Origin of the sequence: Campylobacter sp. CNRCH_2014_0184h (assembly GCF_025772985.1) — a bacterium.
Taxonomy (GTDB): domain Bacteria; phylum Campylobacterota; class Campylobacteria; order Campylobacterales; family Campylobacteraceae; genus Campylobacter_D.
In genome coordinates this window covers 1-108227 of record NZ_JAKMTB010000005.1, presented here as the reverse complement: position 1 = coordinate 108227, position 108227 = coordinate 1, and the positions used below count along the sequence as shown (strand labels likewise).

At 29.7% G+C, this 108227-nt stretch carries 103 protein-coding genes and 6 tRNA genes; 67 read left to right on the top strand and 42 right to left on the bottom strand.

The features are described from left to right. The first annotated feature begins 280 nt into the window (after positions 1-280). From L8X36_RS06190 to L8X36_RS06180, 3 genes are read left to right on the top strand one after another with little or no spacing between them, the layout of a single operon-like run. A complete protein-coding gene (locus tag L8X36_RS06190; RefSeq protein WP_263683070.1) occupies positions 281-1045 on the top strand; it encodes a class I SAM-dependent methyltransferase in 765 nt (254 codons plus the stop codon). Between the two features lies 1 nt (position 1046). After that, complete coding sequence (locus L8X36_RS06185) at positions 1047-2402, top strand: ATP-dependent DNA helicase (protein WP_263683069.1); 1356 nt, start codon at positions 1047-1049, stop codon at positions 2400-2402. 2 nt (positions 2403-2404) lie between these two features. Further along, the gene (locus L8X36_RS06180; protein ID WP_263683068.1) at positions 2405-3049 is read left to right on the top strand and encodes a flagellar basal body-associated FliL family protein; all 645 of its coding nucleotides are present in this window, start codon (positions 2405-2407) and stop codon (positions 3047-3049) included. On the opposite strand, the gene lolA is transcribed toward L8X36_RS06180, so the two are convergent. Next, on the bottom strand, positions 3050-3556 hold the full coding sequence (gene lolA, locus L8X36_RS06175; RefSeq protein WP_263678831.1) for a LolA-like outer membrane lipoprotein chaperone: 507 nt from the start codon (positions 3554-3556) through the stop codon (positions 3050-3052). Between the two features lie 117 nt (positions 3557-3673). Between lolA and secA the strand changes: the two genes are divergently transcribed. From secA to L8X36_RS06140, 7 genes are all read left to right on the top strand, one after another. Beyond that, a complete protein-coding gene (gene secA / locus L8X36_RS06170) occupies positions 3674-6265 on the top strand; it encodes a preprotein translocase subunit SecA (protein WP_263683066.1) in 2592 nt (863 codons plus the stop codon). Positions 6266-6273: 8 nt separating this feature from the next. Then, positions 6274-7563 (top strand): sigma-54-dependent transcriptional regulator, encoded by a 1290-nt coding sequence (locus L8X36_RS06165; protein WP_263683064.1) that lies wholly within the window; start codon positions 6274-6276, stop codon positions 7561-7563. 12 nt (positions 7564-7575) lie between these two features. Next, positions 7576-8592: an aspartate-semialdehyde dehydrogenase gene (locus L8X36_RS06160; RefSeq protein WP_263683062.1), complete on the top strand. Its 1017-nt coding sequence runs from the start codon at positions 7576-7578 to the stop codon at positions 8590-8592. Between the two features lie 11 nt (positions 8593-8603). After that, positions 8604-9110, top strand: a complete 507-nt coding sequence (locus tag L8X36_RS06155) for a YqhA family protein (protein WP_012661246.1) — start codon at positions 8604-8606, stop codon at positions 9108-9110. A 12-nt stretch (positions 9111-9122) separates the two neighbouring features. Then, positions 9123-10145, top strand: a complete 1023-nt coding sequence (gene hemE / locus L8X36_RS06150) for a uroporphyrinogen decarboxylase (protein ID WP_263683061.1) — start codon at positions 9123-9125, stop codon at positions 10143-10145. Beyond that, complete coding sequence (locus L8X36_RS06145) at positions 10142-11050, top strand: radical SAM protein (protein ID WP_263683059.1); 909 nt, start codon at positions 10142-10144, stop codon at positions 11048-11050. Before hemE ends, L8X36_RS06145 begins: the two co-directional genes overlap by 4 nt. Positions 11051-11118: 68 nt before the next feature. Then, positions 11119-11193: transfer RNA gene (locus L8X36_RS06140), tRNA-Asn, on the top strand. 85 nt (positions 11194-11278) lie between these two features. Here the strand turns inward: L8X36_RS06140 and L8X36_RS06135 are convergent. From L8X36_RS06135 to der, 5 genes are read right to left on the bottom strand one after another with little or no spacing between them, the layout of a single operon-like run. Next, positions 11279-13681, bottom strand: a complete 2403-nt coding sequence (locus L8X36_RS06135) for a tetratricopeptide repeat protein (protein WP_263678842.1) — start codon at positions 13679-13681, stop codon at positions 11279-11281. Between the two features lie 8 nt (positions 13682-13689). Beyond that, the gene (gene serS / locus L8X36_RS06130) at positions 13690-14925 is read right to left on the bottom strand and encodes a serine--tRNA ligase (protein ID WP_263683057.1); all 1236 of its coding nucleotides are present in this window, start codon (positions 14923-14925) and stop codon (positions 13690-13692) included. 11 nt (positions 14926-14936) lie between these two features. Next, complete coding sequence (trpS, locus tag L8X36_RS06125; RefSeq protein WP_263683056.1) at positions 14937-15896, bottom strand: tryptophan--tRNA ligase; 960 nt, start codon at positions 15894-15896, stop codon at positions 14937-14939. Continuing rightward, on the bottom strand, positions 15893-16390 hold the full coding sequence (locus L8X36_RS06120; protein WP_263683054.1) for a shikimate kinase: 498 nt from the start codon (positions 16388-16390) through the stop codon (positions 15893-15895). Before L8X36_RS06120 ends, trpS begins: the two co-directional genes overlap by 4 nt. Then, entirely contained in the window at positions 16374-17759 is a 1386-nt protein-coding gene (gene der / locus L8X36_RS06115) for a ribosome biogenesis GTPase Der (protein WP_263683052.1), read from the bottom strand. Before der ends, L8X36_RS06120 begins: the two co-directional genes overlap by 17 nt. 99 nt (positions 17760-17858) lie before the next feature. Here der and L8X36_RS06110 point away from each other — a divergent pair, with 99 nt between their 5' ends. Genes L8X36_RS06110 through pyrF form a run of 6 tightly spaced genes read left to right on the top strand, consistent with a single transcriptional unit; the run spans position 17859 to position 22530 of the window. After that, positions 17859-18791 carry a DMT family transporter gene (locus tag L8X36_RS06110; protein ID WP_263664010.1) on the top strand — a complete coding sequence of 311 codons (933 nt, stop codon included), beginning with the start codon at positions 17859-17861 and terminating at the stop codon, positions 18789-18791. Further along, positions 18781-20142, top strand: a complete 1362-nt coding sequence (locus L8X36_RS06105; RefSeq protein ID WP_263683051.1) for a uracil-xanthine permease family protein — start codon at positions 18781-18783, stop codon at positions 20140-20142. Before L8X36_RS06110 ends, L8X36_RS06105 begins: the two co-directional genes overlap by 11 nt. A 21-nt stretch (positions 20143-20163) precedes the next feature. Then, positions 20164-20967, top strand: a complete 804-nt coding sequence (gene kdsA / locus L8X36_RS06100; RefSeq protein ID WP_263683050.1) for a 3-deoxy-8-phosphooctulonate synthase — start codon at positions 20164-20166, stop codon at positions 20965-20967. A gap of 12 nt (positions 20968-20979) precedes the next feature. Beyond that, positions 20980-21450 (top strand): 6,7-dimethyl-8-ribityllumazine synthase, encoded by a 471-nt coding sequence (gene ribE / locus L8X36_RS06095; protein ID WP_043019540.1) that lies wholly within the window; start codon positions 20980-20982, stop codon positions 21448-21450. Position 21451: 1 nt separating this feature from the next. Further along, positions 21452-21850, top strand: a complete 399-nt coding sequence (nusB, locus tag L8X36_RS06090; RefSeq protein WP_263659333.1) for a transcription antitermination factor NusB — start codon at positions 21452-21454, stop codon at positions 21848-21850. Then, on the top strand, positions 21847-22530 hold the full coding sequence (gene pyrF / locus L8X36_RS06085) for an orotidine-5'-phosphate decarboxylase (RefSeq protein WP_263668565.1): 684 nt from the start codon (positions 21847-21849) through the stop codon (positions 22528-22530). The genes nusB and pyrF overlap by 4 nt, the downstream gene beginning before the upstream one ends. 10 nt (positions 22531-22540) lie before the next feature. On the opposite strand, the gene L8X36_RS06080 is transcribed toward pyrF, so the two are convergent. The 11 genes from L8X36_RS06080 to rpmH are packed head-to-tail and all read right to left on the bottom strand — an operon-like array spanning position 22541 to position 33592. Continuing rightward, positions 22541-22954, bottom strand: a complete 414-nt coding sequence (locus tag L8X36_RS06080; protein WP_263683047.1) for an META domain-containing protein — start codon at positions 22952-22954, stop codon at positions 22541-22543. Positions 22955-22965: 11 nt separating this feature from the next. After that, entirely contained in the window at positions 22966-24558 is a 1593-nt protein-coding gene (locus L8X36_RS06075) for a methyl-accepting chemotaxis protein (RefSeq protein ID WP_263683045.1), read from the bottom strand. Positions 24559-24573: 15 nt separating this feature from the next. Beyond that, positions 24574-26106: a bifunctional phosphoribosylaminoimidazolecarboxamide formyltransferase/IMP cyclohydrolase gene (purH, locus tag L8X36_RS06070; protein WP_263683044.1), complete on the bottom strand. Its 1533-nt coding sequence runs from the start codon at positions 26104-26106 to the stop codon at positions 24574-24576. After that, on the bottom strand, positions 26103-26873 hold the full coding sequence (locus tag L8X36_RS06065) for a TerB family tellurite resistance protein (RefSeq protein WP_263678860.1): 771 nt from the start codon (positions 26871-26873) through the stop codon (positions 26103-26105). Before L8X36_RS06065 ends, purH begins: the two co-directional genes overlap by 4 nt. 2 nt (positions 26874-26875) lie before the next feature. After that, positions 26876-29053 (bottom strand): phosphoribosylformylglycinamidine synthase subunit PurL, encoded by a 2178-nt coding sequence (gene purL / locus L8X36_RS06060; protein ID WP_263683042.1) that lies wholly within the window; start codon positions 29051-29053, stop codon positions 26876-26878. Between the two features lie 12 nt (positions 29054-29065). After that, complete coding sequence (gene mnmE / locus L8X36_RS06055) at positions 29066-30394, bottom strand: tRNA uridine-5-carboxymethylaminomethyl(34) synthesis GTPase MnmE (RefSeq protein WP_263683040.1); 1329 nt, start codon at positions 30392-30394, stop codon at positions 29066-29068. Continuing rightward, on the bottom strand, positions 30391-31236 hold the full coding sequence (locus tag L8X36_RS06050) for a Jag N-terminal domain-containing protein (protein ID WP_263683038.1): 846 nt from the start codon (positions 31234-31236) through the stop codon (positions 30391-30393). The genes mnmE and L8X36_RS06050 overlap by 4 nt, the downstream gene beginning before the upstream one ends. Further along, positions 31220-32800: a membrane protein insertase YidC gene (yidC, locus tag L8X36_RS06045; protein ID WP_263683036.1), complete on the bottom strand. Its 1581-nt coding sequence runs from the start codon at positions 32798-32800 to the stop codon at positions 31220-31222. The genes L8X36_RS06050 and yidC overlap by 17 nt, the downstream gene beginning before the upstream one ends. Further along, entirely contained in the window at positions 32764-33147 is a 384-nt protein-coding gene (gene yidD, locus L8X36_RS06040; RefSeq protein WP_263664027.1) for a membrane protein insertion efficiency factor YidD, read from the bottom strand. Before yidD ends, yidC begins: the two co-directional genes overlap by 37 nt. Beyond that, on the bottom strand, positions 33135-33461 hold the full coding sequence (rnpA, locus tag L8X36_RS06035; RefSeq protein WP_263664026.1) for a ribonuclease P protein component: 327 nt from the start codon (positions 33459-33461) through the stop codon (positions 33135-33137). The genes yidD and rnpA overlap by 13 nt, the downstream gene beginning before the upstream one ends. Beyond that, positions 33458-33592, bottom strand: a complete 135-nt coding sequence (gene rpmH, locus L8X36_RS06030) for a 50S ribosomal protein L34 (protein WP_012661270.1) — start codon at positions 33590-33592, stop codon at positions 33458-33460. Before rpmH ends, rnpA begins: the two co-directional genes overlap by 4 nt. A gap of 138 nt (positions 33593-33730) precedes the next feature. Between rpmH and L8X36_RS06025 the strand changes: the two genes are divergently transcribed. The 3 genes from L8X36_RS06025 to L8X36_RS06015 are packed head-to-tail and all read left to right on the top strand — an operon-like array spanning position 33731 to position 36029. Next, positions 33731-34204 carry a GNAT family N-acetyltransferase gene (locus tag L8X36_RS06025; RefSeq protein WP_263683073.1) on the top strand — a complete coding sequence of 158 codons (474 nt, stop codon included), beginning with the start codon at positions 33731-33733 and terminating at the stop codon, positions 34202-34204. Beyond that, the gene (locus L8X36_RS06020) at positions 34204-34815 is read left to right on the top strand and encodes a uracil-DNA glycosylase family protein (protein WP_263663998.1); all 612 of its coding nucleotides are present in this window, start codon (positions 34204-34206) and stop codon (positions 34813-34815) included. Before L8X36_RS06025 ends, L8X36_RS06020 begins: the two co-directional genes overlap by 1 nt. Next, positions 34812-36029, top strand: a complete 1218-nt coding sequence (locus L8X36_RS06015; protein WP_263683034.1) for a hypothetical protein — start codon at positions 34812-34814, stop codon at positions 36027-36029. The genes L8X36_RS06020 and L8X36_RS06015 overlap by 4 nt, the downstream gene beginning before the upstream one ends. Here L8X36_RS06015 and L8X36_RS06010 read toward each other — a convergent pair. Next, positions 36007-36387 carry a YbgC/FadM family acyl-CoA thioesterase gene (locus tag L8X36_RS06010; RefSeq protein ID WP_263683033.1) on the bottom strand — a complete coding sequence of 127 codons (381 nt, stop codon included), beginning with the start codon at positions 36385-36387 and terminating at the stop codon, positions 36007-36009. The two genes, L8X36_RS06015 and L8X36_RS06010, sit on opposite strands and share 23 nt — an antisense overlap. 146 nt (positions 36388-36533) lie before the next feature. On the opposite strand from L8X36_RS06010, the gene L8X36_RS06005 reads away from it, so the two are divergent. The 8 genes from L8X36_RS06005 to L8X36_RS05970 all read left to right on the top strand — a co-directional run bounded on the left by L8X36_RS06005 (position 36534) and on the right by L8X36_RS05970 (position 46805). Beyond that, positions 36534-37163, top strand: a complete 630-nt coding sequence (locus L8X36_RS06005) for a GntR family transcriptional regulator (protein WP_263663994.1) — start codon at positions 36534-36536, stop codon at positions 37161-37163. A 227-nt stretch (positions 37164-37390) separates the two neighbouring features. After that, positions 37391-37774 (top strand): RidA family protein, encoded by a 384-nt coding sequence (locus L8X36_RS06000; protein ID WP_263675187.1) that lies wholly within the window; start codon positions 37391-37393, stop codon positions 37772-37774. 18 nt (positions 37775-37792) lie between these two features. Further along, complete coding sequence (locus L8X36_RS05995; RefSeq protein WP_263683032.1) at positions 37793-39238, top strand: aldehyde dehydrogenase family protein; 1446 nt, start codon at positions 37793-37795, stop codon at positions 39236-39238. 26 nt (positions 39239-39264) lie between these two features. After that, positions 39265-40257, top strand: coding sequence for a dipeptidase (locus tag L8X36_RS05990; RefSeq protein WP_263678876.1), 993 nt, complete (start codon positions 39265-39267; stop codon positions 40255-40257). A gap of 9 nt (positions 40258-40266) precedes the next feature. Beyond that, positions 40267-41793, top strand: coding sequence for a BCCT family transporter (locus L8X36_RS05985; RefSeq protein WP_214126123.1), 1527 nt, complete (start codon positions 40267-40269; stop codon positions 41791-41793). A gap of 18 nt (positions 41794-41811) precedes the next feature. Next, the gene (locus tag L8X36_RS05980) at positions 41812-44211 is read left to right on the top strand and encodes a DUF3726 domain-containing protein (protein WP_263683030.1); all 2400 of its coding nucleotides are present in this window, start codon (positions 41812-41814) and stop codon (positions 44209-44211) included. A 55-nt stretch (positions 44212-44266) separates the two neighbouring features. Continuing rightward, on the top strand, positions 44267-44911 hold the full coding sequence (locus L8X36_RS05975; RefSeq protein ID WP_263683029.1) for a thiol:disulfide interchange protein DsbA/DsbL: 645 nt from the start codon (positions 44267-44269) through the stop codon (positions 44909-44911). 43 nt (positions 44912-44954) lie between these two features. Beyond that, positions 44955-46805, top strand: coding sequence for an aryl-sulfate sulfotransferase (locus L8X36_RS05970; protein WP_263683027.1), 1851 nt, complete (start codon positions 44955-44957; stop codon positions 46803-46805). A 29-nt stretch (positions 46806-46834) separates the two neighbouring features. Here the strand turns inward: L8X36_RS05970 and L8X36_RS05965 are convergent, their stop codons facing one another. Together L8X36_RS05965 and L8X36_RS05960 are read right to left on the bottom strand one after the other, a co-directional pair. Beyond that, on the bottom strand, positions 46835-48229 hold the full coding sequence (locus L8X36_RS05965) for an anaerobic C4-dicarboxylate transporter (protein WP_263683026.1): 1395 nt from the start codon (positions 48227-48229) through the stop codon (positions 46835-46837). A gap of 130 nt (positions 48230-48359) precedes the next feature. Further along, positions 48360-49628 carry a M20/M25/M40 family metallo-hydrolase gene (locus tag L8X36_RS05960; protein ID WP_263683025.1) on the bottom strand — a complete coding sequence of 423 codons (1269 nt, stop codon included), beginning with the start codon at positions 49626-49628 and terminating at the stop codon, positions 48360-48362. A 53-nt stretch (positions 49629-49681) separates the two neighbouring features. Between L8X36_RS05960 and L8X36_RS05955 the strand changes: the two genes are divergently transcribed. Together L8X36_RS05955 and L8X36_RS05950 are read left to right on the top strand one after the other, a co-directional pair. Next, positions 49682-50206 (top strand): thermonuclease family protein, encoded by a 525-nt coding sequence (locus L8X36_RS05955; protein ID WP_263663983.1) that lies wholly within the window; start codon positions 49682-49684, stop codon positions 50204-50206. A gap of 8 nt (positions 50207-50214) precedes the next feature. Further along, on the top strand, positions 50215-50400 hold the full coding sequence (locus tag L8X36_RS05950; RefSeq protein WP_039668212.1) for a hypothetical protein: 186 nt from the start codon (positions 50215-50217) through the stop codon (positions 50398-50400). Here the strand turns inward: L8X36_RS05950 and L8X36_RS05945 are convergent. The 8 genes from L8X36_RS05945 to abc-f all read right to left on the bottom strand — a co-directional run bounded on the left by L8X36_RS05945 (position 50380) and on the right by abc-f (position 59589). Then, positions 50380-50943: a hypothetical protein gene (locus tag L8X36_RS05945; RefSeq protein WP_263683024.1), complete on the bottom strand. Its 564-nt coding sequence runs from the start codon at positions 50941-50943 to the stop codon at positions 50380-50382. The genes L8X36_RS05950 and L8X36_RS05945 overlap by 21 nt on opposite strands. A gap of 2 nt (positions 50944-50945) precedes the next feature. Next, complete coding sequence (gene cmoB / locus L8X36_RS05940; RefSeq protein ID WP_263683023.1) at positions 50946-51821, bottom strand: tRNA 5-methoxyuridine(34)/uridine 5-oxyacetic acid(34) synthase CmoB; 876 nt, start codon at positions 51819-51821, stop codon at positions 50946-50948. Positions 51822-51858: 37 nt separating this feature from the next. Then, positions 51859-52608, bottom strand: coding sequence for a flagellin (locus L8X36_RS05935; protein ID WP_263683021.1), 750 nt, complete (start codon positions 52606-52608; stop codon positions 51859-51861). A 28-nt stretch (positions 52609-52636) separates the two neighbouring features. Then, the gene (locus tag L8X36_RS05930; protein WP_263683019.1) at positions 52637-53110 is read right to left on the bottom strand and encodes a DUF4149 domain-containing protein; all 474 of its coding nucleotides are present in this window, start codon (positions 53108-53110) and stop codon (positions 52637-52639) included. Between the two features lie 29 nt (positions 53111-53139). After that, the gene (locus tag L8X36_RS05925; RefSeq protein ID WP_263683071.1) at positions 53140-53940 is read right to left on the bottom strand and encodes a HemK/PrmC family methyltransferase; all 801 of its coding nucleotides are present in this window, start codon (positions 53938-53940) and stop codon (positions 53140-53142) included. Next, positions 53940-55127, bottom strand: coding sequence for a M48 family metallopeptidase (locus tag L8X36_RS05920; RefSeq protein ID WP_263683017.1), 1188 nt, complete (start codon positions 55125-55127; stop codon positions 53940-53942). Before L8X36_RS05920 ends, L8X36_RS05925 begins: the two co-directional genes overlap by 1 nt. Before the next feature lie 100 nt (positions 55128-55227). Beyond that, positions 55228-57078, bottom strand: a complete 1851-nt coding sequence (locus L8X36_RS05915; RefSeq protein ID WP_263683015.1) for an autotransporter outer membrane beta-barrel domain-containing protein — start codon at positions 57076-57078, stop codon at positions 55228-55230. 573 nt (positions 57079-57651) lie between these two features. Further along, positions 57652-59589: a ribosomal protection-like ABC-F family protein gene (gene abc-f, locus L8X36_RS05910; protein ID WP_263683013.1), complete on the bottom strand. Its 1938-nt coding sequence runs from the start codon at positions 59587-59589 to the stop codon at positions 57652-57654. A gap of 71 nt (positions 59590-59660) precedes the next feature. Between abc-f and L8X36_RS05905 the strand changes: the two genes are divergently transcribed. After that, a complete protein-coding gene (locus L8X36_RS05905; protein ID WP_263683011.1) occupies positions 59661-60791 on the top strand; it encodes a metallophosphoesterase in 1131 nt (376 codons plus the stop codon). Beyond that, a complete protein-coding gene (locus tag L8X36_RS05900; protein ID WP_263683010.1) occupies positions 60792-61616 on the top strand; it encodes a phosphatidylserine decarboxylase in 825 nt (274 codons plus the stop codon). On the opposite strand, the gene L8X36_RS05895 is transcribed toward L8X36_RS05900, so the two are convergent. Genes L8X36_RS05895 through L8X36_RS05865 form a run of 7 tightly spaced genes read right to left on the bottom strand, consistent with a single transcriptional unit; the run spans position 61576 to position 67372 of the window. Continuing rightward, positions 61576-61866, bottom strand: a complete 291-nt coding sequence (locus L8X36_RS05895) for a FlhB-like flagellar biosynthesis protein (protein ID WP_263683008.1) — start codon at positions 61864-61866, stop codon at positions 61576-61578. The genes L8X36_RS05900 and L8X36_RS05895 overlap by 41 nt on opposite strands. A gap of 2 nt (positions 61867-61868) precedes the next feature. Further along, positions 61869-63830 (bottom strand): flagellar hook-length control protein FliK, encoded by a 1962-nt coding sequence (locus tag L8X36_RS05890; RefSeq protein WP_263683007.1) that lies wholly within the window; start codon positions 63828-63830, stop codon positions 61869-61871. Next, the gene (locus L8X36_RS05885; protein ID WP_250325593.1) at positions 63820-65013 is read right to left on the bottom strand and encodes an MFS transporter; all 1194 of its coding nucleotides are present in this window, start codon (positions 65011-65013) and stop codon (positions 63820-63822) included. The genes L8X36_RS05890 and L8X36_RS05885 overlap by 11 nt, the downstream gene beginning before the upstream one ends. Then, positions 65010-65495, bottom strand: a complete 486-nt coding sequence (locus L8X36_RS05880) for a hypothetical protein (RefSeq protein ID WP_263678901.1) — start codon at positions 65493-65495, stop codon at positions 65010-65012. Before L8X36_RS05880 ends, L8X36_RS05885 begins: the two co-directional genes overlap by 4 nt. Then, complete coding sequence (locus L8X36_RS05875; RefSeq protein ID WP_263683005.1) at positions 65479-65757, bottom strand: AtpZ/AtpI family protein; 279 nt, start codon at positions 65755-65757, stop codon at positions 65479-65481. Before L8X36_RS05875 ends, L8X36_RS05880 begins: the two co-directional genes overlap by 17 nt. Continuing rightward, positions 65754-67031, bottom strand: coding sequence for a glutamate-1-semialdehyde 2,1-aminomutase (gene hemL / locus L8X36_RS05870; RefSeq protein WP_263683004.1), 1278 nt, complete (start codon positions 67029-67031; stop codon positions 65754-65756). The genes L8X36_RS05875 and hemL overlap by 4 nt, the downstream gene beginning before the upstream one ends. After that, complete coding sequence (locus L8X36_RS05865) at positions 67028-67372, bottom strand: c-type cytochrome (protein WP_263683002.1); 345 nt, start codon at positions 67370-67372, stop codon at positions 67028-67030. Before L8X36_RS05865 ends, hemL begins: the two co-directional genes overlap by 4 nt. 80 nt (positions 67373-67452) lie before the next feature. Between L8X36_RS05865 and folD the strand changes: the two genes are divergently transcribed. From folD to tgt, 4 genes are all read left to right on the top strand, one after another. Then, the gene (gene folD / locus L8X36_RS05860) at positions 67453-68301 is read left to right on the top strand and encodes a bifunctional methylenetetrahydrofolate dehydrogenase/methenyltetrahydrofolate cyclohydrolase FolD (protein WP_263683000.1); all 849 of its coding nucleotides are present in this window, start codon (positions 67453-67455) and stop codon (positions 68299-68301) included. Next, the gene (gene lepB, locus L8X36_RS05855; protein ID WP_263682998.1) at positions 68298-69146 is read left to right on the top strand and encodes a signal peptidase I; all 849 of its coding nucleotides are present in this window, start codon (positions 68298-68300) and stop codon (positions 69144-69146) included. Before folD ends, lepB begins: the two co-directional genes overlap by 4 nt. 163 nt (positions 69147-69309) lie before the next feature. Next, a complete protein-coding gene (locus L8X36_RS05850) occupies positions 69310-70476 on the top strand; it encodes a pyridoxal phosphate-dependent aminotransferase (RefSeq protein ID WP_263682996.1) in 1167 nt (388 codons plus the stop codon). Between the two features lie 89 nt (positions 70477-70565). After that, a complete protein-coding gene (tgt, locus tag L8X36_RS05845; RefSeq protein ID WP_263682994.1) occupies positions 70566-71684 on the top strand; it encodes a tRNA guanosine(34) transglycosylase Tgt in 1119 nt (372 codons plus the stop codon). 6 nt (positions 71685-71690) lie between these two features. Here the strand turns inward: tgt and L8X36_RS05840 are convergent. After that, a tRNA-Arg gene (locus L8X36_RS05840) sits at positions 71691-71767 on the bottom strand. A 120-nt stretch (positions 71768-71887) separates the two neighbouring features. Here L8X36_RS05840 and L8X36_RS05835 point away from each other — a divergent pair. The 8 genes from L8X36_RS05835 to L8X36_RS05800 all read left to right on the top strand — a co-directional run bounded on the left by L8X36_RS05835 (position 71888) and on the right by L8X36_RS05800 (position 79067). Further along, a complete protein-coding gene (locus tag L8X36_RS05835; protein WP_039617956.1) occupies positions 71888-73330 on the top strand; it encodes an acetyl-CoA carboxylase subunit A in 1443 nt (480 codons plus the stop codon). Further along, positions 73327-73587 (top strand): hypothetical protein, encoded by a 261-nt coding sequence (locus L8X36_RS05830; RefSeq protein WP_263663959.1) that lies wholly within the window; start codon positions 73327-73329, stop codon positions 73585-73587. Before L8X36_RS05835 ends, L8X36_RS05830 begins: the two co-directional genes overlap by 4 nt. Continuing rightward, positions 73587-74306 carry an arginyltransferase gene (locus tag L8X36_RS05825; protein ID WP_263663958.1) on the top strand — a complete coding sequence of 240 codons (720 nt, stop codon included), beginning with the start codon at positions 73587-73589 and terminating at the stop codon, positions 74304-74306. The genes L8X36_RS05830 and L8X36_RS05825 overlap by 1 nt, the downstream gene beginning before the upstream one ends. 18 nt (positions 74307-74324) lie before the next feature. Then, positions 74325-75131 (top strand): adenylosuccinate lyase, encoded by an 807-nt coding sequence (locus tag L8X36_RS05820; protein ID WP_039617961.1) that lies wholly within the window; start codon positions 74325-74327, stop codon positions 75129-75131. Positions 75132-75201: 70 nt separating this feature from the next. Continuing rightward, positions 75202-76365: a putative lipid II flippase FtsW gene (gene ftsW / locus L8X36_RS05815; RefSeq protein ID WP_257397039.1), complete on the top strand. Its 1164-nt coding sequence runs from the start codon at positions 75202-75204 to the stop codon at positions 76363-76365. Between the two features lie 112 nt (positions 76366-76477). Continuing rightward, a complete protein-coding gene (gene argF, locus L8X36_RS05810) occupies positions 76478-77389 on the top strand; it encodes an ornithine carbamoyltransferase (RefSeq protein WP_263663957.1) in 912 nt (303 codons plus the stop codon). Positions 77390-77559: 170 nt separating this feature from the next. Further along, on the top strand, positions 77560-78306 hold the full coding sequence (locus L8X36_RS05805; protein WP_263663956.1) for a transporter substrate-binding domain-containing protein: 747 nt from the start codon (positions 77560-77562) through the stop codon (positions 78304-78306). A gap of 2 nt (positions 78307-78308) precedes the next feature. Continuing rightward, the gene (locus tag L8X36_RS05800) at positions 78309-79067 is read left to right on the top strand and encodes a basic amino acid ABC transporter substrate-binding protein (protein WP_263663955.1); all 759 of its coding nucleotides are present in this window, start codon (positions 78309-78311) and stop codon (positions 79065-79067) included. Here the strand turns inward: L8X36_RS05800 and L8X36_RS05795 are convergent, their stop codons facing one another. Beyond that, positions 79068-80333, bottom strand: coding sequence for an aminotransferase class V-fold PLP-dependent enzyme (locus tag L8X36_RS05795; RefSeq protein ID WP_263682992.1), 1266 nt, complete (start codon positions 80331-80333; stop codon positions 79068-79070). It abuts the gene before it with no gap. A 57-nt stretch (positions 80334-80390) separates the two neighbouring features. Between L8X36_RS05795 and L8X36_RS05790 the strand changes: the two genes are divergently transcribed. From L8X36_RS05790 to L8X36_RS05775, 4 genes are all read left to right on the top strand, one after another. Next, on the top strand, positions 80391-81242 hold the full coding sequence (locus L8X36_RS05790; protein ID WP_263682990.1) for a DUF234 domain-containing protein: 852 nt from the start codon (positions 80391-80393) through the stop codon (positions 81240-81242). 2 nt (positions 81243-81244) lie between these two features. Further along, positions 81245-82261, top strand: a complete 1017-nt coding sequence (locus L8X36_RS05785; RefSeq protein WP_263682988.1) for a sensor histidine kinase — start codon at positions 81245-81247, stop codon at positions 82259-82261. Positions 82262-82304: 43 nt separating this feature from the next. Further along, positions 82305-82381, top strand: a tRNA-Arg gene (locus tag L8X36_RS05780). A 14-nt stretch (positions 82382-82395) separates the two neighbouring features. Further along, entirely contained in the window at positions 82396-82863 is a 468-nt protein-coding gene (locus L8X36_RS05775) for a tRNA (cytidine(34)-2'-O)-methyltransferase (protein WP_263678963.1), read from the top strand. Here the strand turns inward: L8X36_RS05775 and L8X36_RS05770 are convergent. Both L8X36_RS05770 and L8X36_RS05765 read right to left on the bottom strand, forming a co-directional pair. Next, complete coding sequence (locus tag L8X36_RS05770) at positions 82860-83588, bottom strand: amino acid ABC transporter ATP-binding protein (RefSeq protein WP_263682987.1); 729 nt, start codon at positions 83586-83588, stop codon at positions 82860-82862. The two genes, L8X36_RS05775 and L8X36_RS05770, sit on opposite strands and share 4 nt — an antisense overlap. Beyond that, entirely contained in the window at positions 83581-84333 is a 753-nt protein-coding gene (locus tag L8X36_RS05765; RefSeq protein WP_263682985.1) for an amino acid ABC transporter permease, read from the bottom strand. The genes L8X36_RS05770 and L8X36_RS05765 overlap by 8 nt, the downstream gene beginning before the upstream one ends. Before the next feature lie 222 nt (positions 84334-84555). Between L8X36_RS05765 and L8X36_RS05760 the strand changes: the two genes are divergently transcribed. The 5 genes from L8X36_RS05760 to L8X36_RS05740 are packed head-to-tail and all read left to right on the top strand — an operon-like array spanning position 84556 to position 89923. After that, complete coding sequence (locus L8X36_RS05760) at positions 84556-85998, top strand: alanine/glycine:cation symporter family protein (protein WP_214100050.1); 1443 nt, start codon at positions 84556-84558, stop codon at positions 85996-85998. After that, on the top strand, positions 85998-86138 hold the full coding sequence (locus tag L8X36_RS05755) for a hypothetical protein (protein WP_263682983.1): 141 nt from the start codon (positions 85998-86000) through the stop codon (positions 86136-86138). Before L8X36_RS05760 ends, L8X36_RS05755 begins: the two co-directional genes overlap by 1 nt. Before the next feature lie 34 nt (positions 86139-86172). Continuing rightward, positions 86173-88167: a glycine--tRNA ligase subunit beta gene (gene glyS, locus L8X36_RS05750; protein WP_263682981.1), complete on the top strand. Its 1995-nt coding sequence runs from the start codon at positions 86173-86175 to the stop codon at positions 88165-88167. Next, positions 88164-88970, top strand: coding sequence for a M23 family metallopeptidase (locus L8X36_RS05745; RefSeq protein WP_263682980.1), 807 nt, complete (start codon positions 88164-88166; stop codon positions 88968-88970). Before glyS ends, L8X36_RS05745 begins: the two co-directional genes overlap by 4 nt. A gap of 2 nt (positions 88971-88972) precedes the next feature. Further along, positions 88973-89923: an SAM-dependent methyltransferase gene (locus L8X36_RS05740; RefSeq protein ID WP_318530089.1), complete on the top strand. Its 951-nt coding sequence runs from the start codon at positions 88973-88975 to the stop codon at positions 89921-89923. Here the strand turns inward: L8X36_RS05740 and L8X36_RS05735 are convergent. Next, positions 89913-90935: a bifunctional 3,4-dihydroxy-2-butanone 4-phosphate synthase/GTP cyclohydrolase II gene (locus L8X36_RS05735; protein ID WP_263682976.1), complete on the bottom strand. Its 1023-nt coding sequence runs from the start codon at positions 90933-90935 to the stop codon at positions 89913-89915. The genes L8X36_RS05740 and L8X36_RS05735 overlap by 11 nt on opposite strands. A 110-nt stretch (positions 90936-91045) precedes the next feature. Between L8X36_RS05735 and L8X36_RS05730 the strand changes: the two genes are divergently transcribed. After that, positions 91046-91120: transfer RNA gene (locus L8X36_RS05730), tRNA-Gln, on the top strand. Positions 91121-91133: 13 nt separating this feature from the next. Further along, a tRNA-Met gene (locus tag L8X36_RS05725) sits at positions 91134-91209 on the top strand. Positions 91210-91428: 219 nt separating this feature from the next. Here the strand turns inward: L8X36_RS05725 and L8X36_RS05720 are convergent. Further along, a tRNA-Ile gene (locus tag L8X36_RS05720) sits at positions 91429-91505 on the bottom strand. Positions 91506-91557: 52 nt separating this feature from the next. Further along, entirely contained in the window at positions 91558-92667 is a 1110-nt protein-coding gene (locus tag L8X36_RS05715; protein ID WP_214118031.1) for an FtsW/RodA/SpoVE family cell cycle protein, read from the bottom strand. A gap of 72 nt (positions 92668-92739) precedes the next feature. Between L8X36_RS05715 and L8X36_RS05710 the strand changes: the two genes are divergently transcribed. From L8X36_RS05710 to mnmC, 13 genes are read left to right on the top strand one after another with little or no spacing between them, the layout of a single operon-like run. Then, a complete protein-coding gene (locus L8X36_RS05710) occupies positions 92740-93702 on the top strand; it encodes an RluA family pseudouridine synthase (protein WP_263682974.1) in 963 nt (320 codons plus the stop codon). Next, on the top strand, positions 93656-94870 hold the full coding sequence (locus L8X36_RS05705) for a fibronectin type III domain-containing protein (RefSeq protein WP_214126385.1): 1215 nt from the start codon (positions 93656-93658) through the stop codon (positions 94868-94870). The genes L8X36_RS05710 and L8X36_RS05705 overlap by 47 nt, the downstream gene beginning before the upstream one ends. After that, positions 94870-96060, top strand: coding sequence for a tRNA (guanosine(46)-N7)-methyltransferase TrmB (gene trmB, locus L8X36_RS05700; RefSeq protein ID WP_263682973.1), 1191 nt, complete (start codon positions 94870-94872; stop codon positions 96058-96060). Before L8X36_RS05705 ends, trmB begins: the two co-directional genes overlap by 1 nt. Before the next feature lie 31 nt (positions 96061-96091). Next, the gene (locus tag L8X36_RS05695; protein WP_039625813.1) at positions 96092-96748 is read left to right on the top strand and encodes a cell division ATP-binding protein FtsE; all 657 of its coding nucleotides are present in this window, start codon (positions 96092-96094) and stop codon (positions 96746-96748) included. Then, the gene (locus L8X36_RS05690; protein ID WP_263682972.1) at positions 96735-97541 is read left to right on the top strand and encodes an ABC transporter permease; all 807 of its coding nucleotides are present in this window, start codon (positions 96735-96737) and stop codon (positions 97539-97541) included. The genes L8X36_RS05695 and L8X36_RS05690 overlap by 14 nt, the downstream gene beginning before the upstream one ends. After that, complete coding sequence (locus tag L8X36_RS05685; RefSeq protein WP_263682970.1) at positions 97538-98713, top strand: murein hydrolase activator EnvC family protein; 1176 nt, start codon at positions 97538-97540, stop codon at positions 98711-98713. The genes L8X36_RS05690 and L8X36_RS05685 overlap by 4 nt, the downstream gene beginning before the upstream one ends. 55 nt (positions 98714-98768) lie before the next feature. Continuing rightward, positions 98769-99494 carry a UMP kinase gene (pyrH, locus tag L8X36_RS05680; protein ID WP_039628219.1) on the top strand — a complete coding sequence of 242 codons (726 nt, stop codon included), beginning with the start codon at positions 98769-98771 and terminating at the stop codon, positions 99492-99494. 8 nt (positions 99495-99502) lie between these two features. Beyond that, a complete protein-coding gene (locus tag L8X36_RS05675; protein WP_039618002.1) occupies positions 99503-99721 on the top strand; it encodes a DNA-directed RNA polymerase subunit omega in 219 nt (72 codons plus the stop codon). Continuing rightward, on the top strand, positions 99705-101894 hold the full coding sequence (locus tag L8X36_RS05670) for a RelA/SpoT family protein (RefSeq protein WP_263682968.1): 2190 nt from the start codon (positions 99705-99707) through the stop codon (positions 101892-101894). The genes L8X36_RS05675 and L8X36_RS05670 overlap by 17 nt, the downstream gene beginning before the upstream one ends. Positions 101895-101906: 12 nt before the next feature. Then, positions 101907-103109 carry a tyrosine--tRNA ligase gene (gene tyrS / locus L8X36_RS05665; RefSeq protein WP_263682967.1) on the top strand — a complete coding sequence of 401 codons (1203 nt, stop codon included), beginning with the start codon at positions 101907-101909 and terminating at the stop codon, positions 103107-103109. Then, positions 103109-104206 carry a nitronate monooxygenase gene (locus L8X36_RS05660; RefSeq protein WP_039628221.1) on the top strand — a complete coding sequence of 366 codons (1098 nt, stop codon included), beginning with the start codon at positions 103109-103111 and terminating at the stop codon, positions 104204-104206. The genes tyrS and L8X36_RS05660 overlap by 1 nt, the downstream gene beginning before the upstream one ends. Beyond that, positions 104199-106130, top strand: coding sequence for an N-acetylmuramoyl-L-alanine amidase family protein (locus L8X36_RS05655; RefSeq protein WP_263682965.1), 1932 nt, complete (start codon positions 104199-104201; stop codon positions 106128-106130). The genes L8X36_RS05660 and L8X36_RS05655 overlap by 8 nt, the downstream gene beginning before the upstream one ends. After that, on the top strand, positions 106127-107962 hold the full coding sequence (gene mnmC / locus L8X36_RS05650) for a bifunctional tRNA (5-methylaminomethyl-2-thiouridine)(34)-methyltransferase MnmD/FAD-dependent 5-carboxymethylaminomethyl-2-thiouridine(34) oxidoreductase MnmC (protein WP_263682963.1): 1836 nt from the start codon (positions 106127-106129) through the stop codon (positions 107960-107962). The genes L8X36_RS05655 and mnmC overlap by 4 nt, the downstream gene beginning before the upstream one ends. Positions 107963-108227: the final 265 nt, after the last annotated feature.

Below are 108227 nucleotides of genomic sequence, written 5' to 3'. Positions count from 1 at the left end.
TTGGTGATATTATTTGATTTTTTATTGTTTTTATTTAGTGGTTTAGTCAGCTTGGTTATTGACTGTAGGTGAATTTTTAATTTCTAGTTTTTAATTATTTATTTTTTTATTAGTTTATAAATTTTAGTTTTATATGCTATTTAGTTATATTGTGAAAATTTTTAATTAATTTGTATTGATTAGATTGGATAGGGTATTTATTAAAAATTAGAAGGTTTGGGGTTTTGATGAGATTAAAATGAAAAGTTTTGATATAATAAAACTATTATAAGGATGTATGATGTTAGATAATAAGTATGATGATAATATTTTTTTTGATAAATATGCCTTAATGCTAAGATCTAAAGTAGGATTGGATGGTGCTGGTGAATGGGAAGATTTTAAAACATGTTTACCAAGTTTAAAAGATAAAGTTATATTAGACTTAGGTTGTGGATATGGATGGCATAGTATTTATGCTTTAGAAAATGGGGCTAAAAAAGTTTTTGCTATTGATTTATCTTTAAAAATGTTAGATAAAGCTAAGACTAAAACAAGTAAATATAAAAATAAAATATCCTTTTATAGAGGTTCTTGTGAAGAAATAGATAAAATCACTGACTTACAAAATATGAAATTTGATATAGTTATTAGTTCTTTAGTTTTTCATTATATAAAGGATTATGAAAAATTAATTTTTAATATTTCAAATCTTCTTAATAAAAATGGTAGTTTGGTTTTTAGTGTTGAGCATCCTGTTTTTACCGCAAATATTTCTCAAGATTTTATATATGATAATAATGGGGATATTCAATATTTTCCTATTAAAAATTATTTTTATGAAAATAAAAATAAATATAATTTTTTAGGTGAGGGTGTGATTAAATACCACCGTACCTTAACAAGTTATATTTCTCCCTTATTACAAAATAATTTTAAAATAACCAATATTATTGAGCCAAAGCCTTCTAATAAAATTATTAATCTTTTTCCTGAATTCAAAAATGAATTTAAAAAAGAATGGCATAGGCCAATGATGTTGATAATATCTTGCATGAAAGAGTAGCTTGAACTTAGTTGTAGATAAATTAAGATTTTTTTTAAAAAATAATAATGTATTTTTAAGTGGTGGTGCAGGTGTTGGTAAGTCTTTTTTAACTATGGAGCTTATAAAATCTTATAGAGTTCAAGGAAAAATTGTTATTGTATTGGGTTCTACCGCTCTTAGTGCTTTTAATATAGGTGGGGTTACTTTACATAGTTTTTTTGCTTTTAAAAGATGTCAAAATTATGATGAGTTATATTATGAAGATAGAAAGCAAAAAGATAAACTAGAAAAATTAAAGAGAATTTTAAAACAATGTGATTTATTGGTTATTGATGAAATCTCTATGGTAAGTGCTTCGTTGATGGAAATGATTTATTATAGATTATCAAGAAGTGGTTTTAATGGTAAAATTTTATTAGTTGGAGATTTTTTTCAACTTCCACCCGTGGTTAAGCATAAAGAAAATCAAATTCAAAGTACTTTATTTCAAAATACTTTATATGCTTTTTCTTCGCAAGCTTGGAATGATCTTAAATTTATTAATTTAAAACTTAGTATTACAAAAAGAACTTTAGATAAACAATTTTACGAATATTTGTTTTTTCTTAGAATGGGTGAAGCAAATAAAGAAATATTGAATTTCTTTAAAAAAATGTTAATTAGTTCAAAAAAATTACTTGAGTATATGGATGAGTATACTTTATTATGCGCTACCAATAAAAAGACTAATCGTATTAATACTGAAAAATTAAATCTTTTACAAGGTAAAGAAAGTATATTTAAAGCAAAAGCTGAAAAACTAGATTGTACTTTAGATGATAAAACTTACGAGCAGTGGATTAATGGACTTAATTCTTTGAGTGAGTTAAAATTAAAAATAGGTGCTAAGATTATTTTTTGTGTGAATAATAAAGAAGAAAATTATTACAATGGGGAGCAAGGTGTTGTTTTAGATTTTATAAAAGATAAAGAGCAAGAATATATTCTGATAGAAAAAAATAATGGTGAAAGATTGAAATTAAAACCATATGAATATACCTTAGAAGAGTATGAGTTAGATAAAGATGAAAAACTAGAAGTTAAGATAAAAGCTAAATTTGTTCAGTTTCCTATAAAATTAGCTTATGCTATAACAATCCATAAATCTCAAGGCATGAGTATAGATAAATTAATATGTGATATTGATGGAATTTTTGAAAAAGGACAATTATATGTATGTTTATCAAGAGCCATTAATCCAAGTAATTTAAAAATAATATATAATTATAAAATGCCTTTTGAGGATTATTTTTTAAAAATTTTAAAATTTGATAAAGAGGTAAAGCGATTTTATCTGCAAGAAAAGTTTATAAATTTAGAAGAAGATAGGGAGTGATTATGAGATGGGTAGTAATTTTATTTTTTTCTTTTTGTAGTATTTATGCTAATTCTTTGAGTATAGAAGATTTTAGAACGGATTTGTATTCAAAAGCTGGAAATAATACTTTAAAAAAGATTGAAATGACTTTAGAATTTGAGGGAGAAAATTTAGAACAAAAGAAAATTACAGACGCATTAAATACTATTGTATCTAGTTATTTTTATGAAGATTTGTTTACAGAAGTGGGCAAAAACAACTTCAAAGAAACTTTGCTTAAATTTAGCAATAAAAAATACAAAACCCAAATAAAAAACATTTATATTTTAAAAATTAACTCAGTGGCTCAATTTGATATAGAAGAACTGAAGCGTTTTGTAAAAGATTTAGAAAAAAATGAAGAAGGTTTAAAAGAAACTGCTAAGCAAGAAGAAATTCAAAATATTCTTAAAGTTGCTAAAACTTCAGATCAAAATAATACCCAGCCAAAAGACATAAATGCTACTCAAACAAACAGTATTAAAGATAGTAATATAAGTTTTAATCAAGATGTTAATACAAGCAAAGAAGCTATGGATATGATTTTAAAAACTATGGAAAATGCTCAAATGCAAATGTTAGCACCAAGCAAAGAACAAGATTTGTTTAAAGAGATACCATTTTGATTAATGGATTATATCAAAATGGCTTGGAATTTTTGGTATAAAAATATTATCGTTGATATTTTGATCAAATTTTTGGTTGTAAAAATAAAGACTGACTAAATTTCCTAATTCATCTTTATAAGAAATACTGTTAAGGCTACCGTTTTCTAGTTTGATATTATATATGATATTTTCGTATTTTGCTTCATAGCTTTCGTGAGATATTGATTTTGCATTTTTAAAAATTGCTTGAAGATTTGGTAAATTTTGTAATTGAGTATAAATGGCTTGTTCTAATTCAGGTTCTATGATAACAACTTCTTTGTTGTTGATATAAATTTGCTTTTTATTCGGCTTAGTATAATTCCAAAAGGCTTTATTTTGAGTGATGATAAAATTTCCTTTGTAATTTAGCGAAGAATTATTACTTTGTACTTTTTGTTCAAAATCACTGCTAAAATTTTTAAAATTTATATCAAAAGCAAAAATATTACAAGCAAATATCATTAAAAATACAAAATATTTCATAATTATCCTTTAAAAATTTTACAAATTATATAAAATTTATGCAAATAAAATTTTATATAGTTCTAATTAAAATCAAGGTATAATTTAGCATATATTTTTGTAATTAAAGGTAAAAAAATGTTTTCTAGTGTATTTAAAGCAATATTTGGCACAAAAAATGATCGAGAAGTAAAAAAATATTTAAAGAGAGTTGCACAAATTAATGCTTTAGAGTCAAAATACCAAAATTTAAGCGATGATGAATTAAAACAAAATTTTATAGATTTTAAAACACAAATTCAAAAAGAAGAAAAAACTTTAGACCAAATACTAAATGATGTTTTTGCAATAGTTAGAGAAGTAGGAAAAAGGACGCTTAATATGCGTCATTTTGATGTGCAATTAATCGGTGGCATGGTTTTGCATGAGGGAAAAATCGCTGAAATGAAAACTGGGGAAGGTAAAACCTTGGTTGCGACTTTGCCTGTTGTATTAAATGCTATGAGCGGTAAGGGCGTGCATGTGGTTACTGTAAATGATTATTTAGCCAAAAGAGATGCAGAGCAAATGAGTGCCATTTATAATTTTTTAGGTTTTAGTGTGGGGGTGATACTTTCAGAGCAAAATAGCGATGAAGCACATAAAAAAGCTTATGAGTGTGATATAACTTATGGTACAAATAATGAATTTGGCTTTGATTATTTGCGTGATAATATGAAATTTTCAAAACTTGAAAAAGTGCAAAGAGAACATAATTTTGTTATAGTTGATGAAGTAGATAGTATTTTAATAGATGAAGCAAGAACTCCACTTATTATAAGTGGGCCTACAAATAGAACTTTAGATGGTTATATTAAAGCAAATGAAGTAGCAAAACAAATGCAAAAAGGCCAAGCAGCTGCTACTCCTCAAGAATTACCAAGTGGTGATTTTGTTGTTGATGAGAAAAATAGAACTATTATGATTACAGAGGCTGGAATTTCTAAGGCAGAAAAATTATTTGGAGTAGAAAATTTATATAGTTTAGATAATGCAATATTAGCTCATCAGCTTGATCAGGCTTTAAAAGCACATAATTTATTCGAAAAAGATGTACATTATGTATTAAGAGATAAAGAAGTTGTAATTGTTGATGAATTTACAGGAAGGCTAAGTGAAGGAAGACGCTTTAGTGATGGTTTACACCAAGCATTAGAGGCTAAAGAAGGGGTAAAAATTCAGGAAGAAAGTCAAACTTTAGCAGATATTACTTTCCAAAATTATTTTAGAATGTATAAAAAGTTAGCAGGCATGACAGGTACTGCACAAACTGAGGCAACAGAATTTTCTCAAATATATAATTTAGATGTAGTTTCTATACCTACAAATATACCGGTTGCAAGAATAGATAAAGATGATTTGATTTATAAAACTCAAGAAGAAAAATTTAAAGCAGTTATTGAAGAGATAAAAAAAGCAAATGCAAAGGGTCAGCCAGTTTTAGTGGGAACTGCAAGTATTGAAAGAAGTGAAGTATTTCATAATATGCTTGTAAAAGAACGCATTCCTCATCATGTGCTTAATGCTAAAAATCACGAGCAAGAAGCTTTGATTATCCAAGATGCGGGTAAAAAAGGTGCAGTAACCATAGCTACTAATATGGCAGGTCGTGGCGTTGATATAAAAATAGATGATGAAATAAGAGCTTTAGGAGGGCTTTATATTATAGGAACTGAGCGCCATGAAAGTAGAAGAATAGATAATCAACTTCGTGGTCGTGCAGGGCGTCAAGGTGATCCTGGTGTAAGTAGATTTTATTTAAGTTTAGAGGATAATCTTTTGAGAATTTTTGGCGGTGATCGCATTAAAAATATCATGGAAAGATTGGGTATAGAAGAGGGTGAGCATATAGAAAGTCGCATTGTTACAAGAGCTGTAGAAAATGCTCAAAAAAAAGTTGAAAGTTTACATTTTGAAAGTAGAAAACATTTGCTTGAATATGATGATGTGGCTAATGAGCAAAGAAAGACTATCTATAATTATAGAAATGAATTACTAGATGAAGAATTTGATTTGCAAGATAAAATTTTAAAAAATATTGTTGAATATAGCAATCATTTGGTAAGTCAAATTTATCTAAATGCAGAGCTTGAAGATGATGTTAAGCATTTTGAAAGCTTAAAGCAAAAAGTAAGTTATGAGTGTAACCTTGAGCTAAACGAAGCTGATTTTAAAGATTTAGGTGTGATTGAAGTAGAAAACAAATTAAGTGAAATTTTAGAAAAAGCTTATAAAGACAAAATGAGTATTATTGAAGATAAGGAAGCTAGAAGAATTGAAAGAATTTTATATCTTCAAATTTTAGATAATCTATGGAGAGAGCATTTATACCAAATGGATATTTTAAAAACTGGTATAGGTTTAAGAAGTTATAACCAAAAAGATCCTTTAGTGGAGTATAAAAAAGAAAGTTATAATCTTTTCATGGAGCTTGTTGAGCGTATTAAATTTGATAGTTTAAAATTGTTATTTAATGTAGTTTTTACTCAAAAAGAAGCACAAAATTTTGAAGAAAAAAGCCATGAACAAAATGAGCAGTTTTTATCAAATACTACAGAAAGTGGTGTTAATGAAAACGGTGAAGCACAAATTACTAAAGTACCTAGAAATTCACCTTGTCCTTGTGGTAGTGGCAAAAAATATAAAGAATGTCATGGTAAAAGTGGTCCTAAAAAAGGTATTTTAGCTTAAGGTTTGAGATGAATTTAGTTATAGTTGAAGATGATATAAATATGAGAAAATCACTCGAAATAGCTTTGGGTGAGTATGAAGAATTTACTATAAAATCCTATAAATCAGCAACTGAAGCGCTAAAAAAATTAAATGATGATGTTGATTTAATTATTACAGATATTAATATGCCGGGTATGGATGGTATTGAATTTGTACAAGCTTGTGAGAATAAATATGATTTTATCATTATCACAGGTAATGCAACGCTAAATCGCGCTATAGAGGCAGTAAGGCTTGGAGTAAAAGATTTTCTAGTAAAACCATTTGATATTAATACTTTAGTTACCGCAATAAAACGCGCAAAAATAATTCAAGAAAAGACTTCTAAAAAAACAAATAAAAAGACTACTAAAAAAGAAGAAAATCAAGATTTTTATGGTACTTCTAAGGCTTTGGAAAATTGTCTAAATTTGGCTTTAAAAGCTGCTAAGACAGATGCAAGTGTGCTTTTTTTTGGAGAAAGTGGGGTAGGTAAAGAAGTTTTTGCAAATTTTGTGCATAAAAATTCAAAAAGAGCACAAAAACCTTTTGTGGCTATTAATATGGCAGCAATTCCATCAAATTTGATAGAAAGTGAGCTTTTTGGTTTTGAAAAAGGTGCGTTTACTGATGCTAATACTACTAAAATAGGGTTGTTTGAGCTCGCTAATGAAGGCACTTTGTTTTTAGATGAAATAGGTGAAATGCCTTATGAAATTCAAGCAAAATTATTAAGAGCTTTACAAGAAAAAGAAATTACAAGATTAGGGAGTACTAAAAGTATAAAGATTGATGTAAGAATTATCAGTGCAACTAATGCTCATATAGAAAAAAAGATTGCAGATAATGAATTTAGACAAGATTTATATTATAGACTTAATACTATTCCTATTAATATACCACCGCTAAGAGAGCGTCAAGAAGAAATTTTGCAAATTGCGCAAAAGGTATTACTTGATACGTGTAAAGAATATGATTTTAATGAGAAAACTTTAAGCCAAGAAGCACAAGATGCTTTATTAGCTTATGATTTTCCAGGTAATATTAGAGAATTGATTTCTATTATACAAAGAGCTTGTATTTTAAGTGAAAATGATAAGATTAGTGCTCAAGATTTATTTTTAGAAAGTAGAAAAAGTAAAGATATTAAAAATCTTGAAAAAGAATTGATTTTAGAAGCTTTAAAAAATTCGCAAGATATTACAGAAGCAGCTAAGCTTATAGGGATGAGTGAGAAAATTTTTAGCGAAAAAATGAAAAAATACAATATTACTTAAAAAGGACGGACAATGAAAAAAATAGCTATTGTAGGTGCAACAGGAGCAGTTGGTGAAGAACTTTTAAATGTCTTAGATGAGCTTGATTTTCCAGTTGAAAGTATTTTGCCATTAGCAAGTGTAAAAAGTGCAGGTAGTGAAGTAGAATTTAGAGGTAAAAGCTATAAAGTAAAAGAATTAACTCCAAGTGTTTTTAAAGAAAATCCTGTAGATATTGCTTTTTTTAGTGCTGGAGGAAATATAAGTGCTGAGTATGCAAAATACGCAGTAGAATGTGGTGCTGTGGTGATTGATAATACGAGCCATTTTAGAATGGATGAGAATGTTCCTTTGGTGGTTCCTGAGTGCAATAGTGAAGATATTAAAGATTGGGAAAAAACAGGGGTTATTGCTAATCCAAATTGCTCTACCATACAAATGGTACATGTTTTAAAACCACTTGATGATGCATTTAATCTAAAAAGAGTAGATGTAAGTACTTATCAAGCAGCAAGTGGCGCAGGTAAAGAAGGTATGGAAGAACTAGTTCAAGGAATGCAAAGTTTTTTTGCTTTTAAACTAGATAAATTTGAAGCAAAAACTTTTCCATATACTTTGGCTTTAAATTTGATTCCTCAAATTGATGTTTTTAGCGACAATGGCTACACCAAAGAAGAATTAAAAATGGTAAATGAAACGCAAAAAATATTGCATAAAAAACTTGAAATTTCAGCAACTTGCGTAAGAGTTCCTGTGCTTAGAAGCCATAGTGAAGCTATTACTATGCATTTTGAAAAAGATGTTGATGTTGCTAAAGTTAGAGAGATACTTTCTAAAGCACCAAGTGTTGTTGTGATTGATGATGTAGAAAATAAAAAATATCCTATGCCACTTTTTACAAGTGACACTAACGAAACTTATGTAGGAAGAATTAGACGTGATATTAATCACAAAAACATTTTACATTTATGGTGCGTGGCTGATCAAATTCGTGTAGGAGCTGCTACAAATGCAGTGCGTATTGCGCAAAAATGGCTAGAATTGGTTTAAAAAGGAGAAAAATGCTAGAAAGATTTTTTGAGAATTTATTAGTTAAAAGTCGTTTGGTTACTATTTTACCTGTGATTTTTGGTTTAATAGGGGCTTTTGTTTTATTTTTTATCGCAAGTTATGATGTGATTAAAGTTTTAAAATATGTATTTGAATACTTTATGTTGCCAAATTCTACGGTAGATTTGCATGAAGATATTGTTGGTTTGATTATAGGAGCTGTGGATTTATATTTGATGGCTTTGGTTTTATTTATTTTTTCTTTTGGAATTTATGAGCTTTTTATTAGCGAAATAGAGGATTTTAAACAAACAAAGCAGTCAAAAGTTTTAGAAGTGCATAGTTTAGATCAGCTAAAAGATAAGCTTGCAAAAGTGATCATAATGGTTTTAGTTGTAAATTTTTTTCAAAGAATTTTACAAATGCAACTTAATACAGTTTTGGATATGACTTATTTAGCAGGTTCTATTTTGGCTCTTTGTGTGGGACTTTATTTCTTGCATAAAAGTGATCATTAATAAGGAATAAAAATGATTTTTATTGATGCGTGTTTTAAAAAATCAATTCCTTATACTCCGGTTTGGATGATGCGTCAAGCAGGAAGATATCTACCTGAGTACATGGAAGTTAGAGCAAGTGCTGGGGATTTTTTATCACTTTGCAAGGACTATAAAAAAGCAAGTGAAGTTACTTTGCAACCTGTGGATATTTTGGGCGTTGATGCAGCTATTATTTTTTCAGATATTTTAGTAGTGCCTTTAGAAATGGGTATGGATTTAAAATTTGAAAAAGGCGAAGGGCCGGTATTTTCAAATCCCATTAAAACTAAGGAAGATTTGGAGAGATTAGATGTTGAAAAAAGTATTAAAAATCTTTCTTATGTTTATGATGCACTAGCGCTTACTAGAGAAAAACTTGCGCATGATAAAGCTTTGATTGGTTTTTGTGGAAGTCCTTGGACTATTGTTACTTATATGATAGAGGGTGGTGGTAGTAAAAATTATGCAAAATGTAAAAAATTAGTTTATCAAAATCCTGAATTTTTACATCAAATTTTATCTAAACTTACTTTAGCTTTAAAGCATTATATTCAAGAACAAATTAAAGCAGGAGCTAATGCTATACAGATATTTGATAGTTGGGCAAGTGCTTTAGAAAAAGAGATGTTTTTTGAATTTTCTTTTAAATACATGCTTGAAATTGCTGATTTTATCAAAGAAAAATATCCACACATTCCCGTGATTTTATTTCCTAAAGGTGTTAGTGGATTTTTGGATGGTATAAATGGAAATTTTGATGTTTTTGGTGTAGATTGGAGTACGCCTTTAGAATTGGCAAAAGAAAAATTAGGCGCTAAGTATACTTTACAGGGTAATATGGAGCCTTGTAGATTGTATGATAAAAATGCGATTGAAGTAGGAGTGGATAAAATTTTGAATATTATGCAAGATAGTGCACATATTTTTAACCTTGGACATGGTATTTTGCCTGATATTCCTGTTGAAAATGCTAAATATTTTATCAAGCTAGTTCAAGAGAAATCTAAAAAGTGAACAAAATTACCTTTGGCCCCATAAGCTCGAGAAGATTTGGGCTTTCTTTAGGGATTGATTTAAGTCCAAATCAAAAGCAGTGCAATTTCGATTGTGTATATTGTGAGTTGCAAGCTGCAAAACCTGTGGAAAAATCTTTAGTATATCCAAAAATTCAAGATATCTTAGAACAGGTAAAGCAATCTTTAGCTAGCGATGTGAAATTTGATTTTCTTACATTAACTGCAAATGGTGAACCTAGTCTGCATCCTTATTTAAAAGAATTAGTTTGCGAGTTAAATAAAATAAAACAAGATAAAAAACTTTTGATTTTAAGTAATGGTAGTGGTGTGTTAAATCCAAATGCATTCAATGCTTTATTGGATATTGATGTAGTTAAATTTAGTCTTGATAGTGCTAAAGAAAAAACATTTTATAGAATAGATAAAGCTCTAAAACAAATTAAACTTGAAGCAATGATTGATAAAATGATTACTTTTAGGGAAAAATTTCTAGGTGAGCTTGTTATGGAAGTTTTAGTTGTACAAGGTTTAAATGACAATAAAGAAGAAATGTTAGCTTTAAATGAGGTATTTGATAAAATAAAGCCATTAAGAGTAGATTTTAGCACTATTGATAGACCTCCAGCTTATCCTGTTAAAGGTGTATCTATGGAAAAATTAGAAGAATTAAGTATGTATATTAATAGCGCCCCTGTTGTGCTTGCTAAGCATTATTATAAAGGTGAAAAAATTGATTTTAATACTCAAGAGCTTTTAAAAATGTTGCAACTTAGAGCTCAAAGTGAATTTGATGTTGAAAATAAATTTAGTCAATATAGCAAAGATATATTAGAAAAGCTACTTAAGGAGCAAAAAATTATTGTAAAAAATCTAGCTGGAGTGAAATTTTATAAAAAAATATAATTTTTTACGAAAAACTCTTGACAAGAGTATTTTTTTCTTATATAATACCATTTCTTGTTTATTGATGTTCCGGATTAGCTCAGCGGTAGAGTAGTCGGCTGTTAACCGATTGGTCGTAGGTTCGAATCCTACATCCGGAGCCACTTCTTTTTAAATTATAATCCTGATTTTATAAGTGTTAAGTAAATTATATGATTTTATATAACTAGTATTTTCGTAACGAAAATACTAGTTTTTGATATCAAAAGTAAAGAATTTGCTTTCGAAGTTATTGCCTACTTTTTCATACTGAAACATAGCAGGTTCTAGGTTTTGCACTTCATGGTATAAAAGTCCTAAAGCAAGTCTTGCTTCTAAGGTTTCTTCGTTTTCTAATCTTGCAAGTTCAAGTAAAGCAATGGCTGAGTTTGGATTATTTGAACCTATTGCTGCAACTGCGGCTAAAAATAAAGTTTGAGCATCTTTAATTTTGTAATCATCTATTAAAATATTATAAAGTGTATATGCTTCTTGGTATTCTTTTGCAAATATATCTACATAAGCTAGAGCAAAGATTAATCCAATGGAATTTTTATTACTCATGGCTAGTCTTTTTTTAATATCATTTCTAACATGATTAAGCAAGCCTGTTATTTGCATAAGCGTTACATAGCTATCTTTAACTATCCCAGCTCCTCCAAATAAAGAATTATAATCAAGTTTGGTATTTAAAAAATACATTTGAGCTTGTTTGGCGTATTCTTTGATATTTAAATTCATATTTTTGGAGTTAAAATATAAAATATTGCTAATAATATCCTCACTTAATAAATCTTTTAATTCTTTTATTTTTTGGTTTCTTAGGGTTTCAAGATTATTGCCATTTGCAGCTATAATAGCAAATATTAACTCCAAAGGTGTGTTATTAGTATTTGAAAGATTATCTAGGTAAGGAATAGTAGCAGTAAAGTCATTTTTAGCTAAATATAGTAAATATTTATATATATTGTTGTTTTGATCAATGGTATTATCTGCTTGGAGATTTTCTAAAAGTTCATTAGCAAGTTTTGTATAATCTTTCTTTGCTAGATCCATACAATATATGCCAAAAATTCCTGCAATATAATTTTTAGGATTTAAATGATATGCGGTTGAAAAGTGCTTGTAAGCATTGTTATAATCTTGTAATTGTGCGTAAGTTAGGGCAAGATTATAATGAATTACATCATGAGCATGATAAATTTCACTTAAGTTTTTAAATTCTTGATTAGCTTCTCTTAGATGAAAATTAAAAGCTAAGTTAATAGCATGAGATAATTCTATATTAACCCCTGACAAAGCCTTACTTTTAACAAGTAATTCATTTTCGTACTCATATCCTTGTATAAAATTTCCCAAATCAGCCTTTGTGATAAGCTCCATGCTTTGTTTAACATCAAAAACACGATATGGTGAAAAGTAAAACAGTAAATCATATATTTGTTGTTTTCCAGTAATCAATCTCTTGGCAAAATTTTGTTGGGCAATATCAATATTTGAAAAATTTCTTTTTAATCTTGTTTTGATATTATAGTATTTTGAACCTATATCTTTATCTTTGATGTAAAGAGCTTTTAAAATTTGCGCACCACTTTCAAATTGACCGGTTTTTAATTCAACTAAGGCTAAAGCAACCTTACTTCTAGCTTCATGTTCTCCTATCTTTGAGGCTTTTTCAAGATATTCTTTAGCTTTTTGATAGTCTCCTGATTTTGCATATAATAAGCCTAAGGGCAAACTTGCTTCATAATCTTCTTGTTTTTGTAAAAAATCAATGGCGTTTTTTTCTGATTTTAATAGAGCATAAACTTTTGCTCCAAGATAATAAGATTCACCTTGATAACCATTGATGTTGTTTGAGCGCATAAACATTTGCAAAGCTTCAGGGTAAAATCCTTGATAATAATTAATTAAACCTAGATAATAATCATACAAAGATGATTTGGAATCTTGTGGTAAATGCACTCTTGCTAAGTCAAGATAGTAATTAAATTTTTCTTTATTACCAAGATTAAAATAGCACACAGCAGTGTTTATGGCAGCAGCCACCTTGTGTTCTTCTAATTCCAAAGATTGCTTGAAATTTTCAATTGCGCTAGCATAATCTTTTTGTTTCATTTGAGCTACGCCAAGATTATAACTAGATAGGGATTGATTAAAAATGTTAATGTTATTGTAAAGTTCTAAAGCGCTTTCTACATCACCTTTTTCATATAATAAATTTGCTTTTTGCACTACAAGATCTAATGCTGATTGTTTTACTTTAGTGATGCTTGAGCTAGTATTATCATCTAAGACTTGAGTATTTAAAATAGCTTGTTTATCTTCTTTGAAAACTATGAGTAAAATTAAAACTACAAGCAATATTAGAGCAAGAGCTCCAAGTGCAGAAATTAAAATAATAAATTTTTTATCAAAAAGCTTTTTTTTCTCTTCAGGTTGTGGTGCTTGAGGTTCTTCTTCCACTCTTTGAAAGGTACTTTCTTCCTCCTCTAATTCAGGAGGTATCATGCCAGGAGGGATAGCTTGTTCTTCTACTCCTGGATTTTCATCTAACTCAGAGAAAGCTTTTTCTTGGTTGTCTTGTTCTTTAAGTGTTACTTCTTCGGCCATGTTTTCTCTTAAAAGTATTTTCTTAATACATCAGGAATTCTTATATTTCCATCTTTTTCTTGATAGTTTTCCATAATAGCTACCAGGGTTCTTCCAACAGCTAGCGAAGAGCCATTAAGTGTATGCACTAATTCGTTTTTGCCTTTATCGTTTTTAAAGCGAATTTTTGCACGTCTTGCTTGAAAATCTTTACAATTAGATACAGAGCTAATTTCACGGTATTTATTTTGAGATGGAAGCCAAACTTCTAAATCCACTGTTTTTGCAGCTGAAAAACCTAAATCTCCAGTACAAAGCATCAAATGTCTGTGTGCTAGACCTAAAGAGCTTAGCAAATCACTAGCACAATTTAGCATTTCTTCAAACATTAGCTCGCTTTGATCAGGCTTGCATATACTAACAAGTTCTACTTTTTCAAATTGATGTTGTCTTATAATACCTCTTGTGTCTCTACCTGCACTTCCTGCTTCTTGTCTAAAACAAGCGCTATAGCAAGTCATTTTTAAAGGTAATTCTTCTTGAGCTAAAATTTCATTAGAATAAAGATTGGTTACAGGAATTTCAGAAGTTGAGATGAGGTATAAATCATCATTTTCTACCTTATACATATCATCTTTAAATTTAGGAAGTTGTCCAGTACCATACATGGTCGCACTATTTACTAAAAATGGCACATTAACTAACTCAAAACCTCTACTTCTATTAAAATCTATCATATAATTTACTAAGGCTCTACTTAGTAAAGCTCCTTCATTTTTAAGTACACAAAAGCGACTTTGCGAGATTTTAACTCCTCTTGTAAAATCAAGCCAATTTAATTTTTCTCCTAAATCATGATGTTCTTTAATTTCAAAATCAAAACTAGGTGGGGTAAGAACTTTTTTTAATTCTACATTCTCATCCTCATCTTCCCCAAAAGGCACACAATCATCAGGGGTATTTGGTACTGCTAGAGCAATTTGCTCCAGTTTTTCTTCTAATTCATTAACGATTTTTGATTGAGTATTAATTTTTTCTTTATTTTGACTTAGTTGTGCTTTTAAGCTTTCTTTATCTTGTGCTGTTGCAAGTTCTTTGCTAAATTTGTTTTGAAAAGCTTGAAATTCTTCTAAAAGTGCTTTTTCTTTTTTTAAATTTATAAATAAATCACTCAATTCTTTGAGTAAATTTTCATCCACTTTTTTAGCTTTTAATTTTTGTGCAATTTCATCGAAATTATTTTGTAAAAGTTTTAAATCTAACATTCTAACTCCTTTTATAGTCCTATTTTAGCATAAATTTTTTCCATTGTTTCTTGGGCTTGTTTTTTTGCTTTACTTGCTCCAAATTCTAAAATTTCCTCAATTTTTGAAGGATTGGCTAATAATTTTTCATATTCGTCCTTGGCTGAGGCAAAATACTCGCTAATGATTTCATTTAAATACATTTTGAAATGTCCATAACCTTCGCCACCTTTTTCATAACGGCTTTTTAAAGCTTCTTGCTCTGTTTTGTCTAAAAATAATTTTGCGATTTTAAATATATTGCAATTTTGCCAATCTTTTGGATCTTCTAAAGCTGTACTATCTGTAACAATGGAAGAAATTTGTTTTTTAATAGCTTTTGGTGTATTAAAAATATCGATTGTATTTTGATAAGATTTGCTCATTTTGGCTCCATCAGTGCCAGGTACTACCGCAACTTCATCATTAACCTTAGCTTGAGGTAGAGTGAAAATTTCACCCCATTCATTATTTACTTTTAAGGCTATGTCTCTTGCTATTTCAACGTGTTGAATTTGATCTTTGCCTACAGGAACTACTTGAGCATTAAAAAGCAAAATATCTGCAGCCATTAAAACAGGGTAAGAAAAAAGTCCATGGTTGGCATTTAAACCTTTGGCGATTTTATCTTTATAGCTATGCGCTCTTTCTAAAAGTCCCATTGGGGTAAATTGAGAAAGAATCCAATAAAGTTCCATTACTTCTTTTACATCACTTTGCAACCAAAACACGCTTTTTTGCGGATCAATCCCTAAACTCAAAAAAGCTGCTGCAGCTTTGAGTGAATTTTGTCTGAGTTTTTCACCATCAAAACTTGAAGTCATAGCATGGTAATTTGCTATAAACATATACATTTGATTTTCTTCTTGCATATTTAGCATTTGTTTGATTGAGCCAAAATAATTGCCTATATGTAAATCTCCACTTGGTTGCAATCCTGTAATAACTCTCATTTTACCTCTTTTTTAATCTCTTTGATAAGTTCTTTAATACTTTTGTTTTCAATGTTAATTATAATATCTGCTTTTTTTTCATATTTTTTTGCCCTTTGATTAAAAAGAATTTTGGCATTATTTATATTTATAAGTAAAGGCCTAGTGGCTAATTCTTCCTTGCTTAATCTTTGCAAAAGATAATCAAAGCTTGCTTTTAAATATATAATTGTCCCAATGTCTTTTAGTTTTTTTTGTTCTATGAAACCACCACCACTTGCAATAGAACAATCTTGCACACAAGTTAAAAAAGAAACAAGTTTTTTCTCTTCTTTACGGAATTTTTTTTCACCATATGTTTTAAAAATTTCATCAATTTTAAGATTAAATTTTTCTTTGATTAAGCTATCCGTATCTAAAAATATTTTATTGTATTTTTTAGCATAAGCTCTTGCTATGGTTGTTTTACCACAACCCATAAAGCCTACAAAAAGGAGATTATCCTTCTTGCTCATCTTTGCTACCTTTTTTTCTTGAAGCTAAAATCAAAGGAACACCTTCAAAATTAAATTGTTTTCTAATTTGATTTTGCAAATAGCGCTTATAGCTAAAATGCAAAGCTTTTGGTCTGTTCATGATTAGAGCTATTTTTGGAGGCGCTAAGTCATATTGAACCGCATAATAAATTTTTACTAATTTACCATAATCATGCGGTAGTGGGTGGGCTCTTGTGGCTTCTTCTACCAAGGCATTTAATTTTGCAGTTGGAATTTTTTGTGTAAAATTGGCAAAAACTTCTAAGATTTTATCTAAAAGTACATGTACTCTTTTTCCGCTTAAAGCTGACACGCTTACAACGGGTGCATAAGCTAGAAATTTAAAACGATCTAGTTTTAATTCTTTTAAAGTTCTATCAAAATCAAGCTCGCTTTTATCCCATTTATTAAGCACGATAATCACACCTAGACAATGCTTGGCAGCAAGTCCTGCAATACGCTCATCAAGCTCGTTAAAACCCTCAGCTGCATCAAGCACTAAAAGTGCAATTTGAGCATTAGCTAGGGCATATTCAGTTCTATTTAGCGCATAACGCTCTAAGCCTTGTATTTTACCACGTTTTCTAATCCCTGCAGTATCTACAAACTCAATGATTTTATCTTTATGCATAATGCTTTCATTAACAGGATCAATCGTAGTGCCTGCTATATCGCTTACCACGCTACGTTCTTCTTTAACTAAAGCATTTAAAAGACTTGATTTTCCTACATTTACCCTACCGATAATTCCTACTTTAATATGGTTTTCATTGATAGTTTTTAGCTTAAAATCTCCGCTATTTTCATCAAAATTTTCTAAATAGCTTTCAAAGTCTTCTTCTTCATCTGCATTTAAAAAACTTTCATTTAAAAACTTACCAGCCCACATGCAAAGCTCATCAATGCCTATATTATGTGTAACAGAGATATTAAAAACTTCTTTTACTCCAAAATTAGAAAATTCCCAAGATCTTTCTTCATCCTTTTTATTATCCACCTTGTTAATTACTAAGGCTATAGGTTTGTTGAGTTTTTTCATTTCATAAAAAAAAGCTTTATCTTCATCATCGGGTAGAAATTTTCCATCCACCATATAAAAGATAATATCACTATTTTTAGCAGCTTTTAGTGAATTTGCTTTGACATTTTTAAAAAGCTCATTGCTCTCATCAAGTCCACCACTATCTATCAATAAGGCTTTTTTACCATCAATTTCCACTTCTATTTTGTTGGTATCCCTTGTAGTCCCACTTATGTCACTGGTGATAGCTATGCGCTTTCTTGCAAGTCTATTAAAAAGACTTGATTTGCCAACATTTGGTTTTCCTATTAAAATAATACTTTGCATTAATACTCATTTTTAAATTTTTATTTGTGATTATATAAAAATTGCCTTAAAATTAAGCAAAAAAGACTAAAATAACGGGAATTTTTATATGGAATTTATATGTTAAGAATAGTTAAAAAAAATTTAGGTATATATTTTATGATTATTGCTTCCATAGAATTTGCACTTGTAGGTGCTTGTGCAAAAATTCTTAGTGAAGAATTATCATCGATTGAAATTATGTTTTTTAGAAATATCATAGGCACAGCTTTTATGCTTTATGCGCTTTCAAAATTAAATTTTCATAAAAGCGGCGGTCGTTTGGGTTTGCTTATTTTTAGAGGTGTTATAGGAACGATTGCCTTATATCTTTTCTTTTATAATGTTTCTAATATTTCTTTAGGTGGGGCTTTTGCTTTTCAAAAAACAGCACCGATTTTTATAGCTTTAATTGCTTTTTTATTTTTTAAAGAAAGCTTGGGATTAAAAGCTTGTTTTGGGATTTTGATTGCTTTTATAGGAGTATTGTTAATTTGTCAGCCTTTTGCAGATAGTACTATGCATTCAGGCTTTGATTTGAAAAATAGTATTTTGGGAATTTTAAGTGGTTTTTGCGCAGCCTTGGCACTAACTAGCGTAAGAGAGCTTAGAAAATCATATCCAGCACCTTTTATAGCTTTATCTTTCGTTTTAATTGGTACTTTAATGCCTTTAATGTCTATGATTATAGGTTCTTTTTATGAAATAAAAGAACTTGATTTTTTAATTGCTCCTTTTGTTATGCCTAGTTTTAAAGCTTGGATTTTTATTATTTTAATGGGTGTTTTTGGAGCAATGTATCAAATTCATGTTACCAAAGCTTATGGGGTGGCAAAAAAGGCAGGAGTTGTTGCTGGGGTTAGTTATATAGATGTAGTTTTTACTTTATTTTTGGGCATATTATTAGGAGATGAATTTCCTAGTTTGATGGTTTTTATAGGAATTTTTAGCATTATTATAGGAGGAATTATTTTGGTTAGTAATCAAACAAAAGGAAATAAAAATGGAAAATAAAATAGATTTAATTTATGGTTTAGAAGATAAACCGCCTTTTGCTAAAGCTTTTTTTGCTGCTTTGGTGCATTTAATGGCTATGTTTGTGGCTGTGATTACACCTGCTTTATTAATTTGTAAGGGTCTTGGAATAGATGATACTAATACAGCTAGAATTATATGCATGTCACTTTTTGCTTCAGGTGTTGCTTCGCTTTTACAGATTAAAACTTGGGGTCCTATAGGGAGTGGACTTTTATCTATTCAAGGGACTAGTTTTAACTTTGTTGCGCCTATTATACTAGGTGGGCTTGTTTTAAAAAATAATGGTTTATCACAAGAAGCAATGCTTGGGGCTATTTTTGGCACTTTAATGCTTTGTTCTACCACTGAAATGATTATTTCTCAAATTTTACCTTTTATTAGAAGAGTGATTTCGCCTTTGGTTTCAGGTATAGTAGTGATGATTATAGGTCTTAGTTTGATTAATGTTGGTCTTGTGAGTGCAGGAGGTGGATTTGCGGCTAAGGCAAGTGGTGAGTTTGGTTCTTTACAAAATTTATTATTAGCCGGAGTTGTGATTTTTAGCATTATTATTTTAAATCGCTTTGATAATGCATATATAAGAATTTCTTCTTTGTTTATAGCTATGATAATAGGGCTTTTAGTGGCTATGACTTTTGAAAATTTTAGCTTTAATTTTAATGAAAATTTACCTTTAATGTTTTTACCTGATCCTTTGCACTATGGTTTGAGTATTGATTATAATCTCATTTTACCTTTGATTTTGGTTTTTATGGTAACTTCTTTAGAAACAATTGGTGATATTAGTGCTACTAGTGAAGTTTCAAATCAGCCAGTTAAAGGCGAACTTTATGCAAAAAGATTAAAAGGTGGAGTTTTGGCAAATGGTTTTAATTCTTTTGTTTCGGCCTTTTTTAATACTTTTCCAAACTCATGTTTTGGGCAAAATAATGGTGTCATAGCTTTAACAGGTGTTGCGAGTCGCTATGTAGGGTTTATTGTAGCTTTTATGTTGATGATTTTGGGCTTATTTCCTATTGTGGCTGATATTACTTTGCAAATTCCAGAGCCTATTTTAGGTGGGGCAACTTTAGTGATGTTTGGTACTATAGCTGCAACGGGGGTTAGGATTATCTCTAAAGAAAATTTAAACCGTCGTTCTATTATCATTATAGCTATGAGTTTGGGTATAGGACTTGGAGTTTCTAATAATCCTGATATTTTAGAATTTATGCCAATGTGGTTTAAAACTTTATTTTCTTCAGGGATTGCAGCAGGTGGGATTACAGCTATTATTTTAAATTTTGTTTTTCCTCTTGAAGAAAATAATAAAAATAAAGTAAAATAATAAAAAAACAAGGAAAAAATGATGAAAAAAATGATACTAATAGCAGGGCCTTGTGTGATAGAAAATGAAGAGCTTGTTTTTAAGGTTGCACAAGAGCTTGAATGCTTTTTAAAAGATGATAGAATTGATTTTTATTTTAAATCAAGTTTTGATAAAGCAAACAGAACTAGTATTAATAGTTTTAGAGGGCCAGGCATTGAAAAAGGCTTGGAAATTTTGCAAAAAGTGAAAGATAAATTTGGCATGCAAATTTTAACTGATATTCATGAGAGTTCTCAAGCAAGTATTGCGGTTGAGGTTGTAGATGTTTTACAAATTCCAGCCTTTTTATGCAGGCAAACTGATTTATTGGTGGCTGCTGCTAAAACAAAAGCTAAGGTAAATGTAAAAAAGGGGCAATTTTTAAACCCTGAAGACATTAAATACAGCGTAGCTAAAATTTTACAAACTAGAGGCATCAACGAAGAAGGTTTTGAAATAGCCAAAGAAAATGGGGTTTTTGTAGCTGAGAGAGGTTCGAGTTTTGGTTATGGAAATTTAGTTGTAGATATGAGAAGTTTGGTTATCATGAGAAAATATGCTCCGGTTATTTTTGATGCTACTCATAGTGTGCAAATGCCAGGAGCAAATGGTGGAAGTAGTGGAGGCAAAAGTGAATTTGTAGAGCCCTTAGCAAGAGCTGCTGCTAGTGTGGGTGTAGATGGATTTTTCTTTGAAACACACATTGATCCTTGTAAGGCTTTATGTGATGGACCAAATATGCTTGATCTTTCAAGACTTAAAAACTGCGTAAATACGCTTTTAAAAATTCAAGAAATCATTTAAAAAAGGAAAAATATGAAGATAATAGAGGGAAATTTAAGTTTAAAAGGTGATGAGAAAATTGCAATTATTAATGCAAGATTTAATCATATTATCACAGATCGTTTAGTTGAAGGTGCTAAAGATGCTTTTTTAAGACATGGGGGTAAAGAAGAAAATTTAAATCTTATTTTAGTACCCGGTGCTTTTGAAATTCCTTTTGCATTAAAACAAGCTATAGAGAGTAAAAAATTTGATGGAATTTGTTGTGTTGGAGCAGTAATTCGTGGAAGTACACCACATTTTGATTATGTTGCAGCTGAAACAACTAAAGGGATCGCAAGTGTAGGACTTGGGGCGAATGTGCCTGTAAGTTTTGGGGTTTTAACAACTGATACTTTAGAGCAAGCCATAGAAAGAGCAGGTAGTAAAGCAGGTAATAAAGGTTTTGAAGCTATGCTTACTGTGGTTGAAATGCTTAATTTAATCCAAAAAATTAAGGCTTAAAATGGCTACTAGACACCAAGTAAGACAAAGTATTGTTTCTTTGCTTTATGCAGCACAGCTAAATCAAGAAAATAAAGATTTTATTAATGAATTTTTAGATGAGAAAAAAATTCGCAATGACCAAAGAAAATTCACTCTAGATTTGTATAATGGAATTAATGAGCAACTTACTTTGCTTGATGAGAAAATTAATGAGTGTTTAAAAGAGCATAAGTTAGATGGAGTAGCTAGTATAGAAAAGGCTATTTTGCGTTTGGGTGCTTATGAGATTTTATTTACTTCTACACAAAAAGCGATTATTATTAATGAAGCCATAGAGCTTGCAAAAGAAATGGCAGGAGATAATGCTCCTAAATTTATCAACGGGGTGTTGGATAAAATCAACAAGGAAAAGCAATGAAACTTTGTGTGGCTTTTGATGTGGCAAGCTATGATGAATGTATAAATTTAGCCAAGGAATTAAAAGGTTTAGATCTTTGGGTTAAAATAGGGCTTAGATCGTATTTAAGAGATGGAGTAAAGCTTTTAGAAGCGATTAAAAAAGTGGATAATTTTAAAATATTTTTAGATTTAAAGCTTTATGATATACCAAATACTATGGCAGATGCTTGTGAAGAACTTGCTAAACTTGATGTGGATATGTTTAATATCCATGCAAGTGCAGGTAAAAGTGCTATGTGTATGATTATGGAGCGCTTAAATGCTTTAAGCAAAAGACCTTTAGTGCTTGCCGTATCTGCTTTAACTAGCTTTGATGAGCAAGAATTTTTTAGTGTGTATAAACAAGATATTAAACAAGCTGTTAAAGATTTTTCTAAAATTAGTTATGAAAGTGGTCTTGATGGTATGGTTTGCTCGGTATATGAAAGTTTGCTGATAAAAGAAAATACAAGTACAAAATTTATTACATTAACGCCTGGAATTCGTCCGTTTAAAGAAAATTCAGATGATCAAAAAAGAGTAGCTGATATAGAGTGTGCTAAGGATAATTTGTCAGATTTTATTGTGGTTGGAAGACCTATTTATAAAGCAAAAGAACCTAGAAAGATTTGCGAGGATATATTAGAGCATTTAAAATAAGCCTTAAGGCTTATTTTAAATAAACTTTCATTTTTTTATTTTTTAAAATAATTCCTTCATCATCGTTAATGATTTTAAATTCTCCATTAAAGTATCTTAGGAAATTGTCCTCAAATTTCATAGATTCTTGATCACAAAGCATTTTTGTTGAAGCAAGATTGTCTTCTATTTTTATGCTGCTTCCTTGATCTTTATAATTTCCAAAAAATCTATTACATCCTGCTGTTCCAAAAAGCCTTTTGTCTTTATTGTCAAAACTAATACTTGTTTTTGTATTTTGAGGAAGTTCGTAGCTTTTTCCATTTGCTTCATAAGAACTTATGGTAAATTCTTTATTTTGTAAATCATCAACACTTAAAGTTGCCACAGAACACCCACTAAAAACAGCTAAACTTGCTATGCTTAATGTGATTATTTTTTTCATTTTTATTCTCCTTATACATGAAAATGTTTTAATTCATCTTCTAAATTTTGACAAACTACATTTAACTCATGAGCAACATCAAGCAAAATTTTTGAAATTTCTTCATTTTTATCGCTTAATTTTACCGTTTCTTGCATTTTATCAAGTAAAGATTGTAAAGTTTCTTGTGTGCTTGAGATTTTTTGCATACAAGCATTTGCTAAGTCTCTTGCATTTTCATTGCAAACTTTTACTTCATTGGTTCCCTCTACTAGATCTTTTGCATCTTGGTTTAAAGAATTAATTTCTTTAGCATTGTGTTTTAGTTCTTTAGAAACTTCATTAATACTATCTACTAATTGCTTGGTGACAATAGCAATATTTTTTAAAAATTCTTCTGAACTTTGAGCAAGATTTCTTACATCTTCAGCAATAACTGAAAAACCACGACCAAATTCTCCAGCACGCGCAGCTTCAATACCTGCGTTTAATGATAAAAGATTGGTTTTATCAGCAATTTCTCCCATCATATCAGAAGCCTTTTTGATCTCTTCTGCTTGTTTTTCCATAACTTCAACTTTTTGAGATAAAACATCTTCATTTTCTGCAACAACTCTTACTTTATCCACTACCTGATTTAATGAATCAAGCATGGTGTTTAAAACTTCAAAAGATTTTGTATTGGCTTTATTTGCATTGTTTGAAAGCTCAGCAAGATCTTGCAACTCTGTATGAATTTGCTCACTTAAATGATAAGATTCATCAGTTTTTGTGTGACCTTCTTTTGTTCTATTTGCTAGATCAAGTGCATTGGTATTTAAAAGCTTAGATTGTTTATCTACCATTTGAGAATTTTCATTAGTAGAAATCACTGCATTTTGAATTTTTTCAATAAATTGGTTGATGTAGGTGCAAGCTTTGCCTATTTCATCAGTGCTTTTTATGTTGATTCTTGCGCGTAAATCTCCATCGCCGCTAGCTAATTCTTTAGCATGTTTTAAAAGATCTAAAACAGGATTACCCACAACTATTTTTAAAATATAAAGCACAGCAAAAACAGTAAAAAGTAAAGCTATGCTAAAGATTATAATATAAGTTCTAGCTGAGCTTGCCAAATCATCATCTACATGTTTTAAATCATTATACATATCCATAACACCCAAAACATCACCTTCTTTAGCATTAGCATGACAAGCTAAGCAACTTTCATTAGCGATTAATGGGCGTATAAGTCTTAGATAATGTCCTTGATTGTTATTGATTTCAACGGCTTGTATTTGCGGCTTGTTAAATTGTTCGTTGATGATACTTTCATCACTTTTTGTATATTTTTGCATTTCAAAAAGTTCAATTGTACTTTTTGAAGGATAAATTTTAATATCTTTTATGCCTTCAATTTCTCCAGCATCTTTTATAGCTTGTTCTATAATAGCAGGGTCACCTAAATTCATTGCCATTCTTAATGTTTGAAAAACAGAAGTGCTTAAGGTATCTAAATGTGCACGGCTGATTCTATCGGTCGTTTGCTGAGAATCTTTTTGTAAGATAATTTGCATGATAATAAAACTAATTAGCAATGTAGAAATCATTGCTAAAGATATCTTCGCACCTATGCTTTTAAACATTTGAAGCTCCTTGTATTAATGTAAAAAGTGTCTTACACCGCTAAAATATAATGCAATACCATATTCATTGGCAGCTTGGATGATATCCTCATCTCTTATGCTTCCACCTGGTTCGATAATGGCCTTTACACCTATTTTACTAGCCTCATCTATGCTATCTCTAAATGGAAAGAAAGCCTCGCTTGCTAAAACACAACCATTTAAATCAAGCCCCATTTCCTTGGCTTTATTAATAGCTGCTTTAGCTGCATCGATACGACTTGTCATACCCATACCAATGGCTACCATAGCTCCATTTTTTACATAAACTACGTTATTTGATTTGGTAAATGCAGCAATTTTCATAGCTATTTCAAGATCTTTTAATTCTTGTTCATTAGCTTTTCTTTCGCTTTTTAATACTGCATTTTTTAATTCATCTTCTCTAACTTCATCGCTATCTTGATATACAAAACCACCATCTATATGTTTAAAATCATATTTATCATAAGCTCTAGTTAAAAATGGCGCTTTTTGTGTAAAGATTTTAATACGTTTTTTATCTTTAAAAACTTCCAAAGCATCATCGTCTACATTTGCTGCAATGATTACTTCTATATAAATTTCATTGATTTTTTGCGCTAATTCTTTGTCTAAGGTTCCATTGATAGCTACAACTCCTCCATAAGCACTCAAGGTATCGCATTTAAGCGCATGGATATAGCTTTGGAGTAAGTTTTCTTTTATAGCAAAACCACAAGCATTTGCATGTTTTACAATGGCTACTGCTGGAGCTTTATCAAAAGCACTTGCTAAATTTAAAGCTGCGTTAATATCGGTTAGATTGTTAAAACTTGCCTCGCCTTTTAAGGTTGTAAAATTGTGTGTGAAAAAGTCATCAAATTCATATAAAGCACCTTTTTGATGAGGATTTTCTCCATATCTTGTGTCAAACACTTTTTGACCTACAATAAATTTTCTTGCTCCAAAACCACCATTAAAACGCTCGTTCATATAATTTGCTATATAAGCATCATAATTTGCTGTATGCTCATAAGCTTTGATCATCAAAGCTCTTCTAAAATCAAGATCTAAAGTATTATCTTTTAAAGCTTGTATGATTTTATCATAATCTAAAATATCACAAACTACAATGACATTTTTAAAGTTTTTTGCGCCACTGCGTATCATAGTAGGACCACCAATGTCGATATTTTCTACAATCTCATCAAAATCTTGGGTTAAAATTGTAGTTTTTTTGAAAGGATATAAATTCACACAAAGTAAGTCTATGCTTTCTATATTATGCTCTTTAGCTTGCTTTTGGTGGCTTTCATCTTCTCTTTTGTATAAAATTCCGCCATGAATTTTTGGGTGTAAGGTTTTTACACGTCCTTCAAACATTTCAGGACTTTGAGTAAAATCACTAACTTCTTGTACTTGCAGGTTGTTTTCTTTTAAAAGCTTATAAGTGCCTCCAGTAGATAAAAGCTCAAAACCTAATTTTGCAAGCTCACTAGCAAATTCTACTACTCCTTCTTTATCACTGACACTAATTAGTGCTTTCATTGATTTTTCCTTTCTATATATTGTTTTAAAAATTCATAAGATTCATTAACTTCTTGAAATTTTTTTACACCTTCTTTTATTTTTGCTTCATCGCTGTTGTTTGCGTTTAAAATATCAGGATGATATTTTTTAGCAAGTTCTCTATAGCGTTTTTTAAGCTCTTGTAAATTTACATTTTCGCTTACACCTAAGACCTCGCATGCTTTTTGCAAATTCATACCTACCTTTTGAGTTTGCATAGAATTTAGAAGTCTCTCAAGTATATTTACATCAAGATTAAATGCTTTGACAATGGCTTTTAATACATCATTTTTAGTGCTGTTAAGTTCTCCATCAATCAAGGCCATTGCGACCAAAACATTTAATATATTAATTCTTTCTTGTTGAGGTAAAGGTACTTCCTTGATGAGTTCTTTGGCTACTTCATAGGTGTCATTTAAGGTGTTTTTGTGTTCATTAAAACTTTGTTTTAAAAATTCTCTTTCTCTTGAATCTTTGGCATTGTAATCAAGAATTTGTGAGATCATATTAGCTTCATTTTCACTAACTCTGCCATCACTTTTTGCTATTTTTGCTAAAAGTGCTATAACATAGTAGTTTAATCTTCTTTTAAATCCATCAATTCTTTCTTCGTGATAGCCTTGTTTAAAACCTTGAGAGAAACTTTTAGCTCCTTTTTTAAAAGAGCCTAAAAGATCATCTTTACCCCATGTTTTATAATACCAATAAAATGCCAAAATTGCCAATACGAGTAAAACAAAAAGCATTTTTATCCTAAATACTCATTAAATTTATCAAAATAAATTGTTTGTAGTTTTGCTAAAGATATCTTAATATCATCTAAAATGAAATCTTTTTCAGTTAAATTTCCAAGTTTTGTAAATTTAATTCCCATTTCATTTGCAAATTTGATAAATTTTTCTTCATTTTTAACACCAACTATAACTCTTGTTGGACTTTCTTCGAAAATAAAACTCTTATCTTCAAAATTAGTTTTTATTTCAATACCTAAATTTGCCTTTGCACTCATTTTAGCTAAGGTAATAGCAAGACCACCTATACCTATGCTATTAGCACAATCAAGTAATTTTGCTTCGTTTGCTTTTAATAGGAAATCCCATAGTTTTAATTCTGCGTTAAAATCTATATCTTCAAGCTCTCCTGCTACTTTTTGATCTAGCACTTTAGCAATTAAAGATCCACCAAAACTACCTTTGCTTTCTCCAAGTAGATAAATAGCACTAGTGTCTTTACTAAAATATGATTTTAAAACATTTTCTGCTTTTTCATTTACTCCAACACAAGCTATGGTTGGACTTGGAAAAATACTTACTCCATCGGTTTCATTATATAAAGAAACATTTCCGCTTACTACAGGTGTATTGAGTTCTTTACAAGCGAGTTTAATACCTTCACAACCTTGGGCAAATTGCCACATTACTTCAGGGTTTTGTGGGTTACCATAATTTAAACAATCGCTAATTGCTAAAGGTCTAGCTCCTGAGCATGCTATTTTTCTTCCTGCACTTGCAACAGCTGCTGCTGCGCCGATTTTTGGATTTACATAGTTTAATCTTGAGTTACACTCAATGGCCATAGAAAGTAAGCAATTGTTTTCTTTGATTCTAATGCTATTGGCTCCTAAAGTTCCATTGCTTTTTAAAGTATTAGTTTGTACGCTTGAGTCAAATTGCTCATAAATATAAGCTTTATTGCTAACATTTTCATCTGCAAGGAGTTTTTCAAATGCTTCTTGGGTAGGAATGTTGAGCTTAAATTGATAGTTTTTTATCTCATCTAGGTATTTTGGTTTAGCCACAGGTCTATCAAGTATAGGTGCTTTTTCGCTTAGTGGTTCAATAGGGATTAAGCCAACTAATTCATCGTGCCAAAATAGTTCCATTTTGCCAGTATCGGTAACTTCGCCTATAATAGCTGCATCAAGCCCCCATTTGTTAAAAATTTCAATAACTTTTTCTTCATAGCCTTTTTTAGCACAAATTAGCATTCTCTCTTGAGATTCACTTAGCATTAACTCATAAGGAGTCATACCTTCTTCTCTCATAGGAGTTTTGTCAAGATAAAGTTTCATACCGCTACCACTGCGTCCTGCCATTTCAAAAGAGCTTGAAGTAAGTCCTGCTGCACCCATATCTTGAATTCCAACTATATAATCAGTTTTGAAAAGTTCTAAACAAGCCTCCATTAGCAATTTTTCAGCAAATGGATCGCCAATTTGCACGGTTGGTCTTAAGCTTTTACTAGATTCATTAAAGCTATCACTTGCCATTACAGCTCCACCAAGCCCGTCGCGACCAGTTTTTGAACCCACATAAATTACAGGATTTCCTATACCTTCAGCTTTTGCATAAAAGATATCTTCGATTTTGCAAGTTCCAAGTGCAAAAGCATTAACTAAAATATTTCCATTAAAACATTCATCAAAAGCACATTCTCCACCAATAGTAGGCACACCCATGCAATTACCATAGTGTGAAATTCCACTTACTACACCTTTAACTAAATATTTTTGATGTTTGCCTATTTTTTCATCGTGGATGTTGCCAAATTTTAAAGAATTCATACCTGCAACAACTCTTGCGCCCATGGTAAAAACATCACGTAAAATTCCGCCCACACCTGTTGCTGCACCTGCAAATGGCTCTATAAAGCTTGGGTGATTGTGACTTTCTACTTTAAATACAGCTGCCATTCCTTTGCCTATATCTATCACCCCAGCGTTTTCACCAGGACCTTGGATTACCCAAGGAGCCTTGGTTGGAAAGCCATTAAGGTATTTTTTGCTTGATTTATATGAGCAATGCTCGCTCCACATAGCAGAAATTACTCCAAGCTCTAGTAAATTAGGCTTTCTGCCTAGTATATTTAAAATTTCTTGATATTCTTCGTCACTAATTTTGTGTTGTTTTATAATTTCTTTATCCATTTTCTCTCCTTTTTATTTACCTAAACAAAAATTACTAAACATAGCATCTAAAATTTCATCTCTTTCAAAATCTTTTGTAAATTGGGCTATCTCTCCTATGGCTAAATTTAGTTCAAAAGCAAAAAGTTCTAAAGAACTTTCTTTTAATAAATCCCTTGCGCGCAAAATAGCTTCGCTAGCATTCTTGCAAGCATTGAGTATCAAGGTATTGCTAATTAGCATTCCATCGCCATCTAAAGTATTTAAGTATTCATTTAAATTTTCCTTAATGGCTTGGGTGTTTTCTTGAGCACAAATGCGTATACAAGAAGTACTAATTTCATGTTCAAATTTGGTGGTTAGATCGCTTTTGTTTAAAACATAAATGATTTTTTTATCACAATTTTTTAAAGCTTGTAAAATACGCTCATCTTCTTCTTCAAATTCTTTAGATCCATCAAAAACAGCTATGATAATATCTGCTTCTTTAATGCTTTCATAGCTTAAATTAACCCCGATTTTTTCTATCTCATCATCTGCATTTCTTATACCTGCTGTGTCGATGATTTTGATTAAATGTGAGCCTATTTTCAAGCTTTCCTCGATACGATCTCTTGTAGTACCTGCAATATTAGAAACAATAGCTCTATCAAAAGCTAAAAGTGAATTTAATAATGAGCTTTTTCCTGCATTTGGCTTACCGATAATAGCAACTTTAAAGCCTTCTATAAGTCCTTTTTTACTTAAAGAAATATCTACTATATCACGTAAAAGTTTTGAATTTTTTTCACACATGGTAATGATTTGATCAAGTAAATCTTGTGGTAAATCATCATCTGCATAATCAATGCTAGTTTCTACAAAAGCAAGGGTTTGAACAAGATCCATTCTAATGGTATTTAAAAATTTACTTAAATCACCTTTAATGTTTTTTGCTATGATATTTGCAGCACTTGTTGATTTTGACATGATGACATCTTGTATACTTAAAGCTTTTAAAAGATCCATTTTGCCATTTAAACAAGCTCTTTTGCTAAATTCTCCAGGGCTAGCAAGACGCGCTCCTGCTAAAATAAGCTCATCAAGTAAAATTTCACTCAAAGAAAAACCCCCATGAAGTTGAAATTCTACTATATCTTCTCCTGTAAAAGAGTAGGGTGCTTTAAAATAAATCACTAAAGCTTCATCTAAGAAGTCATTGTTGTTTTTATAAAGTTTGCACAAGTGTGCATAGCGGGGCGTTAATTCTTTTTTGTGGGTAATTTTCAATGCAAGCTCTAAAGCTTTCTCCCCACTTACTCTAATGATACTTATAGAGCCCACTCCATGAGCTGTGGCTATAGCAGCTATAGTGTCATTCATTCATTTTTCTTCAAAAAATCATTTACAACGATGTATCTTTGATCGTCATTTTGTTTAATAGCTACATATTTATCAGGAAAACGTTCTCTTAATTTTTCTAATGCAAGTTTTAGCCAAATTCCATCTAAAGGCTTTGTTTGGACTCTTCCTGTACTCTCTACTTTTTCTATAAGAATTTTTAAATAATTTTCTATAGCTTGGGTTTGATTTTCTAAAAATTGAGCGATTTCTAGTCTTGGCTGAATTTTATATTTAGCGCTAAGCCAGTTATAAAGTAAATATGAAAAAGCCTTATATCTATGGGCTTCTTTGCCTATAAGTAAAGCTGCATCTTCTCCATCAAGTTTTATCAATACACAATTTTCGTCCCAAACACTAACTTGTACAACCTTGATATCAAAATCAAAAGTTGCCAGTAAATTTTCTAGTGAAATTTTTATCTCATCAATATAAGAAGCGATATTTTTTTCTTCTGGTGATTCTTTATGAAATGAATCAAAAATAGCATCATTTTTTACTTTATAATGTTCTTTAGTTGGAGCATTGGCTTCAAGTGGTTTTTGAAAACTTTCTCTGTGTTCTTTGTAGTGTTCATTTTTTTCAAGATTTTTTTGTGAATGTTTGCTAAAATTCTCGTTTTGATTTTTTTTAGCTTTTTCTTGATGAGGTTTTTTGGTTTTTTTGTGTCCTTTAATACAAATAATAGCATTTTTTCTAAATAAACCAAAAAATCCTGCTTTAGCATGTTGAATAACTTCATATTCTAGATCAATCACAGAGCACTCAAGTTGTTTTGAGGCTTCTATGAGTGCAGTTTGTAAGTCTTTAGCTTCTATGTTCATGTTTAGCTATTTCCTCTTTTTTGTGGTTTTTGAAAAGTTTATTTACAATCACTTGTTGAATAAGTGAGCATATATTATTTACACACCAATATAAAGTTAAACCTGCTGGGAAGGTTAAGAAGAAGAAAGTGAAAATTAATGGTAAAAATTTCATAATCTTTTCTTGCATAGGATCTTGTATAGCCATTGGTGTGATAAGTTGTTGGATAAACATAGTTAGACCCATAAATATAGGTAAGATAAACCATGGATCCATCACAGATAAATCTGTAATCCAAAAAGCCCATGGTGCAGCTTTTAGCTCTATAGCATTTAGTAAAACTCTATAAATTGCAAAGAAAATTGGAATTTGAATAAGTATAGGCAAACATCCACTCATAGGATTTGCGCCATGTTTTTTATAAAGTTCCATCATGTGCAAATTCATCTTTTGCGGATCGCCTTTATAACGTTCTCTGATTTCTTTCATTTTAGGCGCTAAATCTTTGAGTTTATTCATAGAAATCATTGATTTGTAAGTAAGTGGGAAAAGAATAATACGCACAATTAAAGTCATCACTACAATAGCCCAACCCCAGTTGCCCATGTAGCCATGTAAGAAATTTAAAAATTCAAACATAGGCTTAGCTATAAAAGTAAACCAACCATATTCCACAACATCATCTAAATCCGCATGAATGCTTCTTAAAATTTCATGCTCTTTTGAGCCAACATAACCGCTTGCCTTAAAAGTATTTGTCGCACTTGCAAAAACGATAGAATTTTCGTGATTATCTTTAGTAACTACAGCATTGAGTGGTTTTTCAAAATTATAAAAAAAAGCACTATAATAGCGATCTGAAGCCGCCATAAGGGTTACATTAGAAAAACTTTCATCATTTTCTACATCGCCATCTTCTAACATTGTGATTTTATCATCTTTGTCTAAGATTAAAACCCCATGTACTGTATAGCTATCAACTGCTATATTTGGACGATAACCTGGTGTGATAAAATAAGCTGCGTCTTTGCTTAGATTAACCTCTAAATCATAGTTTCCATATTTATGGAAAGTGATTTTTTTAGTTACTACTAAACCATTTAAATTTTGAGTAAGGATCAAGGTTGTGTTTTCATCGCTGACATTGATAGTTTTTTGACTTGTGGTATATGGTGTATTAAATGCCTCTTGATTGATTTTTGCATCACTAAATCTTATTTCTAATGGTAAAGGTGATAAAGAAGTATCTATTAGATTAATACTTTTGCCATTTTCATCTTTGTATTTTTCATCACTTAGATAAAATTTAGCTATCCTACCTAAAGAGTCAATATGTGCTTCAAAATGTTCACTTTTAACAACTGCTATTTCTTCTTTTTGATTAACGCTAAGTTCTGTTTTTGGAGCTTGAGAGTTAGTACTTGTAGTGCTTTGTGGAGCTGAGTTGTTTTGTTCTATTTGAGTGATATTTTGCTCAGTTTGTGGAGCTTTGGGTATAAAAAAATAATCATAAACTACAAAAAATAAAAATGATAATACAACAGCAATTAATATGCGTTTTTGTTGAGATAAATTTTCTGACACGGATTGTCCTTTGGAAATATAATCTTAATTAAAAAAAATTGATTATCGTTGCAAGGGATATAAAGATAATTGAGTTGTTTTAAAGCATTAAAACTAGGTTTAAAACATATACCTGAGTTTAGATTATTCTTGCGTATTTTAGGATAATCAATACCACCTTTAAAAAACGGATTGCATTTTAAAATTCTTAAAAAAACTGCACCAAATGCTTTAAAAATATTATTTTTTTTAAATTGCCATAAGGCATACTCAGAGCAACTTGGGTAATACCTACAGCATTGTGGTTTAAAAGGACTGATAAAGAGTTGATAAAATCTGATAAATTTTAGACAAACTATTTTATGCATCCTATTTTTTTCAAACCCCATTTCAAGTTTTTTTCTAATTTTAAAAAAGGAATTTCAGTGATACTCGTTTTGGCTACAAGTATGTATTTTCCGTTTTCAACTTGATTTTTAACCTGAAAAAAAGCTGATCTTAAGAGCCTTTTGGCTCTATTTCTTATAACAGCTTTTCCAACTTTTTTACTAGCAACAACGGCGAATTTTTTTTCTTCACTTAAAGAGTAAAAGATGATCATGCCTTCGCAATGCCATTTTTTACCTTCTTTATAAATTGCTGCAAACTCTCCTAAGTCGTTAATACTTAGAAAATCTTTTATACCGCTAATCTTTTTCTACCTTTAGCACGTCTAGCATTGATCACTTTGCGACCATTTTTGCTCTTCATACGTACACGAAAGCCGTGAGTTCTTTTTTTAGGAGTTTTATGTGGTTGGTATGTTCTTTTCATATTTTTTCCTTAACTTAAAATAAAAAACAAAATAATAAGCGAGTATGTTAGCAAAATCTTACTTAAATCTGCTTTTAATTAAGAGTTATTTTAAAACTTTTTGCTAAATTTTGATTTTATTTTGTAAACTAAGGAAAAATAATGGCTTTTGAAATTTGTGAGAGTAAAAAAGAAGATTTGGAAAAAATTTTAGAATTACTCAAAGAACTTGCTATTCATGAAAATATGCTTAAAGATGTAAAATGCACAAGCAAAGAACTTGAAGAATCATTTTTTAAACATGAATACGCTAAGGCTTTGAGTTTAAAGGTTGATGGTGAGATAATAGGCTATGTGATGTATTATTTTACTTTTTCATCTTTTTGGGGTTTGGGTGGATTATACCTAGAAGATATTTACATACAGCCAAAATATAGAAAAAAAGGTTATGCTAGAGCTGTTTTTAAATATTTAGCACAAATTTGTAAAGAAAAAAATCTTAAACGCTTAGAGTGGGTTTGTTTAAATGATAATGATTTGGGGATTGAATTTTATACCAAGTTAAATGCAAGACATATGAGCGAGTGGAGAACTTATCGTTTAGAGGGTGAAAATTTAGAAGCATTGATGTGATGAATAAACGCAGTTTGTATTATCTAAAAGCTTTTGGTTATGAATACTTTGATGAACAAAAGCAAATTAGACATTTTAACTTAAGTTTTAAAGAATTAAACGAAAGAGTAAAAACTTGCAATCTTTGTCATTTTTCTAAATTAAGAAAGTATAGTTTAATAGAAAAAGAAGCCAAAAATGCTAAAATTCTGATTTATCAAGCTTTTATTGATAAAGAAGAAAACGAAAGTGGAAAGTTTTTTGCTTCTAAGAATAAACAAGAGTTTTTAAGATTATGTAAAGAGCTTTTAAATTTAAAAGAAGATGAGATATATTTTTCTTATATGTTTAAATGTTTTAGTAATTTTAAAATAGATGATCAAGCACTAAAATTATGCTTGCCGTATTTTTACAACGAGCTTGATTTTGTAAAAGCAAAGATTATTTTATGTCTTGGTCAAGAAGCTTTTGTAAGTTTGGGTTTTGAGAACTTTCAAAAATACAAAGGGCAATGTATGCGTTTTAATAATGCTTTGCTTTTGCCAAGTTATGATTTGAATTTTTTGAGTAAAAATCCTAGCTTTTATGCTGAATTTATAGAAGATATTAAAAAAATAAAAGGTTATTTATGAGAAAAAGTTTAGTTTGTTTGATGATGAGTTTTGTTTTAACTTTAAGTGCTTTTGCGAAAGAGCAAAAACCATCGCCCATAGAACCTAGTGAGTCTTTTTATCCTAATTTAGAATTTCAAAATTGTGATAATGATTGTTTATTTACTTTGTTAGAAACAGGACTTTATTTTAATTTCTTATCAAGATTTAACAATGATAATGCAAATGAACTTTTGGTTAATATTTATACTAAACTTTTAAATTCCATCATAGATTTTGAAAAAAGAATTCAAAAAAATGCTAGTGTAAAATTAGCTATTATTATACCTGAGCAAACGATTAAAAGCTATTCTAACACTATTATAAATTCAAGCATAGCGTATTTATTAAGACAAAGAGCGCAAATAAAAGTAAAGGTGTTTTTAATAGGCACAGAAGATGAGAACAAGATAACTAAAGCTTTTAAACAAGCTCAAGAAGAAAAATTTAATTATATTATCGCAGGTTTTACAGATAAAGGTGTGAAAAATTTATTAAAAGAAAGCCTTGATTCTAATGTAAAAGTTTTCATACCTACTGCACATAAAAGAAATTTTGATACGCAAAATGAAAATGTGTATTTTGGAAGTATAGACTATCAAAAACAAATTCAAAAACTTTTAGAATATTCCAATGGTAAAAATATTATTTTTTCAGATGGAACACCTTTGGCAAATCGCTTAGATGAGAATGTTTTAAACATAGGTAATGGTAGCGAGAAAATTTATACTATTAATAGTTCTAAATTTGATTTTAGAAGTATTTTAAATCAAAATAGAAGTTTTCAAGATTCTAGTATTATTTTAAATACTTCTTTGATTAAAACAGCACTCATAAGCTCGCAAATAAGAACTTATGATATAGAGCCTTTTGTGTTGTTATCAACTCAGATTAATTATAATCCTATTTTGTTAAGTTTAACACAAATTAACGATAGAAAAAAACTTTTACTAGCAAATTCCATTTCTAATGAGGATCAAACTCTAAGCTATCTTAATGAGCTTTTTTCGCAAAATATTAATTACAACTGGATAGCGTATGCATCTAGCGTGGGGCTTGATTATTTTTATACGCAGTTTTTAGATAAAGACTCTCAAAGAATTTTCGATGAGAGTTTAAATGATAATCAATTTGACTATAAGGTTAAAATCATTCGCTCGCAAGGCTTAGGTTTTACTCCTTTGCAAAATCAGTAAAAATCTTAGCTATAACCTCATCTATAGGGGCTACTTTTTCATTTTTTAAAAAAGCTAGGGTAAAATCAGCCTCAAAAAGCTTGGTGCTATCTTTGTAAATCTCTTGTTTTATACAAACTGAAGCTTTTTTAAGCTTTGCGATAAATGTTTTTACTTCTATAAGATCTCCAAGTTTAGCGGGTTTTAAAAAGTTACAATTTGCTTTAGTAAGTAGGAAATGTCCTGTATTTTTATCAAAAATTTTCGCGTTTTTTTGAAAAAATATCTCACTTCTTGCTCTTTCGCAAAATTTTAAGTAATTGCTATGATATACCACTCCACCTGCATCGGTATCTTCATAATAAATTCGTATTTGCATTTAAAAATCCTTTTTTGTTTTTTATAATACATTATATTTAAAGTAAATTGAATATCAAATATGAATTTTAATCATTAATATTCTGTCTTAAATACATTAATAATTAGATATTATTCTATAATTTTTATTTTATATTTGGAAATTACATGAAAAAAGTGAAAAATAAAACTTTAGCCGAACAAGTATATGATGAACTAGAAAGAAGAATAGTTTTTTGTGAAATAGAACCTGGTAGTATTTTAACAGAACAGGGCATAGCAAATATGCTTGATGTTGGACGTACGCCTGTAAGAGAAGCATTATTGTTGCTTTCAAAACGTTATTTGGTGAATATATCAAAAGCAGGAATAATGGTTCCACAAATGAATGCTTCTTTACAAATGCAACTTTTGGAAGTAAGAAGAGTTATTTTGAAACTTTGTATAGAATGTGCTATAAAAAGACTTACTGAGGATGATAAAAAAGCTATAAATGAACTTTTAAATGAAATTGAAAATTATGATGAAATAAATTTTTTATCATGGCTTGATAAAAGACAAGATGTATTAGCTAAAGCTTCTAAAAATTATTTTATTTACGAAGAATTGAGAAACGTGCAAGGGATTTCAAGGAGATTTTGGTATCGCTATGCTCAAAATAGTCAACATGATATTGTAAAAGAAAAACACAAGAATATATTAAAAGCTGTGTATCAAAAAAACACAGAAAAAGCTTTGGAATATGTTGATGACATTATTGATTATTTTGAGAATTTTGTTAAACAATATTTGATTTGATATAATCATATAATAAGTATATATTCAATTTTACAACTAAAACTACCTTGCTAACTTATTTGATGTTTTAATCATAGGGATATCTTTTAAATATATTTACCAATATTCACATATTTACATGTTTTTTCAAGGTAAGAAAATATATAATATATTTATTGTCGTCATTAAGTATTTATTAAGTTTTTTTCCTATAGACTTGAAAATATAACAATACAAAAAGGAGTTGTATGTCAAGTAAAATAGCGGTTAAAACAAAATTATTCCCCTCAAAATCTCCATTAGAATGGGCGGTTGTATCAAATAATATTTTATATACAGCACAAATTCCTATTGATAAAAATGGAGAGGTTGTTACTGGTGGTATAGAAGCGCAAACCAAACAAGTTTTTTCAAATCTTATTCATACTTTAGAATGTGCTGGTTCTAAATTAGATGATGTGTTACAGATTTTAATTTATGTTACAAAAAGAGAAGATTTAAAATTTGTAAATTCGGTATATTCAACCTATTTCAATACAGTTTATCCAAATAGAGCTGCATTTATTGTTTCTGGTTTGGCTAGAGAAGAAATGCTGGTTGAATTTGTAGTTTATGCGCAAACTCATAATTAAAATTATAAAGGAGATAAAATGTTAGATTGTACTAAGGGTTTATATATTAATGGTCAATGGGTAGAGGGTGTTAATACTATAAAAAATATTAATCCATCTGATATTGATAATGATCTAGGGGATGTAGCACAGGCTGATAAAAAACAAGTAGAGCTAGCTATTGATGCTGCTAAAGAGGCTCAAGTTTCTTGGGAAAAAACTCCTTTAGAAGAAAAGGCAAATTTGCTTTATAAAATCGGTGAATCTTTAATGAATAGAAGCGATGAGATTGGAAAAATCATATCTTTAGAAGAAGGAAAAACAAAAATAGAAGGAAAAGGAGAAGCGTTTAGATCAGGTCAATTTTTTCAATATTATGCAGCTGAAGTATTAAGACAAATTGGGGAAAATGCAGCGTCTGTAAGAAGTGGTGTTGATGTTGAGATTACAAGAGAGGCTGTTGGTGTTGTTGGTATTATTTCTCCTTGGAATTTCCCTATTGCAACAGCTTCTTGGAAAATAGCTCCTGCTCTTTGTTTTGGTAATAGTATAGTATGGAAACCAGCTAATACCACTCCAGCTTCTGCTGTAGCTTTGACTGAGATTATTCATGAGCATGGATTGCCAAGTGGTGTATTTAATTTAGTTTTAGGTAGTGGTGGAGAAGTTGGTGAGACTATTATTAATTCTAGAAATATCAACGCACTTTCTTTTACTGGATCTGTTGATGTTGGTAGAAAAATAGCACGTGCTACGGCTGCAAATTTTGTTAAATGTCAATTAGAAATGGGTAGTAAAAATGCCTTAGTTATTATGGATGATGCAGATCTTGATCTTGCTGTTGAGTGTGCTATTGCAGGAGCTTTTTCAGGTACTGGACAAAAATGCACAGCAAGTTCTCGTTTGATTGTTATGGAAAGTATTCATGATGCTTTTGTTGAGAAAATGGTTTCTAGAATGAAAACATTAAAGGTTGGCCATTGCTTAGATGATGGAATTTTTATGGGACCAGTAGCCGATAATAAACAATTTGAATCTAATTTCAAATGGGTTCAAAGAGCTAAAGATCTTGGAGCGGAATTGGTATTTGGTGGTGAAAAATTATCACTTGATAAAAATGGTTACTATATGTCTCCTACTTTATTTATTAATACTAAAAATGATTGGGATATTAATCAGGAAGAAATTTTTGCTCCATTAGCATGTGTGATTAAAGCAAAAGATTTACAAGAAGCTGTTGCGCTTAATAATGGTACTCGTTTTGGATTGACTTCAGGGATTGTAACATCGAGTTTAAAAAATGCAAACATATTTAAAAAAGAAGCAAAAAGTGGTTGTGTTATGATTAATCTTCCTACAGCTGGAACAGATTATCATGTACCTTTTGGAGGCAGAAAAGAATCTAGCTTTGGTCCAAGAGAGCAAGGTTCTTATGCGAAGGAATTTTACACAGTTGTAAAAACAACTTATGTAAAAGCTTATTAAATGTTGTTTACAAAAAGGAGGTGGTTATGTTTGGGAAAGATATCATTATAGATGGTTTGCAATATTGCAAATGGGATAAAGAATATTTTAAATTTTTAAAATCAAGTGGTGTTAGTGCTGTGCATGTTACTTTAGTATATCATGAAAATGCTAGAGAAACACTCACTAGATTTGCCCAGTGGCATAGATTTTTTGAAGAATTTAATGAATATATATTGCCTGTTTTTTCAAGCGAAGATATTTTAAAAGCAAAAGCTCAAAATAAGGTAGGGATTTTTTTTGGAGCGCAAAATTGTTCTTTGATTGATGATGAAATAGGGTTAATATCTGTTATGAGACAGCTTGGTTTGTTGATTATGCAGCTAACTTATAATAATCAAAGCTTATTGGCTACTGGTTGTTATGAAAAAAACGACAGTGGTATCACTCGCTTTGGCAAACAAGCGATTGAAGAAATGAATAGGGTTGGTATGATTGTTGATATGTCTCATAGTAGTGATAGATCAACATTGGAAGCTATTGATATATCGTCTCGCCCTATATGTATATCTCATGCTAATCCTAAATTTGCGCACAATGGATTGCGAAATAAAAGCGATGAGGTGATAAAAGCTTTAGCTAAGAGAAAAGGTTTGATAGGTTTGTCTTTATATCCTTTTCATTTGCCAAATGGAAGTGATTGTACATTGGATGATTTTTGTAAAATGAGTGCTGATTTGGCAGATATGATAGGGGTTGATCATATAGGTATAGGAAGTGATTTATGTTTAAATCAACCATTAGATGTATTAGAATGGATGCGCAATGGTAGATGGTCTAAGATAAAAGATTATGGCGAAGGTAGTGCTACTAATTCCACATGGCCTAAAAATGTGTCTTGGTTTAATGATTCTAGTGGCTTATATAATATTTATAAAGGATTGATTAATTATGGGTTTTCTGAGAATGATGTAAAAAAAATCATGGGTCTTAATTGGCTTCATTTTTTACAAGATGGCTTAAAAGCTCAAACTTGCTAAGGAGTTAAAATGTTAAACAGTGCTCCTAAAAACAATACTCGTATTGATAAGTTGACTTTAATTTGTAGTAGTGGATTTTTGATGATATTTGTTGTAATAGCTTTAATTGATTCAAAGTTACTTAGTGCGATCGTTGAGTTTGGTTTTAATGTCTCAGCAAAATACTTTGGTGCTTATTGGCAAATTTTACTACTTTTGACTTTTATTATTGGGATCGGGCTTAGTTGGGGAAGAACAGGCGGCGTAGTTTTGGGTAATATTAAAAATCCTGAAATGAGTACATTTCAATGGATATCTATTATTATGTGTACTTTACTTGCAGGCGGAGGTGTTTTTTGGGCTGCTGGAGAGCCTATAGCTCATTTTGTTTCTCCATCTCCTGTATTTGGAAATACTAGTAATATTTTTCAAAAAATCACAGAAGCTCTAGCGCAATCTTACATGCATTGGAGTTTTTTATCTTGGGCTGTTTCTGGAACTATTACCACAATAGTGCTAATGTATTTACACTATGAAAAAGGCCTTCCTTTAAGACCTAGAACTATTCTTTATCCTATTTTTGGTGATAAAGTTATACACGGATGGATTGGTTCTTTAATAGATGCTTTTTGTATTGTGGCTGTTGCTGCTGGTACTATAGGACCTATAGGATTTTTAGGTTTGCAAATTTCTTATGCACTAAATATGATTTTTCAAATACCAGATAATATAATTACTCAAATGAGTATTATTATTTTGGCTATTTTAGTTTATACTATATCTTCACTTAGAGGTTTAGCAAAAGGCATTCAAATTCTTAGTAAATGGAATGTTATTTTAGCTGTAGGTTTGATGTTTTTTATTTTTATTTTTGGTCCTACAAAATTTATTTTGGATGTTTATGTTCAAGGTGTTGGAACTTTGATACAAAATTTTATACCTATGGCTACTTATAGAGAAGATACTGTTTGGCTTGCATCTTGGACTTTGTTTTTTTGGGGGTGGTTTTTAGGATATGGTCCAGTATTGGCTATCTTTATTGCTAGAATTTCAAGAGGTAGGACTTTAAGAGAGCTTATTATAGCTGTGAGTATATGTGCACCAATTATCACAATGTTTTGGTTTACTATTGTTGGTGGAACAGGATTGTATTTTGAAATAGAAAATCCAGGCAGCATAAGCTCTGCTTTTAAAGGTTTTAATATACCTGCTGCGTTAATAGCAATAACACAGTCATTGCCATTGTCAACATTTATTTCAGCATTATTTTTGATATTAGCAGCTATTTTTATTATTACAACTGGTGATTCTATGACTTATACTATGAGTGTTATTGTTAGTGGGAACACTGAACCTAGTAAGCTTCTTAGAGCTTTTTGGGGAATTTTAATGGGGGTATTGGCAATTATTTTAATATCTATCGGACAGGGGGGAATTTCGGCTTTACAATCATTTATAGTAATTACTGCTGTGCCTGTTTCATTTATATTATTACCAACCTTATGGAACTCTATACAGATTGCAATTAAAATGGCAGATGAGCAAAATTTACGTTAATACAAAAAAGGAGACAAAATGAAAAATGATATGAAATTAAGAAGTCCACAAGAAGTCATGTCTTTAGAAAGACTAGGCTCTATGCACTCATCTAGACTTAGTTTTACTAGAACTTTGATGAGGAAAATTGCTCAAGAAAAATGGGTATTAAAAAATATTTTATGGGATTTAGATGATAAAGGATTTGGTGATGTAATATATCAAGTTAGAACACCTCATGGAATATATCATCTTGTTATATTTGCTAATTATATAAAAGATGAAGAAAGAAATGATAGAGTTATAGCAAATAAGTGGGATGTCACTTTTACTTTTGTAAATGGAGAAATTGATAGTGGATTATTGACTGTTTTAAAAGAAAATGTTCCACTGCAAGAAGCTGGTAGAAATTTTAACAATGCTTTTGTTTTAGCAAGGGCTAATAAAAGTGTAAGAATTTTTGAATATATTGTTAATTCTTTAGCTAATGGAAAACAACCTGATTTAGATGAACTAGCTAAAGTTGGTTATATATTAAGAACCACAGCTGTATATGGAAGTGGAAAATTTGGAATTTCTGATTTTGATAATCTGCAAAAAAATGGAGATTTTTCTCAGTCATTTTCTGCTGAAATGTGCGCTGTTTATATTGTAAGGCAATTTAGTTTAGATTGGGTAAATTATATAGCCAAACAGCGTTGCGGAGATAAAGCTGTAGAACTTGATAGAGATATTCAAAGATATTTAGGTGTGGGAAATGCTACTGGACTTGGTATGGCTCCTTATTTGATTAAACACCCAAAAGTTGTTGATAACTGGCTTTATCAAAGAGAATTAGCTTTGTCAAAAGTTATGCAACAAAAGCTTGATATGAGTAAGGCTAAAGAATTGATTGATTATTTAAAAAGAGCAAGTTTACATCTTAAAGAAATAACAACAATAGATTCAAGGCAAGATAATTTAAACAAAATAGCTTCAAGTGAGCTTTCTTATATAGTAAAAGAAATAAAAACAAAAATAAATGCTTCTATGGTTATTGAGGAATTTGTAGAATATACAAAAAAATATTCTTTGGAAGCACAAGAAATCGTACTTTCGTGTTTATTAGAACTGTATCCTGAATTAGTTGATATACACGATAAAATGATGACAATCGATGAAACTCCATTAGAACTTACTGGTGTTAAAATTTCTGAAATTAAAAATGTAATAGAGAAAAAATATGATTGGGCTTTAGGTATTAATTTTGAAAATCCTGAAAATAATTATTGGTTTTGGTATATATCTGAAGAAAAAGAAGAGCCTAGGCTTGGAGTAAGAGGTATTGATAATGGAGATGAGCTAGAACAACCTTTAGATATTGCTAGGCAAGTGGTTAAATTTTACAATGCTTTAAAAAATCAGGATGATTATTTACATATAAGTAAATTTTTACTAGAAAACCCTTGTTTTACATCTATAGCTAGAAGAGTTTGGACTATGGGAAATTGTGTAATGGGTGATATAAGAGCTAATGTTTTAGCAAAAGACTTTTTGCCTATGCATCTTTTAAGAGCTAAATTGTCTATGTTTGGTGCAACAAAGTATGATCCAAGATCAGATAGATGGGTTCAAGTGACATTGTTTCAGAATGCACCTTTAATGGATGAAATTCATGCTAATGAGTGGATGTTTCCATTATTGCCAAAAAATAAGCATAGTGTTTGTGATTTATCTAATAATAATGTTTATGTTTCCAAAAACGAACTTAAAGCTGCTTGTATTAAAGCTTATAATGGATTAAAATTAAATCTTGGAGAAGCTGATTTAATTGCATCTATGGTTATTGACATGCAAATGGCTGGATTAAATGGATTATCAAATTTTCTTAAAGCTGCACCTTATTTGAAAAGCGACAATTTAGATATAACATTAAATATTACAAATGAGTATTTAAGTGTTGATCTTAATCATCATAGCATATTATGTCATATTCAAATTATTATTGCGTATGCGCTTGATTTTTTAAATCAATATAATTCTTTAAATATAAAAATTTCAAAATGTTATAATAGGTGTTTTGTGTATTCTCAGTTAAAAAGATTATCAAATAAAAATTTATATGTTAAAGCTTATTGGTATGACATAAAGCAATCTCAGTATGTGGAATACTTTATAAAAAATAATGAAGATTTTCCAGATATTTTAATGAAAAATATACCTTGTGATTTAGATGAAAGAGCGCTTTATATTGAAATTTCTAAAAATCCTTTAATCAGAAATGATGAGAATGTAAGTATTTCTCATGATATTATTGAAAAAAATTACGAAGAGAGTGTTCAAAAAGGCATCTTGCTACAAAAGAAAGAATGGGAGGAACTGTTGAAATATACAAAAGGAATTATGGTTCAATCTAGTGAGCAATCAAGAAAAGATGCTGGAGGTGTGGTTGAATCCTGATGTTTATGATATTGCAATATAATTATATTGCAATATCATGATATAGGAGTTAAAATTGAATTTAAAAAATATTTTTTTGATTGTTTGTTGTACGCTCAGTTTTGCTATAAATGCAAATGCGTTAAGTGAGGGTAAAGAGTATATTACTTTAAAAACACCTATCCCAAATGCACAAAATTCTCTAATAGAGGTATTTTCTTATCGTTGCATTCATTGTTACACCCATCATCAATTTCACACTTTGGCAAAGGTTAAAGAGGTTTTGCCAAATTTAAAATATGATCTTTTTTCGGTAAGTTCTATGAGTGAGTATGGTGGGGCTTTAAATGAGATGTTTGCTTTAGCTTCTTTTAAAGAAAAAGCTTTAGGTTTAGATGTTACTAGTGAAAAAAGTCTTACTTATAAGCTTGCTGATGTGTATTTTGTAAGTCATTTTGAGCAAAAGTTAAATTTAAATGATCTTGATTTGTTTTATAAAATAGGTTTAAATGCTATTGGTGCTAGTAAAGAAGAATTGCAAAAATTTTTACAAACTAAAGAAGCCAAAGAGCTTTTAGTTGCTTATGATGTGGCTAATGAAATTTCAAGAAATTATGGCACGCCTGCTTTTGTAGTAAATGGTAAGTATCAAATCAATCCTGAATACATTACTTCTTTAGAAGAACTAATCCGTATAATTAAAGAACTTTCAGTTAAATAATGCCTTTATTTTAAAGGTGTTATTGATCTTATAAAGGATAAGCATGAAAATTAAAAAAATCATCAGCTTAAGCTTGCTAGCTAGCATGGTTTTAGCGCCAAATTTAGCTTTAGCTGTAGGTGGAGTAAGCGGAGCTAAGATAGACTATCAAGTGCAAGGAAAAATTGGAGCTATAAAGCTCAATCCTTATGGTTTATCCCCGCTTAGTGCTGTGATTGTAGATGGAGGATATGAGTTAAGTGATGTGAGTGTGACTATAGTTCCAAAGCCAAATGGACAAACTATATCTTATAAGGTAAGTTCTAATAAAATTAAAACTTATGGAGGAATTCCTATTTTTGGACTTTATCCATCGTATTTAAACACAGTAAAAGTAAGCTATACTAAAAGTGCTTTTGGAAAAAGTGAAAAAGTAATAGATGAGGTATATAAAATAGCAACAGGTGGGGTAAATATAGAGCCAAGTGGAAGTCTTATGCAAAGAGGTGTGCCTTTTGAAAAAGTGGAAGTACTTAAAGTAGATAAAGAATTTGAAGATAGATTATATCTAGTAAATAATACTCCAGGAAAATACAGCGCAAAAAGCTCTCAAGCTATATGGAATAATCCAAGTGGTGGTGCTTTAGAATGGGATGAGGCTTCTAATGCCTTCATTGTCGATACAAAGGGTGAAATTCGTTGGTATTTAGATAATGATAAGCTAATGGATAAAAATAATATTTATAATCGTGGTATTATGATGGGCTTTAGACAAAACTCAGATGGGGCATTAAGCTTTGGGTTTGGTCAAAGATATGTAAAATATGATTTAATGGGTAGAGAAATTTTTAACCGCATTTTACCTTCTTCTTATATAGATTTTTCTCATTCTATGAGTCAAATGCCAAATGGTAATTATCTTTTAAGAGTAGCTTTGGCTAATGTTAAGCGTCCTGATGGTAAAAATGTGCGCTCAGTGCGTGATGTGATAATAGAAGTTGATAAAAATGGCAATGTGGTAGATGAGTGGAGGCTTTTTGAAATTTTAGATCCATATAGAGCTAATATTATCAAAGTTTTAGATCAAGGTGCAGTTTGTTTAAATGTAGATGTTTCAAAAGCGGGTAAAACTCTAAGCAATGAAGAATTAGCCAAAATGGATACAAGTGAAATTTTTGGGGATATAGCAGGCACTGGAGTAGGGCGTAACTGGGCTCATGTAAATAGCATAGATTATGATCCAAGTGATGATAGCATTATCATTTCAAGTCGTCATCAAAGCGCTATTATAAAAATCGGCCGTGATAAAAAAGTAAAATGGATATTAGGAGCGCATAAGGGCTGGGGAGAAAAGTATAAAAAAGCACTTTTACAACCCATTGATAAAAATGGCAAAAATATAATTTGTGAAGATGATTATAGTAAATGTCCTGGTTATAAAAATATGGAAGGTGGCTTTGATTTTATATGGACACAACACACTGCTTTTAGAATAGATGAAAAATCTAATAAAAGATATATTTACATTACAGCTTTTGATAATGGCGATGCAAGAGCTATAACACAACCTGCTTTTGCTTCGATGAAATATTCAAGAGCGGTTGTATATAAAATAGATCAAAAAAATAAAACCGTAGAGCAAATTTGGGAATATGGCAAACAAAGAGGTAATAAATGGTTTTCGCCTATTACTTCTTTAGTTGAGTATTATAAAGATAAAAATTCGATTATGGTTTATAGTGCTAGTGCTGGTATGGCTTTTGATTTAAGCAAGGGTGTTGCTATAGGAGAACCAAAACCTGAAATAGATGAGTTTAAATGGGGAGCTAAAGAACCTTCAGTACAAATTCGCTTTAGTGGAGCAAGTACTGGTTATCAGGCTATGCCTATTGATTTAGAAAAAGCATTTAAATAAAAAAGGGCTTTAAAATAAGCCCTTTGATTTTATAAATATCCTGCACCTAAAGCTAAGAAATAACCTACTATACAAGAAACAATTACACCAATTAAACCTGGTAAGATAAAGCTGTGATTGATAACAAATTTACCTATTTTTGTAGTACCTGATCTATCAAATTGTATAGTTGCAAGATCGCTTGGATAGGTTGGTAAAATATAATATCCATAACAAGCTGCTGCAAAAGCAATGATAATACCTGGTTCAACACCAATACCTAATGCAAGTGGCACAAAAGCTGCAATTGCTGCTGCTTGAGAATTAACAAATTTAGAAATTAATAAAAGCATAACTGCATAAGTCCAAGGGTGTTCTATAACAATATTTCCTAAAGATTCTTTCATCATAGGAGTGTGTACTGCAAACATAGTATCTGCCATCCAAGAAATTCCAAAAACAGCTACTAAAGCTATCATACCTGATTTAAAAATTTCATTTTTTGCAATTTTACTTGCATCAAGCTTAGTAAAGATGATAAGTGCCGCACCTGCTAAAAGCATGAACATTTGAATTACTGCAACCATATTCATAGGTTTAGTAATGCCTTTTGAGGTAAATTGTGGTCTAAGTTCTGGGAAGGCTCCAAGTATAGCCACTATTGCAATAGCACCTAAGAAAATCCACATAGCTACCCATTGAATAGTTGGAAGTTTTTGTCCAAGAAGAGTTTTGCTATCACCATAGATGTATTCTCTTTGTTCTGGATCTTTAATTCTAGCTTGAAATTCTTCATCTTTATCAAGATCTTTTCCTCTAAACCAAGAAAAAATTCCTATAGCTAAAACGCCAACTAAAGTAGAAGGTATAGTAATAGCAAGTAAATCTACATAGCCATCAAATCCTGCTAAAGGATGTTTATTAATTTCTGGATTTAAAAGCAATGCGGTTAAGCTTACAACAGCAACTGAAACAGGACTTGCTATAACTCCAAGTTGAGAAGAAATGCTAGAAGCAGCCATTGGTCTTTCTGGGCGTATGCCGTTTTTAATAGCAATGTCATAAATAATAGGCATCATAGTATAAACAACATGTCCGGTTCCACAAAGCATGGTCAGAAAGCAAGTTACAAAAGGAGCTAAGATGGTTAAAAATTTAGGATTTTTTCTTAAAACTCTTTCTGCAATTTGCAACATTACATCTAAACCACCACTAGCTTGTAAAGTTGCACTAGCAACAACAACAGCTAAGATAGTAAGCATAACATCAATAGAAGGTTTTCCAGGTGCTACAGCAAAACCAAAACTTAAAACTAATAAACCTATACCGCCTAACAAACCTAGAGCGATACCGCCTTTTTTTGCCCCATAAAAAAGACAAATGAGAACTACGGCTAGTTGGATACTAAATTGAGTGCCTTCGCTAAGGCTAGTTAGCATTTCCATACTCTCTCCTTGTTTTTAAAATATGCGAGAGTATAGTGTAATTTTTATTAATAGTAAATAAAATTTTTTCTTATTTAAATAAATATTTACCAATATTTTGAATTTGTTTGTCAAAATATTGGTTTTTTGCTTATTGGTAATTTTTTAAGATAGCAAAAAGAATTTTGCTGATTTTTTCAATAGAAGCTATTTCACATTTTTCATCTGTTGAGTGGGGGCTATGGATATTTGGGCCTATGGAGCAACATTCTAGTGGTTGTTTTTCACTTATAATACCACATTCTAAACCAGCATGTATAGTATAAAGCTTGGCATTTGGATTTTCTTTTTTAAAATAACTTAGAATTTCTTCTCCAAAATTAGTATCTTTGTTGACCCAAGGCGGATAAAAATTTGCACTTGAAACTTCACAATTTTGCATTTTAAAATAAGTTAAGGTTTCAAATTCTATATTTTTAAGCTCTTGTAAATCATTCGACCTTGCAAAAAGTTCAAAATGAAATTTACCTTCTTTTTCATAAGCTAATGAAAGATTGATACTTGTTTGGACTAAATTTAATTGATGATTAAAAGTTCTAACACCTTGTGCAAAAGCATTGATAAGATTTAAAATGATTTGAGAATTTTTATAATATGTCCTTTTGATTTTACCTATATAATTCACTTTAAAATGATTATTTTCTTTTGGGGGATTTTTAAAAAATGCTATGATTTTAGCATGTTTTGGTATAGAGTTGATTCTCTCACCTGCGTTAAATTCGCAAAGCTCACCTTGGTTTTGAGTGATAAAATAACTTGCTTCTTTAATAGAAGATTTAATATTTTTAACAATATCAATCCCTGAATGCCCACCTTTAAAATCAATTGCTTCTATTTCATAGCATTCACCTTCTTTTTCGTCTATTTCTAAGTTTAAACTAGTAAAAATATCCACACCGCCAGCACAACCTATAACAACTTCATCATCACTCTCATGATCTAAATTTAATAGTTTGTTTGAAATCAAAGCATGTGTAAGATTATTTGCTCCACAAAGGCCAACTTCCTCATCATTAGTAAAAAGACATTCGATATTTTCAAAGTCTTTTAAAGCTTGCATCATTAATGATACTCCTATGCCATTATCTGCACCCAAGCTCGAGTTTTTGGCCTTTAAATATCCATTTTCTTCATACATTTGTATATTAGGAGCCTCTCCCATGCAAACCATATCATAATGACTTTGTAAACAAATTTTAGGTTTTCCTTTATATGCATGGATATTACCCGCTTTATCAACGTTTACTCGGCAATTTTGACTTTTGGCAAAATCAATAAGAAAATTTTTTAATTCTTCAGTATGGAAACTACAATGAGGTATTTGAGTAATTTGTTTAAAATTTTGTATAATTTCTTGCATAAAATCTCCTTTTTGTTGTAATTATGGCATATTTTTATATAGATGAGGTTTAAATGAAAATTTCTCAAAAGCAAATTAAATTATTAATAACTTTACTAAAAGATCCAAAGAAATTTTTAATTGCACTTTTTTTATTTGCTTTTGCTTATATTTTAAATTATGATAGTGGCTCATACATTAATGCTAAAGTAAGTCGTGTAGTAGATGGGGATACTATTGAGGCTAAATTTGAAGATGAAAAACTTAAAATTAGACTTTTTGGTATAGATGCACCTGAAAGTGATCAAGCTTATGGAAAGATGGCTGCGCAATTTTTAAATGCAATTGTGTTGAATAAAGAAGTGGTTTTGAATGTAAAAGATGAGGATAAATATGGTAGAATTTTAGCCATTGTGTATTTAAATGATAAAGATATCAATCAAGTTATGGTTAAAAATGGTTTTGCTTGGGCTTATGAACATTATAGTGATTTATATGTAAATGAGCAAAATTATGCCAAAGAAAATAAAAAAGGCTTATGGGTAGATGAAAATCCTATAGAGCCTTACAAATGGCGTAAACAAATAAGATTAAAATAGGAAAAGAGATGTTTAAAAAAATATTTTTCATTGGATTTTTAGCATTATTTTTTGGTGGTTGTTTTGTAAATGAAAGAGGAATTTCAAACCGCTTTTATGATGATTGTAAAGAATATTATGATGCAAGCGGGACTTACCATAAAGAATGCCCAAAGAATTGGGTAGATTTACCTTTAACTCCCGATTCCTTTTAAAACAGCATTTAATTCCTCTGGAGTAGCATCTTGCTTGGAGGTTTCTTGTTGGTTTTGACTGCTAGAGCTTGTGCTTTGACTTTGTTTTAATTTAAATATATGATCATCTGTGGTGATTACTTGAAAAGATGCATCGAAAATTTTAATATCATTTACAAAGCCAACTACTTTAACCTCTCTTTTTCTTGAATCATCGCTAAATAGAGCGCTTGCTTCAAGATTTAAAACATCTCCAACTTTTAAAGGCGCATAAAAAAAGCTTCTTGAGCCTATTAAGACGCTAAATTCTTTATTGATTGCAGCTTGAGCTATATAATTTGCCGCGTTAAATACAAAACCACTATGCACTAATCCTAGCTCATCTACTGCCATATCATGGGTTGTGATTAAGATACCTTTAGCAAAGTTTTTTTCTATATGAGAAATGCTTCCTGCTAAAGCATTATTTATCCCTGGACAAGTGATAAGTTCTGATTTAATGCGATTTAATTCTTCAGGGTCTATTAGCTCTTCTATAGTAACAGCACTTACTGTTCTTGCCATTTTTACACCTTTAATTTAACATAAACTCTTTTTGGTGCTTCATAGCCTTCACAAGTTAAATTTGAGTCATTTTTGTCTAAAAATTGATCTAAAGAATAAGAATCAATCCATTGTGTTTTTCTTTGTTCTTCTAAATCAGTTTGTTTAGTTGCTATAACTTCAAATTCACTAAATCCAGCTCTATAACACCAATTTCTTAAACCCAATATCGACGGAATGAAAAAAATATTTGGTATTTTTGAATAAGTTTTTTGAGGGATAAGTGCAATTTCTCTTTCATCTTCTATATACATAGTATCTAAAAAGACTACGCCATCTTTATTTAAAGATTGCTTGAGTTGTTTTAGCATGGCTATAGGATCACTGCGATGATAAATTACGCCAAGACAAAAAATCACATCAAATTTTATGCCATAATTTGGTACATCAGCTACGCCTAAAAGCTCATATTGTATAGGAGTTTTTGCAATAGAGTTTAAAAGTAAAAATTGCAAATAATACTTAATAGAAGGATCAAAACCTATGAGTTTTGAAGGATTAAATTCAAGCATTTTAAACATATAATAACCATTATTGCAGCCAATATCCGCAACCACTTTGCCTTTGATTTCTTGCATATAAGGCTTTAATATGTTAAATTTAATAAAACTTTGCCACTCTGTATCTATGAACAAATCATTGATTTTAAAAGGTCCTTTGCGCCAAGGTTTTAATTCTAAGGCAATGTCTTTAATCTCATTATCTAAACTTTTATCGCAAAAAATATCAAAACTTTCGTTTATTAGATAATTTGAGTTTTTAACTTTTGTACTAAGTTTTTGAATTTTTTCATATAAAGGATGTTTTAAAACTTGCTTTAATAAAGCATTATCTTGCATATTTTTCCTTAAAAAACTCCCTTATTTGGGAGTTTTATTATTGAAGTAGGCTTGCTAGTTTAGTTTGTAGCATTACATTTGAGTGAGCATTTGCAAACAAAAACGCATTTTCTTTTAGGTAATTTGCATTAAAATCATTAATATTTTGCGCTAAGTCATTATTTTGCAATTTGCTTTCAGCTTCTTTAGTGTTAATGCTAGTTTGCAAAGATGAGTTGATATTAGAATGGATAGCATTGATCCCAGCACCAATATCTGCGCGTAAAGAACCTACTTGATCTTGAAAATCGCGAATTCCATCTTGGTTTTCAAGGCTTAAGTTTGCCGTGCTTGGTTGATTTAAATTGATACTTTCAACCCCAGATCCAACAACAAAATCCATACTTTGGAAAACATTTTTTCCATTAAAAGTCGCGTTTGAAAATGCATCATTGATCGAGCTGATGAGCTTATTTGCTTCAGCATTTAGCATGCTTTTTTGTCTATCATTTAATGCAGCACTATTTGAGCGTACTGAAAGTTCGTTAAGTCTATCTGCAGTAGCTGAGATATTATTTAATGTCGAATCAGCAATTTGTAAAACACCTACTGAATCATAAGCATTTAAAATACCTTGATCTATGGTACTATACTGACTTCTTAAAGAATCAGCTATGGCTAAATTTGCCCCATCGCTTCCATCTATAGCACGCATTGCGGCTATATTTTCTAAAGCTTTTTCTTGGTTTTTTTGCGCTTGATTTAAGTAATGGTTTTGTTGAGTTGTCCCTATATCGCCTATTTTCATCTTTGACTCCTTTTAAAGACTTATTTTATTATATCATTTTTTTTGTTTTAAAATTTAAAAAAAATAAAATTACTTGTGATAACATGATAATTTTCATCACAACTTCACTTGCACTATGAATTTTTATAAATTCTTGAGTCTTAGTTGCTTCTTCTCCTAAGCTTTGTGCTTCTAAAACATAAGCAGTGAAGTAAAATACAAAAAGCAAACTTAGTGCCAAAATGATTAAAGAAAGCATGAATTTTGAAAAATTTATTTTAAAAGTTAAATTTTTATCCTTAAATGAGAAAATTTCCATTAAAATAGATAAAACACTCACACCTAGTAAAACATAACCAAATTGCACAAAAATGTGTGTCATTAAAAGTCCGCTTTGAAAATGAGTTAAAACCCCTTCGCCTATGAATTTAGCAGGATAAAATATAGTCGGAGCTAAAAATACACCTATGCTAATTTCAATCCCAATTAAACTTGCTAATAAAAATAAATATATTGATTTCATATTTTCTCCTATAAAAAGATAATTATAGTCTAATTTTTTAAATTCCACGCAACAAAGGCTCTATCAAATCCATTATAATCTTGATAAAAAGTAGCTTTAAAATCATTTTCTTCTAAAATTTTATTTAAAATTGCTTTTTGATCATAGCCAAACTCACACGCTAAGACTTTTGTGTTATGGTTTTTGGCAAAAAGGATAATTTCATGTAAAATTTCCCAACCTTTATCCCCGCCAAATAAAGCATTATGCGGTTCATTTTGTACCCATTTATCCAAAGGATAATTATTTTTTATATAAGGAGGATTAGAGAAAATAAAGTCAAAATTTCCTTGCATAGTTTTAAAATCACAAAGTTGAAAATTAATTAAATTTGAAACATTATGAAAATCTGCATTTTTTTTAGCAAGCTCTAGCGCTTTTGGATTAATATCGCAAGCTTGTATGAAAATTTGCTTTAACTTTGCTAGAGAGATACTTAAAATTCCACTCCCAAAGCCGATCTCAAGTATATTTTTAAAAGAGTTATGATCTAAAATTTCTAAGCATCTTTCAAGTAATATTTCACTATCAAAACGCGGTATTAAAACCCCTTTTTCAATAAAAAAATCTAAACCATAAAACTGTGTTTTTTGAAATAAATACTCAAAAGGCTCGCCATTTAAAAATTTATCTACGTATTCTAAAAAAACTTTTTCATTGATTTGAAATTCAGGATTTAAAAAAATCCAAGCTTTATCTTTTTGCAAAAGCTCACAAAGAATAAAAAGTATATATTCTTTGTGAGTAGGATCTTTTGCGTAAGCTTGCTTTAAAGCTTGTTTGATTGAAATCATTGCAAAGCTTTGATTCTATCATAAATACAAGGATGACTTAGATGAAAGAAAGTATAAATTTTACTTGTTTTAACAAAGGCTTTGTTTTCTTTTGCTAAAGCTATGAGAGCATTTTTCATATCTTCTTTAGAGCTTAGTTTTGCTCCGTGTAAGTCAGCATTAAATTCATTTTTTTGACTCATTTTATTAAGTAGTGGAGAGATAATAAAAGTAAAAATATTTCCAAAAATCAATAAAAGCACAAAAACTCCAGCATTTACTCCATCTAAATGACTTTCAATATAAAAAAAGTTTGGTAAATGTGCAAAGATAAAAAATAAAGCAAAAAGCATCAAAGCACTAGAAAATAACATTTTTAGTAAATCTTTATGCACAAAATGACCTAGCTCATGACCTAAAACAGCAATGAGTTCTTTTTCTTTTAAAGCATTTAAAAGTGTGTCAAAAAGCACCACTCTTTTGCTTTTAAATAAACCGCCAAAATAAGCATTTAATCTTTTGTCCCTTTTGCTTGCATCAATAACATAAACACCATTTGCACTAAAGCCACATTTTTGCATTAAATTGGTGATTTTTTCTAATAAATTTTCATCTTCAAGTTTTTTCATTTTATTAAACATAGGTGCAATAAGCGTAGGGTAGATGAGATTTATAATAAGTATAATTATAAAGCTTAGGGCAAAAGCCACTATCCACCAGTATGTGCTAAAAAACTCAAAACAAAACACTAAAGCATAGATGATTAAAAAGCCAAAAATAAGCATTAGGGCTAAAGATTTAATACTATCTTTAATAAAAAGTGCTAAAGTCATATTAGAAAAGCCGTGTTTTTTATCTTTTATAAAGCTTTCATAATAACTAAGTGGTAAATTTAAAATACTAATAATCAATAAAAATGCAAGTAAAAATAAAGTATTTTCTAAAGTAGAATTTTCTTTTATAAAAATTTCTTTAAAATACAAAAAGCCAAAGCCAATCCAAGAAATATTAATCATCAGATTATAAAGATTAGAAAAGATTTTGTATTTTTCATTTTCTATGGCGATATTTGCAGCATTTTTATAATCATGCTCATTTAAAATAATTGCATGCTTTTCTCTTTCTTTTTTTAAAAAAGAAATTTGCATATAAGATATAAAAACCAAAAAGGCCGTGTAAATACATAAAATAGTTATTAAAGTCATAATTTTTCCATGTAATTTTTTTAAAAGTATGCAATAAGAAAGTAAATAAGCATAGGTAGTTTTACCTATGCTTGTATAAGAAGAATTCTTTTTTTACTAATTAAAATGAGTATTTAACACCAATGTTACCAGTTACATAAGTTTCATCGGTATTATCATCTTTGTTGCCTAGGATTTGTTTAGCACCTACACTTAGATCAATAGAAAATCTATCTGTTACGCTAATGTTGCTTCCGATAAGAATTTTACCAAAAGTTTTATCTTTTTCAGCGCCAGCTACATTATAGCTAAAATCACTTCCTGTAAAGCGAGCTTTAAAGTTATCTCCACTCATAGCAAAGAATTGTTCTATTTTTGGAGTAACATAGAAATAACTACCACCGCTAAAGAATTTTCTAAATTCTGCTCCAAGTTCTGCACTCGCTGCAAAGCTATCCATTGAATAAACTTTTTGAGCCCAAATACCACTTTCTGTGTAGTCTGGAGTGTGGCTATAGTAAAGATTTAATCCAATTAATGGTTTGATTGAGAAATTATCACTAAAGTCAAATACATAACCATAGCTACCACTTGCGCCTAAGTAAGTTTGTGTGAAGTCAGATTTTTGTACTGAACCATTAACAAATCTTTCTTGATCTGCAAAACTAAATTGCGCATAAGATTTGATATCAAATTCATGTTGACCATTTGCAATTCTTGAGTAAAGACCTAATTGTAAGTTGTTAGAATCTTGATTTAATGAATTATGGTTTAATTGTGAATCAGCATAAGTTAAATACGCACCAAAGAATATAGCATCATTAAATTGTCTATCGATACCTATAGTAGTTCCGTATACACCTTCGCTATCACTACCAATTATGTTAGCACCACCAAAAGCATTAGCCCATACGCTATTTTCGCCAGCGCCTCTTGATTGAGCCATTCTTGTTGCAATAGCCATTTCATTAGCTAGGTTGATAACTTGAATAGCACCTTGACGGTTAGAGTTGTTTGCGCTTTCTCTAGCTGAATCAACTATAGCTTGAGCTTGTCTCACATCTCCTTTAATAGCATTAACTAAAGCTGAGTTAGCTGCAAGATGTCTATCAGAATTTTTCAATGAAGCTAAAACCGAATCAATTTGATGTCCGTAAGTAATAACTTTTTGGTTATTAGTTATATTGTTTATTTCTTTTTTGATGTCTGCTAGAATTTTATCATAATCAACTTTAGGGTCAATACCAGGATGTTCAGGATTTTGTTCATAAGCTTTTTGAGCATAATAATCATGTAGTTGAGTTAAAACCTCAAGTCTCATTTCTTTTAAAAATTCGCTAATACTGATGTTTTTGATGCCACTTGTTAAACTACCTTGAGCATAAGCATCATTTCCAATTACATTAAGTTTATAGTTAAAGTATTTTTTATCTTGGTCTATAATTACTTTTACTACTTCACCTTCGTATTCTGCTAGTGCATGACCTTTAAGACCTAGAATTTTTCCTTCTGGGATTAGTAATACATTTCTAACTGTATTTACTTCTGCAAATTCTTTGTTGAAGTTTGTAGCGCTTAGCAAGTAAACACCTTTTTCTGTTACAGGATTGCTAAAGTTAGCAAGTTCAAATACAGAATTTCTAATTACTGCATTACCATTTACAGTAAATTGGTGTGGTCCATGTAGAGTAAATAATGAATCATGTGCAAAAAGATTTCCGTTAATAGTTAAAGCACCATTATAGTTAATACCATTAAAATCGCCTGCAATGATTTTAAAGTTTGCATGATCCATATTAACATTGCCATCAATTAAGCCATCATGGAAAACATTTAGAGAAACATTTTCTCTTGAGTCTTGAATCCAAGTTGGTCCCCATGGATTTCTATCAGTTAAAGCGCCACTGTTTATACCCGTATCTGGGTTAAATATAGCACCAAATCCATCATCAATATTATCTGGATAATTCATATCAGCTCCAGTATTAGGGCCTACAGGATAAGGTTTGAAACCAATAACATTATCTGGATTTTTTTTGCCTATGAAGTTTACTTCTTTAGCTTTGATAGCGAAAGAATAATGAGGTTTTATACCACCTATTGAACCAACAGGAACATCTTTACCTCCAACTACAATAGTGTTGTTAGCTGCGTTTATTGTTAAGTGCTTAATAGGTGTTTCTAATACAGCACCTTGTCCATAATCATTATCACCTAGATGATTACTAATATAAAATGTCTGTCCTTGTGGTTTTGAAATTACAAATTGATATTCCCCCCCCCCCTAGGTGTGTTAGCTGACTATCTTCAATTGTACCAGGAATGGGATTGGATGGCTCTATAGCCATAGCTGAACTAGCTACAAAAGTAGCAACGCAAGCGGAAAGAAAAATTTTTCTATTCAACTTTTTCATTGTTCTGAAACTCCTTAATAAAATTATAATTTTATTGAAAAAAAATTATATCAACAATAATAAAAAAAGTCAATTAAAAACAAATAAAATTTATAACTATTAAATAGAGTAAACAAAATAATAAAAAATTATTATAAACCGTTCTCGCTTTTTTCCAAAACCTCAAAATAAGCTTCTTCTAAAATACTAAGTTCGCTTTCTAAGGAATTTAGCTTTTCATAAAGGGTATTTATACCTAGCTCTTGATAGATTGTAGGATTACTTAGAGCATTTTTTATTTCTTTTATTTCTTCTTCTAATTTATGAATTTTATCAGGATATGAGTTTAAAATTTCATTTTCTTTATAGCTTAGTTTTTTACTTGATTTTTCTTTTGTTTTTACGCTTGCGGTGGTGTTTGTTTCTAAGCTTTTAGAAAATTCTTCAAAGTCTTTGTATTCTTTTTCATTTTCTAAATACTCACTATAAGAAAGAACTTCTATATTAATATTTGCATTATCTTCAAAAGCATAAAGTTTAGTTGCTATTTTATCAACAAAATATCTATCATGCGAGACAAGCAAAATCGCACCTTCAAAAGAAAGTAAGTATTCTTCTAAGATATTAATCGTAGCTATATCTAAATCATTTGTTGGTTCATCTAAGATTAATACATCGTATTCTTTGGTAAAAAGCAAGGCTAGAGCAACTCTGTTTTTCTCACCCCCACTTAGCACACTCACGCTTTGCTCTAAAAATTCTTTTGGAAATAAAAATTGTTTTAAATACCCATAAACATGCATATTTTTACCACGTACTTGAATGTGATCGCCACCATTTGGGCAAAAAATTTCTAAAAGTTTTTTATCAGTGTTTAATAAACTTCTGCTTTGATCAAAATAGCCTATTTTAACTTCACCTCTTTTAATCTCTCCGCTATCAAGCGGAATTTGATCAAGCAAAATCTTTAAGAAAGTAGATTTCCCACAGCCATTTTTACCTACTATGGCTATGCGTTCACCTTGTAAAATTCGTGCATTAAAGTCTTTAAAAAGTGTCTTGTTGGCAATAGACTTTGAGATATTTTTAAGTTCAAAAAGCATTTTTTTGCGGTTTTGGCTTTGAGTTTGGTTAAAATTTTTACTTGCTCTTTTGATTTCAAGTTGTAAGCGTTTGATAGCTCCTGGGTTTTTCTTAGCTTCTTCACGCATTTTAAAAATGCGTTCTTTGCGTCCTTCGTTGCGTTTAAGCCTAGCTTTGACTCCTCTTCTTAGCCATTCTTCCTCACTTTTTAATTGCTTAAGCAAGGTTTCATGGCTTTTAGCTAAGGAAGCTAAAATAGCTGCTTTTTTTTCTAGATATTGCGTATATCCACCCTCAAAAATACTTAGTTTTCCTGCTTCTATTTCAACGCATTTTTGTGCTATTGCATCGATAAAATATCTATCATGGGAGATGAAAATAACACACATTTTAGAAGCTTTTAATCTTTCTTCTAAAAAGCTACTCATATATACATCTAGATGGTTGGTTGGCTCATCAAGCAATAATATATCAGGATTTTTCAGCAAAAGCGTGCAAAGTCCTACACGTCTTATCTCTCCTCCACTTAAAGAGCAAAGTGTTCTGTCTTTATACTCTAATAGTTTAAACTCTTCTAGTATTCTTTGTATTTTTTGGTCTAAATTCCATGCATCTTTTGAATCTATAAATAAACTTAATTCATCTACTTTCTTTAAATATTCTTTATTTTCAGGATCAAGAGCTAGTTTTTCATTATAGTTTTCAAATTCTTTTAAGGCTTGATAAATTTCTTCAAGTTCTTTTTTGATAGCCTCACTCACGCTTAAGGTGCTTTCAAAGCTTACTTGTTGGCTTAGCATACCTATGCTAGCGTTATTTTGTTTAATCACTCTACCGCTATCTAGTTTTAAAGTTCCCATAAGGGCTTTTAAAAAACTTGATTTTCCTTCGCCGTTTTTGCCTATAATGGCGATTTTTTCTCCTAAATTTGCACTAAAATTTGCATTTTCTAAAACTATTTTTGTATTAAATTTCTTATTTGCATCGATTAAATCTATTAAAGCCAAATTTCTTTCCCAAATGTTTTTTTGCGATTTTACTTTAAAAAGTATTAATTTTGCTTAAATAAAATTACGCTATGAGAGTGTTTGTTTTTTTTACTTTATTAGTTTTATTTTTTGCTTTGGCAAATTGGTATATTTATAAAAGATTTTTAAGTAAGGTTGATTTTTTAAAACCTTATAAGAAGTTTGTATTAGCTCTTGTTTTAATAGTTTTTGCATGTGAATTAATCTTTTTTGTAAATATGCGTGGGGATTTTTTGCATGAAAAGCTTTATTATATTTTAGCTATTTTTTCTACTATTACTTGCTTTTTCTTGCTTTTTGGAGTGGTTTTTGAAATTGGTTCTTGGATTTTCTTTAACGAAAATAAAAAAGAGCAAATTTTTAGCCTTCAAAGAAGAAAGTTTTTAAAATTAATTTTTGATTCTTGGCTTATTATATTTAGCGTTAGTATGGTGTTTAAAGGCTTTGTAAATGCTATCAGCACGCCTAAGGTTAATGAGGTAGATATTAAAATTAAAAATTTAAAAGAAGATTTAAACATAGCTTTGCTTTCTGATGTGCATTTAGGGAAAAATTTAGGTGAAGATTTTTTAAAAACCTTAATCAATGAGGTTAATGCTTTAAATGTTGATATAATCATCATAGCTGGGGATTTAATCGATGCAGATATTGCTAGTATGTCTTATATTAATTTGTTAGAAAATTTTAAATCAAAATATGGTACTTATTTTGTTTATGGAAATCATGAGTATTATAATGATATAAATGCAATAAGCAAAAAGCTTAAAACGCTTAAAAATTTCAAAGTTTTAGAAGATGAAAGTATTGATTTTGGAGATTTTACTTTAAGTGGGACTTTGGATTTGGCTGCTAAACGTTTGGGCTTTAAAGAAAGCAATATAGAAAAAATCAAAACTCAAATCAATCAAGAAAAAGTTAATATTTTAATCACGCATCAGCCAAAATATGTAAAAACTTATGATGTGAGTGGGTTTGATTTGATTTTATCAGGACATACACACGCAGGACAAATTTTCCCTTTTTCTTTGCTAGTATATTTAGAGCAAGGCTTTGTGTATGGGCTTTATAAATTAAGTAAAGATAGTTTGCTTTATGTAAGCAGTGGAGCTGGATTTTGGGGGCCTGCTGTGAGATTTTTAGCTCCTAGCGAGATAGCTTTGATTAGATTAAAAGGAGAATAAGTGGGATTTAGCAATAGTGCTTCAAAAATGTTTGGAATCATAGCAAAATATAAATTTCCAAAAATCATACAAAAAAACATTAATAAAGCTTATGTGAATGCTTTTAATATCAATATGAGTGAATTTAAATCCTTAGAAGAATATGAGAGCTTAAATGCTTTATTTACAAGAGCTTTGTTAAATGAGCGAGAATTAGAAGATGGCTTTGTAAGTCCAAGTGATGGTAAAATTTTAGAACTTGGAAGTAGTTTTCAAAATGACTTAAAAGAAAATTTAGCCTTTAGTATTAAAGGTTCAAGTTATAGCATAGAAGAGCTTTTAAAAAACTCAGCTAGCAAAGAAGAATTAGAAAATGGCATAGATTATGCAAATATTTATCTATCTCCAAAAGATTATCATCATTATCACGCACCTTGTAATATGCAAATTTTAAGTGCTACTTATATGAGCGGGGCTTTATTTAGTGTGAGTGAGGCAAAGTTGGCTAAGATTATAAACCTTTATACTAAAAATGAAAGAGTAGTTTTAAAGTGTTTGGTGGAGGGAAAATTTATACTTTGGATGGTATTTGTGGGTGCGCTAAATGTTGGTAAAATGCATTTTAGCTTTGATACTAGCATACAAACTAATGCTGCAAATTTTGATTTTACTCATACTTATGAGGATCTTTTTGTAAAAAAAGGCCAAAGACTTGGCAATTTTGAGCTAGGTTCAACTATAGTTTTAATCACTCAAAAAGGGTTTTTAAAATTTAGTAAAAATGCTTATGAGCAAGTTGAATTTTCTAAGAAGATTGCGGATTTTGCTTATTCTCATCTTCATTAGCAACTTTATATAAAAAGGCAAAAATTTCAGCCACTGCTTTATACATATTAGGCGGGATTTCATCGCCTAAGTCAAGCTTGCTAAGAACTTCTACTAAGTCTTTGTCTTCTTTTATGGGTATGCCATTTTCTTTAGCTAAAGAGATGATTTTAGCAGCGTTTTCACCTTTGGCATTAGCTAGGATTTTTGGTGCATTTTGATCTTCTTTGTTATAGCCTAGCGCAACGGCTTTTTTTGTTTTTTTAGCCATTTTTAAGCCCTTGTATCAAAACCCATATTAAAGTCATTGTATTCTTCTTGATTATGAAATTTGCTTTTGACTATATCACTGATGAAAAAATTAGAGCTTAGAAGTCCTACTTTAACTAAGGCTTTTTTTAGCTCATGTGCTCTTTCGTAAAGTTTTTTTCTAAAATTAGCATTTTCTATCATCATATTTATATCAATGTATTTATCATTGCTTAGAGATAAAAATACATTGATTTTTCCTAATTTTTCAAATTCAAGATTAATTTGTGCATAAAATTTATCTTTTTTACCGCGTTTAAAAACTACATTAGATTTTTCTAAATCATCCCAAAAGAAAGGTAAAAAAGTATGAATGCTATTATTAGCTAAAGATAAAAGTTGATTAAACTCAAGCTGAGCTATAAGACGATTTGCTTGATTTAGTATACTTTCATTGTCTAAATTTTTAGCCAGATTAGAAACTTGCAAAAGAGTGGATTTGATATCTTTTTGTAATTCTGAAGAAATTTCTGCAGTATCTTTTGGAGTAATTTTTCCAAGATCTTTTATAGAAAGTTCTAATTTTTTTTCTATGTTTTTTATATCATCTAAAGAATTTTTTGCTTCATAATTTTTAGGATCTAAAGCTTTTAAAACCTCATTGAGTTTTCTTCCTATTAGGCCTAGTTCTTTGTTTAGGTTATTTAAAAGCTCTTCTTGTAAATTTTGACTAAAATTAAGATTTTTACTTACATTTTGTTTGAAAATATCTTCTAGTAAAATTTTACCTGAAGTACTTTTAAATATATCTTCTAATTTAGTGTTATTTGTTTGTAAATTTTGACTTTTGTTGTCATTTTTGCTCGGTTCTTCAGTATTTTTTTGTGGTGTTTTTTCTTCTTTTGTGTTTTGAATTTCTTTATCTTTTGTCATGCTTTCTTGTTTTTGTTGAACTTCTTTTTTATCCTCTGTGTTTTTTTGCGGAGTTTTTATTTCCTCTTTTGATTCTTCTTTGATGTCTTTGGTATGTGGAGTTTTATTTAAATTTTCTTGTGTTATTTCAGTTTTGTTTTTATGATTTTTTATGTCTTTTAAAAGTGTTATAAGATCTTTAATGCTTTGACTAAGCTCTTTTAATATATGTGTATTTTGAATTTTTATATTTTCAGGTTTGGCTAATTCTTTGTTGATAAGTGCTAAATTTTTACTGAGATTTTTAATGAAATTATTAGCAATATTTTGTAGCTTTTCTTGGCTAATAGAGTTTGGGTTTTTATTGATATAGTTTTTAAAATTTTCTATTTTATCAAATAGCTTAAAAAGTGTCTTGTAGTTTGTATTTTCTAAAGAAATTTTATTATCTTTTTTGTGATTTTGTAAGATGTGAATAAGTTCTTTTAAGGTGCTTGTGGTGTCAAGATTTTTAAGATCTAAATTACTTATATCGCGTTTTAGATTTTCACTAGTAGCTCCTTTTATGGTATTTAAAAGATTAAAAAAGCTTTGTGGTAAATTTTGCTCTTTTAAAGAATGATTGAGTTTTGCTTCTAAAAAAACACCTGAATTTTTTACCAAGGATGAAAGATTTTTATTGTTGATATCTTTAGCGGGTTTAACTAGATCTTCTAAAACTTTAAGTAGTTTTTCAAATTCAGGATTTTTAGAAAGCTCTGCTTGAAGTTTTTTAAGTTCATTAGCAAAATTAGGTGCAAAATTTAAATCTTTGTGATTTTTTAATATTGCTAAATCAGGATCTTTGTTGGTTTTGATTTGATCTAAAAGTTTATTTAATAATTCTTGTAATTTTTGATCGATTTTGCTTACATAGTCTTTAGGCAATTTGACTTCAGGATCATTTTTAGAAAATAAAGGATTTTTTAAAGCATCGTTAAGTGAGGTTTTTTTGTCCGATTTCTCACTTTTGTTGTCTTTGTTTGTTTCGTTTTTTGCAAATTGATTTTGATTGTTAGAAATATTAGTTATCATCTAGCATTACCATATTACCTGGTTTTCTTTTAAATTTGGTTAGATTTTTAAATTTTGGTTTATCTATAGCAAAGGCAATTAAAACAGTTAATAAAACGATGTAAAAATACATAAAACCATTACCTTCAAAATAATACATTAAAGTTCCAAGCACAGCAGGCGCAAATAAAGCACCAAAAGAATAAGTAAAAAGAACGGCTCTGCCAAGTTCAACTCTTTTGCTAGAATCTTCAAGCATGTCATTTGCTCTAGCTAAAGAAAGAGCATATAAACAACACATTCCCATACCCAGTAAAAAGCCAAAAAAGTATTTTAAATAAATATTATAGCTTAATAGTAAAATACAAAGCATAGCACTTAAAGCCGTAAAAGCACATAAAATAATAGCAAATTTACGACTAATTTTATCAGAAAGGGTTCCGATGAAAAGTTGAGATATAAACCCTCCTAGCATGGTACAAAATATAAAAATCGAAGCTTCTTTTGCGCCAAATCCTTGTATGAGTATAAATAAAGAAGCCATGGAGAAAAATCCATTTAAAAGCATACCTGCTATAAAGCTTGTCACTAAAGCTAAAGGCACTATATCAAAAACTTTAGGGATGGAAATTTTGGTTTTTTGTGGTAAAACCGGCTCTTTAATACGGATTAAAAATAAAGGAATAGAAGCAAACATAATAAAACTAGCGCTTAAAATAAATACTGTATTACTTGGGAAGTCAAATGACATAAGTAAAATCCCAAAGCCTGATGATGAATAAAATACCACTTCATAAAAGGCTATTACTCTTGAGCGAATAGCATTTTTTGCTTTTTCATTAAGCCATGATTCTATGACCATTAAAAGTGCATAGTAACAAAAACCAAGCAAAAATCTCAAAACCATCCAAAAATAAAGATTAGAATTTAAACTATGAAGCATAGTAGCTATACCAAAAATGATGGCAAAAATTCCAAAAGATCTTATATGTCCTACTTTAGAGACTATCCTATGAGCACTAATAGTGCTTACCATAGCACCAAGAAAATAACAACTTCCTATTATCCCTATATAAAAATTACTAACATCGTTATGTTTTAAAATAATTGCTATAGAATTTACCGTTAAAGCACTTCCTATAAAAACAAAAATCATACCAAAAAACAATGCAGTTAATGATCTAATCGTTCTTTTTGAGCTCAACATTTTCTTATTAAAAAATTATATATTAATACCGCTATGGGTGTGACAAACATTGCACAAAACAAGGCAAAAATACTCATTAAGCCTTGAAACTCTAAAAATAAAAATCCTGCTATTAAAAACACATAAGCAAAAATTTTAAACAAAGAAAAAAAAGCTAATGCGTTTTTAAAAATACTTTTAAATTTTGGTTTTAAATCGTCATCTATATGGATAAATTTTATAATTTTTGGCAAAGAATGTTGTTTTTTAGCAAAAATTTGCAAAGGCCTTTGTGTAAAATCATAATTTTTAGCTGCTTTAAAAATAAAATTTTTATAATTTAAAAAAGATATCAGAATGATTAAATTTTGAGCCAAAAAGCCAAATTCAAAGCTTATAAAGGTTTTAAAGCTTAATTCTTTATAGAAAAAAACTCCTGCTAAGAAAAGTAAATTTAATCCTAGCAAGAGTTTTAGTAAAATTTTAGGCTTTAGGATCATTTTTTAAATCTTTATAGCGATTTTCTTCTTTAAATTCCTCATAGCTTTTTACTTGTGCTTTGTAAGCTTTGTAAACATTTAAAATCGCTGCAGCTACTCCTATAAACACTCCTACCCAAAAAAGCCAAGATATACCGGTTAAATTTTTTAAAAAATAGCCTATACCAACTCCGAATAAAACAGCTACAACCATGGATATGCCAAGGCTTAATCCATCTGCAGCTTCTATACCTTTGCGAATGATTTTTTGTCTTTTATTCATAGGGCTTTAAAACTTTCTTGCGCTGCTTGTATGGTTTTATCAATGATTTTTTTATCCATGCATTCGCAAATAAAACTTGTTTCAAATTGAGATGGTGCTAAATACACGCCTTTGCTTAGCATTTGTGCATGAAATTTAGCAAATAATTTAGTATCTGATTTTAAAGCATCTTGATAATTATTAACAGGGTTTTCACAAAAGAAAAATCCAAACATAGAACCAACGCAATTAACTTGCAAAGGAATTTTACAATCATTTGCAGCTTCTTTAAAGCCTTGAGTAAGTCTTTTGCCTAGTTTTTCTAATTTTTCATATAAACCTTCATAATTTCTTGCTTTTTTTAAGCTCGCATAACCTGCAGCCATAGCAAGAGGATTGCCACTTAGTGTTCCTGCTTGATATACCCCGCCCAAAGGACTTAATAAATCCATAATTTCAGCTCTTGCAGCAAAAGCAGCTGCAGGCATACCTCCGCCTATAACCTTACCAAAAGTTACTATATCAGCTTTTATATTATTAATTCCAAAAGAGCCTAGGTATGAAGCTCTAAAACCACTCATAACTTCATCAAAAATTAAAAGAATTTGATGCTTATCACATAGTTTTCTTAGCTCTTGTAAAAATTCTATTTTAGCAGGTACTAAGCCCATGTTTCCTGCAATTGGCTCTATAATGATACAAGCTATATTATCATCATTATTGATTAAGTTCTTAACACTTTCAATGTCATTATAAATAGCTACTAGAGTATTTTTAGCTACATCGGTTAATACTCCTAGTGAGCTTGGGGTGTTAAAAGTAGCTGCACCACTTCCAGCACTTACTAGTAAAGAATCAGAATGCCCATGATAACATCCTTCAAATTTGATGATTTTATCTTTTTTGCTAAATCCTCTTGCAAGACGAATAGCACTCATAGTAGCTTCTGTGCCACTACTTACAAAGCGTATTTTGTCTAAATGCGGCCAATCTTTTAGGATAAATTTAGCTAATTTAGTTTCAGCTAGGGTTGGTGCGCCAAAGCTTGAACCATGTTCTAAAGCTTTTTTACAAGCTTTTTCAATATCCTCATCACAATGTCCAAAAAGTAAAGGCCCCCAACTTTGTACATAATCTATATAAGTATTATCTTCTATATCACTAATATAAGCACCTTTTCCTTGCTTGATAAATAAAGGATTGCTACCTACACTTGCGAAAGCACGCACAGGAGAATCAACCCCGCCTGCTATATATTCACAAGCTTCTTCAAAGGCCTTTTTATTATTTTTCATTTTTTACTCCTTTTGTTGTTAGTAATATAATCATAAAGCGATTTCATCTCATCTTCTGTTAATGAGTAAGTTGGCATAATGCTTTTTGCCTCTTGAGGTTGACTTAGAATTTCTCTAAAACGTGTATAAGGAGTGTTTTTAATACTTGGCACTATAAAAGGAGTTTTTTCTCCATTTTTAGTATAATATCCTAGTATTTGTTGACCTCCATCACCATGACATTTAGCACAACTTATGCCTCTTGGATTTTTGTAAAGGGATTCTTGGTATTCTTTAGGTGAGATAAAATCTTCAGCCCAAATACCATAAACTATAAAAAACAAAAATAAAATAATTTTCATTTATCACCTTTAACAAAAAAAGAAGTTTTATTATGATACAATTTTTTAAGTTAAAGAAAGCTATAAATTTAAGGAAAGAAATGACACTTTTAGATGGTAAAAAGCTAAGTGATGAGATAAAAAATAATCTAAAACAAGAAGTATTAGAACTTAAAACCCAAAGTATAGAGCCTTGTTTGGCCGTGATTTTAGTAGGTGAAGATTCTGCTAGTGCTACTTATGTGGGCTCTAAAGCAAAGGCTTGTGAGCAATGCGGGATTAAGTCTTTGGTTTATAGGCTTGATGTAAACACAACTCAAAATGAACTTTTGGCTTTGATTAATACTTTAAATCATGATGATAGTGTTGATGGAATTTTAGTTCAGCTTCCATTACCAGCACATATTAATAAAGATATCATCCTAGAAAGTATTAATTTCAATAAAGATGTAGATGGTTTTCATCCTTTTAATGTCGGGAATTTAAATTTAAATTTAAAAGGCGGTTTTTTGCCATGTACGCCTTTGGGTGTTATGAAAATTTTAGAGCATTATGATATAAAATTACAAGGTGCTGATGTGGTTGTAATAGGAGCTTCTAATATAGTAGGTCGTCCTATGGCTACGCTTTTATTAAATGCTAATGCTAGTGTGAGTATTTGTCATATTTATACAAAAGATTTAAAAGCTTATACAAAAAATGCTGATATTATCATCGTAGCGGCAGGTTGTCCAAATCTTTTAAAAGAAGATATGGTTAAAGAGGATGTGATAGTAGTTGATGTAGGGATTAATAGGGTTGATGGAAAAATAGTAGGTGATGTTGATTTTGAAAATGTAAGTAAAAAAGCTAGTTATATTACTCCTGTACCAGGCGGGGTAGGGCCTATGACTATAGCAATGCTTTTAGAAAATACTATAAAATCAGCTAAAAATAGGATTAAAAAATGAATTTTTTCAAAAAAATCTATAAATTTACACAATCTTGGACAGGAACTTTAATAGTTGTTTTATTGATTATATTTTTCTTTATACAAGCTTTTACTATACCAAGTGGTTCTATGAAAAATACTTTATTAGTAGGGGATTTTTTATTTGTAAAAAAATTCTCCTATGGTATTCCAACTCCACATATTCCTTGGATAGAAGTGCCTGTTTTACCTGATTTTAATAAAAATGGACATTTGGTAAGCGCTGAAGGTCCTAAAAGAGGAGATATTGTAGTATTTAGATATCCACATGAGCCAAAAATTCATTATGTAAAAAGATGTGTAGCTAAGGGTGGAGATGAGGTTGTTTTTGCAAATAAAACCTTATATGTGCGTATGGTTGAGGGTGATGAGTATATGAAAGATTATTATCCTAATAAAACAAAAATCATAGGCGGAAGACTTTTTGTAAAAGAACCTTTTGTAGAAAAAGGAATACATTATGATTCTAGAGTGGATATAGAAAGTGTGTTTTTTCGCTATTTAAATTTAGGTCAATTTGCTATGAAGCCTGCTTCTTTTGATGAATTAGGTGCTAATAATATTTATGGTTTTAATGCTTATTATTATAAAGTGCCTGAAAATGAGTATTTTATGATGGGAGATAACCGTGATCACTCCAGTGATAGTAGATTTTGGGGAAGTGTAGATTATAAATATATAGTTGGTCAACCTTGGTTTATTTATTTTTCATGGGATGAAAATAAAAAAGTTAGATGGGAAAGAGTAGGGCGTTTGGTTGAAACTATAGAAAAAGATGAGCGTTTTATCCATCATAATGAAAGCGATATAGAAGCTTTAGAATAATTACTCAAAGAAACAATATAAAATTTTTATGTGTAGAAAATGTATAGTTTCTACACAAATTTATAAAAATATACACTCTTAATTTTATTCGTAGATTTTTTTAAGCTCCAAGTTGTAACAATTAACACAAATAAAAATCAAAGCAAAAAATAAAGGATAAAAAATGCTAAGTCAAAGATCTCAAAATCTAGGAGAATCCTTAACTTTAGTAATGACTGATATAGCCAAAACTTTAAAAGCAAATGGTGAAAAAGTTATTAGTTTTTCAGCAGGTGAGCCTGATTTTGATACTCCAGAAATCATTAAAAAAGCAGCAATTGAAGCTATTGAAAAAGGTTGTGGGGCTTATACGCCAGTTGTTGGCATAAAAGAAGTTATAGAAGCTATACAATATAAATTTAAAAATGATAATAATTTAGAATACAAAGCAAGCGAAATCATTACCAATGTTGGTGCTAAGCATTCTTTATTTATGGCGATTGAGTGTTTAGTTGAAGAAGGTGATGAGGTTATCATACCAAGTCCTTATTGGGTGAGTTATCCTGAAATGGTAAAATTTGCAGGCGCAACTCCTGTGTTTATAGAAGGTGAGGCAAAAAATGGATTTAAAATCACCCCTGAGCAATTAAAACAAGCTATTACTTCAAAAACTAAGGTTTTGATGTTTAATTCTCCATCAAATCCTACAGGAGCTATATATTCTAAAGAAGAAATAAGTGCTTTAGCTAAGGTTTTAGAAGGAACTAAAATAGTAGTTTTAAGTGATGAAATTTATGAAAAATTAGTTTATGATGGAGAATTTTGTGCTTTTGCGCAAGTGAGTGAAGATGCTTTAAATAGAACTGTAAGTATTAATGGTCTTAGTAAATGCGGTGCTATGCCAGGATGGCGTTTTGGTTATATGGCAAGTAAAATGAGTGAGTTTAATAATGCTGTTAAAAAACTACAAGGACAAAGCACTTCAAATATCTGCTCAATCATTCAGCATGCAGCTTTACCAGCCTTACTTGGAAAAGCAGATAGTGATATTGAAATGATGAGACAAGCTTTTTTAAAGCGTAGAGAATTAGCGTGTGAAATTTTAGCTAAAAGCGATAAGTTAAAATTAGAACAAATTCCACAAGGAGCTTTTTATTTATTTATCTCTTGTAAGGAAGTTGATAGTGATTCTATGAGATTTTGTAAAAGATTATTAGAAGAGCAAAAAGTAGCTTTAGTACCAGGCATAGGTTTTGGTATGGAAGGGTATTTTAGACTTTCTTATGCAACTAATGAAAAAGATATCATTGAAGGTTGTGAAAAAATCGTTGAATTTGTAAAAAATTACTAATTTCTTAAGCCTGTTAAAAACAGGCTTTCTTTCAAAAAACTTATAAGCAAGTCTTTGGTATGATTATGCAAAAAAATATAGGAAAATCAATGGAATTTGAAGTTCAATATAAAAGTGCAAATGCCAGAGCTTGTCGTATAAAAACTACACATAATGAAATTTTAACTCCTATTTTTATGCCAGTTGGGACTTTGGCTGCGATTAAAAGTTTAGATGCTGTTGATATGAGTGAAATTTTAAATGCAAAAATTATTTTAGCAAATACTTATCATTTGTATTTAAGACCAGGATCTAAGGTGATTAAACAAATGGGTGGCTTGCATGGTTTTAGTAAATTTAATGGATCTTTTTTAACAGATAGTGGAGGCTTTCAAGCTTTTTCTTTAAGTAAAAATTCAAAACCTGATGAAAAAGGAATTCAGTTTAAAAGTCATATTGATGGAAGTTTGCATTATTTTACCCCGCAAAGTGTTTTAGATGCTCAGTATGATTTTAACTCAGACATTATGATGATTTTAGATGATTTAGTGGCTTTGCCTGCAAGTAAAGAAAGGATAGAGCTTTCTTTAAAACGTACTATAAAATGGGCAAAAGAAGCTATTGATTATCACAAGCTAAAGCAAAGTCAAGGTGTGGGAGTAGGGCAGAATATTTTTGGTATTATTCAAGGTGGAACGGATTTTGAAGCTAGAAAAATTTGTTCTCAAGCACTTTGTGAGATGGACTTTGATGGACTTGCTATAGGTGGATTAAGCGTAGGAGAAGAAAATGAGGCTATGTATGATACGGTTGAAGCTATGATGCCTTATGTAGATAATAATCGTCCTAGATATTTAATGGGAGTTGGCACACCTGAAGATTTAGTAGAAAATGTAGCAAGAGGTGTTGATATGTTTGATTGTGTGATGCCAACAAGAAATGCAAGAAATGGAACTTTATTTACTAGCTTTGGAAAATTTAATATCAAAAAAGCAGAATTTATCACTGATCATGCTCCTATAGACAGCAAATGTTCTTGCTATACATGTAAAAACTTTTCAAGGGCTTATTTGAATCATTTATTTAAAGCTAAAGAATTAACTTTTTTTAGACTTGCAAGTATTCATAATTTACATTATTATCTAAATTTGGTAAAGCAAATGCGTGAAGCTATTATCAAAGATGAATTTGAAAATTTTAGAAAGGAATTTTATAGACAAAGAATGTAAATAAAGTGGTACGCCCAAGAGGATTCGAACCTCTGACCTTTTGAACCGCAATCAAATGCTCTATCCAGCTGAGCTATGGGCGCAAAATAAAAGAGTAATTTTATCAAAAAATTCTTAAAATTAGCAAAAATAAGTAATTTTATAGAATTTTTATATTTTTATGCTAATCTTCTTTGAATAATATTTTAGCTTAAGGCAAAGTAATGATACATAAGATTTTAATAGCTAATAGGGGTGAGATTGCAGTAAGGGTAATCCGTGCTTGTAGGGATTTACATATAAAAAGCGTTGCTGTTTATACTGAACCTGATCATGAGTGTTTGCATGTAAAAGTTGCTGATGAAGCATATAGAATAGGAACTGATGCCATAAGAGGATATTTAGATGGTAAAAGAATAGTTGAAATTGCTAAAGCTTGCGGGGCTGATGCTATACATCCTGGATATGGCTTTTTAAGTGAAAATTATGAGTTTGCTAAAGAATGTGAAGAAGCAGGGATTATCTTTATAGGGCCAAAATCAGATGTTATCCGTAAAATGGGAAATAAAAATATAGCAAGATATTTAATGAAAAAAAATGGAATTCCTGTGGTTCCAGGTACTGAAAAATTAAATCATTGTACATTAGAAGAAATCAAACTTCAAGCTTTAAAAATAGGTTATCCAGTGATTTTAAAAGCCAGTGGTGGCGGTGGTGGTAGAGGTATACGCGTAGTACATAAAGAAGAAGATTTAGAAAAATCTTTTGAAGCTTGTAAGAGAGAGGCATTAAGCTTTTTTAAAAATGATGAAGTTTTTATGGAAAAATATGTTATTAATCCAAGGCATATTGAGTTTCAAATTTTAGCAGATAATTATGGTAATATCATCCATCTTTGTGAAAGAGATTGCTCAATACAAAGAAGACATCAAAAAATCATTGAAATAGCACCTTGTCCAAGTATCTCAGAAAAACTAAGAAAAACCATAGGAGTTACCGCAGTAGCTGCTGCAAAAGCTGTGGGTTATACCAATGTTGGGACGGTTGAGTTTTTACTTGATGATTATAATAGATTTTATTTTATGGAAATGAATACAAGAATTCAAGTAGAACACCCAATCACAGAAGAAATCACAGGAATTGATCTTATCACAAGACAAATTCGTATAGCAAATGGGGAAATTTTAGATCTTGAACAAAGTGATATAAAGCCAAGAGGTTTTGCGATAGAAGCTAGAATTACAGCAGAAAATGTATGGAAAAATTTCATTCCAAGTCCGGGTAAAATCACAGAATATTTTCCAGCTTTAGGGCCATCTGTAAGAGTGGATAGTCATTTATATAAAGACTATACCGTGCCACCTTATTATGATTCTTTGCTTGCAAAATTAATCGTTAAAGGTTCAAGTTATGATAGTGCGGTTAATAGACTTGAGAGAGCTTTGAAAGAATTTGTGATTGATGATATTAGAACAACCGTGCCATTTTTGATTGCAATTACCAAAATAAGAGAATTTAGAAGAGGGTATTTTGATACTTCTTTTATAGAAACACATATGGAAGAGCTTTTAGAAAAAACAGAAGATAGACACCAAGAAAATAAAGAAGAAGTAATTGCTGCTATAGCTGCAGCCTTGCAAAAAATAAAAGAAAGTAGGCAATCATGAGTTTTTTAGATGAATTAAAAGATATAAAAAAAGCACTTCAAAAAGAACAAGGTCAAGTAAAAAAAGAAAAGGTTAAAGCGAGTAAAAGTGGAGTTAGTATGAAAAATACTGACTTAGATGCTATACAAAAAGATTTAGCTAAACAAAATGAAAATAAAAAACAAGAGCAAGAATTTGAAGATATGTTTTTAAAAGAAGAGCGTTTGGCTAATGAATTTATGGAATTTGTAAAAAATAGTGATATTAAAAAGATCTAATGAATAATATTATTGGTTTTTGTACTTTAGAAGAAGAATGTCCTTATCTTGAAAATAGATACTGTAGAAATGAGTATAATTATATATCTTTTATCACAAAAACACAAAATCAAGAACTAGTTTCAAGAGGTTGGCGTCGCTTTGGTTCGTATTTTTCAAGACCAATATGTAATGATTGCAATGAGTGTCAAAATTTACGTATTTTAGTAGAAAATTTTCATTTTAGCAAAAGTTATCGCAGGGTTTTGAAAAAAAATACAGCCACTAAAATAATCTTACAAAAACCTTCTTTAAGTGATGAGCATTTATTGCTTTATGAAAAATATCACCATTACCAAAAAGATAAAAGAAATTGGAAAATTTATGATTTAAATTTTAGAAAATATTACAATCTTTATGTAGATAATGCTGGTACTTTTGGATATGAGCTTGATTTTTATATAGACAATAAGTTAGTTTGTGTTGATTTGATTGATATTTTAGAAGATGGAATTTCTAGCATTTATTGTTTTTATGATCCAGATTTTTCCCATCTAAGTCTTGGTAAATATTCGCTTTTAACAGAAATTAAACTTGCACAATTAAAAAAATTAAAATATATTTATTTGGGATATTTTGTAAAAGGGTGTCAATCTTTAGCATATAAAGCCGATTATAGTCCAAATGAAATTTTAAAACACACTAGTGCTTTAAATGAGCAAGCATTTTTGTGGAGTTAGGTTTATAGAGAGGATTTTATGCAAGTAGTGCAAACTTTAGAATCAGTTAGTGTTAATACTGATGATTTTTTAATGTTTAAATATTTTCAAGATCTTATCCGTAAAAATTTTTCCAAAGTTATAGGTAATAAAAATAAAACCTTGTCTTTTTTTGTAGAAAATGAAATTCCTCAAAGAAGATATTTTTTAAAACTTGTTAACCACAAATATAAAAAAAATACTGGAAATCAAATTGATAATCTTGCTTTTGCACATTATAAAACCTTTAAATTAAATCTTGCTCAAGCAAATACTTTAAAGCCTGTAATCTTTGCTAAAATAGGCTTTGCGCAAAAGAATATTTTAATCACACTAAGTTCGAATGAAAAATTATTTGCTGTGTATTTAGAGCAGTATTTTAAAGATCATAAAAGCGTGTATGATGAAAAAAATTGTATTTTTTCAGTAGAATACAAAGATGATAATACTTTAAATCTTTTAGAAATTTTAGCTAGTGTGAATGAGCATTTGAAATATTGTGTTGATTTTACGATTAATGAAACTCAGCTTTTAGAATTTAGAAATAAAATGAAAAACAAAGCTAGTACTAATTGGAAATTTAATGCTCTGGCAAAGCTTTTTGAAAATTATTTTCAAACACTAGGATGTAATTCTAGTGATGATTTTGCTACTATTAGACAAAATTATCTTAATTTGGTTAAAATTTATCATCCTGATCGCCATCAAGGTAAAAGTAAGATCGAACAAGCTTATTGCCGTGAAGAATTTGAGAAAATTCAGCTTGCTTATGAGAGCTTAAAATCTTTATATAAAAATAATACTTGATGCTAAAATAACATCATTTTAAGTTGCAATTTATTAAAATTAATTTTTTATAAAAATTTAGGGAATAACATTGGTTGCTGATAGAAAGTTATTTTTTTTAAGTTGCATTCTTATAACTATAGGAATACTTTTTTCATATTCTTTAAGTGCTTTTACTGTTCTTTATTTAGAATATAATGAATTTCACTTTTTTATCAGACAGCTTTTTTTTGGGCTTAGTGGTATAGCTATTATTTATTTTGTTTCAAGATTAAATCCTGATAGTAAAATGGCGCATTATTTGATGATAAGCGTTTTACTCATCTCTTTTTTATTTATACTTATTTTACCTTTTCTGCCTACCTTTCTTGCTACTGCAGCAGGTGGTGCTAAAAGGTGGATTAGGCTTGGTCCTTTATCTATCTCTCCAGTTGAATTTTTTAAAATAGGTTTGATTTATTTCCTTGCTTGGTCTTATACAAGAAGGATTGATGATAGCAAAAAAGCAATCAAACATGAAGTTTTAATTTTAATTCCTTATTTTATTTTAGCTGCTTTTGTTATTGGTTATATTTATATGACACAAAATGATTTAGGGCAAAGTGTTATTTCTTTTTTCTTGGTTTTTGCTTTAGCTTTTTTTGCAGGAGCTAGTAAAAGACTTTTTGCTTTTGGTGTGGTTATTGTTGGAATGATTGGAGTTTTGGTAATCTTAAGTAATCAAAGAAGAATTCAGCGTATTTCTGCTTGGTGGGGAAATATCCAAGATGCGTTTTTACCTTTCTTTCCTGATTGGCTAGCAAGTGTTTTAAGAGTAAGTCACAACTCAGAGCCTTATCAAATTTCACATAGTTTAAATGCTATAGCTCATGGTGGATTTTTTGGAGAGGGTTTAGGGCTTGGAACTTTTAAACTAGGATTTTTAAGTGAGGTGCACACGGACTTTGTCTTATCAGGGATTACTGAAGAGATAGGATTATTGGGATTAAGTATTATTTGTTTTATATATTTGATGGTAATACTTCGAATTTTTAGAATAGCAGGGCGTTGTGAAAATAAAGTTCATTTTTTGTTTTGTTCGGGTGTAGCTTTGCTTTTATTGTTTTCATTTTTTATGAATGCTTTTGGAATTATTTCCTTGACTCCATTAAAAGGTGTTGCTGTGCCGCTTTTAAGCTATGGAGGTAGTTCAATGTGGTCTATTTGTCTTGGAATAGGCTATGTTTTAATGATTAGTAAAAAGGTAAAAATATAAATTTGTATTTATTTGTTAAAGTTTTTATATAATATACAATATTATTAATATTTTATAAATAAAACTATATTATATTATTTTTTGTCGATATATTAAAAATAAGGATATGTAAATGAAACACTTTTTAACATTGATGGATTTTACTAAAGAAAATATTTTAAATATTATTAATCATGCTGCTGATTTGAAAAAAAATCCAAAAAAATTATTGCAAGACAAAACCTTGGCAATGATTTTTGAAAAAAATTCTACGCGTACAAGAATGGCTTTTGAACTTGCAATTACAGAACTTGGTGGGAAAGCCATATGTTTAAATAGTAATGATTTGCAACTTGGTAGAGGTGAATCTATTAAAGATACAGCTAGGGTTATTGGTTCTATGGTGGATTTTATAATGATGAGAGTAAAAAATCATGATAGTTTAGTAGAATTTGCAAGATATTCTAAAGCTCATGTTATTAATGGTTTAAGTGACCTTTATCATCCAACGCAGATTTTAGGAGATTTATTAACTATTAAAGAACAAGGTAAGGAAAAAGATAACAATTTAAAAATTGCTTTTATAGGAGATAGTAATAATGTATGTAATTCTTGGTTGATAGCTTCTGCGATTTTAGGTTATGAAATTAGTATAGCCATACCAAAAAATTATAGTATAAACACACAAGTTTGGAATTTTGTTACAAAAAAATCAGAAATTTCAGGTGCAAAAATTTCATTATTTCATAATAAATTTGAAGCTTTGAAAGACAAAGATGTTGTTGTGACTGATACATGGGTTTCAATGGGCGAAGAAGTTGAAAAAGAAAATAAAATAAAAGACTTTGATGGTTTTATGATTGATAATAAAGCGATGAAATATGCAAATAAAGACGCTATTTTGCTTCATTGTTTACCTGCATACAAAGGTTTTGAAGTTAGTGAAGAAATTTTTGAGAAGCATTCTAAAGTTATTTTTGAAGAAGCTGTAAATCGTCTTTATGTGGTTAAAGCACTCCTTTGTTTTTTAAAAAAACAATTATAATTTATTTTTAAAGAAATGAAATAAAAATTAAACTATGGAAATTAAAATATTAAAAAAATATTTTTTTGCTATAATTTTAGACAATTTACTAAAACAAAGGAGTGCTAATGAAAAAATACAGGCGTTTAAACACATTGTAACTTTTATTAATTTAATCTTTAGGAGATAAAATGAAAAAAATATTATGTGTTGTTTTAATATTATTTGGTGTTTTGATTTTAAGTGCTTGTTCAAAACAAGTCGAAAATCAAGATAAGATTTTAAAGGTAGGCATAGAAGCAAGTTATCCACCGTATGAATTTATGCAAGATGGAAAACTCAGTGGTTTTGATGTAGATATTATCCAGGAATTAGCAAAAAGAGCTAATTTTAAAATAGAATTTATTAATATGAGTTATGATGCTCTTATTCCAGCCTTAATGGGTAAGAAAATCGATCTTATTATTTCTTCTATGGGAATTACTCCTCAAAGAGCACAAAATGTTGATTTTAGTATTTCTTATTTTAAAGATAAAAATGTATATTTAAAACATAAAATTAGCAATTTTTCAAAAAAAGAGGATTTAAAATCAAAAAATATTTGTGTTTTACTCGGTTCTATCCAAGAAAATGCTGCAAAGCAAATCTCAAATGCAGTTGTAGTAGCTAATGAAAGTATGCTAAATTGTTTTTTAAACTTAGATGCTCAAAAAATTGATGCTGTGGTAACTGATAAAGCAAGTGCTATGAATTTTTTAAAACAGTATTCTAACGTAACTGCTTTTTATGAAGAAGATGATGGAAGTGAAGGTTTTGGTATAGCATTTAGAAAAAATGAATTTAAGGATTTAATTTCTAAAGTTAATCAACACTTAGAAGAAATGAAAAAAGATGGCACTTTAGAAAAATTTTTAGTTAAATATAATTTAAAGGATTAAAAATGAAAAAAATATTATATGTTGTTTTAGCGTTATTTGGTATATTAGCTTTAGGTGCTTGCTCAAGCGATAAAAATCAAGCTAGTGCTTCTAGTGAAAAAGTTTATAAAGTAGGTATAGCTGCAAATTATCCTCCTTTTGATTTTGTTAAAGATGCAAAAATTACCGGATTTGATGTTGATTTACTAGAAGAGATTGCAAAAAGAGAAAATTTAAAACTTGAGTGGGTAAACATGAGTTTTGATGGTTTGATCCCTGCTTTAAAAGCTGGAAAGATTGATATGATAGCTTCTGCTATGAGTTCAACACCGCAAAGACTTACTAGTATGGATTTTAGTGATACTTATTTTAATACTAAAAATTTATATTTAAAACTAAAAACAGATTCTAGTATTAGTGATAAACAAAGTTTGGAAGGTAAAAAAATAGGTGTTCAACTTGGAACCATCCAAGAAAGCGCTGCTAAGGCTATTCCAAATGCTCAAGTGGTGGCTAGCGAAGAAATGTTAGCTGCAATTTTGGCTTTAAAAGCTGGTAAAGTTGATGCAGTTTTAACAGATAAAGATATCGGTAAAGGTTATTTAAAAACTAATGAAGAGTTAGAAGCATTTTTAGAAGAAAATGATGGAAGTTCAGGGTTTTGTATAGCTTTTGATAAAGGAAAACAAACTGAGCTTGTTCAAAAAATTAATGCAGGTTTAGAAAAAGTTAAAGCTGATGGTACTTACCAAAAAATCGTAGAAAAATACGATTTGCAATAATCAACTTAAAGCCTTGATACTTGCTTTCAAGGCTTTAAAAAAATACTCTATATCTTCTTTTGTGTGTGTATAATGAAAACCCACTCTTAGCCAACCTGGTTTAAATTTTAGCTCTTGATTATCTTTTAATTTTAGTAAATCATGCCCATAGGGTCCTGCGCAAGCACAGCCTGCTCTTGTTTCTATCTTATAAGTTTTGCTTAGTTTGTAAGCTAAATCAAAAGGAGAAATTCCTTCTATGTTGAAAGCAAAAATAGGCAATCTATGAGTGATATTTTTTGCATATAAGATCATTTTTGGAAAATTTGTGCATTGTTTTAAAAAATACCCACAAAGCTCTTTTTCTTTTTTTTCTATATTTTTTAAACCTATTTCATTGCGTACTTTAAAAGCTAAACTTGCTCTAATAAGTTGAATAATTCCAGGTGTGCCACCTTCTTCTAAATTTTCAACCTCGCATAAGTATTGCTGAGAAGTTCTTGAAACATAGCCTACGGTTCCACCTGCAGCAAAGCTAGGAGTATTACCACATAGATTTTTTTTAATAGCAAGTAAGCCACAAGATCCTACACCACCAAGTAATTTATGAGAACTGATAAACACTGCATCGTAAAATTTAGGATTTAAGTTAGCATAAGGAGCTAAGGTGGAAATATCAAAGGCGACTACGCCATCATATTGTTTGATTAGAGTGTAGATTTTTTTATAATCACTTAAAATTCCTGTGACATTTGAAGCAGCGTTAAAGCTTGCTATGATTTGTCTGTTTTTGGATTTTTTTAACAATTTTTCCAAAAAAGCATAATCTAGCTCACCATTTTTATCTAAGGGTATGCGAACGCATTCACACAAAGCTTCTCTGAATGAAAGTTCGTTAGAGTGATGTTCATAAGGTCCTACTATAACTAAAGGTAAGGTGCTTTTATCTGTATTTTTAAAGTATTTTTCTTTAATAAGCGGGGGTATATATAGACCTAAAAGTTCTTGAAATTTTTTAATAGCAGCTGAAGATCCACTCCCGCAAGCTATAAGAGCAAAGCTATTATCTAATTCAAGGTATTTTTTTAAATTTGTTCTTGCATTTTCATAATGTTGCTGTGTGATGAAAGAATTTAAAGAGCTATCTGAATGTGTATTTGCATAAGTTGTAAGAATTTTTTTTATTTCTTTTTCTATACTTTTTAATGCTAAAGCGCTAGCTGTAAAATCAAAATAATATATGCCTTTTTTTAAAATAATATCTTGTTTTAATGTTTCAATATTCAAAAAAATCCCCCAAAAATTTGTTAAAATTATATCATACAAAATATTTAAAATAAGGATGTGGTTATAAATTTTAGTGATTTTTCAAAACGCTGTGAAACTTTGGAGCTTAAAAATATTTTTGATTTTTATAGTATTTTTGATGAATTTGAATTTGATTTGAAATTAAGTTTATATGATAATATTTTAAATGTTTTTATTTTAAAAGCTTTTGATATTTTATCTTATTTAAATTTAGATGATAATGCTTTGAAGGCTTTGAGCGTTTTAAGTAAAAATGATAGAAAACGCTATTCTATCAATAAATCTATTCCGCATTTTCAAGCTCTAGGACTTGTTAATAAACTTTTAGAAAAAAATATTTTGACTTTGGAAAAAAGTCAAGAAAAGCCTATTGTGAAAAATAAAAGACAAAAGATTAAAAAAGAATTACGCTCATATAGCATTCAAGATAAGGTTGTTTTTAAAAATCAAGGATTGAGATTTTTCTTTTATTTTATATATCCTAATTTAAACTTAATTACGATGAAAAGATACAACGAGCTAATGGAGGTAATCCAAGAAAATTTAGAAAAATATCAAAGCTTTACTTTTGAGCTTTTGTGTAAAGAATTTTTAGCTAAAAAGCTTAAGGTAAAGCAGGTGTATAGTTTTTGGAATTATTATTGTGAGATAGATCTTTATTATAAAAAAGAAAATTTTTGTGTTTTAGGTGAGGTTAAATTTAAAGAAAGAAAAATATGTAAAAATATTTTAAATACCTTAAAAAACAAAGCAAAACAGTTGCAAATTCAACCTAATTTATATGTGCTTTTTTCAAAGAGTGGCTTTAGTAAAGAGCTTATTCTAAATAAGGAGCGTAATTTGCTTTTATATACTTTAGAAGATTTTCAATTTTTAATTAAGGATTAAGTGTGGATGAGAATATTTTAAAAAGTTTAGATTCTAGTGAAAAAGAAAACTTACAACAAGGGCTAAAAGCCTTAATAGAGCAAACCTATGTTATAGAAAATGAATATAAGCAACTTAATGAAAACTACACTGCGTTAAGACAAATGGTAAGTGATATTATAGAAGTTTTACCAATGGCTTTGTGGGTTTTAGATACTAATAAAAAGATAACACTTCAAAATAACTTAGCTAATCAACAACCAAAACTTTTAGAAAAAATTGATCTTGAAAAAACTCATTATGAGCTTGAGTTTGATCATAAATTTTATTTAATAAAAGTCACCTCTCATGCCGATAAACTTATAGTTAGCGCCACTGATATTAGTGATGAAAAAAGGAATGAGAGATTAGCTAGTATGGGTACAGTAGCAGCACACCTAGCACATGAAATACGCAATCCTATCGGTTCTATTTCTTTGTTAAGTTCTACTTTGTTTGAAAGAAGCGAGTTAAAAAATAAGCATATAGTATTAGAAATTCAAAAGGCTATTTCTAGGGTGGAGCGTATTGTAAATTCTACTTTGCTTTTTACAAAAGGAGTGCATGTTAATTTAAATGAATTTAATTTAAAAGAATTACAAGATGAATGCGAACAAGCTATTGGAGCTTATAATTATCTAGCTAATATTGATTTTACATTTGAATTTTTAGATTTAAAAATCAACGCGGATAAATCTTTGCTTGCTTTGGTTTTGCAAAATTTGCTTTATAATGCCATAGATGCTATTGAAGAAAGTGAAAATGATGATGGTTGTATAAAAGTTAAATGTGAGCAAAAAGAAGATAGAGTTTTTATCAAAGTTTATGATAACGGGGTAAGTATCAAAGATAAAAAAATGGTTTTTGAAGCTTTTAAAACAACTAAGTTAAAAGGCAATGGTCTAGGACTTTCTTTGTCAAAACAAATTATTGATGCACATAATGGAATTTTAGGTTTTGATGAAAATCCAAAATGTTTTTTTATAGAGCTTAAAATTTAAGCTCTATAAAATAAATTTTTTCTTAAAATAATAAAAAATATTTGTCCTCATAGCTCAGCTGGATAGAGCGCAGAATTCCTAATTCTGAGGCCGCAAGTTCAAACCTTGCTGGGGACACCACTTTAAGGAAAAAGATGTTTCATATAGTCTTGGTTGAGCCTCGTATACCACAAAATACAGGAAGTATAGGCAGAATGTGTTTTAATGCGGGATTTACTTTACATATTATCAATCCACTTTTTAGTATCGATGAAAAGGCAGTTAAAAGAGCGGGGCTTGATTATTGGAAAAAATTAAATCCTTTATTATGGAATAATTTAGAAGATTTTTTAAAAGAATATGAAAAATTTCAAGATAGATTTTTCTTTGCAACAACTAAAACCACTCAAGCTTATTTTGACGTAAATTATCAAAAAGGCGATTTTTTGTTTTTTGGAAGTGAAAGTTTTGGTTTACCTATGGATTTAATGCAAAAAAAATGGGAAAATGCTATTACTATACCGATGAAAGATTGTGGTAGAAGTTTAAATTTAGCTACGAGTGTAGGCATAGTGAGTTATGAAGCTTTGAGGCAAAATTTTGCCTCTTTTGAAAAATTTTAATGATTTAAAACTTGATTTAAAAATTCTTTCAATCTTTCATTTTTTGGGTTTTCAAAAGCTACTTTAGGACATTCATCTACTGCTATAATGCCTTTATCCATAAAGAAAATTCGATTAGCTACATTTCTTGCAAATCCCATTTCATGTGTAACTACAAGCATGGTTAGACCTTCTTTAGCTACTTCTTTCATGATATTTAAAACTTCACCTATCATTTCAGGATCTAAAGCTGAAGTTGGCTCATCAAATAAAATCACATCAGGATTCATCATTAATGACCTTGCTATGGCAATACGCTGTTTTTGTCCGCCTGAGAGTTTGTGAGGAAAATAGCTTTCTTTATCACTTAAGCCAACTTTTTTGAGTAGTTCTCGTGCTTTTTTTACTGCTTCGTCTTTACTCATGATTTTTGTTTGTACTGGCGCTAGACATAAATTTTCTAAAACATTTTTATTATTAAAAAGATTAAAATGTTGAAATACCATGCTTACTTTTTGACGAATTTTATTGATATCTGCTTTTTTATCAAGTATATTAACATTATTAATATAAATATTACCACTATCTGGTGTTTCAAGTTTATTTAAACAGCGCAAAAAAGTACTTTTTCCACCTCCACTAGGCCCTATAATAGCAATAATATTACCTTTACGTACTTCAACACTAATATCTTTTAAGACTTCTAAATCTCCGTATTTTTTAATTAAATTTTCTATTTTAATCATGTTTATTTAATCTCACTTCTATAATTCTTGCGATAAGTGTTAAAATTTTAACACTTATATAATATACAAGTCCTGTAAAAATAATAGGTTTAGGGTTGTAATAGATTGCTTGTAAGCTTTTACTTTGCATGGTAATATCCATAACACTAATATAACCTACTATTGAAGTTTCTTTAAATAAAGAAATAAATTCATTCATTAAAGAAGGTAAAATGTTTTTAATTGCCTGTGGGAAGATGATTAGTCTCATAGAAGCAGAATAATTAAGTCCCATTGCTCTTGCTGCTTCCATTTGTCCTTTGTCTACGCTTTGAATTCCACTTCTTACGATTTCAGCTACATAAGCAGAGCTATTAAGTCCAAGTGCGATAATAGCTACATAAAAATTATCACTCCAAGTAGCAAAAATCACTACAGAAAAAATCAAAAGTTGTAAAAGCAGTGGGGTTCCGCGTATGATGTCTATGTATTCATCTATAATAAAATTTAAACTTTGGATTTCTAAAAATCTTAAAAATGCTAGAAAAAAACCAAACACTATTCCTATTAAAATCCCACCCACTGTTAAACCAAGTGTTGTGAAATAACTATGAACATAAGCTTTAGCTTCTATGGTATAAGCATATTCACCTGTGGCTAAACCATTTTGATCTTTGACTTGTAAAATTTCAATAGGAAATGAGAAATAAGCCCAAAAAATAATAATGGCAAAAAATACAAAAAGTTTCATCGTATTTTGTTTCAACTTGCACACCTTGATAAATTTTTAAAAATCTAAGTGTATAAAAATTAAGTTTTCTTTTTACTTAAAGGTGTTTTATGTGATGTTGTTGTTAATATTTTGAGTTAAAATTTCACATAGCTATAAAAAATAAAATAAAATTAACCTAAAATTATATTTTTTTATAACAAATTCATTTTTTTATGATAAATTTGTATTTGAAAATTTATAAAAAAGGAGATAAATATGGATTTAATATCCCAATTTGTTGCCTTTGTGAATAATCAGTATTATTCTATTTTAGTAATTTTACTTATTGTCACGGGGTTTTATTATAGTTATTTGACTGGTTTTGTGCAATTTCGAATGCTTCCTTATGTGTTTGATATCTTAACAGAAAAGCAAGAAAAGCATGAAAAACACCATATTACTCCTTTTCAAGCTTTGATGATTTCAACAGCTTCAAGAGTTGGTATAGGAAATATCGCAGGTATCGCAGTAGCAGTTGTTTTGGGTGGACCAGGTGCTTTATTTTGGATGTGGGCTATGGCGTTTTTTGGTGGCGCCTCAGCTTTTGCAGAAAGTACTTTAGCACAAGTTTACAAAAGCCGTGATGGTAAAAGTTTTAAAGGTGGTCCTGCTTATTATATTAGTAAAGCTTTAAATTTAAAATGGCTTGGAGCTGTTTTTGCGGTGATTTTAATCATTACTTATGCTTATGGATTTAATGGTCTTCAAAGTCAAACTATGACTTCAGCATTTGAGTTTTACTATAAAGGCATGGTTGATGCTAGTGAAGTAAGCTTTGCTCAAAGTTGGTGGCCTATTGTAATAGGAGCAATTTTAGCTGTTTTTGCTGCTTATATGTTTTTTGGCGATCACACTAAAATAGGTAAAGTAAGTTCGGTTATCGTTCCTATTATGGCGATGATTTATGTAGGTTTATCTATCATAGCAATGTTTATGAATTTTGATAAAATTCCTGAAGTGTTTTCTATGATTTTTAAAAGTGCTTTTGATTTTGAAGCTATTTTTGGTGGATTTGCAGGTTCTGCTTTGGTTATAGGTATAAAAAGAGGATTATTTTCTAATGAAGCAGGCATGGGCTCAGCGCCAAATGCAGCAGCTTCAGCTCTTACAACTCACCCTGCAAAACAAGGAGTTATTCAAGCATTTTCTGTATTAATTGATGTGATTATTTGTACAAGTTCAGGATTTTTAGTGTTATTTTCACTTGCTTATGCAAATAATATCGGCGTAGATGGTAAGCCTATTTTAACAGCACTACCTTTGGTGCAAGAATCTATGAAAGAATATTATGGAAATTTAGGTGTGCATTTTACTACTGTTAGTATAGTTTTATTTGCTATTACTTCTTTGATAGGAAATTATTATTATGCTCAAGCAAATATTAAATACCTTACTCAAAATCCTATTATTATCAATCTTTTTAAAGCAAGCGCTGTACTTATGATCTTTATTGGTGCAAATATGGATTTAAAATTTGCATGGGATTTAGCTGATACTACTATGGCATTTATGGCTACGATTAATATCATTTCTATTTTATTGCTTGGTGGTATAGTGAAAAAGGTATTAAAAGACTTTAGTGAGCAAAAAAGACAAGGTAGAGATCCAGTGTTTAGTGCTTCAAAGCTTGGTATTAAAAACGCAGAGTGTTGGGACTAATGATAGATTATATTATTATTGCTTTGTTTATAGTTTTTATGGCTTTTCTTGTATTTGGCTTTAACCGCCAAATGCAAGAAAAAGCCAAACAAAGAGAAGAAAAATTAAAAACAAAGAAAGATTTTAAAAAAAATAGGTAAAATACACTAAAAAATTTTTAAAAAAGAGTGTAAAATGAAATTGTTAATAGAAATAGGCACAGAAGAGCTTCCTGCTATTCCTTTATTAAAAGAACTTCCAAATATTACTAAAAAATGGGAGAAGATTTTACAAGAGTATCATTTAGAATCTGAATTTAAATTTTTCTATACTCCTAGAAGATTGGTTTTTATCCATGAAAATTTTAAAGAAAAACAAGATGATTCTTTTGTGGAATTTATAGGCGCACCTAGGGCGATAGCTTATAAAGATGGAAAGCTTACTCAAGCAGGGCTTAGTTTTTTAGAAAAAAGTGGTTTAAAAGAAGAAGAGCTTGAATTTAAAGAAATTAAAGGTAAAGAAGTCTTGTATTGTCAAAAACAAGTGCAAGGCTTACAAAGTAAAGCAGTTTTAGCTCAAATGATTGAAGCTTTCTTAAAAAGCTTGAGCTTTGGTAAAACTATGAGATGGGGCGATGGTAGTTTTGAATTTATTAGAGCTATTCGCTCGCTTTGTTGTGTATTAAATGATGAGTTGATTGAGTTTGAAAGCTATGGTGTTAAAAGTGCAAAAAGTACTTTTGTACATAGAAGTGTTAGTTATGATTTGATAGCTTTTGCGAATATTGATGAGTATTTTAAAACTTTAGAGCAAAATTATATTATTTTAGATCAAGAACAAAGAAAAAAGCTTATCGTTGAACAGTTAAAGATGCTTGAAAAAGAAAATGATATTACTATTGCAGAAGATGATGAGCTTTTAGCTGAGGTTGTAGCTATTACAGAGTATCCAAAGGCATTATTAGGGCATTTTGAAAAAGAGTATTTAGAAATCCCAAGTGAGGTAATCATCACTTCCATGAGAGAAAACCAACGCTATTTTGCAGTATTTAAAAACAATACTTTAAGCAATCATTTTATTGTAGTTTCTAATGCGGTTTGTGAGGATTATTCTAAAATCATTAATGGAAATGAAAGAGTTTTAAGAGCAAGATTAAGTGATGCGATGTTTTTTTGGAAAAATGACTTAGCACAGGGCTTAAATAATGATAAAATAAGCCAAATGATCTATCTTGAAGGACTTGGAACCTTAAAAGATAAAATCATTAGAGAACAAAAAATCGCTGTTAAGCTTTGTGAGATTTTTGCTAATACCCAAAAAGATGAAATCTTAAAAGCCATAGAATACTCAAAAGCTGATCTAAGTACTCAAATGGTGTATGAATTTACTGATCTTCAAGGTATTATGGGATCTTATTATGCTAAGGCTATGGGTATGAGCGATGAGCTTGCTTTGGCGATTAAAGAGCAATACCTTCCAAATGGCGATAATTCAGCTATGCCAAGTAATGAATTTAGCTCTATTGTAGCTTTAGCTTATAAATTTGATACACTTATGGGGCTTTTTTCAATGGGGAAAATCCCAAGTGGCACAAAAGATCCTTATGCTTTAAGAAGAGCAGCAAATGGTGTTTTAAAAATTATCCTAGCTTTAAATAAAAATTTTGATCTTAAGATGTTTTTAGAAGCAATAGCTAGTGAATATAAAAGCTTTGATTTGAAAATTTTATTAGATTTTATCTTAGAGCGTTTATATACTTTTTATGAAGTAAATGCTTCTTTTGTTAAAGCTGTGCTTAGCTCTAAAACTTATGATGTTATTTATATTGATTCTTGTATGAAAGCTTTGATTCAAAGTGCAAATAAGGCAGATTTTAGTCAAAATTTTGCTACTTTTAAGCGTTTGGCAAATATTGTAGTATTGAGTGAAGCTCAAGTTAATGAGAATTTGTTTAACACTCAAGAGGAAAAAGATTTATATCAAGCTTTTATGCAGTGTAAAACAAAAGAAAATAATACCCAAGGGCTTTTAGAAAGCCTTTTTGCGCTCAAACCGCAAATTGATGCTTTTTTTGATAAAGTGATGATTAATGATAAAGATGAAAATATTAAAAATAATCGTCAAGCTTTAGTGTGTACAATTTATCGTGAGTTTTTAAAAATAGCTGATATTAAAGAGCTTAGTATATGAGAAAAATTCTTTTTTTGCTTTGTTTTTTGGTGTTTGCATTAGAAGCTAGAGAGATTGAGCTTGTAAAAGGGCATGTAGTTTTTTTAGAATTTGATAAAAGTAATTTTTTACAAGTTAGTTCAAATTCTAAAAAACTTCCTTTTTTTGAGTATAAAAATAAAGTTATTGTTAGTGTAGCTATGCCTTATAAAAACCCCAAAGATAGAAAATTAATAGCTGAATTTAAAGATAATTCCAAAGAGGAAATTAACATAAAATTTAGCGAAGGAAATTATAAAAAAGAATTTTTAAAAGTTAGTGCTTCTAAGGTCAATCCACTTAAAGAAACACTTGATCGCATTAGCAAAGAATATCAAGAAGCTATTAAGGTTTATAATACTTATACTAATATGGCTTTATTTGAAGGCAATTTTGCATACCCTTTAGAAAGTAAAATTACAAGTGCTTTTGGAAAAGCAAGATTGTTTAATGATACTCTTAAAAGTTATCATAGCGGAACTGATTTTAGAGCAGCAAGTGGGACAAAAATTTATGCAAGTAATGATGGTATTGTAAGGATTGCTTCAGATCGTTACTATGCAGGAAATTCAGTGGTGATTGACCATGGATACGGGATTTATTCTCAGTATTATCATCTATCAAAACTTAATGTAAAAGTAGGACAAAAGGTAAAAAAAGGCGAGCTTATAGGTTTGAGTGGAGCTAGTGGTAGGGTTACAGGGCCACATTTGCATTTTGGAATTTTAGTCAATGGTGTGCAAGTTGATCCGCTTGATTTTATAGCTAAATTTAATGCTTTATAATGATAGCTTTTAGTGAATTTTTTCAAAATTGGATTGATAAATATTACTCCCAAGTTGTGAGTGTTGGCAAAAATGGAGATTTTTATACCGCAGTTAGTGTGGGAAATCTTTTTGGAGTACTCTTAGCTAATCATTTTTTAAAACTTATAGATGATAAAAAACTAACTTTACCGGTTGAAGTTGTGGAAATAGGGGCAAATGAAGGGCATTTAATGCTTGATTTTATACAAGCTTTATACACTCTTAGAGCTGATGTTTTAGAGCAGATTGAATGTTTTATTATAGAGCCACATGAAAAGTTAAGAAGTGTTCAAAAAAAACTTTTTGATGAGTATGATTTGGATGTAAAAATTTATAATTCTTTAGAAGAATGTCATTTTAAAAATGCCTTTTTTTATGCTAATGAATTATTTGATTGTTTTGCATGTGAACTTATAAAAGATAAAACAATGGCATATGTTGATGATGATTTAAATATTGTTTTTAAGCCTATAAATGAAGATCTTTTAAAAGAATGTGAAAAATATGCTATCACTAATAGTGAGCTTTGTATCTCTTATAAACCTTTTTTATCCAAATTAAAACAAACTTGTGAAAAATTAACTTTTGCATGTTTTGATTATGCAAAAAAAGAAGAAAAAATTAGTATTAGAATGTATAAAAATCACCAAGTGTATAATCTTTTTGAAGAGAATTTAAAAGATTTTTTTGCTAAAAGCGATATTACATATAATGTAAATTTTGATCATTTTTTACAAGTTTTAAAAGAAGAGGGCTTTGAAGTGTTAGAATATAAAAACCAAAATCAAGCTTTAATTGACTTTGGCTTAGAAGAAATTATCGAGCACGCTAAAAATACTAACTCTCAAATTTATAAAAACTTTATCAGCCAAAGTAAAAATTTGATGTTTAACTTTGGTGATAAGTTTAAGTTTTTAGAATTTAAGCTTTAAAATCACTACTTGTAATATCAAGTCCAAAGCCTTTCAATCCTATAAATTCTTTATCGGTATTTTGACTTAGAAGTTTGATTTTTGAAATTTTTAAATACCTTAAAATTTGCGCTCCTATGCCGTAATTTTTATATTGTGTGTTTTCTTGTTTTTCATTTTTCATGAAAATGATTACACCACCTTTTTGGCTTAAAAACTCAATCTGTTTTAATAATTCATTAAATTTATTAGAAGTTAGAAGTTCAAAGTCGCTTCCGCTAAGATAAAATTTAACATTCTCACATTCTTTCAAAGCACCAAAACTAAAAGCTATATGTTCGTTTTTATTATGATCTTTAAAAGTCATTTTTTTAGCTTTAAAACCCGCTAAAATACTGTCTTCTTCTTTGATTAAAGAAATCAAACTTTCATTTTTTAAACGATACTCGATTAAATCTGAAATAGTAATCATATTAATATCGTGTTTTTTGCAAAACTCAAGCAAATCACTTCTTCTGGCCATATCTCCATTATCTTTAACAATCTCACATATCACACATGCTTCTTTTAATCCTGCCAAGCGACATAAATCCACCGTGCCTTCTGTGTGACCTGTTCTTTCTAAAACCCCACCTTTTTTTGCTATCAAAGGATTAATATGGCCAGGACGCACAAAATCACTTGCCTTTGCATTATCATCAGCAAAAATTTGTATAGTCATATCCCTTTCACAAGCACTTACTCCTGTTGTTGCATTTTTTGCATCGACAGTGATGGTAAAAGCTGTTTCGTGATTTGATGTATTTTTAGGCACCATTAAAGGTAGTTCAAATTTTTTAGCCAAATTCTCACTCAATGCTACACATACCACACCTCTTGCATGAGTAATGGCAAAATTTACTTTTTCTTGTGAGCTAAATTGTGCAGGGAAAATCAAATCTCCCTCATTTTCTCTATCTTCTGCATCTACCATAACTAGCATTTTGCCATCTTGAAGTTCTTTTATAGCTTGTTCTACACTAACATATCCCACTATCAATCTCCTTTTTTCTATTTTTTTAAGAAATTATATAATATTTTTCTTGACATTATGCAAAAAATAATATATAATACCACTTTTAATTTAAAAATTACTTCATTTATTGGGGTATCGCCAAGCGGTAAGGCAACAGGTTTTGGTCCTGTCATTCAGGGGTTCGAATCCCTTTACCCCATCCACTTTATATGATGCCGCGAAGTAGAGCAGTGGTTAGCTCGTCGGGCTCATAACCCGAAGGTCGGGAGTTCAAATCTCCCCTTCGCAACCAATTTCCTAATAAAATTTTTCAAAGAATTTAAATTAACTACAGAGTAAATAAAAATATTGTTAATCTTACTTTTAATGATTTTCATTAGTTTTAATACTCTAATTTAACATATAAGAAATTTGAATTTAGCTTTAATATAAAACACTTAAAAAAATAATTAAAATAAGAATGTAATTTAAAAAAGTTTTGATCAGAATAAAAATACGAGATTAAATAAAATGGTGGATTTAGCAGGACTCGAACCTGCGACCAACCGGTTATGAGCCGGTTGCTCTAACCAACTGAGCTATAAATCCGCCAGAAGTTAAAATAAAAATGTTATTATATCTTTATTTCCTTAATTTAAATTTAGAATTTTATTTTTACCGCTTTTTCTATTGCTAAATATCTAAAAGTTATTAAATTTTGTAAAATTCCAAAGAAAATCATAAAGGTAGCAAAAGAACTTCCCCCATGACTAAAAAATGGCATAGGTATACCAACAACAGGAGCAAAACCTATGGTCATCGATATATTTACTGCTACATATATGAAAATAAATAAAGCAATGCAATTTGTTACTACTCTTGTAAAATAATCATCTTTGAGCTTATAATTTAAACTCAATAAATGAAAAATGAGTAAGGTATAAAGTAATATGATTACAACCGCACCGATAAAACCAAATCTTTCAGACAAATATGCAAAGATAAAATCACTTGTAGAAATAGGTAAAAATTTAAAATGTGTTTGTGTGGCTTCATCAGCCTTTTTTCCGCTCAAACCACCACTTCCTATTGCAATGATGGATTGTTTTACATGGTAACTTGGCTCTTCAGCTAAGAAATCATGAATTCTTTGTTTTTGATAAGGTTTTAAAAAATCACTATAAATAATAGGCGAAGCTATAGCTATAGCTAAAAAAATACTAAGCCAAATTTTATAATTTACTCCTATGATAAAAAGCGTTCCAAAGCCCACTATTAAAAGTACTAAAGCTGTTCCTAAATCAGGTTCTCCTGCTATAAGTAAAAATGGAAGTAAAATATAAAAACTTAGCTTTAAAAATTGTTTTAAACCATAGCCATTATGAGGTGGTGGGTTTTGATAAATCAAATAAGCTAGCATTAAAATAAAAGAGGGTTTGAAAATTTCAGAAGGTTGTATGGTAAAATGCGTAAAAGGTATCTCAAGCCATCTTCTAGCTCCAAGTTTTTCAACACCAAAAATATCCACACTCAAAAGCAAAGCTATATTGATCCAATATAGTACAGGTATAAGCCACATTAATCTTCTTAAAGGTAAAAAGAAAAAAAATGCAAATCCTGCAAAACCTACTAAAGTATAGATAAATTGTTTTTCGGCTAAGCGTGTATTTGCTTCATAAATTAAAAGAAAAGATATAGCTATGATAGGCAACACTAAAAGAGGTTGAACAAAATCAAAATGCGTTAGAATTCTTCTATCAAGTTTTATCAAAGCTAACCTTTTTTACAAAATATTGTGTAATTATATGCTAAAATTGCAAATTTTATCACAAGGAAATATAATATGCTAAAAATTTCATCACTTTGTGAAGAAAGATTGGATATTTTTTTATCAGACATACTTAAGCAAAGTCGTTCGCAAGTTGCTAAACTAATCAAAGAAAACTGCATATATATTAATGAAAAATTAGAAAATAAAAGTTCTAAAAAAATAAAACAAAAAGATGAAATAAGTATTTTTTTACCTTTAGTAAAAGAAGCCAAAGAAAGCTACACGCCTGAGTTTGATATAGAAATTTTATATGAAGATGATGATGTTTTAGTTTTAAACAAAGCTCCTAATGTTGTCGTGCATGGTGCAAGTAGTGTTAAAGAAGCGACTTTGGTGGATTGGCTTTTGCATAAGGGCTATGTTTTATCAAATTTAAATGGAGAGCATAGAGCAGGGCTTGTGCATAGACTTGATAAAGGCACAAGCGGAGCTATCATCATAGCAAAAAATAATCAAGCACATCAATTTTTAGCAAATCAGCTTTTAGATAAAAGTATGGGAAGATTTTATCTTGCTTTGAGTGACTTGCCTTTGAAAAATGATAAAATGAGTAATGAAAAAGCCATTATGCGTTGTCCTAATAATAGGCTTAAAAAAATTACTACAAATACCAAAAATCATTTAGCAAAAAATGCAAAAACAGATTTTATAAATTTATTAAGTGCTAAAAACTGCTCTTTAATAGCTGCTAAATTATATACAGGAAGAACCCATCAAATCAGGGTGCATTTGGCAGATTTTAATCGCTATATTTTAGGAGATGAATTATACGGATATAAAGGAAAAATAAAGTATAATAGAGTAATGCTTCATGCGTATTTGATTTATTTTATTCATCCTAGGACTAAAGAGTTAATGTTTATAAAAGCTCCTATGTTTGATGATTTTTATCAAATTTTAAAAGAAAATTTTACACAAGGAGAGATAGATGAAAAAACTTCACTGGATTATCTTAAGTTCTGCTTTGGCTTTTAGTGCTTGTAGTACAACTATGAGTTCGCCTCAAATTGCTCAAGTAAATGATACTTTACCAAAAATTTCAAATATTAAAAGTATAAGTGATATTACAAGCATAGCTTTTGAATGGGAACCTTTGTATGATCAAAATATAGCAGGCTATTACATTTATAGAGCAAATGCAGCTGGTGCACCTATGGAGCTTATAGCAAAAATTAAAAATAAATTTCAAACTCATTATACTGATACAAATTTAGAGCCAAATACAAGATATTATTATTCTATGAAAACTTTTAATGAGCTTGGACAAGTTTCTCAAGATGGCGTGAGTATAGAAGCTTTTACCAATAGAGTGATTGATCCAGTGCCTTTTGTGCAAGCTATTGTGGGTTTGCCAAATCGTGTAAAAATAGTTTGGAGACCACACCCTGATGTAAGGGTAAATTCATACATCATTGAGCGTGCAAATATGAAAGATATGAAATTTAAAGAATTAACTAGGGTTAAAAATCGCTTAAGTGCTGAATATATAGATGATTCACTAAAGCCTGATGAGAGTTTTCAATATAGAATCATAGCTTTAACTTATGATGGTATTAAAAGCACTCCAAGTAAAATAGTAGAATCAACCACCAAAGCACTTCCTCCTATGGTAAGTAATTTACAAGCAAGTAAAGATGCGCCAAGAAAAATCATTTTAACTTGGGATAAAATTGATTATGCTGATTTTGCTTATTATAAAATTTATTCTAGTTCAACTACCTTTTTACCTTTTAGCGTGGTAGCTAAAACTTCTGAAAATACTTATGAAGATGTAGTTAAAGGTGTGGCTGAAAAAAGATATTATAAAGTGAGTATGGTCGATAAAGATGGCTTGGAAAGTCCTATAGCAAGTGAGCCTGTAGAAGGTATTACCTTAGGGGCACCATTAGCACCAAGTATTATTTTATGTGCTGTTGAAGATGATGGTATTAGAGTTGAATGGGTTGATAATGATGATAGAGCTAAAGAGTATATAGTTAAAAGAAGCGGTGGTGGAAGTAATGCTGTGTTTAAAGAGATTAAATCTAAACAATTAAAAGATATCACAGCTGTTCCTGGAAAAGTATATAGTTATGAGGTTATAGCAATTGATGCAAATGGTATAGAATCAAAAGCTTCTGATAAATTTACAGCGGTGAAATAATGCCAAATTTTAAGTGTAAAATTTTAAAAGAAATTCAACTTCCTTTTGAAAAAGATGGGGTTGAATTTTTATGGCTTGCTAAAGGTGAAAATGTAGACTTGCTTTTTACGCGCATAAAGCAAGAAAACTTTTTTTTGCAGATTAAAAAAGATGAAAAAAAACAAGAATGGCTTATTAAAGGTGAAAAACACACTAAGCCTTCGCAAATTGGATATTTGCAAAAAGCTTTACTTGTGTTTAAAGAAAACTTTACTCAAGATGTAGTTTGTGAAGCTGTGGCGTTAAAACATACAAGGTTAATCCAAAAAACACCTTTAATTGCCAATGATTTAAAAGAATTACTAGAGCAAATAAAAAACAAAAAGCAAATTTTTATTGAAATAGGCTTTGGAAGTGGTAGGCATTTGCTTTATCAAGCAAGATTAAATCCTGATGTTTTGATTATAGGTATAGAAATTTACACCCCTGCGTTAGAGCAAGTAGCTAAACTTGCCTTAAGTGAAAACTTAAATAATGTTTTATTAATAGAAACTGATGCAAGATTATTACTAAGCGTACTTGAGTCTAACTTGATAGATAAAATCTTTTTGCATTTTCCTGTTCCTTGGGATAAAAAGCCTTATCGTAGGGTAGTGGGGTTAAATTTTGCAAATGAATGCGCTAGAGTTTTAAAAGAAAATGGGCAATTTGAACTTAGAACAGATAGTTTTTTGTATTTTGATTTTACCCTAGAAACTTTTTTGAATTTTTCTCATTTGAAGGCCTTGATTAAGAAAAATGAAAATTTAGAAATTTCAAGCAAATATGAAGATCGCTGGAAAAGACAAAATAAAGATATATATGATTTAATCATTAGTGGTTTTAGCAAGAGTGAAAGTTTAAGCAAGGATCAAAAATTTGCCATTGAAGATTTAAGATTAAACGCAGAAGAATTAGCTTGTATAAAAAAGAATTTTAAAAATGAAGTTTTTAAGGGTGAGGATTTTTTCTTGCATTTTGAAAAAATGTACATTAAAGATGATGAGCTTATCATTAAAATAGCTTTTGGTGCTTTTTATAAGCCTGAGCATGTTTATATAGCTTTAAACGCACAAAAGATAGAATTTATTTTTGAACAGCCTTTTAAAACTAAAGAAAATTTAAAAGCTATAGAAAAATTAAGAGAAATATTGTATTCTTATATCAAATAATCATTTATAAAATAAATAAGGAAAAGCAGTGATGATAGAAGCTAAAAAGCTTTGTCTTGGTTATGATGAACTTGTTATAGAAAATGCTAGTTTTTCGCTAAAAGATAATGATTTTGTTTTTATTACAGGAAAAAGCGGTAGTGGAAAGTCAACTTTGTTAAAATCTTTTTATGGAGATTTAGAGCCAATAAGTGGGAATTTAAAAGTTTGTAATAATGATTTAGTGGATATTTCTAATGCTGAGCTTTTACAGCTTAGGCAAAAAATAGGAATTATTTTTCAAGATTATCGTTTAGTTCAAGAATTTAGTGTAGAAAAAAATGTAATGCTACCTTTGATGATTAAAGGTTATAGTAAGAATGTATGTAAAGAACAAGCCGCAAAGCTTTTAAAGCATGTAAATTTAACTTTCAAAGCTGATAAGAAGCCAGCTCAGCTTTCAGGTGGAGAGCAACAACGCGTGGCTATGGCAAGAGCTTTAGCACATAATCCAAAATTACTCTTATGTGATGAGCCAACGGGAAATTTGGATGAGTATTCTTCAGATATTATATGGACTTTATTAAAATCAGCTAGAGAAATACTTGGAACTTGTGTAGTGGTTGTTACGCATAGAATTCCTACTAATTTAAGACTTGATTATCGTCGTTTTAATATAGAAAATGGGAGAATGAATGAAATCTTTTAAAAATCATCTTTCTTTAATATTTGCTTTAATGGTAATGATGTTTGCTTTTGAGTTTTTAATCATTACAAACAAAACTATAGAGCATTATGAAAAACTTTTAAATAAAGATTATAATATTATTTTAGTAGGTAAAACTCATTTAGATAAAAAAGGCATAGAAGATCAGGTAAATCATTTTCAGTCTTTAGAAATTTTAAATCCAAATGAAATGATAGATAGACTTAAAAATGATATATCAGCTAAAAATATAGAAGTTTTAAAGGCTACATTGCCAAAATTTTATACTTTAAAACTCAATAAACTTTTATCAGAAGATGAGCTAAATACTTTAAAAGATAAGCTTTTAAAAAATCCTAATATTACTAGAGTGGAGACTTTTGCTAAAACGCATACAAAAATTTACAAACTTTTGGTTTTAGTGAAATTTTTATTATGGTTTTTCTTGTTTATTATAATATTGCTTAGCTTTGTATTATTGCTTAAGCAAATGAAAATTTGGCTTTTTGAGCATACTCAAAGAGTAGAAATCATGTGTTTACTTGGAGCACCGTTTTGGTTTAGATCTTTTATGCTTTATAAGATTGTTTTTATTGATTGTTTTATAGCATTTTTATTGCTTGTATTATTTTTTACCCAAGTTTATGATCTTGAATCCATTAAACTAGCCTTACAAAGTGTGGACATTAGCTTACCTAAAATAAGTATTTTCACACATTTGTTTTTGATTTTTTTAGCAATGCTTTGTGTTTGTTTTGCTTGTGTGAATTTTGTAATGTTTAAGGTTAGAAAATGAAAAAATGCTTTTTGCTTTTTTTGTTTTCTTTTTCTGTTTTATTTGCAAATGAAATTGCACAAAAACAAAAAGATATTAAAGAAAATGAGCGCATAGTAAAGCAACTTTCTAAAAAGTTAGAGGATTTAGCTAGTGAAATTTTAGATAATGAAAAAAATCTAAAAAAAATTGCTTCAGAAATTAGCACTTTAACTTCAAAAACTTCTAAACTTGAAAGTTCAGTAAAAACTCAAATAAAAGCGCTAGAGCAGCTCAATGCGCAAAATAAAGATCTTTTGCAAAATAAAAACAAAATAGAAGGGAAAATTATTGATTTAATTGCTAAAGATTTTGCTTATGATTTGGCAATTCCTAAAAATTATATTGAAAGTGAAGATAGTATTATAGCTTTAGAATTAGTTGGGGTTTTGGATAAAATTTTCAAAGAAGAATTTTATCAAATTTCAAAAGATTATGAAAATATAAGTAAAAAAATAGAAGAAAAGCAAACTCAAATTACTACAATTAATAATAATTTAAAAGCCTATAAAGATCAAATCGATGAGCTTAAAAATCTTAGAAAAAAGCAAGAACAAGAAATAGCTAAGCAAAAAACAGATAAAGAAATTTATACTAGAAAACTTTCTAATTTACAAGCCCAACAACAAGAATTGAGAAAAACACTTAATAAATTAAAAATTATTAAAGAAAAAGAAGAAGAAAAATTAGCACAAAAAAAAGAAGATAAAAAACCAAGCTCAAATGTTAAACAAGTAGGCTCAAGTTATCAAACCAGCAGTGTTAAGCGCTATAGCGGTCCTAAGACAATCGCCCCTTTAGAATCTTACACGGTAAAGCAAAAATTTGGAAATTATATAGATCCTATTTATAATATTAAAATTTATAACGAAAATGTAGTTTTAAAAAGTGATAGTGCTAATGCTGCAGTAAGAAATGTCTTAGATGGTAAAGTAGTTTTTGCAAAAGCAACTCCAACTTTAAAACAAGTTGTGATTGTTGAAAATAAAGATGGTATACATACTATTTATGCGCATTTAGATAAAATTGCACCTGGTGTTAAAGTGGGTAGAAATATCAAAAAAGGTTATATTATAGGTAGGGTTGAAAGTGATTTAACTTTTGAAGTAACACAAAAGAATTTTCATATCAATCCTTTAGAGATGATTAAATAAATTAGTTTTTTTTAATGCGAATTTTGATATAGTTTCAAATCAAAGGAGAAATTTAATGAACAATAAAAGAAAAAGAGTATTGGTTAAATTTTCTGGAGAAGCTTTGGCTGGAGAAAATGGGTTTGGTATAGAAAATTCTATTTTAAAATACATAGCTTCTGAAATAAAAAGCTTGATTAATGAAAATGTTGAAGTAGGTATAGTAATAGGCGGTGGAAATATCATTAGAGGGGTATCTGCTGCAAGAGATGGACTTATAAAAAGAACAAGTGGTGATCATATGGGTATGCTTGCTACTGTGATTAATTCTATAGCTATGCAAGAAGCATTAGAAAGCGCTGGACTTGATGTAAGGGTTCAAAGCGCTATTCAAATGGAAGCATTCTGTGAAACTTATATCATGAGAAGAGCACATAGACACTTAGAAAAAGGACGTATAGTTATTTTTGCTTGTGGTACGGGTAATCCTTATTTTACTACAGATACTGCTGCGACTTTAAGAGCGGTAGAAATTCAAGCAGATATGATCATTAAAGCGACTAAAGTAGATGGAATTTATGATAAAGACCCTAAAAAATATGATGATGCAATTATGCTAAATGAATTAAGCTATGAAAGAGCTTTGCATGATAATATCAAAGTTATGGATGATACTGCAATAGCCTTAGCTAAAGATAATGCTTTACCTATTGTGGTGTGTAATATGTTTAAAGAAGGAAATTTATTAAAAATCATCCAAGGCGATATGAGTTTATGCTCTATTGTTAAAAATCAAGATTAAGGATAAAAATGAGAGTAGAACAAATAGCTGCAAAAGCATTAAAAAAACTAAAAGATGATAGATATAAACTAGCTCTTGTAGTAGCTAAAAGAGCTGAAGAGCTTGCAAATGGTGCAGAACCTTTGGTAAATTTAGATAAAAATAAATACAAATATACCGACATTGCTTTACATGAAATAGCAGAAGATAAAATCGTTTTAGAGGGATTTATTGAAGCTAGTAAATGATGAGTTATTGTTAGATAAACTTGTTGATGATGTTAAAAATTGTAAGGATTTACAAAGAGCAAAAGAAATCCTTTTTATGGTCTTCCCACAATCTGCTGTTTTAGAAAAAGCAGTAGATTTTTGTATCCAAAAACACGAAGGACAATTTAGAAAAAGCGGAGAACCATATGCAGTTCATCCTATATTAGTGGCTTCTTTTGTGGCTTTTTTAAGTCCAGTGCAGTCTATGATCATAGCTGCATTATTACATGATGTGTTAGAAGATACAAATTGCGATGAAGAAGAATTGAGTTTAAATTTTGGTGAAGAAGTCACCAAATTAGTTCAAGGCTTAACCAAAATAGTCAGTATTAGAGAAGATCATCTTACACGCTCTAATTCTAATGAAAAGCTTGCAAAATCCGCTTTGACTTTTAGAAATATGCTTTTAGCTGGTGTTGAAGATGTGAGCGTGCTTGTAATAAAGCTTTGTGATAGATTGCACAATATGCTTACTTTAAATTTTTTAAGAGAAGATAAACAAAAAAGAATCAGCGAAGAAACCTTGGTGGTATATGCACCTATAGCTCATAGACTTGGAATTTCAAGTATAAAAAATTTGCTTGAGGATTTAAGTTTTAAGTTTTTATTACCTGATGAATATGCACAAATTGATAATTATATAAATGCAAAAGATCAACAAATTCAACTTGGATTTAATGAATTTATCTCAAAAATAGAAATGTTATTTTTGGAAAATGGGTTTAGACAAGGTAGTTTTGTTATACACAAAAGAATCAAACATAATTATTCTATTTATTTAAAAATGCAAAGAAAAGGTGTAGGACTTGATGAAGTTTTAGACCTTTTGGGTGTAAGAATTTTGGTTGAAAAAGTTTATGATTGTTATTTGGCTTTAGGAATTTTACATACACATTTTAATCCTTTAATTTCAAGATTTAAAGATTATATAGCTTTGCCAAAACAAAATGGTTACCAAACCTTACATACAACACTTTTTGATGCAAAAAATATCATAGAAGCTCAAATTCGCACCTTTGATATGCATAAGACTGCTGAATTTGGTGTGGCAGCGCATTGGAAATATAAAGAAGGAAATATAACAACACCAAATTTAGATTGGCTTGCAGATATTTCTATGCATGGTAAAGAAGATGGCAATGCTGTGCAAGATTGTGATGCTATCGAACTTTATGAATATGCAAAAGATAGTTTATATATAGAAGATATAGCAGTATATTCTCCAAAGGGTGAAATTTTTACCTTGCCGCGCGGGGCTACGGCTTTGGACTTTGCTTATGAAGTTCACACCAAAGTAGGACTTCATGCAAAAACTGCGTTTGTTAACCGCATGAGAGTACCACTTTTAACCGTGCTTAAAAATGGAGATATAGTTAGCATTGAAACTTCCGAAGAAGAATTTTTTAGATGTTCATGGATAGATAGCGTTAAAACAGGAAAGGCTAGAGCTAGTATAAGAGATTTTTGCAAGCAAAAGAAAAAAGAATTAAATAACAAAATTGCTGTTAATCTTTTATCTACTGTTTTTAATAAAGATTCTAAACTTATAGAAGAATGGCTTGAAAAAGAAAATTTTAATAAAAAGCTAAGACAAATTGCTTTGGATTTTAATTATTTTAAAGATGTAATTATTGCTCTAAGAAAATATATGGGGCAAAATCAAGCAGCTAAATTTGAACAAAATGAACAAAAATTTGAAAGCATAGTGATTGGTTCTAATTATAAAATAACCACGATTAATTTTGATTATTGTTGTAGGCCTAAAAGAGGAGATGAAATCATTGCTTTTAGACATTCAACTGGAGCAACGATACATCATAAGCTTTGTGAACAAGCAATGAAAATGATAGAAGATAACAAAGAAATGGTTTTTGTTTTTTGGAATGATAGTTCGATAAAAAGTTACAAAATCATCGTTTCTATAGAAAATAAAAAAGGTTCTTTAGCAGATTTTCTAACTACTTTAGCTAAAATGCAGATTAATGTTTTAAGTATTAACTCAGCTGATTCAGAGCCAGTCGTTGCAAATTATTTTGAAGTACAAGTTGAGTTACCTAATAATATAGATCTTGAGAATGCAAAAGAAAGATTAAAATCTAGATATAAAATTTTAGATTTTACATCTTTAAATGATGCATATAATAATCACTAAAAAAGGTTTTTTATGGATATTAATGAAATTATTAAAGAAATTAAACGAGGAATAGCAGAAATTATTGATGAAGAAAGATTAGTTTCTTTAGTAAAAAATTACTATGAAAAAGGTGAAAATTTTTTTGTAAAGGCTGGTTTTGATCCTACGGCTGCTGATTTGCATTTGGGTCATACTGTGGTTTTGAGCAAAATGGCTTTGCTTCAAAAACATGGGGCTATAGTGCAGTTTTTAATAGGTGATTTTACTGCTCAAATTGGAGATCCAACAGGAAAAAGTGCTACAAGAAAAAAACTTGACAAAGAAGAAGTACTTAAAAATGCTAAAACTTATGAAGAACAAGTTTTTAAGATTTTAGATCCAAATAAAACTCAAATTCATTTTAATTCTAAATGGCTAAATGAGCTTGGTGCTGCTGGTATAGTAGAGCTTACTTCGACTTTTAGTGTTGCTAGAATGCTTGAGAGAGATGATTTTACTAAGCGTTTCAAAGAACAAAGCCCTATATCAATTTGTGAGTTTTTATATCCGCTTTTGCAAGGTTATGACAGTGTTGCATTAAAAAGTGATATAGAAATGGGCGGTACGGATCAAAAGTTTAATCTTTTAATGGGTAGACAGCTTCAAAGAGTATATAATTGTCAAAAAGAACAAGCGGTGATGATGATGCCATTGCTTGAAGGCCTTGATGGTGTAAATAAAATGAGTAAAAGCTTGGGAAATTATATTGGTGTAACTGAAAATGCCAAAGATATGTATGCTAAAGTTTTGAGTATTAGTGATGAATTGATGTTTAGATATTATGAACTTTTAAGTGAAAAAAGCTTAAATGAAATTTCACAAATAAAAGATGATATTAAAAATGGCTCATTGCATCCTAAAAAAGCTAAAGAAAATTTAGCTTTAGAAATTACTGCGCGTTTTCACTCAAGCGAGTGTGCTTTAAAAGCTAAGGAAGAATTTGACAAAGTCCATAGCGCAAAAGAACTTCCTAGTGATATGCCAAGTTTTACTTTAGAAGGTAGTATTTGGCTTGCAAAAGCTATAGTAGAGTGCAAAATGGAAAGTTCTACTTCAGCTGCTAGAAGATTGATTAATTCAAATGCAGTAAGTGTTAATGGAGAAAAAGTTCAAGATGAACAATTCCAACTAGAAAGCGGTGAATATATTTTACAAGTTGGAAAAAGAAAATTTGCAAAATTAAAGGTAATATGATGAGTTTTAAAGCTTTAAAAATTGGAAAGCATGAGATAAAATATCCTATTTTTCAAGGTGGCATGGGACTTGGTATAAGTTGGGACAAACTTGCTTCTGCAGTTTCTTTAAATGGTGGATTAGGGATTATTTCTTCGGTAGGAACTGGATATTATGAAAATAGAACGCATATAGATAAAGAGTTCAATGCAAAGCCTTATGGTAGTGATAATTTTTACTCAAAAGCAGGCCTAAAAGCTTTGATAGATAATGCTAGAAAGGTTTGTAAAGATGCACCTTTAGGCTGTAATATTTTATATGCAAGTAATAATTATGCGCAAATTGCTCGTAATGCTTGTGAGGTTGGTTTTAATGTGATAGTTTCAGGAGCAGGGCTTCCTACAAATTTGCCTGAATTTACACAAGATTATCCTGATGTTGCTTTGGTGCCTATTGTATCATCGGCTAAGGCTTTAAAAATTATCTGCAAAAGATGGCAAAGCAGATACAATCGCTTGCCTGATGCAGTTATAGTTGAAGGGCCAAAAAGTGGTGGACATCAGGGTTTTACTTATGAGCAATGTTTAATGGATGAATATCAGTTAGAAAATGTAGTACCACAAGTTGCACAAGAAATTAAAAACTGGGGAGATATACCATTAATCGCTGCGGGTGGAATTTGGGATAAGCAAGATATAGAAAAGATGATGTCTTTAGGAGCAAGTGGCGTTCAAATGGGAACTCGATTTATAGGAACTTTTGAATGCGATGCTAGTGATGATTTTAAGCAAGTATTGCTAGATTGTAAAAAAGAAGATATTGAGCTTTTAAAATCTCCAGTTGGCTATCCTGCAAGAGGGGTAAGAACTAATCTTTTAAATTTAGTAGATAAAAGAATGGGGCCAAAAATTTCTTGTGTGAGCAATTGTGTTGCACCATGCGGTAGAGGCAAGGAAGCTACTAAGGTGGGTTATTGTATAGCAGATAGATTATATGATGCTTGGAGCGGTAAAAAAGAAACAGGCTTATTTTTTACAGGGGCTAATGGATATAGACTAGATAAGCTTATTAGTGTAGAAGAGCTAATGAAAAAATTAGTTAATGGCGAAGATGCTTAGAATATTTTTTATTTTTTTATTATTTTGTTTTAGTGTTTTTGCTAATGCAGAAGTTAAGAAATTTGATCAAAATTTCTTAACTTCTAATTCAGAAGAAAAACTACAATTACACCAGCAGTTAAAATCTTTGTATATACAAAGTGTGATTAATGATAATAATGAAGAAAAAAATGAGATTTTAAAAAGATTAATCATAAGTTCAAATTCTTTAGGCTTTGATGATAAAGCTTATGTACAAGAGCTTAAAGAAAGTGGAGTGAGTGAAGAAGAAATTTCGCGTTTAAAAAATGCTTTAAAAGTTATACAAGATCAAAAAATAAAAAAAGAACAAACAAAAATTGAAACCAATACCACATCACCTATTAATAAAAAAGAAGATAAAAAAGAAGATAAAAAAGAAGATAAAAAAGAAGATAAAAAAGAAGATAAAAAAGAAGATAAAAAAGAAGATAAAAAAGAAGATAAAAAAGAAGATAAAAAAGCTCCGGTGCAAAAAGAGCTTTTTGTGCTTGATGTAAAGAAATCAGACAATGGTATCTTACTTGATTTAAGTGAAAAAATCAGCCAAAAAGACATTAAAAACTTTACTCTCAAAGGCGATAAGAATTTTCGTTATGTTGCAGATTTTGATGGGATTTTAAAAGGACCTAAGAGAACTTTTGAATTTAAAGATTTTGATATTATCGTATCGCAATTTAACCCAACAAGTATGCGTTTGGTCTTAAGTTCAAAAAAAGAATTAAAGATCAAAATAGAGCTTAAAGATCAAAGTCTTTTTATGGGACTTGAAAAAGTAGAAAAAAAAGAAGAACCCAAACCTATAGTTACAAAACAAAATGAAATTAAAAAAACAGAAGTAAAAAAAGAAGTTGTTAAAAATGAGCCTTTATATATTTTAAAATCAAGTAAAGATAAAAATGGTGTTAATTTAAAATTAAACAATGATATTGATATTGAAGATATTAAAATCAATTCTTTTAAAGATGGTAAAACATATCGTTCTATTGTAAGCTTTGAAGCTATTTTAGAAGGCGATAGAAAAAAAATCGATATCAATAAAAATCAATCCATCACAATAGTGCAGTTTAATAAAACTACAGTAAGAGTTGTTTTAAATTCTACTAGTGATTTTAAAACTAATCTTGATTTAGATGATGAGGAATTATTTATAGGCTTTGAAAAAAAGGTTAAGAAAGCACCGACAAAAACTACTTCAAAAACGGCAAAAGCTACCGTTAAAAAATCAGGTAAAATCATAGTAATTGACCCAGGTCATGGAGGTAAAGATCCAGGTACTTTGGGTGATAAGGGTGTTAGAGAAAAAGATGTAGTTTTAAGTGTGGCTTTAAAACTTGGTAATGAGCTTAAAAAACGTGGATATAGAATTTATTATACTAGAAGTACAGATAAATTTATAAACTTAAGAGATAGAACCTCTATGGCTAATGAAAAAATGGCGGATTTATTTATTTCTATCCATGCAAATGCAGCTCCAAATAAACAAAGAGCTAAAACTTTACAAGGTATTGAAACCTTCTTTTTATCGCCTGCAAGAAGCGAAAGAAGTAAAAAAGCTGCTGAGTTGGAAAATCAATCCGATTTTGAAGAGATGAATTTCTTTTCAAAACAAACCTTTTTAAATTTTTTAAACCGTGAAAAAATCGTTGCTTCAAATAAATTAGCTATTGATGTTCAAAAAAAGATTTTAAGTAATGTAAGAAAAAAATATAAAGTTGTGGATGGTGGAGTTAGAGAAGCTCCATTTTGGGTTTTAGTGGGTGCGCAAATGCCTGCTATATTGATTGAGACAGGTTATATTAGTCATCCTAGTGAAAGGAATAGATTAACAAATAAAAATTTCCAAGAATTATTAGCTATTGGTATTGCTAATGGCATAGAGAGTTATTTTTATAAAAATCAATGAAAAAAGCAAATATTATCATTAAAAACAATGCGCCTTTTTCTTTAGATTTTGATGATTATTATTTTAATTCTAGCGATGGTTTAAGCGAGAGTGAATTTATCTACACTAATGCTTTTGAATTTCAAACAAAACAAACTATCATTGCAGAGCTTGGTTTTGGTATAGGTTTAAATTTTTTCCTTACTTTAAAGCGTTTTATAAAAGAAAAAAAAGAAAATCAAAGACTATTTTATCTTAGTTTTGAAAATTTTTATATAGAAAAAGAAACATTAAGAGAAATTTATAAAAATCTTGGTTTTTATGAGGAATTTAAAGAGCTTTTAGAACAGTTTTTAAAATTTTATCCCCCATGTAAAGATGGAGTTTATAGATTTTATTTTCAAGATTGTTTTTTAGATTTGGTATTTGGCGATGCTAAAGAAAAGTTGCAAAATTTAGACTTTAAAGCTGATGTTTGGTATTTAGATGGTTTTGCTCCTGCTAAAAATCAAGAGATGTTTGATGAGGATATTATAAACAAAGTTGCCAAAAATTCAAAAATAAATGCCAAGATTTTGACCTTTTCCTCTGCAAGCATTTTAAAAAAAGCTTTAATTAATAATAATTTTCAAGTACAAAAAATTAAAGGTTTTAGAAAAAGGGAAATGATACAGGCTGTTTTTAATGGCCTTGAGTTTGAAGATAAATTTGCTTATTTTAGTACTCCAAGTTTAAAAAAAGAGATACAAAAAATAGCCATCATCGGAGCAGGTATAGCCGGAGCTAGTATAGCTTGTGAGCTTTCTTTAAGAAATGTTCAAGTAGATGTTTTTGAAAAAGAAAATTCATTAGGAAAAGGTGCTTCTGGAAATATCAATGGAATTTTAAGCTCTTTGATTTTAAAACCTGATGTTTTATTGGGTGAGTTTTCACAATATGCTTTTTTAGAGGCTAGTAGATTTTATAGGCAAATTTTAAATTTAATTCCACAAGGGGTTTATGAATTTGCTCATAATGAACTTATGCAAGAGCGTTTTGATAGTCAAAAAGATAATGTTTTATTTGAAATTATTAACAATCAAGCTTTTTTAAAAGATGGAGCATGTATAAAACCCCAAGAGCTTGTTAAAATGCTTTTGCAAAAAAGTAAGGCTAGGGTATTTTTTGAGCATGAATTTAAAGATTATTCTTATGAAAATGAAAAATTTTCTTTGCAATTTAGCAATCAAAAAACATTAAAAGATTATGATGTGTTAATTTATGCTCAAGGCGCTGATATTAAGAATTTTTTAGAGTATAAACATATGAAATTAAGCAGTGTTAGAGGACAATGTACTCATTTAAAACCATTTTTAAAAAATTCTCATGCTTTATCCTCAAAAGGCTATATTTGTCCTATCAATGAAGAATTAAATTTGCAACTTATTGGTGCAAGTTATGATAGGCTTAATCAAGATATAACGCTTTTAAAAAAGGATGATTTGCAAAATATTGAGAATATAAAAGAATTTTTGCATGTTGAAAATTTAGAAATTATGGGTGGAAAAGTAGGATTTAGATCATATTCTAGTGATAGATTTGCCATAATAGGTCAAGCCTATGATGAAAATTTTTATATGCAAAGTTATAAGGCGCTTTTATGGCATAAAAATAAAAGTCAAGTAGCACCAAATGATTTTATTCCTTTGTATTTTTCTATTGCTCATGGATCTAGGGCTTTTGCTAGTGCTATTATTGGAGCTAGAATACTTAGCGCATTAATCTTTGATGAGCCAAAAATAGAAAAAGATTTTTTACATGCTACTCATCCTGCAAGATTTTTAATCAGAATGTTAAGAAAAGGAAAAAATTAAATTTAAGTGTTTAAATGCTTCAAACTCCCGATATCCCAACACATTCAAACGTTCATAATACCTTATTATTATACTAATATTTTATTATTGTTTATTTTTAAGCTTAAATTTATAAATATAGTATTAACATTACTTTGTTGTTGAAAAGTTATTTGTAATTCATACTAAAAATATAAATATAGTATTGATTGCAATATTATAAACATATACAAAAAGGATTTACATGTTAAGATTTTTATCTAAAAAACACCTCATGGGGGGGGGG

What these genes read in the sequence shown, in the direction of transcription:
- L8X36_RS05850 (WP_263682996.1), top strand. Translation starts at nt 69,310, where the DNA reads ATGCTAAGTCAAAGATCTCAAAATCTAGGAGAATCCTTAACTTTAGTA.
- L8X36_RS06075 (WP_263683045.1), bottom strand. Translation starts at nt 24,558, where the DNA reads ATGTTTAAAAGCATAGGTGCGAAGATATCTTTAGCAATGATTTCTACA.
- L8X36_RS05985 (WP_214126123.1), top strand. Translation starts at nt 40,267, where the DNA reads ATGTTAAACAGTGCTCCTAAAAACAATACTCGTATTGATAAGTTGACT.
- cmoB (WP_263683023.1), bottom strand. Translation starts at nt 51,821, where the DNA reads ATGCAAGATAATGCTTTATTAAAGCAAGTTTTAAAACATCCTTTATAT.
- L8X36_RS05685 (WP_263682970.1), top strand. Translation starts at nt 97,538, where the DNA reads ATGAAAAAATGCTTTTTGCTTTTTTTGTTTTCTTTTTCTGTTTTATTT.
- L8X36_RS05930 (WP_263683019.1), bottom strand. Translation starts at nt 53,110, where the DNA reads ATGAAATCAATATATTTATTTTTATTAGCAAGTTTAATTGGGATTGAA.
- purL (WP_263683042.1), bottom strand. Translation starts at nt 29,053, where the DNA reads ATGGATAAAGAAATTATAAAACAACACAAAATTAGTGACGAAGAATAT.
- L8X36_RS05690 (WP_263682972.1), top strand. Translation starts at nt 96,735, where the DNA reads ATGAAATCTTTTAAAAATCATCTTTCTTTAATATTTGCTTTAATGGTA.
- L8X36_RS05775 (WP_263678963.1), top strand. Translation starts at nt 82,396, where the DNA reads ATGTTTCATATAGTCTTGGTTGAGCCTCGTATACCACAAAATACAGGA.
- glyS (WP_263682981.1), top strand. Translation starts at nt 86,173, where the DNA reads ATGAAATTGTTAATAGAAATAGGCACAGAAGAGCTTCCTGCTATTCCT.
- L8X36_RS06160 (WP_263683062.1), top strand. Translation starts at nt 7,576, where the DNA reads ATGAAAAAAATAGCTATTGTAGGTGCAACAGGAGCAGTTGGTGAAGAA.
- L8X36_RS05995 (WP_263683032.1), top strand. Translation starts at nt 37,793, where the DNA reads ATGTTAGATTGTACTAAGGGTTTATATATTAATGGTCAATGGGTAGAG.
- pyrH (WP_039628219.1), top strand. Translation starts at nt 98,769, where the DNA reads ATGAACAATAAAAGAAAAAGAGTATTGGTTAAATTTTCTGGAGAAGCT.
- L8X36_RS05825 (WP_263663958.1), top strand. Translation starts at nt 73,587, where the DNA reads ATGAATAATATTATTGGTTTTTGTACTTTAGAAGAAGAATGTCCTTAT.
- L8X36_RS05655 (WP_263682965.1), top strand. Translation starts at nt 104,199, where the DNA reads ATGCTTAGAATATTTTTTATTTTTTTATTATTTTGTTTTAGTGTTTTT.
- kdsA (WP_263683050.1), top strand. Translation starts at nt 20,164, where the DNA reads ATGAAAAAAATGATACTAATAGCAGGGCCTTGTGTGATAGAAAATGAA.
- L8X36_RS06180 (WP_263683068.1), top strand. Translation starts at nt 2,405, where the DNA reads ATGAGATGGGTAGTAATTTTATTTTTTTCTTTTTGTAGTATTTATGCT.
- L8X36_RS05755 (WP_263682983.1), top strand. Translation starts at nt 85,998, where the DNA reads ATGATAGATTATATTATTATTGCTTTGTTTATAGTTTTTATGGCTTTT.
- L8X36_RS05935 (WP_263683021.1), bottom strand. Translation starts at nt 52,608, where the DNA reads ATGAAAATAGGCGATATAGGGACAACTCAACAAAACCATTACTTAAAT.
- L8X36_RS05945 (WP_263683024.1), bottom strand. Translation starts at nt 50,943, where the DNA reads ATGGCAAGAACAGTAAGTGCTGTTACTATAGAAGAGCTAATAGACCCT.
- L8X36_RS05880 (WP_263678901.1), bottom strand. Translation starts at nt 65,495, where the DNA reads ATGATCCTAAAGCCTAAAATTTTACTAAAACTCTTGCTAGGATTAAAT.
- L8X36_RS05800 (WP_263663955.1), top strand. Translation starts at nt 78,309, where the DNA reads ATGAAAAAAATATTATATGTTGTTTTAGCGTTATTTGGTATATTAGCT.
- L8X36_RS05905 (WP_263683011.1), top strand. Translation starts at nt 59,661, where the DNA reads ATGAGAGTGTTTGTTTTTTTTACTTTATTAGTTTTATTTTTTGCTTTG.
- L8X36_RS05980 (WP_263683030.1), top strand. Translation starts at nt 41,812, where the DNA reads ATGAAAAATGATATGAAATTAAGAAGTCCACAAGAAGTCATGTCTTTA.
- L8X36_RS06105 (WP_263683051.1), top strand. Translation starts at nt 18,781, where the DNA reads ATGGAAAATAAAATAGATTTAATTTATGGTTTAGAAGATAAACCGCCT.
- L8X36_RS05835 (WP_039617956.1), top strand. Translation starts at nt 71,888, where the DNA reads ATGATACATAAGATTTTAATAGCTAATAGGGGTGAGATTGCAGTAAGG.
- L8X36_RS05770 (WP_263682987.1), bottom strand. Translation starts at nt 83,588, where the DNA reads ATGATTAAAATAGAAAATTTAATTAAAAAATACGGAGATTTAGAAGTC.
- L8X36_RS05970 (WP_263683027.1), top strand. Translation starts at nt 44,955, where the DNA reads ATGAAAATTAAAAAAATCATCAGCTTAAGCTTGCTAGCTAGCATGGTT.
- trmB (WP_263682973.1), top strand. Translation starts at nt 94,870, where the DNA reads ATGCCAAATTTTAAGTGTAAAATTTTAAAAGAAATTCAACTTCCTTTT.
- L8X36_RS06135 (WP_263678842.1), bottom strand. Translation starts at nt 13,681, where the DNA reads ATGGCCGAAGAAGTAACACTTAAAGAACAAGACAACCAAGAAAAAGCT.
- L8X36_RS05830 (WP_263663959.1), top strand. Translation starts at nt 73,327, where the DNA reads ATGAGTTTTTTAGATGAATTAAAAGATATAAAAAAAGCACTTCAAAAA.
- L8X36_RS05920 (WP_263683017.1), bottom strand. Translation starts at nt 55,127, where the DNA reads ATGACTTTAATAACTATTTTATGTATTTACACGGCCTTTTTGGTTTTT.
- L8X36_RS05865 (WP_263683002.1), bottom strand. Translation starts at nt 67,372, where the DNA reads ATGAAAATTATTTTATTTTTGTTTTTTATAGTTTATGGTATTTGGGCT.
- L8X36_RS06010 (WP_263683033.1), bottom strand. Translation starts at nt 36,387, where the DNA reads ATGCAAATACGAATTTATTATGAAGATACCGATGCAGGTGGAGTGGTA.
- secA (WP_263683066.1), top strand. Translation starts at nt 3,674, where the DNA reads ATGTTTTCTAGTGTATTTAAAGCAATATTTGGCACAAAAAATGATCGA.
- L8X36_RS05805 (WP_263663956.1), top strand. Translation starts at nt 77,560, where the DNA reads ATGAAAAAAATATTATGTGTTGTTTTAATATTATTTGGTGTTTTGATT.
- L8X36_RS05960 (WP_263683025.1), bottom strand. Translation starts at nt 49,628, where the DNA reads ATGCAAGAAATTATACAAAATTTTAAACAAATTACTCAAATACCTCAT.
- L8X36_RS05895 (WP_263683008.1), bottom strand. Translation starts at nt 61,866, where the DNA reads ATGGCTAAAAAAACAAAAAAAGCCGTTGCGCTAGGCTATAACAAAGAA.
- L8X36_RS06080 (WP_263683047.1), bottom strand. Translation starts at nt 22,954, where the DNA reads ATGAAAAAAATAATCACATTAAGCATAGCAAGTTTAGCTGTTTTTAGT.
- trpS (WP_263683056.1), bottom strand. Translation starts at nt 15,896, where the DNA reads ATGAGAGTTATTACAGGATTGCAACCAAGTGGAGATTTACATATAGGC.
- L8X36_RS05660 (WP_039628221.1), top strand. Translation starts at nt 103,109, where the DNA reads ATGAGTTTTAAAGCTTTAAAAATTGGAAAGCATGAGATAAAATATCCT.
- L8X36_RS05820 (WP_039617961.1), top strand. Translation starts at nt 74,325, where the DNA reads ATGCAAGTAGTGCAAACTTTAGAATCAGTTAGTGTTAATACTGATGAT.
- tyrS (WP_263682967.1), top strand. Translation starts at nt 101,907, where the DNA reads ATGGATATTAATGAAATTATTAAAGAAATTAAACGAGGAATAGCAGAA.
- L8X36_RS06190 (WP_263683070.1), top strand. Translation starts at nt 281, where the DNA reads ATGTTAGATAATAAGTATGATGATAATATTTTTTTTGATAAATATGCC.
- L8X36_RS06120 (WP_263683054.1), bottom strand. Translation starts at nt 16,390, where the DNA reads ATGAGCAAGAAGGATAATCTCCTTTTTGTAGGCTTTATGGGTTGTGGT.
- L8X36_RS06020 (WP_263663998.1), top strand. Translation starts at nt 34,204, where the DNA reads ATGAATAAACGCAGTTTGTATTATCTAAAAGCTTTTGGTTATGAATAC.
- L8X36_RS05955 (WP_263663983.1), top strand. Translation starts at nt 49,682, where the DNA reads ATGAAAATTTCTCAAAAGCAAATTAAATTATTAATAACTTTACTAAAA.
- lolA (WP_263678831.1), bottom strand. Translation starts at nt 3,556, where the DNA reads ATGAAATATTTTGTATTTTTAATGATATTTGCTTGTAATATTTTTGCT.
- lepB (WP_263682998.1), top strand. Translation starts at nt 68,298, where the DNA reads ATGAATTTTTTCAAAAAAATCTATAAATTTACACAATCTTGGACAGGA.
- L8X36_RS05710 (WP_263682974.1), top strand. Translation starts at nt 92,740, where the DNA reads ATGCTAAAAATTTCATCACTTTGTGAAGAAAGATTGGATATTTTTTTA.
- mnmC (WP_263682963.1), top strand. Translation starts at nt 106,127, where the DNA reads ATGAAAAAAGCAAATATTATCATTAAAAACAATGCGCCTTTTTCTTTA.
- hemE (WP_263683061.1), top strand. Translation starts at nt 9,123, where the DNA reads ATGATTTTTATTGATGCGTGTTTTAAAAAATCAATTCCTTATACTCCG.
- L8X36_RS05965 (WP_263683026.1), bottom strand. Translation starts at nt 48,229, where the DNA reads ATGGAAATGCTAACTAGCCTTAGCGAAGGCACTCAATTTAGTATCCAA.
- nusB (WP_263659333.1), top strand. Translation starts at nt 21,452, where the DNA reads ATGGCTACTAGACACCAAGTAAGACAAAGTATTGTTTCTTTGCTTTAT.
- L8X36_RS06155 (WP_012661246.1), top strand. Translation starts at nt 8,604, where the DNA reads ATGCTAGAAAGATTTTTTGAGAATTTATTAGTTAAAAGTCGTTTGGTT.
- der (WP_263683052.1), bottom strand. Translation starts at nt 17,759, where the DNA reads ATGCAAAGTATTATTTTAATAGGAAAACCAAATGTTGGCAAATCAAGT.
- L8X36_RS05760 (WP_214100050.1), top strand. Translation starts at nt 84,556, where the DNA reads ATGGATTTAATATCCCAATTTGTTGCCTTTGTGAATAATCAGTATTAT.
- L8X36_RS06000 (WP_263675187.1), top strand. Translation starts at nt 37,391, where the DNA reads ATGTCAAGTAAAATAGCGGTTAAAACAAAATTATTCCCCTCAAAATCT.
- L8X36_RS05745 (WP_263682980.1), top strand. Translation starts at nt 88,164, where the DNA reads ATGAGAAAAATTCTTTTTTTGCTTTGTTTTTTGGTGTTTGCATTAGAA.
- L8X36_RS05695 (WP_039625813.1), top strand. Translation starts at nt 96,092, where the DNA reads ATGATAGAAGCTAAAAAGCTTTGTCTTGGTTATGATGAACTTGTTATA.
- L8X36_RS05915 (WP_263683015.1), bottom strand. Translation starts at nt 57,078, where the DNA reads ATGAATTATCCAGATAATATTGATGATGGATTTGGTGCTATATTTAAC.
- L8X36_RS06015 (WP_263683034.1), top strand. Translation starts at nt 34,812, where the DNA reads ATGAGAAAAAGTTTAGTTTGTTTGATGATGAGTTTTGTTTTAACTTTA.
- L8X36_RS06110 (WP_263664010.1), top strand. Translation starts at nt 17,859, where the DNA reads ATGTTAAGAATAGTTAAAAAAAATTTAGGTATATATTTTATGATTATT.
- argF (WP_263663957.1), top strand. Translation starts at nt 76,478, where the DNA reads ATGAAACACTTTTTAACATTGATGGATTTTACTAAAGAAAATATTTTA.
- L8X36_RS05890 (WP_263683007.1), bottom strand. Translation starts at nt 63,830, where the DNA reads ATGATAACTAATATTTCTAACAATCAAAATCAATTTGCAAAAAACGAA.
- L8X36_RS05950 (WP_039668212.1), top strand. Translation starts at nt 50,215, where the DNA reads ATGTTTAAAAAAATATTTTTCATTGGATTTTTAGCATTATTTTTTGGT.
- purH (WP_263683044.1), bottom strand. Translation starts at nt 26,106, where the DNA reads ATGAAAGCACTAATTAGTGTCAGTGATAAAGAAGGAGTAGTAGAATTT.
- L8X36_RS06065 (WP_263678860.1), bottom strand. Translation starts at nt 26,873, where the DNA reads ATGCTTTTTGTTTTACTCGTATTGGCAATTTTGGCATTTTATTGGTAT.
- pyrF (WP_263668565.1), top strand. Translation starts at nt 21,847, where the DNA reads ATGAAACTTTGTGTGGCTTTTGATGTGGCAAGCTATGATGAATGTATA.
- L8X36_RS06165 (WP_263683064.1), top strand. Translation starts at nt 6,274, where the DNA reads ATGAATTTAGTTATAGTTGAAGATGATATAAATATGAGAAAATCACTC.
- ribE (WP_043019540.1), top strand. Translation starts at nt 20,980, where the DNA reads ATGAAGATAATAGAGGGAAATTTAAGTTTAAAAGGTGATGAGAAAATT.
- L8X36_RS05675 (WP_039618002.1), top strand. Translation starts at nt 99,503, where the DNA reads ATGAGAGTAGAACAAATAGCTGCAAAAGCATTAAAAAAACTAAAAGAT.
- mnmE (WP_263683040.1), bottom strand. Translation starts at nt 30,394, where the DNA reads ATGAATGACACTATAGCTGCTATAGCCACAGCTCATGGAGTGGGCTCT.
- serS (WP_263683057.1), bottom strand. Translation starts at nt 14,925, where the DNA reads ATGTTAGATTTAAAACTTTTACAAAATAATTTCGATGAAATTGCACAA.
- L8X36_RS06050 (WP_263683038.1), bottom strand. Translation starts at nt 31,236, where the DNA reads ATGAACATAGAAGCTAAAGACTTACAAACTGCACTCATAGAAGCCTCA.
- folD (WP_263683000.1), top strand. Translation starts at nt 67,453, where the DNA reads ATGACACTTTTAGATGGTAAAAAGCTAAGTGATGAGATAAAAAATAAT.
- tgt (WP_263682994.1), top strand. Translation starts at nt 70,566, where the DNA reads ATGGAATTTGAAGTTCAATATAAAAGTGCAAATGCCAGAGCTTGTCGT.
- L8X36_RS05990 (WP_263678876.1), top strand. Translation starts at nt 39,265, where the DNA reads ATGTTTGGGAAAGATATCATTATAGATGGTTTGCAATATTGCAAATGG.
- L8X36_RS05875 (WP_263683005.1), bottom strand. Translation starts at nt 65,757, where the DNA reads ATGAATAAAAGACAAAAAATCATTCGCAAAGGTATAGAAGCTGCAGAT.
- rpmH (WP_012661270.1), bottom strand. Translation starts at nt 33,592, where the DNA reads ATGAAAAGAACATACCAACCACATAAAACTCCTAAAAAAAGAACTCAC.
- L8X36_RS05705 (WP_214126385.1), top strand. Translation starts at nt 93,656, where the DNA reads ATGAAAAAACTTCACTGGATTATCTTAAGTTCTGCTTTGGCTTTTAGT.
- yidD (WP_263664027.1), bottom strand. Translation starts at nt 33,147, where the DNA reads ATGCATAAAATAGTTTGTCTAAAATTTATCAGATTTTATCAACTCTTT.
- L8X36_RS06005 (WP_263663994.1), top strand. Translation starts at nt 36,534, where the DNA reads ATGAAAAAAGTGAAAAATAAAACTTTAGCCGAACAAGTATATGATGAA.
- hemL (WP_263683004.1), bottom strand. Translation starts at nt 67,031, where the DNA reads ATGAAAAATAATAAAAAGGCCTTTGAAGAAGCTTGTGAATATATAGCA.